We start from the raw sequence: 100,430 nt of genomic DNA on the forward strand, positions 1-100,430 counted from the left end.
GCTGGCGTTGAAGTCCCCGGCCACGATCGCCGGGCTCGTCCCGGAGCACCACTTGGCGACGGTCTCCAGGTCCGAGCGCCACTGCCCGACCGAGCGCGGCACCGGGGCGACGGAGTGGAACGCGACGAAGCGCAGGTCCCCCAGGCCGCCGCCGGTGATCTCGATGTAGTCGAAGCGGACGTCCTTGCCGACCCGGGTGCGGACGTCGCCGAGCCGGTCCGACCAGGCGACGGTGTTGCCGGTGACGTCGCGGTCCCAACGGTCGACGCTCGACGCGGTCCGGTAGCCCAGCGGCTCCAGCAGCGGGGCGATCTCGCTCTCGTAGCGCCCGCCCGCCTCCGGGATCGAGACGACGTCGGGGTTCTGCTCGGCGACGAGCGCGGCGAGGGACCGTGCGTCGGCGTTGCCCTCGTAGACGTTGAGCGCCAGCACCTTCAGCGGGGTCCCGCCGGCGGGGGCGGGGCTCGCCACGGTGCGGGGGAGCACCATCGCGGCGCCGACCAGCGCCACCAGCGCGAGGACGACCGGCACCGGCCAGAACCGGCGGGCGGCCAGGGTGATCAACAGGCCGACCACGACCAGCACGCCGAGCGCGGCGACCATCAGCGGCCGGAACGCGATGACCTGCGCGAACGGCGAGTGGGCGTCGAGGCCGACGAGGTCGGGCAGCGTCGCGAGCGCGGCCGCGGCGCCGAGGAGCAGCGCGAACCCCCAGCGCACCCGACCTCCCCGGCGACGGGGCCGCCCACTCGGGATGGGCTGGGTCTCGGAGTCGGGGTGGGGCGGTGCGCTCACTCGGTCCAGTCTGCCCGAGTGGCACACCCGTCCGCCGCGCCCGGGCGGTGCGCTGCGCTGATCGTCTGTGGACGCTCTCAGTGTCCGACTTGCGCGACCGCTCGTCGACCATCCGACGGCAGCGGGATCACCGAGATGCAGCCCAGCGGGCCTGGAAGATCCACGATTCCCGCTGAGGTGCATCTCGGTGACGCCGACGGCCGTGCGGCCCCGGCCGGTCAGGCCCGGGCCCGCAGCAGCGGCGCCGCCACCGCGGCGGCGACGACCGCGACCGACCCGCACACCAGCATCGCCGCGCCGGGGGACGCGGTGTCGACCAGCAGCCCCGCGAGCGGGGTCGCGATCGCGATCCCGAGCGTCGTCGCGGAGCCCTGCAGCCCGGTGACCAGGCCGCGCACCCGGTCCGGGGCGAGATCGCCGATCGCGGCACTGCCCGCCGCGAGCGTCGACGCGGTCGCCAGGCCCGCCGGAATCAGCAGGAACAGCAGGCTCCACCACGACCAGGCCAGCGCCGCCGGGAACGTCGCCAGACCGAGGGCGGCGAGCAGCAGCGGCAGGGGCAGGCTGCGGCGGGCACTGCCGTAGAGGAACCCGCCCACCAGCGACGCCAGGCACCACACCACGTTGACCAGCGCGATCGCCCACGCCTGCCCGGCGGAGGTGAGGGCGGCGATGAACGCGAACTCGGTGCCCATGATCGCGATCACCGCGGCGGTCACCGTCAGCAGCGCGCCGACCAGCGGCCGGGTCAGCCAGCTGCGCAGCGGTGGGCGGGGGCCGGAGCGGGCGGCCTCGTCGCCGTCGGCGCGGACCGGAGGGTCGAGCCGCCACAGCGCGATCCCGGCCAGGACGAACCCGGCGCCGATCACGCGCATCGTCGTCGCCGAGCCCAGCCACACCGTCAGCAGCGACCCGACGGCGGGCCCGGCCATGTAGGAGATCTCGACGGTCATCGAGTCCAGCGCGAACGCGGGGCGTCGCCGTCCCGGCGGGACGGCGGCCGCGATGACCTGCCGGACCAGGGAGAATACCGGGAGGGTCAGGACGCCGGCGACGAAGGCCGCGCCGAGCAGACCGGCGTAGCCGAGCAGCGGCGCGACCGACCAGAACAGCAGGCCCGCGGTCATCGTGAGGGCCAGGACCGGGCGCAGCCCGTAGCGGTCGACCACCGTCCCGAGCAGTGGGGCGCCGATCGCCATCCCGGTCGGGACCGCGGCGGCGACGAGGCCGGCGGCACCGAAGCCGTGGCCCAGGGTGGTGACGGTGTGCAGGGTCAGGGTGACGCCGACGGCCGTCGCGGGGATGCGGGCGGCCATGCCGATCGCGGTGATCGCGCCGACCCCGGGCAGGCGCAGCACGTCGGCGAACGCGCCGAGGCCAGTACGCGGTGCGGTGGCGGCGGTGTCGGGCACGACCCCATCCTGACCCGCGCCCCGGCGTCGTCGCGAACCGGTTCGGGGTTTCGACCTGGGCCGCACGGGAAGTCAGTGGGTACCGAACACCGCCGACCGCGACGCGGCCGCGCAGCCGCGGGAGCGTCTCGGTCGCACCGGCGGGCCATCACCCGCCCGCCCCACCCACCACGCGTACGAGGAGGCTCGGCCGTGACCACGTCGCACCAGCCCAAGCCCACCACCACGGACTCCGGCAGCCCGGTCGCCAGCGACGAGCACTCGCTGACCATCGGCCCCGACGGCCCGCTCCTGCTCAACGACCACTACCTCATCGAGCAGATGGCGAACTTCAACCGGGAGCGCATCCCGGAGCGTCAGCCCCACGCCAAGGGCGGCGGAGCCTTCGCGAAGTTCGAGACCACCGAGGACGTCTCGCAGTACACCAAGGCCGCGTTCCTGCAGCCCGGCGTCGAGTCCCGGGGGATCATCCGGTTCTCCACCGTCGCGGGTGAGCGTGGCAGCCCTGACACCTGGCGTGACCCGCGCGGGTTCTCGCTCAAGCTGTGGACCACCGAGGGCAACTGGGACATGGTCGGCAACAACACGCCGGTCTTCTTCGTCCGCGACCCGATGAAGTTCCAGCACTTCATCCGCAGCCAGAAGCGGCGCGTGGCGAACAACCTGCGCGACCACGACATGCAGTGGGACTTCTGGACGCTGTCGCCGGAGTCGGCGCACCAGGTCACCTGGCTGATGGGCGACCGGGGCATCCCGAAGTCCTGGCGGCAGATGAACGGCTACTCCAGCCACACCTACAGCTGGATCAACGACGCCGGCGAGATGGTCTGGGTGAAGTACCACTTCAAGTCCGACCAGGGCGTGGAGTGCCTGACCCAGGACGAGGCCGACACCCTCGCGGGCTCGGACCCCGACTACCACCAGGCCGACCTCTACAACGAGATCGAGGCGGGCAACCACCCGTCGTGGACGTTGTACGTGCAGGTCATGCCGTTCGCCGACGCGAAGACCTACCGGTACAACCCGTTCGACCTGACCAAGGTGTGGCCGCACAGCGACTACCCGCTGATCAAGGTCGGGAAGCTGACGCTGGACCAGAACGTCGAGGACTACCACGCCGAGATCGAGCAGGCCGCGTTCGAGCCGAACAACCTGGTGCCGGGCACCGGGCTGTCGCCGGACAAGATGCTGCTCGCCCGCGGGTTCTCCTACGCCGACGCCCACCGCGCCCGGCTCGGGGTCAACTACAAGCAGATCCCGGTCAACGCGCCGCGCAGCGAGGTGAACAACTACCAGAAGGACGGCGCGATGCGGATCACGAACACCCGTGACCCGATCTACGCGCCGAACTCCTACGGCGGCCCGGCGGCCGACCCGAAGCGGGTCTCGGAGGCTCTCTGGTACGCCGACGGCGACATGGTCCGCAGCGCGTACACGCTGCGCGAGTCCGACGACGACTGGGGCCAGGCGGGGATCATGGTCCGCGAGGTCTTCGACGACGCCGCCCGCGAACGGTTCGTCGGCAACGTCGCCGGGCACCTGCTCGACGGCGTGTCCGAGCCGGTCCTGCAGCGTGCCTTCGAGTACTGGCGCAACGTCGACAAGAACATCGGCGACCGGATCGAGCAGGCCGTCCGCAACGGCGGCTGACCGCTCCGCGCACCGCACGACGGCCCCGGGGACACCCCCGGGGCCGTCGTGCGTCCTAGGCTCGGGCCGTGGAGATCTGGCACAACCCGCGCTGCTCGAAGAGCCGCGCCGCCCTCGCGTTGCTGACCGAGCACGGTGCGGAGCCGACGGTGCGCCGCTACCTCGACGACCCGCCGAGCCGCGCCGAGCTCGAACGGGCGCTGGCCGCGCTGGGCACCGAGGACCCGCTCGCGATCACCCGCACCGGTGAGCCCGCGTTCCGCGAGCAGGGCCTCGCCGGGGCCGACCGGGACACCCTGCTCGACGCGCTGGCCGCCGAGCCGAAGCTGATCGAGCGGCCCGTGGTGATCGACGGCGACCGGGCCGTCGTGGGCAGGCCGCCGGAGAACGTGCTGGGCCTGCTCGGCGGGCGGCGTCAGCGCTGAGGTGCCGCGGGGACAGGGCGGTCAGGAGCCGACCGGCGGGTGTCCCAACGGGTGCTGGCGAGCCGTCGCTCGGCGAAGGTGAGCAGGTCGAACACGTCCTGCGCGAAGTAGCCCCGTGTCCCACGATCCAGTGCCCTGCGGGTGAGGATGCCGGCATCTGTCAACTCGTCGAGCGCTTTGTGCGCGGCCGGAGCGGAGACGCCGAGCAGACGGCAGAGCGTCGCAGCGGTCACGAGCGGGGCCTCTGGCAGGAGATCCAGGAGTCGTGCGACGGCGGACCCCGCTCGTGGGACGTCACGTATCCCACGCGTGGTTCGCAGGGCGGAGAGACGCGCGGACCAGTCGTCCCGCAGCTCCACGAGGTCTGCGCTGAAACGCTCGACCTGGTCGACGGCAGTCGCCGCCGCTTCGACGAATGTGGACAACCACGCTGCGGTGCCCTCCCAGGCTTCGGCCGAGTCCGCCGGACCCGTGTACCGGTACGCGGTCAACCCGTTGACATAGGCGTCCGAGTGGGTGAGCAACACCAGGCTGATCGGGAGGATGGCGGTGGGGGTGAGGCCGCGGCGCGTGAGGACGGTGTGGATCAGCGCGCGGCCGACGCGTCCGTTGCCGTCGGTGTACGGGTGGATCGTCTCGAACTGCGCATGCACCAGCGCGGCCTGCACCAGCGGGGCGTGGACGCCGCCCGTCGCGAAAGCGACCAGATCCTCCATCAGAGGATGTACCTGTTCCGGGGGAGGCGGCACGAAGTCGGCCCCGAGCGGATTCCACCCCCCGCCGCCGATCCAGTTCTGCACGGTGCGCAGACCGTGGTGGTCCTCGGGCAGCAGCGCCCGGTGCAGACCGTTGACGGCGTCGACCGTCACCGCGGCGCCTTCGGTCAGATCGGTCGCGGCGGCTCGCAGGACGGCGATGTTGTTCGCCACGAACCGAGCGCTCGCGCTGACCTTGCCCTGACCTACCCGTTCCGACTCCGCCAACTCGGCGATGGCCACCCGTTGCGCGGACACGTGCATCCCCTCGATACGGGACGACGCGATGGCCTCGGACCGTAGGAGGAAGCGGGCGAGACTCTCCAGTCCCCTGCCGCCGGGGCCGGTTGCCAGTCCTCGTACCGCGGACTCCACCGCCGCGGCTCTGTGGCCGAGCACGCCTCCGAGGGAGAGCGGTCGCCCGTCGAGGGGATCAGGGACGTACGCGGTGTAGCGTCCCCCGCGTCGGGCTTCCCGGGTGGTCGCATCCCAACTGGGTTCCCAGAACCTTCCGACGAGCTCTGCCATTCGGTCACGTACCTCGTAAAGTTGTCCGGCACAGCCCAGTAGTGAACTTTGAGGGGTCAAAGTTAACCACAACGGCGGGCGGGTGAAGGAAAGCCCGGATCAGCTCGCCAGCGCTCGCCGCACGAAGGCGACCTCGGTCGCGATCAGGTCCAGCTGGTCGGACACCACCAACGAGCCGTGTCCGGCGTCGAACCGGCTGACCTCGTAGGGCACGTCCCCGCGCGCGGCCAGCGCGTCCAGGTAGTTGTCGATCTGACGGATCGGGCAGCGCGGGTCGTTCTCCCCGGCCAGCACCAGGACCGGCACCCGGACCTCGTCGACGTAGGTCAGCGGCGAGGCCTCCCGGTAGAGGTCGGGCAGCTCGTCGGGGGAGCCGCCGAACAACGCCCGGTCGAACGCGCGCAGCTGCTCCATCTCGTCGGCGTAGGCGGCGGCGTAGTCGGCCACCGGCACCCCGGCGACGGCCGCGGCCCACCGCTGCGGCTGCGTGCCCGCCGCGAGCAGCGACAGGTATCCGCCCCAGGACCAGCCGTCGACGACGCAGCGGGCCGGGTCGACGGTGCCGTCGGCGACCAGCGCGTCCTGCACCGCGGCGACGTCGGCCAGCTCGGTCAGCCCGGGGCGGCCCTCGATCGCGTCGCGCCACGCCGAGCCGTAGCCGGTGGAGCCGCGGTAGTTGACCTCGACGACGGTGAACCCGGCCTCGACCCAGGTGGCCCGACCGGCGTCGAAACGGTCCTCGTCGGCGGCGTGCGGGCCGCCGTGCAGCACGAACACCGCGGGCGCCGGGCCGTCGTCGGTGCGCGGCGCCTCGGCGACGAGGCTGTGCACGGCGCCGCCGGGGCCCTCGGTCCACACGTCGCGCACGGCGACCGAGCCGGGCGGGCGCTCCCCGGGCGGGGCGACCAGGACGTCGTCGGTGCCGTCCGGGCGCAGCGCCCGGATCTGCGACGGGGTGGCCGCCGACGACGCGGAGTACTCCACGGTGCCGTCGTCGCGGACCTCGGCGGACCCGACGCAGCCGGGCGCGGTCGGAAGCGCGGTCAGCTCGCCGGAGTCCAGGGCGTAGCGGAACAGCCGGGTCCTGGCGGCGTGGGTGTGCGCGACGAGCAGTGCCGAGGCGTCCGGGACGAAGCCGCCGACGAGCTCGCCGGGCAGGTCGATCGCGAGCTCGGTGACCTCGCCGGTGGTCGGGTCCCAGACCAGCAGCTCGTCGCGGCCGCGGCGTTCGTGGCCGACGAGCAGCCGCTGGTCCCCGGCGACGGGGGAGAACTCCAGCGCGGCGAGGCCGCGGCCGGGCCCGTCGTGCAGTTCGGCGACGGTGTCACCGGTGGCGACGTCGAGCACCCGCAGCGACGGGTGGCGGGAGTCGCCGTGCTCGGAGTGGGAGATGGCGAGCAGCGTCTCGTCCTCCGACAGCGCGCCGACGCCGGCGTCCTCGGTGTGCCGGTAGATCTCGCGCGCGTCGGTGCCGGAGCCGCGCTCGTGCACCGACAGGACGGTGCCGTCGTCGGTGGACACCCCGACCGCGGTGACGCGGCGGCCGATCTCCAGGCCCGCCGGGTAGCCGTCGCCGACACCGGGGACGGCGGGCACGGTGTCGGTGCCGGGGCCGGAGGCCCACGGCTGGGCGACCCAGTGGCCGAACTCGTCGCCGTCGGTGTCGGCGAACCACCAGATCTGTCCGCCGTCCGGCGGCAGCACGGCCGAGGTGGTGCCGTTGCGCCGGTCGGTGACCTGGCGGTGCTCCCCGGAGTCGCGGTCCCACGCGTGGATCTCGAAGGTGCCGGTCGCGTTGGAGACGTAGACCGAGCGTGCCGGCGCGTCGCGGGCCCAGCCGGGGCGCGACATGCGGACCGCGGTGAACCGGGACCGCCAGCGCTGCTCGCGCTCGTCGTCGAAGAGCGTCGGGGGAACGGGGGCGATCGGGTGCTGGCTCACGACCCGATCGTGCCGAATGCCACGAACGGGTGCACCGGGCGGGGTCTGCGGCCGCGCATCCGGCAGCATGGAGGCATGCGGAGACCGGCCCGGCTGCTGCTCGCCGGGATGCTCGTGCTCCCCCTGGCCGCCGCGGGCTGCGGTGCCGTCGGACCGACGACGGGCACCGTCGCGGCCGGGCCGACCGTCACCGCGTCCGCCGACTCCCACGGCCTGACCCCGGTCCGCTTCGACCACTGGGAGGCACGGCCGGTGACCGCGGTCCCGACCGTGCGGGTGAGACGGGGTACGACGGTGGTGCTCACCGTCGGCAGCGACGTCGCGCGCCGGGTGCTGGTCCCGGAGCAGGGCCGCGCCGTCGACGTCAGCGCCGGGGGCACCGTCACCCTGCGCTTCCTCGCGCTGGGGACGTTCACCGTGCGGGTGGCCGAGCCCGGTGCGGTCCGTGGCGGGACGATCATCGGCCGGGTCGAGCCCTGGCACTGACCCTCCGGGGGGATCAGGCGAAGGCGTCGGCCCGGTCCGCGATGGCGCGCAGCCCCTCGGCGATGTCCACACCGGACGGCGCGGTGTCGGGGTCGACCATCCACTGGACCATGAGCCCGGTGAGCAGCGCCTGGTAGACGGAGCCGAGCACGTGCACGCGGCGGTCCGCGGCGGCCGGGTCGTCGGGCAGCGTGTGGAAGGTGAGGGCCAGGCCCTCGCGGATCTCCCGCTGGGCCTCGGCGAGCTTCGCGCGCAGCTCGGGCAGCCGCTCGGCGTGGGCGAGCGCCTCGACGTGGGTGGCCCACAGCCTTCGCTGGGTGGAGAACAGGCCGACCACCCGGCTCCAGGTCTCCTCGACCCGTCGCTGCGGGTCGGTGGGCCCGCCGGCGGGCTCGGCGAGCGCCCGGTCGAGCTCCTCGCCCCAGGCCGTCGTCGCCCGCAGCAGGGCCTCGGTGAGCAGGGCGTCCTTGGAGCCGAAGTGGTACCCGATGGAGGCCAGGTTCGTCCCGGACGCGGCCACCACGTCCCGTGCGGTCGTGCGGCCGAACCCCTTCTCGTAGAGGCACTGCGCGGCCCCGTCCAGAAGCTCCTCGCGGTGTCCCATGATCGCGGAACCTATCGGGTCGTCACGGACGTCCGTACACCGGCCGTTCACCCGGTCTGCCACCCTCGTGCAACGCTTGCGTGACGCCCGTCACGGCAGGTAAGGACTGTCGTGACGGTGTCCTCGACGGAGTGGGCGCCGGAGCGACGAGGAGTCACCGTGAGCAGACTGCGATTCGGCACCTTCCTGGCCCCGTTCCACCAGCCCGGGCAGAACCCCACACTCGCGTTGCAGCGCGATCTCGAGCTGGTGGAGCACCTCGACCGGCTCGGCTACGACGAGGCCTGGATCGGGGAGCACCACTCCGCGGGCTCGGAGATCATCGCGTCGCCCGAGATCTTCATCGCGGCCGCCGCGGAGCGGACCCGGCACATCCGGCTGGGCACCGGCGTCACCTCGATCGCCTACCACAACCCGTTGTGGGTGGCCGACCGCATGGTGCTGCTCGACCACCTCACCCGCGGGCGGGCGATGCTCGGCTGCGGCCCCGGCTCGCTGCCGACCGACTCGGCCATGATCGGCCTGAACCCCACCGACACGCGCGAGCTGCTCGAGGTGAACCTCGACATCATCATGCGGCTGCTGCGCGGGGAGACCGTCACCGCCCGGACCCGCACCCACACCCTCGTCGACGCCCAGCTGCAGCTGGCGCCCTACTCCGACCCGTGCTTCGACATCACGGTCGCCGCGGTGGCCTCGCCGACCGGGCCGCGGATGGCCGGGCAGCACGGGGTCGGGCTGCTGTCGATCGGCGCCACCCTCACCCAGGACGGCTTCGACGCGCTCGCCCACCACTGGGGTGTCGTCGAGGAGCGCGCTGCCCACCACGGGCAGCCGACACCGGACCGCAGCAAGTGGCGGCTGGTCGGGCTGATGCACGTCGCCGAGACCCGGGAGCAGGCCTACCGCGAGGTCGAGTACGGCATCGAGCACTGGTTCCGGTACTTCCAGAAGGTCGCGGCGTTCCCGCAGATGGCGGTGGCGGGCGGTGACGTCAAGGAGATGATCGACTTCATCAACGACGCCGGGATCGGCGCGATCGGCACCGTCGAGGACGCGAAGGCCCAGGTGCGCAAGCTCGTCGACCAGTCGGGAGGGTTCGGCGCGTTCCTGCTGCTCGGCCACGAGTGGGCCGACCCGACCGCGACGAAGCGCTCCTACGAGCTGATCGCCCAGCACGTCATGCCCGAGTTCCAGGGGCAGGCCGCGGGCACCCTGGCCGCGAAGGACCGGGCCAGCTCCACGCGGGAGAAGCACGCACAGAGCCAGCTCGACGCCGTCGACACCATGACCAAGCGCTACGAGCAGGAGCGGTCGGGCGGCTGAGCCGTCCCGGCGCGGCGGTCAGGCACCGCTGCGCCGGGCACGGCCCGCACCGGCCACCCACAGGGTCAGCAGCACCGCCCCGGTCGGCGCCGAGAAGATCAGGAACCACAGGGGGCTGAGGTCGGTGAGCAGCGCCAGCACCGTGGTCCCGGCCGCGGCCGCGGCGGTGATGCACAGCCAGATGATCGACAGGACCTTCATGGCGATGCCGCCGGGGCTCGCGGCGAACACCAGGCCGTCGCGACGGCCGGGGTTCCGCTCGGCGGGCAGGTCCCGGGTCACCCGGCCCAGGTCGCCCCGGGTGCGCATCCGCCAGACCTCGGTCAGGCGCTCGTCGTACTCGGCGAGGTCGAGGTAGCCCTCGGCGTGGGCGGCACGCAGCCGGTCGGCGACGGCCTGGCGTTCGGCGTCGGAGATACGGATCTGCTCGGGGCCCACCACCTCGTCCACCTCCTCGATGATGCCCGTCCGCGGCCGGTCCGTGCCAGCATGACCGCTGTGGCGGCGAGGGTGGTCCCGGCTCGGGCGCGGTTCGCGGCCGCCGTCGTCGTCGCGCGGCCCGGCACCCGGGTGCTGGAGGTGGGCTGCGGACCGGGCGCGGTGGCGTCGTTGGTCTGCCCCGCGCTCGACCCGGGCGCGGGTGGCGCGATGGTCGCGGTGGACCGCTCGGCCGTCGCCGTCGCGCGGACCGCCGAGCGCTGCGCGGCGTTCGTCGACGACGGCGTCCTCACCGTCGTGCGGTCCGATCTGGCCGGGCTGCGGCTCGCGGCCGATTCCGTGGACGTCGCGTTCACGCTGAACGTCAACCTGTTCTGGACCCGCGACCCCGGCCCCGAGCTGGCGGTGCTGCGTGGGGTGCTCGCACCGGGCGGGGTGCTGCACGTGCTCTACGAGGGCGCCCCACCGGCCGCGGTCACCGCTGGGCTGGAGCGGCACGGCTGGGAGGTGTCCGTCGTGTCGGGTGCGGGCGGGGCGGGCGTCTCGGCGCGGCCGGGCTGACAGACGGGTGCCCGGCGGGACCTCGTCACCGCCGGGCACCGTGTCGTGGACCCAGCCTTACTCGCAGGCGATGCCGTCGTCGTCCCGGTCCAGCGCCGAGCGGTAGCCCGGGGCACCGCGGTACAGAGGGGCCGCACCGGCGTTGCGGGCCGCGGTGCAGTTGGCGTAGTAGGCCGACCCACCGCCGGACGAGGGGGCCGGCGCAGCGGGTGCCGGTGCCGCCGGGGCGGCCGGGCGCGGGGCCGGTGCGGCCGGGCGCGGCGCCTGCGGGGCGGGGCGCGGTGCGGCGACGGCCGTGTGCGGGGCGGGCGGGGTCGCGACGAGCGGCCGTGCCGGCGCGGGCACGTACGGACGGTCGACGTCGGTTGCCACCGGCGCGTCGGTCGCCGCCGCGGCGGGGGCCACCGGCACGGCCGGTGCCGCGGCCTCGGTCAGCGTGACCGCGGCGGCGCGGTCGTACGTCGTCGATCCCACCGGGTCCTGCGCGGTGACCGTGCCCGCGGCGACCCCGGCGGCCGCCGGGGAGGGCGGGCCGAGCACGACGTGGGTGAAGCCGGCCTGCGCCAGGACCTCGCGGGCCCGGGCATCGGTCATGCCGACGACGTCCGGCACCGCGACCGGGGCGGGGGCGGCTGCGGGGACGGGGGCGGCCGGTGCCGCCGCCGGCAGCGCCGGCTGCGGTGCGTTCGCGGCACCGATGACGCCGATGGTGGTCGTCAGCAGACAGAGCACGCTGCCCGCCACGCCCAGGGCGAGCCCGGCGCCGCTGCGCCCCGCCGTCGTGGTCGCGCCGGTGCGGAACCGGCGCCGACCGGCCTGCGAGAGCGCCCATGCCGGCACCGTCACGAGCAGACCCAGGAACGGGACCCACCCGGCCACCAGCCCCACGATCCCCAGCCAGAAACCGGCGGTCGCCGGGGTGTTCCCCCGTCGCACGACGGGGATCGGCTGCGTCGCCGGCTCCACGGCGGGCCAGGACTGGGTGGCGGTCATGGGAGGTCCTCTCACGGTGGTCCTACCGGAGCTGCCCGCTCCGACGAACGACCTATCGAGAGGTGTGACGTGGCCATTACCGCCCGTCATCAGGGTTGATGACGGCGCCTGCGGTCAGGGCGTGAGCACCAGCTTCCCGACCGCGGAGCGCTCGGCGTAGGCGCGGGTCGCGGTCGCCGCGTCGTCCAGCGACAGGGTCCGCGGGCGGGCCGGGTGCAGCTCCCCGGAGCCGATCCGGCGCAGCACGTCCTCCGCCAGGTCCCGCGAGGCGGCCGGGTCGGTGCGCGACCAGTCGCCCCAGTCCACGCCGACGACGGTCCGGTTCCGCAGCAGCACGAGGTTGGCGGGCAGCTTCGGGATCGTGCCGGAGGTGAAACCCAGCACGCAGAACCGGCCGCCGGCGGCGAGCGCCCGCAGCGCGGCCTCCGCGGCGTCGCCGCCGACCGGGTCGATCACGACGTCCGCACCTCCGCCGGTGTGCCCGCGGATCGTGTCCTTGAGCGAGTCGTAGCCGACGGCGACCTCCGCCCCGGCCTCGAGCGCGGCCGCACGCTTGTCCGGGGTGGACGCGACGGCGAGCACCCGGGCCCCCGCGGCGCGGGCGTGGTCCACCGCGGCCTGCCCGATCCCGCCGCTCGCCCCGAGCACGACGACCCACTCACCCGGCCGGACGGTGACCCGGTCCCGGAAGGCGAAGGCGATCGTCCCGTGGCTCTCCAGCGAGCTGGCCGCGACGCCCGCGTCGACCTCGTCGGGTACCGGGACCAGGAGGCCCTCCGGGACGACGGCGTGGCTGGCGAACCCGCCGAAGCCCGTGAGCAGGGCGGCGACCCGCCTGCCGTCCGGGGTCGTCCCGGCGATCGCGCTGCCGGGTGTGAACGGCAACGGCGGCCGCAGCTGGTAGTCGCCGCGGGCGATCAGCCCGTCGACGAAGCTGACCGCGGCGGCCTCGACGGCGACGAGCACCTCGCCCGGACCCGGCTCGGGGGTCGGTTCCTCCACCAGCTCGAACCGCTCCGGATCGGCGAACTCCCGGCAGACCACCCGTCGCACCACGCCTCCTCGCGTCGTCCACTGCGTCCGTGGGTGAGCCTCGCACGCGGTGCCCGGCGATGATCGTCGGTGTGGCCGTGGTCATGACCGCGCCGGGTAGGCCTCCCGCAGGACGTCCCGCACGCTGCGCGGGTCGCGCCCGGTGATCCGGCGCACCGCGTCGCTCGTGCGGGCCTGGGACCCGGTGGCGATGAGCCCGTCGAGCCCGGCGAGCACGGCGGCGTAGTCGGCGGGCATCCCGTCGGCGACGAGCCGGGCGGTCATCTCGGACACGGTCACCGGCCGGTGCCGGGCCGGCCGTCCGGTGACCTCGGTCCAGACCGCGCACACGTCGTCGTAGGACAGGGCCGCGGGCCCGGTGACCACCACGTCCGGTTCGGGTGGTGCCGGGGCGAGCAGCAGCGCGGAGGCGACGGCGGCGATGTCCCCGGCGTCGACGAACGGGATCCGGCCGTTCCCGGTGGCGGTGACCAGCTCACCGGCGCGCAGCCCGCGTGCGGTGAGGTGGTCACCGAGCAGGTTCTGGGTGAACCACGACGGACGCAGCACCGACGGCTCCGGGACCGTGTCCAGGACGAGGTCCTGCACCGCGCCCAACCCGGGCGTGCCGCGCTCGACGGCGGCCGCGCTCAGCAGCACCACCCGGCGCAGACCGCGCCGGACCGCCCGCTCCAGGACGGGGGCGAGAACGGGGGCCGGGTCGGGAGTGGCGAGCGGCGGGAGCAGGTACAGGCTCTCGGCACCCTCGAACGCGGAGTCGTGGGTCGCCGGGTCCAGCCAGTCGAACCGAGGGGACGTGGACCGGGCGGCCCGGCGGACGTCGGCCCCGGCGGCCTCCAGCAGGTCGGCGACGCGGCGCCCGGTGGTGCCGGTGGCCCCGGTGACCAGGACGGTCATCGGGCGGCCTCCGCCAGTCCGGTGCGGCCGAACACCTGCTGGACCTCCAGCGGGCTCCAGCGGTCGAGGTGTCCGGTGATGCCTTCCGGGCCGACGGTCACGACCGCAACCTAGCGCAGCGTGTACTCCGCGCGGGGAGCCGGGCGCCGCGAACGGGAAGGTCATCGTGCCGTCGGGTGCCCAGGGCGCGGCGAAGCCCGCCATGTCGTGAGCCAGGATCCGGTCCAGGGCCGCGTCCACGGCAGCGTGCCCGTCTGGCGCGTGGCGGTGCACGGCGGTCCGATCGACGACACGGGCGCGACCGCCCTCGCCGAAATCGTCACCCGGGGGATGACCGCGCCGCGCTGAGCCGGCCGGGTGGTCTTCGTGATCCACTGTCGCGCGGGTCCGGCCCTACTCCCGCCGGGCGCGTCGAGGGAGGAGCATGGTGGGCGTGTCGTCCGACCGCACGGAGCCCGGGTCCGAGGACGACCTCCGGTCCGACGGTCGCAGTACGCGCTGGGACGCACACCGCGCGCGCCGTCGCGAACAGGTGGTCGACGCGGCGCTGGTCGTGCTGGGCCGTGACGGGGAGGACTTCGGCCTGGACCAGGTGGCGCACGAGGCCGGGGTGACCAAGCCGGTGATCTACCGGCACTTCGGTGACCGGGCCGCGCTGCTCGACGCGATGGCCGAGCGGGCGACCGACCGCCTGATGGGACGGCTCATGCCCGCCCTGTACCGGGAGAGCGCGGTCCGGACGCGGATCCACGACTCGGTCGACGCGGCCATGGGCTTCTTCGACGACTCACCGGGTGTCGACCTGCTGTTCCGTCGCCGACTGCCCGGCCAGCGGGGCGAGGTCGTCGACGCCGGCCGGGAGTTCATCGCCTCCGCACTGACCGGCCTGCTCGGGGCCTATGCCGAGATGCTCGACGTCGACGAGTCCGGCCTGGTCCAGGTGTGGTCGCAGTCGGTGGTCGGCGCGGTGCAGGCGACCGCGGAGTGGTGGCTGCGCGGCCGGGCGACCGGGGACACGCTGGATCGCGCCGTCGTCACCGACCACCTGACGGACCTGATCTGGGTGCAGATCGAGGGGATGGCCCGACGGCGGGGGCTCACTCTGGGGCCCGAATCTTTACACCCAACGAGAGCCGAGCCGAAATAGGCGTTACTCCGCGTATAGAGTACCGTCGCGAGCCGGTCGCCCCGGCAGGTCTCGGACCCTCGTGGCGGCCACCGGATGTATCTGTGCACGGGCCCCGCCGGCGGGGAACTCCGGGCGCGCAGTCGTGCGGAGGTGGAGCCATGTCCGAGGGGGCGAACGGCGGGGGTCGGCCGGGTCCGGTACCGGTCGACGATCTGGCGCCCGGTGGGCCGCGGGCGAAGGCCCGGGGCTGTTTGTGCTCGGTTCTCGCGAACGCGGCGTTCCGGTCGGGGAGCGAGAGCAGGCCCTGCATCGATCCACGCTGCCCGATGCACGCCGACACGTCCGAGGACTGATCCCGCCACGGTGGGGCGCTCCGGCGCCCCGCCCTACCCGGCAGGGCGGGGTTCGCCTCGGGGGATGTGTTCCCCGCCCTGCCACTTCCCCTCCGCAGGAGACGATCGTGTTCGACCTGGAGCGCGTGACCGCCGAGCTGCAGCGTGAGCTGGGCGCGGTCCGCGAGGAGCGCCCCGGTGTCCGCCATGCCGGGCTCGTCACCCAGCTGCGCCTGGCGGGGGAGGTCGGCGTCCGCGACGGCACGACGACGATCCGCGCCGAGTTCGACTCCCCGGCGCCCGCACTGCGGATGCGCTCCGAGCTCGGGGCGCTGCACGGCCGGGGCGGCCTGCGGGCCGAGGTCGTGACCGGCGGCGGGGGGACCCTGCGCTACCAGGTGCGGGTCACGGCGCCCGGGACCGATCTGGCCCGGGCGACGGGGCTGGTCGACCGGACCGGACGGCCGGTGCTCGGGCTGCCACCGGCCGTCGTCGCGGCGGGGCCCGCCGTGGCCGCCGGGGTCTGGCGTGGGGCGCTGATCGCGCGGGGCCGCGTCGCGAGGCCGGCCGGGCGGGTCCGGCTGGTCGTCAGCTGCCCGGGCCCGGCCGTCGTGCTCGCGCTGGTCGGCGCGGCGCGTGGCCTGGGGGTGCTGGCCGCGCCGCAGGAGACGGTGAGCGAGCACCGGGTCGTCGTGCGGGACCCGGAGAGTGCCGAGGCCCTGCTGCGCAGCGTCGGGGCGCCGGGTGTGGCCGAGGTGCTGAGCCGGGTCCCGGTCACCCCGCGGGGTACGACCGGCACGGACGGGTCGCTGCAGACGGTGAACGCCCGTCGGGCCGCGACGGCGGCCGCCGCGACGACCGAGCGGGTCCGGGTGGCGCTGCGCGTGCTCGGTGACGACGTCGCCCCCCATCTGCGGGAGACCGCGCTGCTGCGCCTGGAGTACCCGTCGCTGTCCCTGGCGGAGCTCGGTCGTCTCGCCGACCCGCCGCTGACCAAGGACACCGTCGCCGGGCGGCTGCGCAGGTTGGTCCGGCTGTCCGGCGTCGACGGATCCGACGAGGACTGAGCCCCGCCCGCCACGATCCGCCGTTGCGGCGTGCTCGGGGTACGGTGTGGACTCAAGCATTCGCCGCCTAAATTCGTCGAAATCGGGAGGTTGCTTTTCCATGCCTCGGTCCGACTCAGTCGCCAAGAATCCAGAAAAGGGATACGTCGCTCTTCTCGGGTGGAGTCTCAACGCGGTGGAGGCGATCGACCGCTTCGACCGCCGATACGTCGTCGTGGCCCCGGACTGGGCGGAGGAGTATTGCAAGGAGCACGAGATCCCGTACGTCCCGTGGAATTTCGAGCGGCTGAACGACCGTTCGATGGAGATCGCGGAGACCTTGCAGGAGATGGGCGTCGACGTCGCCATCCCGCTGTTCGAGGAAACCGTGGAATGGGCCGGCGCGATCAATTCGGTGCTGCTCGACAACCCGCGGCTGTTCGGGCAGGCGATGCTGCTCCGGGACAAGGCGTTGATGAAGCGGCGCGCGCAGCTCGGCGGGATCCGGGTGGGCATCTTCGAGGAGGCCCACGACCGTGACGACATCGTCCGCTTCCTCAAGCGCGTCAACCAGACCCTGCTGAAGCTCGACGGCGACCCGAACGACCCGATCCACATCAAGGCGTTCGACAAGGCGGGGTGCCTCGGGCACCGCGTGGTGCGCACCTACGAGGACATCGACAACATCCCGGACGAGGAGTTCCCGCTCCTGATGGAGTCCCACCTCGACGGGTGGGAGTTCGCCGTCGAGGCGTGGGTGCACAAGGGGAAGATCAAGTTCCTCAACATCTCCGAGTACGTCACCCTCGGCTACTCGGTGTTCGTGCCGGCGACCCCGGAGCTGGAGAAGTACCGGCCCGCGATCACCGCCCAGATCGAGAAGCTGATCAAGACCTTCGACATCGAGTTCGGCTTCGTCCACCCGGAGTACTTCGTCACCTCCGACGGCGAGATGTACTTCGGCGAGGTCGCGTACCGGCCGCCGGGCTTCAAGGTCTTCGAGCTGCTCGAGCGCTCCTACGGCTTCAACGCCTACCAGGGCCTCGTGCTGGCGTTCGACCCGAAGACCACCGAGGAGGAGATCGACGCCTTCTTCCCGAAGGAGGTCGAGGGTGCCTCCGGCGTGGCCGGCTGCTTCGGGGTCTACCCGCGCCGCCGCGTCGTCAGCAGCCTGCAGATCCCCGAGGAGACCGAGGACGACGACTACTACGAGTCGCACGACCTCACGTCGCCGGTCGAGGAGACGGTGACGAAGAGGACCGCGTTCGGCACACACTGGGGTCTGCTGTACTTCTTCGGGGACGACCCCTACCGGATGCGGGATCTGTTGAAGAAGCAGGAAGAACTCGACTTCTACGTCTGAGGGCGGGTACCCCGCCCACGGCCGTGGAGCCCGAACGAGGGAAGCCGTGTGAAACCGACCGTCGACGTCGCGAGTGGGACCTCCGTGCTGGACAGGCGCCTGGTCTCGCTCGACGACGCCACCCGCGACCTTGCCCGGACCACGGACTTCGGCAAGACGACGAAGATCCGCAGGGTTCTGGAGCAGCTCCGTCGCGTGCTGCTGCAGGAGGGTGGCCCCGCCGCCGTGCAGGCCCGTGCCCGGCAGCTGGAGGAGGCCGGCGTGTTCGCCGGCACCGACTGGGCCCAGCCCGACATCCTCGTCCCGGCGTTCGTCGGGGCGGGGCTGCACAGCGGCGTCGCCGACACGGTGGTGATGGAGGCGACCAGCGAGCTGCGGATGCTCGCGGTCGCCCTGGGGGAGTACGACCACCCCGCGATCTCGGCCGACGAGGCCCGCCAGTTCCTGTCCCAGGTGCTGGCGATGAACCTGGAGCTGCTGTTCACCCCGCCGACCGAGGCGGAGCGGGTCCACGAGGGCCGGACGGCCCAGATGATCCGCGACCTGTTCCGCCACATCGCCGAGGGCATCGGCTACGACAGCATCCTCGACAAGCTGGTCGCCGAGATCTGGCGGATCCTGCGCCAACGTCCGATCCAGGTCGACCAGGTGACGTCGCTGATCACCCGGCTGTCGGTGTGGCGCGGCGACCCCAGCGTCGACCTGTCCTCCGGGCAGGGCCTCGATCGGCTCATCACCGCGCTGTTCGGGACCACCGAGGCGAGTCGCGAGGACCCGGGCATCGACGTCTTCCGCTCGCGTCTGGAGGCGATGGACACCGGCGGCCTGCAGTACGAGGCGGCCGGGTTCGCCCGGGCCATGCACGACACCGGGCTCGTGTCGCCGTACCACGCGGAGCTGCTGCAGTTCCTGCGGCACGAGAGCGACTACCTGCTCGCCGAGGCGCTCGGCCTGTCCGACACCGGCAAGAACTGCCTGCTGCGCTTCCGCGACCTGGTCCACCGGCTGATCGAGGAGGCCGTCACCCCGCACACCGCGCAGTGCATCTACGGTCTGGCGTTGCTGCTCGACCGCGGGATCCTCTACGAGCCGCCGGTCGTGCCCGGGCTGTGGCGCCAGATCGCGCTCGAGATCGGCCCGGCCGCCCGGGAACGCCTGGTCGCCGCGTTCGGCGAGCAGCCCGAGCCCGAGGTACGGCTGCTGGCCGGCGTGCTGTCGATGCTGGGCCAGCCGCTCGGCGTCGGGCAGGGTGACAACCCCACCTGCCAGTCCGCGCGCGCCCTGTCGATGTGGGCCTACAACGACCCGGACTACCTGCTCCAGATGGTCGTCTGGGCGGCCCGCGACGACGAGATCGTCATGCACTTCGAGGGACAGCGGATCTCGTCGCAGGAGATCGGGGCCGGGGTCGCGGAGAAGCTGCCGATCGACCTCGACCCGGTGTCGCTGGTCGTCGTCCCGCACCTGGACCGGATCTACGCCGAGATGGGCCGTCGCTGCGCGGACCGGCCCGGGGACCCGCACCGCTGGGTCAACCCGGAGTTCCACGGCTGGTGGGCGGCCCGCGGCTTCCACATCAACGTCGACGTCGAAACCGGCAACCTCATCGACCTCGACGCCTTCCTGCGCCAGTTCCACGCCGGCTACCACCCCGCCTACAACGGAGGGCAGCCGCTGATCCACCCGCAGCCCGCCGGGATCGCGGTGACCGACAGCGCCGCCCGCTACGTCGGCTGGCACGCCATCGCGATCCTGCGGGTCGCGCCGGACCCCAGCGACGTGATGCGGGTGTACTTCTACAACCCGAACAACGACAGCGGACAGGACTGGGGCGACGGCGTGGTCGTCTCGACCGCGGGCAACGGGGAACGCTTCGGCGAGGCGTCGCTGCCGTTCGACCAGTTCGCATCGCGGCTCTACATCTTCCACGGCGACCCGCTGGAGCTCGGCGAGCCCGGCCGGGTGCCCGCCGAGGTCATCGACACGATCGTCGGCTACATCGAACGCAGCTGGGGTGTCGACCGGCTCCCCGCCGGCGCGCTCCAGGCCTCCGACGGCCCGGCGGCCCCGACCGTCTGACCGGGCCGTGGGGGAGGAACGCCGCCAGGACCCGCCTGCGCCCGGTGCCGCCGGAGGGGCTCCGCCTGCGCCTGGCGTCGTCGGTGCGGTGCCGCCTGCGCCCGGCGCCGTCGCCGGGGTGCCGACGGTGCTCGGCGCGGCCGGAGCGGTGCTGCTGACCGGCGGTGCCTGGGCGGTGGTGCTCCGGCCCGAGGCGGCGCTCGCGCTCGGCGCCGCGGTGGCCGGGATGGGTCTGGTCGTCGTGGCGTGGCTGCTGCTGGTGCGCGCACCGGTGGCCCCCGCCCACGCGGTGCGTGCGCTGCTCGCCTGGGCCGCGCCGCTGCTCGTCGCGCCGCCGCTGTTCTCCCGCGACGTGTACAGCTACCTCGCCCAGGGGATGGTTGCGCTCGGCGGGGCCGACCCGCACCGGACCGGCCCGGCGGCCGGGCTGCCCGCCGGGTCGCCGGTCCTCGCGCGGGTCGACGGCTACTGGCGGGAGACGCCGTCGCCCTACGGGCCGGTGACCGACCTGTGGCAGAAGGCGGTCGCCGCCGTCGCCGGGGACGGGGCGGTCGCCGGGGTGGCGGCGTACCGGATGCTCGCCGTCGTCGCGGTGGCGGGGATCGCGTGGGCCGTGGTGCGCCTGGCCCGCGTGCACGGGGTCCCGCCCGGGACGGCACTGGCGTGGGGCGTCGCGAACCCGCTGGTCCTCTGGCACGTCGTCGGCGGGATGCACAACGACGGGCCGATGCTCGCGCTGCTGCTCCTGGGGCTCGCCGTCGGGCTGCGCGGGCCGCGGACGTCGCTCGTCGCCGGCACCGCGCTCGTCGCGCTGGGGGCGCTGGTGAAGGTCCCCGCGGCGGCCGGGCTCGTGGTCCTGGCGGTCGCCGCGACCCGGTCCGCGTCCGGCCGCGCCCACCGGTGGGCCGCGGTCGCACTGGTCGCGGGGGTCTCCGTGGCGGTCGCGCTCGTGGTGTCGTCCGTCGAGGTCGGCGCGGGGAGCTGGCTCGCCGCGGTCTCCGCACCCGGGCAGCTGTTCAGCTGGATGGCGCCGACCAACTGGGCCGCGGCGCTCGCGGGCGTGCTCGGCGCGGACCCGGCCGCGGCGCTGACGGTGGCGCGGACCGTCGGGACGGTGCTCGCCGCGGTGCTCGCGGCCGGGGTGCTCGTGGCGCAGGCCCGCGGCCGGACCACCGCGACGACGGCGCTCGGCCTGGTGCTCGGCGCCGTCGTCGTGCTCGGGCCGGTGCTGCACCCGTGGTACCTGCTGTGGGCCCTGACCCCGCTGGCCTGCGTGCCGCACCGCCCGCGGCCGCGGGCGGTGCTGACCGGAGTCGTGGCGGTGTCCGCGGTGCTGGTGCCGCCGCTCGCGGGGGACTTCTCCAGTCGGCCGGGGCAGCTCGCGGCCGCCTACGCGGGCGCGCTGCTCGTCGTCGGCGTGGTGGTGGCGGTGCTCGTCCGGACCCGCGCGCGGGCCCGCGCCGCGACCGGATCATGCTGACCCCGTGGTGAAGGCACTCGCGCCGCGGATCGCGGCGGTCGTCGTCGGCGGGGTGCTGCTGCACCTGGCGTTCCCGCCGCGCACCGTGTGGTGGACCGCGATCGTGGCGTTCGCGCTGCTCTGGTGGGCCCTGTCCGGGGTCCGGGTACGCCGTGCCGCGTGGCTGGGTGCGGTGTTCGGGTTCGCGTTCTACCTGGCGCACCTGATGTGGATCCAGGACTTCCTGGGCCGCGACTACGGGCCGTTCCCGTGGGTCGGGCTGTCGCTGGTGATGGCGGGGTTCCCGGCGCTCGGCGGCGCGCTCGTCGCCCTCGCCGCCCGGCTGCCCGCCGCACCGGTGTGGGGTGCGCTCGCGTTCGCCGCGCAGGAGTGGCTGCAGAGCAGGTTCCCGCTGAACGGTTTCCCCTGGGGCCGGGTCGCGTTCGGGCAGGTCGAGGGACCGTTCCTGCCGCTGGCCGCGATCGGTGGGGCCCCACTGGTGTCGGTCGCGGTGGTCGCGGCCGGATTCTGCGTGGCGGCGTTCCTGCAGCGCCCGCGCCGGGTCGTCGGCCTCGTCCCGGTCGTTGTGATCGTGCTCGTGCTGCTCGCGGTGCCGACCCCGCCCGTCGACGCCCAGGACGGCACCCGCACCGTCGCGGTCGTGCAGGGCAACGCGCCCGACATCGGGCTCGGTCTCTTCTCGGCCGGTCGGACCCTGCGCGCGAACAGCCTCGCCGAGACCTCCGTGCTGGCCGACCGGGTCCGGTCCGGCGCGGTCGCGCGGCCGGACCTCGTCGTGTGGCCCGAGAGCTCGCTGTCGACCGACGGCGTCGACCCGGCGGTCGACCGGGCCGTCGACGCGCTCGGCGTGCCGTTCCTGATCGGCGCCAACTACGAGGCGGGTGCGACCGACACCGAGAACGCGGTGGTCGTCTGGAACCCGGGGACGGGAGCGGGGGAGCGCTACGCGAAGCAGGAGCTCGTGCCGTTCGGCGAGCGCATCCCGCTGCGGGCGGTCACGCAGTACCTGACCCCGTTCGTCGCGCTGGCCGACTTCACCCCGGGTACGGCGCCCGGGGTCCTGCCCGTCGCGGGCACCCGGGTGGCGACGGCGATCTGCTACGAGACCGCCTACGACCACGTGCTGCGCGACGGCGTCGCCGACGGTGGTTCGCTGCTGGTGATCCCGACCAACAACGCCTGGTACGGGCGGGGCGAGATGACCTGGCAGCACCTCGCTATGTCGCGGCTGCGGGCCGTCGAGCACGGCCGGGCCGCGGTCGTCGCGGCGCTGTCCGGGGCGAGCGCGGTGATCCGGCCGGACGGCTCCGTCGTCGCCAGGACCGGGCTCTACACCGCCGACACCCTGGTCGAGCCGGTGCCGCTGCGCACCGAGCTGACGTTCGCGACCCGCTGGGGTGCCTGGTTCGAGCACGGTCTGGCGCTCGCCGGGCTGCTCGCCGCCGCGGCCGGGTACCTGCTGCGCCGCCGGGAGCTCAGCCGGACGTCGACCGGCGCATGACCACCCGCGGGAACCCGCCGGACACCCCGGTGGTCTCCGCGGCGACCGTGAACCCGCCCGCCTCGAACAACGCGCGGGTGCCGACATAGGCCATCGTCAGGTCGACCCGGGCTCCCCGGTTGTCCACCGGGTAGCCCTCGACGGCCGGTGCGCCCTGGTCGCGGGCGTACCCGACGGCGCCGGCGAGCAGGGCGTGCGCGATGCCGCGGCCCCGGTGGCCGGCACGGACCCGGAAGCACCACACCGACCAGACCGGGAGGTCGTCGACGCGCGGGATGGTGCGGGAGCGGGCGAACGGCAGCTCCGCGCGCGGGGCCACGGCGGCCCAGCCGACCGGTTCGCCGTCGTCGTGGGCGACGACGCCGGGCGCGACCACGCGGGTCGTCAGCTCCCGGACGTACTCGCCCCGGGCCCGGCCGGTCAGGGCACGGTTCCGCGCCGCGGGCAGCCGGTGCGAGAGGCACCAGCAGACCGACGCGTCGGGGGAGCGCTTCGGGCCCAGCAGGGTCGCGAGGTCGTCGAAGGAGGTGGCCGGAGCGACGACGAGGGGCACCGCGCCACGCTAGTCCGGGAACGCCTCGGCGAGCATCCGGTGTCCATGGGCCTCGAACGGCTCGTCGCCGACCTGCAGGGCCCAGGTCGCGGTGCCGACGGCCTCGGCGACCCATTCGCGGCGCCACGGGCCGGGCTCGCGCGGGTCGCCGCCGTAGCCTTCGTGGTGGGCAGCCTCCAGCGCCGGGTCCCACCGGAACTGGCGGGACGCCAGGCGGACGAGGTCGGTGAGCGGTGGGCGCAGTGCCGCCCGGCCCAGGTCGATCATCGAGACCGCCCCGTCGTGCACCAACCAGTTGCGCGGATGCCAGTCACCGTGGGTGGGAACGAGCCGGGCCGCCGGGACCGGCCAGCCGCTCACCTCCGCCCGCAGCCGCGCGAGGATCCCGGGTGCGATGCGGTGCGGACGCCCGAGCCTGGTCAGGACGGTGTCGCGCAACTGGGCGCCGTAGCCGTCGTCGTCGACGGCTACGCGGTCGTGCAGCAGTGCCAGCAGCTCCCCGGCCCCGCGGTAGGTCGACGGCTCGTGCTCGGCGGGTGTGTCCTGCACCAGGGCCCCGGGCAGGTAGCGGGTGACCAGCAGCTTCGCGTCGGCATCGGCCCGGTGGAGCTCCGGCGCACGACCGCGGGCGACGAGCGGGGCCAGCCACTCGCGGTGGGCGCGGATCTCCCGGGCGATGTGGGCGTCGGCGTCGTCGCCGGCCTTCACGACGAGGTCGACGCCGTCGTGGCGAACCCGCAGCACCGTGGTCCCGACCAGGCCCCAGCCGAGGTCGGCCACGACCTCGTGCCCGGGCAGCCAGGATCCGAGCAACGAGGCCTGACGGGCGGACAGCGGCACGGCACGACGCTAGCCGCCCGGAACACGCCGATGGCGGCACCCCCAGTGGGGATGCCGCCATCGGACGGAGGAACTACTGCCCGGCGCTACTGCCGGGCGGGGTGTCTCAGCGAGGGGACACCGAGGAGGCCTGCGGGCCCTTGGCGCCCTGCGTGACCTCGTAGGACACGGCCTGGTTCTCCTGCAGCTCCTTGAAGCCGCTGCCCTCGATCGCCGAGTAGTGGACGAACACGTCAGCGCCGCCGTCCTCGGGAGCGATGAAGCCGAAGCCCTTCTCGGCGTTGAACCACTTCACGGTTCCGTTGGTCATGGTGACTCCTTGTCATGCAGCTTTCGGACGGAACAACCACGTCGTGCGGCTGCCCGGGTCAGAGGAATTCCCAGACGGCAGCCAGCTTCAGCTACACCAAAGACAGCGGATCCGCCCGCATCATCATTCTGCGGACGCCTGCGAAACACGAAACTCAGAACTACGGTGACCGAGAGGAACGCTACCGCAGCACGCCGTGTGGGCCAAACACCCGTTCCTCCCGGCGGGCCCGGAGGCGACGATCCCGGGTCCGTGACCTGCTGATCATGGTGCCGATCGTGACCCTCGTCACTGACGGTCGTCGCCCCGGGGGCCGGGGCGACGACCCGTCGTCGGGGGATCAGGCGTCGGTGGCGGCCCGCTGCCGCACCGCGATGGGTGCGCCGGCGAGGTCCTCCTCGTTGCAGAGCAGCTTGAGCTCGTAGTACGCGGCCTCCGAGGCCTCGTTGTAGTCGAGGTGGATGGCGATCACGTCCACCGGCTCGCCCAGCCAGGTCTGGGTCTCGCGCAGCCACTGCGCGGCACGTTCCAGTGCGGTCGGGAGGTCGTTGTCGCGGAACTGGACCGGGCGGAACGGTACGTCCTGGATCCCGTCGAGCTGGTGTGCCGGGCGGGGGAGGCCACCGGCCAGTCCCGCGTCGTCCAGTTCGAGCGCTACCGGGTTCTCACTCATTCCTCCAGGATCCCGCATCACGCCCTGTCGTCGCACCCCACCACCCCGGCGGGTCGCCCGTGCCCCGGTGGTTCCGACCACGGGCCGTCGAGCAGCCGGTGGCGGTCCGCTACCGGGGAGCGGTCGCCCCGTTCCAGTCGACGAGCTGGACGACGACGCCGTTGGGGTCGCGGACCTGGAAGGCTCGCTCGCCCCACTCCTCGGTGGTCAGCGGCATGGTGATGGCGACCCCCTCCTCGACGAGGCGTGTCAGCTCGCCCTCCAGGTCGTCGACGGTGAACGCGAGGATCTGCCCGGCCGCGTGGAGGCCGCGCTGGTCGTCCGGGAGCGTCTCCAGGCCGCGTCGCAGGAAGATCACGTTCATGCCCACGTCGTCGCGGGTGAGCGAGGCGAACCCGTCCGCCGCCGCTCTCGCCGAGCAGGAGGCCCGCGAGGCGGCCCTGGCATCGTCGCTGACCGACGAGCAGTGGTGGGCGGTCAACGCGCCGCTGCTGGACCGCGTGCTGGACCCGGAGGTCTACCCGCTGGCGGTCCGGGTCGGCAGCGCGGTGGGCGCGGCCCACGGGAGCGCCTGGGATCCGGATCGCGCGTGGGAGTTCGGCCTCGCGCGGACCCTGGACGGGCTCGCGGGGCTCGTCGGGGAGTAGTCCACCGGAACACGACGAAGGCCCAGATCCGCTGGATCTGGGCCTTCATGTGGTCGGGGTGACAGGATTTGAACCTGCGACCTCTTCGTCCCGAACGAAGCGCGCTACCAAGCTGCGCCACACCCCGATGGACACTCGGGTCTCCCCGTGAGCCGTGGAGAACTCTACCCGATGCCCTCCGTGGCCTGCGCGGGGGTTCCCGTCCGCGCATCGGGGCCGGTCGTCCGCGGTACGAGGGTCAGCAGCGAGGCCTCCGGCGGGCACGCGAAGCGCACCGGCGCGTACGGCGAGGTGCCCAGCCCGGCCGACACGTGCAGCCGCATCCGGCTGCCCCAGCGGCTCGCCCCGCGGGCACGGCCCCGGTCGATCCCGCAGTTGGTGACGAGTGCGCCGTAGCCGGGCAGCCGCAGCTGGCCGCCGTGGGTGTGGCCGGCGAGGACGAGGTCGTAGCCGTCGGCGGCGAAGCCGTCGAGCACCCGCGGCTCGGGGGAGTGGGTCAGCCCGATGCGCAGGTCGGCGTCGGCGTCGTGGCCGGCGATGCGCGGGTAGCGGTCCAGGTTCAGGTGCGGGTCGTCGACGCCCGCGATCCGGACCGACCGGCCGTCGACCTCGAGCAGGTGCCGGGCGTGGGTGGCGTCGACCCAGCCGTGCTCGCGGAACGCGGCGCGCAGGTCGGTCCAGGGCAGGTCCGCCCCGTGCACCCGCCTGGTGTCCCCGCGACGCAGGTAGCGGGCCGGGTTCTTCCGGGTGGGGCCGTAGTAGTCGTTGCTGCCGAACACGAACGCGCCCGGCCGCTCCAACAGCCTCCCCAGTGCGGTCAGCACGCCCGGGACGGCGTCGGGGTGCGCCAGGTTGTCCCCGGTGTCGATCACCAGGTGCGGGTCGAGCTCGTCGAGCGCGGCGATCCACCGCATCTTGCTGCGCTGGCCCGGCATGAGGTGGAAGTCCGACAGGTGCAGGATCCGCAGCGGCCGCGCACCCTCGTCGAGGACGGGCAGCTCGACCCGGCGCAGCGTCCAGTGCCGTCGCTCGATCCCCGCCGCGTACCCGATTCCCGAGGCCCCGAGCAGGGCGGCTCCGGCGGCGGTGCGTGCGAGGGTCCCAGCGATACTCACGCGATCCAGCGTACGTCGCGGGACTATCGTGGCGACCCGTGAGCACCCTCAAGGAGCAGCTGCGGGCCGACCTGACCACCGCGATGAAGGCCAGGGACGAGCTGGTCCGGACGACCCTGCGATCCGTCCTGACCTCGATCGGCAACGCCGAGGTGGCCGGTGACACCGCCCGGGAGCTCTCCGACGACGAGGTCCGCGCGGTCATCACCAAGGAGACCAAGCGGCGTGCCGAGTCCGCCCAGGCCTTCGCCGACGGCGGCCGCCCCGAGTCCGCGGACCGTGAGCGCGCCGAGGGCGAGGTCCTCGCCCGGTACCTGCCGACCCAGCTCGACGACGACGAGGTGGCCGCCCTGGCGACCGCCGCCGTCGCCGAGGTGGAGGCCGAGACCGGGGAGCGGCCCGGCATGCGGCAGATGGGACAGGTCATGAAGAAGGCGAACGCCGCCGCGGCGGGCCGCGCCGAGGGCGGCCGTGTCGCCGCCGCGGTGAAGAAGGCCCTCGCCGCGGGCTGACCCGCCCCCGTCGACGACGGGCCCCGCACCGGATCGCTCCGGTGCGGGGCCCGTCCTCGACTCAGGTCGTGGGGGTCTTGCGGGTGCGCGTCCCGGTCGACTTCGTCGTGGTGCTCTTCGCCGCCGTGCTGCGCGTCGTGGTCTTCTTCGCCGCGGCCGTGCGGGTGCCGGTCTTTGCCGCAGGGCTCTTGGCCGTGGTGCTCTTCGACGCAGTGCTCTTCGACGCGGCCGGCTTGCGGGTCGTGGTCTTCTTCGCGGGGGCCTTCGCCCGCCGCTCGGCGAGCAGCTCGGACGCCCGCTCGTCGGTGATCTCCTCGACCGAGTCGCCCTTGCGCAGGCTGGCGTTCGTCTCGCCGTCGGTGACGTAGGGGCCGAACCGGCCGTCCTTGATCACCATCTTCTTGCCGGTCGAGGCGTCCTCACCCAGCTCGCGCAGCGGCGGTGCCGCGGCGGCACGGCCCCGCTGCTTGGGCTGGGAGTAGATCCCCAGGGCCTCCTCCAGGGTGACCGTGAAGAGCTGCTCCTCGTTCGACAGCGACCGCGAGTCCGTGCCCTTCTTCAGGTACGGGCCGTAGCGGCCGTTCTGCGCGGTGATCTCGTCACCGGAGTCCGGGTCCGTGCCGACGATCCGGGGCAGCGACAGCAGCCGCAGCGCGTCCTCGAGGGTGACGGTGTCGACCGACATCGACTTGAACAGCGAGCCGGTGCGCGGCTTGGGCTTGGCCGGCTTCTTCTTGGCGCCCTCGGGCACCTCCGGCTCGGGCAGGAGCTCGGTGACGTAGGGGCCGAAGCGGCCCTCCTTCGCCACGATCTCGTGGCCGGTGACCGGGTCGGTGCCCAGCTTGCGGCCCTCCTGCGGCACCGAGAACAGCTTCTCGGCGATCTCCTCGGTCAGCTCGTCGGGGGCCAGGTCGTCGGGCAGGTTGGCCCGCTGGGACTCGCCGTCGACGATCCGCTCCAGGTACGGGCCGTAGCGCCCGACCCGGACGACGACGTCGCGGCCCTCGGCGTCGGTGAACATCGGGATCGAGTTCACCGTGCGGGCGTCGATCTCCTCCAGGTTCGCGCCGACGAGCTTCTTCAGCCCGCCCGCCTTCGCGATCTCCGACCCGGTGTCCGCGCCCTCGTCGCCGAAGTAGAAGCCGGACAGCCAGTGCACGCGGGAGTCGTCCCCGGAGGCGATGGAGTCGAGGTCGTCCTCCATGGCGGCGGTGAAGTCGTAGTCGACGAGCTGGCCGAAGTGCTGCTCCATCAGCCCGACGACGGCGAACGCCACCCACGACGGGACGAGCGCGGAGCCCTTCTTCCAGACGTAGCCGCGGTCGAGGATGGTCTTGATCGTCGACGCGTACGTCGACGGCCGCCCGATCCCCATCTCCTCCATCGCCTTGACCAGCGCGGGCTCGGTGAAGCGCGACGGCGGGCTGGTCGAGTGCCCGTCGGGCACCAGCTCGGTGGCGGTCAGCGCCTGCCCCTCGGTCAGCTCCGGGAGCCGGGACTCGGCGTCGTCGGCCTGGCCGGTGGACTCGTCGTCCATGGTCTCGACGTAGGCCTTGAGGAAGCCGGGGAAGGTGATCGTGCGGCCGGAGGACGCGAACACGACCTTCTCGCCGGTCCCCGCGGTGCCCGCGATCCGGATGCTCACGGTGGTCCCGCGGGCGTCGTTCATCTGCGAGGCGATGGTCCGCTGCCAGATCATCTCGTAGAGACGGAAGTCGTCACCGTCGACCTCGCGGGCGATCGCACCGGGGGTCCGGAAGGTCTCGCCGGCAGGGCGGATGGCCTCGTGGGCCTCCTGGGCGTTCTTCACCTTGCGCGTGTACTGGCGCGGCGAGTCCGCGACGTAGGCGTCGCCGTAGAGCTCACGGGCCTGCGAGCGGGCGGCCTCGATGGCCGTCGCCGACAGCGTCGTCGAGTCCGTACGCATGTAGGTGATGTAGCCGTTCTCGTACAGGCGCTGCGCGCTGCGCATCGTGCGCTCGGAGGAGAACCGCAGCTTGCGGCCCGCCTCCTGCTGCAGCGTCGAGGTCATGAACGGCGGGTACGGCTTGCGCGTGTAGGGCTTGGACTCGACGGAGGCGACCTCCATCGGACGGTCCTGCAACCCGTCGGCGAGGCGGCGTGCCTGCGCCTCGTTCAGGGTGACGACCTCGGCGGAGCCCTTCTTCAGCTGCCCGAGCGAGTCGAAGTCGCGGCCGGTGGCGACGCGCTTGTCGTCGACCTGCACCAGCCGTGCGCCGAACGAGCGCGGGGTGGCCTTCTCCCCGGCGTCGAGGGTCGCGGCGATGTCCCAGTACTCCGCGGAGCGGAACGCGATGCGGTCACGCTCGCGCTGCACGATCAGCCGGGTCGCGACCGACTGGACGCGGCCCGCCGACAGCTTCGGCATGACCTTCTTCCACAGCACGGGGGAGACCTCGTAGCCGTAGAGACGGTCCAGGATGCGGCGGGTCTCCTGCGCGTCGACGAGGTGCTGGTCGAGCTCGCGGGTGTTCTCCGCGGCCGCCCGGATCGCCGACTCGGTGATCTCGTGGAAGACCATCCGCCGGACCGGGACCTTGGGCTGGAGGGTCTCGAGCAGGTGCCAGGCGATGGCCTCGCCCTCGCGGTCGGGGTCCGTCGCGAGCAGGAGCTCGTCGACGGTCTTCAGCGCCTCGCGCAGCTCCGAGACGGTGCTGCGCTTCTCCGGTGTGACGATGTAGAGCGGGCTGAACTGGTTGTCGACGTCGACGCCGAGCCGCGCCCAGGACTCGCCCTTGTACTTGGCGGGCACGTCCGCCGCACCGCGCGGCAGGTCACGGATGTGCCCGACGGAGGACTCGACGATGTAGTCGTTGCCCAGGTAGGGCTGGATCTTCTTCGCCTTGCTGGGGGACTCGACGATCACCAGGCGGCGCGTCGGGCGGCCGGATGCGTTCGCCGTCGAGGTCGGCTTGCGCGTGCTGCCCCCCGACGTGCGTGCCGAACCCGTCGTTCCCGTTGTCGCTGCTGCCACGTGGTCCTACCTCATCTCCTCGGCTGCGTCGCGGTCCCTGCGACGTCGTCGCCGTTATCCGACCCCGTACAGGTGCATCGTGCGGTCCCGGAGCGTGCCGGGACGGTTGCGCTGAGCGTCTTCTTCGGGGTCGACGATCGCACGATCTCACACCGTCGTCGCTCCGTGTCGTGGCTCGTGCCACTGGGAGCGGGCGAGTCGCCAGCGTAGACCCAGCCGTAGTTCGGCAGGTCAGGCGGCCGGTCGGCCGCGGTACCGGGGCCAGTCGGCCGGATTCGTCATCCGCGGCGCGGGGCCGACCAGTTCCACCAGTCGGGCCAGTCGACGCGCTCCGTGCAGGCGTAACGCCGGGCCGGGCGCGCCGTGTTCCCCCGGGGCGAGCCGTGCCGGGGGCAGGCCGGCCCGGGTGGCGGCGGCGATCAGCGGGCCGTGTGTCCACGACGCCTGTGGATCGAGCAGCAGCAGGTACCCGCCCCGCAGGTCGGGGGTGCCCGCGGCGAGCGCCCACAGCCGGAGCGCGGCGCCGTCGAGCTGGAAGTCCGGCGGGATCTGCTTGCGACCCTCCGGCGTGCACCAGGCGCGGGCCAGGGGAACCAGGTCGCGCCGGAACGCGCTGCGCATCCCGGACGCCCCGGGGGCGAGGGTGACGCCGCGGGCCGCCGCCAGCGCGGCCAGCGCGGTCTCGCGCCCCTCGATCGGCAGTGGGACGTCGAACCGGGCCGTGTCCCCGGCGCCGAACCGCTCGATCCGCCCGGGCCCGCAGAGCAGCCCGGCCAGGTCGGTCAGCCCGGCCGGCCGGGCCTCCGCGGAGAACAGCGACATCTGCGGCACCCGCGAAGCATAGAACGCATGTTCGACCTTGCCCAGCGGGGAGCGCCGTACGGGTGACGCAGCGGGTCAGGCGGGGCCGTTGATCTTCTTGAGTGCGACGCACTTCGGTGCGGTCGCGAACGCCTTGTCCAGACGCGGGGTGGGCCCGATCTTGTCCAGCCCCTGGGCGCCGGAGATCGTCCGCAGCTTCTGCTGGGCGCCGTCGAGCTTGCCCTTGAAGCCCTGGACGTCGTTCGGGTCGATCGCGTCGACGTCCTTCTTGGCCTGGGCGATCGTCGTGCCGGACCGGTCGAGCATGTCGCGGACCGCGGCGGCCCACGCGTCGCCGCCGCTCACCGGGGACTGCCCGGCCGCAGCCAGCTGCTTCTTGCCGGTGTCGATGCCGGCCGCCACCTTGCCGAGGTACTCCGACAGGCGCGTCTTGATCCCGGCGAGGTCGGCGCCGTCGTAGTTCGGCGGGGTGTTGAGCGGCTGGTAGTAGGCCAGGGTCGCGCCACAGACCTTGTCGCCCCAGGCGACCGGGTCGGCGCCGACGCCCGCGGTCGGTCGGGGGGCCGGGTCCGCCGCGGGGGTGCCGGCCACGCTCGACGCGCAGCCGCCGGCCAGGAGCGCGGCGAGCAGGGTGGGGAGCAGGACCCGGGCGGTGCGCGCCGGGCGGGGGGTGGCCATCGTCGGGCTCCAGGGTCGGGGCCCGTGGGGGCCCGGGACACGGACAGTGGTCGACGGTAGGACGCCGCCGCGGGTCAGCTGCCTCCGCCCTCCCCGGTTGACCCGTTCGGGGCATCGGCGGGGCCGCCGGGCGGCGGTGTCGGGCGGGCCTGCTCCGCCGTTCGGGTGAGGTCCGTGCAGGCCGTCGAGGCCCGGAACGCCGAGGCGATCGCCGGGTTGCCGGTGACCTCGTCGAGCGGCCCGGTGGTCCCGGCGAGGCGGGCGAGCGGCTCCAGCGCGGCAGGCAGGTCACGCTGCACCGCGGCCGGGTCGGCCGGGTCGATGGCGTCGACCCGCGAGCGCGCCCCGGAGAACGCCGAGCGGATCTCGCCGAGTCCGCCCTGGAGCCGCGCGGCGAGGGCCTCGCCGTCGTCGACGGGGGCCGGGCCGAGCCGGTCCAGGTCGCCCAGCGCGCCGTCGGCGGCCTGGGTGGTGCGGGTCAGGTAGTCCGAGAGGGCCCGCAGCCGCTGCGCCGGATCCGGGGTCTCCGCGGGCGCGTCCACGGCGGTGCGGACGAAGGGCAGCACGGCCGCGCACATCGAGTCGGTCCACTGTTCGACGGTCGGCCCGGAGGGGCCGCAGCCCGCCAGCACGACGGTCGGGGCGACGAGGAGCGCGGCGAGACCTCGCGATGTCCGCATCGCTCCTCCGTCGGGGGTGATCACTGCGGTCCGGCGGAGAGTATCCGAATCGTCCCGAGACGAAAGACGGCCGCCCGTCCCGATGGGACGAGCGGCCGCCGTGGTCCTGCGAGGTGTCGGCTAACCGACCGAGCTCTCGGCCGGGGTGTCGGTGATCGCCGAGGTGCGGCGCTTCGAGACCACCACCGCGGCCGCGATGATCACCACCGCGACGATCGCGATGAGGACGCGGATCACCGGGTTGGCGTCCGGGGTGGACAGCACCACGACCGCGGGGGCGATCAGCACCGAGACCAGGTTCATGACCTTGATCAGCGGGTTGATCGCGGGGCCCGCGGTGTCCTTGAACGGGTCGCCGACGGTGTCGCCGATGATCGTCGCCTCGTGGGCGTCGGAGCCCTTGCCGCCGTGGTTGCCGTCCTCGACGAGCTTCTTGGCGTTGTCCCAGGCGCCGCCCGAGTTGGCCAGGAAGATCGCCATCAGGACGCCGGTCGCGATGGCACCTGCCAGGTAGCCGGCCAGCGGGCCGACGCCGAGACCGAACCCGACCGCGATCGGGGCGAAGATGGCGAGCAGGCCGGGGGTGGCCAGCTCGCGCAGCGAGTCCCGGGTGCAGATGTCGACGACGCGGCCGTACTCCGGGCGCTCGGTGCGGTCCATGATCCCGGGGTGCTCGCGGAACTGGCGGCGCACCTCGTAGACGACGGCGCCCGCGGCGCGGGTCACCGCGTTGACCGCGAGGCCGGAGAACATGAAGACCACCGAGGCGCCGATGATCACGCCGACCAGGGTGTTCGGGCTGAACACCTCGTAGGCGAACGCGGTCCCGGCGTCCTGCGCGGCGATGTTCACCCCGGCCAGGGCCTGGCTGATCGCGTCGCGGTAGGAGCCGAACAGCGCCGTCGCCGCGAGCACTGCGGTGGCGATCGCGATGCCCTTGGTGATCGCCTTGGTGGTGTTCCCGACCGCGTCGAGCTCGGTGAGGATGTCGACGCCGTCGCCCTCGACGTCGCCGGACATCTCCGCGATGCCCTGCGCGTTGTCCGAGACCGGGCCGAAGGTGTCCATCGCGACGATGACGCCGACCGTGGTCAGCAGGCCGGTACCGGCCAGTGCGACCGCGAACAGCGACACGACGATCGAGCCGGACAGCAGGAACGCCCCGTAGACGGCCGCGGAGATGACGAGCGCGGTGTAGACGGCGGACTCGAAGCCGATCGAGATGCCGGACAGGATCACGGTGGCCGCACCGGTCAGCGACGACTCGCCGACGTCCTTGACCGGGCGGTCCTCGGTACCGGTGTAGTAGCCGGTCAGCTTGAGGATGACCGCGGCCAGCACGATCCCGATGACCACGGCGACCGAGGCGATCAGGCGCGGGTCGCCCGCGAGCCCGACGACGCTGGTGTCGGTCGGGTTCAGCAGCTCGCCGAAGGTGCTCGGGAGGTAGACGTAGGCGGCGATGATCGACAGCACGCCGGCGAACAGTGCCGAGAGGTAGAAGCTGCGGTTGATCGCCCGCAGGGTGTTCTCCCCGGCGCGGGCCTTGGTCAGGTAGACGCCCAGGATCGCGGTGATCACGCCGATCGCCGGGACGATCAGCGGGAACAGCAGGCCCTGCAGGCCGAACGCCGCGGTGCCGAGGATCAGTGCGGCGACCAGCGTCACCGCGTAGGACTCGAACAGGTCGGCGGCCATGCCGGCGCAGTCACCGACGTTGTCGCCCACGTTGTCGGCGATGGTGGCCGCGTTGCGGGGGTCGTCCTCGGGGATGCCCTGCTCGACCTTGCCGACCAGGTCGGCGCCGACGTCGGCGGCCTTGGTGAAGATGCCGCCGCCGACCCGCATGAACATCGCGAGCAGTGCCGCGCCGAAGCCGAAGCCCTCCAGGACGCGGGGCGCCTGGCCGGCATAGACGAGCACGACGATCGCGGCCCCGAACAGGCCGAGGCCGACGGTGAACATGCCGACGACGCCGCCGGTGCGGAACGCGATGCGGGTCGCCTTCTCACGGCCGCCCGGCTCGCGGGAGGCCGCGGCGACGCGGATGTTCGCGCGGGTGGCGAGCCACATGCCCAGGTAGCCGATGATCGCGGAGAAGACCGCGCCGACGACGAAGAAGATCGATCGTCCGATGCGTTCACCGAGGTCCTCGGCGGGGAGCGCGAAGAGCAGGACGAACACGATCGCGGCGAAGATCGCGAGCGTGCGGAACTGGCGGTTGAGGTACGCCGTGGCGCCCTCCTGGACCGCGCGGCCGATCTCCTGCATGTTCGGGGTGCCCTCGCCGTAGGAGAGCACCTCCCGCAGCAGTAGACCGCCGACGACCAGGGCGACGAGGGCGACCACCGCGACCACACCGACGATGGTGAGGTCCCCCGCGCCGAGCTCGAGGCCCTGGGCGAGGTAGGTGGGCTGGGACATCCGTGTCCTCCCGGTGGAAAGGATCCGGCCGGCGAGGTCCCCGGCGGCCGGGTCGGGGTCACTGTGGCGCGACCCGGCCGGGCGGCGACGGCCTCGTCGGCGTCGACTGGGCCCGGGCGGCGTCCACCGGTGACCGGGCTGGTGCAGTCTATGAGTGTGGGACATCCCTCAGTGCGATTGGGATCACAAGACGTAACGAACTGGCAAAAGTGATCAATCCCACACGATGTCGCGACGCAATCCGGGAACCTGCAGATCACCTGCGACGCAACCACTTCTGTCGTCCGCCCGTGCCGCGCCCGTCGGCCGGGGGCGGACACCGGGAGCGACCGCTGATCGTTCGAACATCTGTGCCATCGTGGTCGGTCGTGGGAGCGACGGCGGACAGCACGCAGGGCCCGGACGGGTCGCAGCGCGGGATGGAGCTGCTCCGCCGCGTGCTGGCGGGCTCGGGCCTCGACCCGGCCCGTGCCGACGCCACGTGGACGTCCGGCCCGGCGGAGACGGTCCCGCCGAGGCCGGGACCGGGCGCCGGGGCGTTCGCCGCTCAGGACGGGTTCGACGGTCCGGACGGAGCGCGCGGCTCCGGGGGGCCGACCGACCCCGTCGGCTCTGCCGGCTCCCGCGGCCCTGCCGGTCCCAGCCGTCCTCCTGGCCCTGCCGATCCTCCCGGCTTCCATGGTGTCGATGGCGACGATCCGGCCGGCGCCGTCGACGATCCGTTGCGGCACGTCGTGCGGATTCCGGCACGGCCCGGCCGCCAGGTCGACTGGCCGGGCTGGACACCCGAACCGCTGCGCACGGCCTGGGCGGCCCGCGGCGTGACCCGCCCGTGGTCGCACCAGGCACACGGGGCGGAGCTGGTGCACTCCGGCGCCGATGTCGTCGTCGCGACGGGGACGGCGTCGGGGAAGTCGCTGGTCTACCAGCTCCCGGTGCTCGCCGGGCTGGCCGAGGACCCGCGGGCCACGGCGCTGTACCTCGCCCCGACCAAGGCACTCGCAGCCGACCAGCTGCGGTCCCTCGACGGGCTCGCCCCGGACGGTGTCCGGCCCGCCGCCTTCGACGGTGACACCCCCATGGACCAGCGCGACTGGGTCCGCAGGCACTGCCGGTGGGTCTTCTCCAACCCGGACATGCTGCACCGGTCGCTCCTTCCCCGGCACGGACGCTGGACGACCTTCCTCCGCCGGCTGCGCTACGTCGTGGTCGACGAGTGCCACACCTACCGCGGGGTGTTCGGCTCGCACGTGGCACTGCTGCTGCGACGGCTGTTGCGTCTCGCCGCCCGCTACGGCGCACGCCCCACGATCGTGCTCGCCTCGGCGACGGTGGCCCGCCCGGAGGAGTTCGCGTCCCGGCTGACCGGCCGCGACGTCGTCGCCGTCACCGAGGACGGGTCCCCGCATGCCGGTCGCACCGTCGCGTTCTGGGAGCCGCCGCTGCTCGCCGAGATCACCGGGGAGAACGGGGCGCCGGTCCGCCGCTCCGCCGGGGCCGAGGTCTCCCGGATGCTCGCCGACCTCGTCCTGGAGGACGCGCGGACCCTGGCCTTCGTCCGGTCCCGGCGGGCCGCCGAGCTCACCGCGCTCGGTGCGCAGCGCCAGGTCGCCGAGATCGCTCCCGAGCTGGCCGCGCGGGTCGCCGCCTACCGCGGCGGCTACCTGCCGGAGGAGCGCCGCGCGCTGGAGGCCGACCTGATGTCGGGCAGGCTGATCGGGGTCGCGACCACCAACGCCCTCGAGCTCGGCGTCGACATCTCCGGGCTCGACGCGGTGGTGCAGGCCGGCTTCCCCGGAACCCGCGCGTCGTTCTGGCAGCAGGCCGGGCGTGCCGGGCGCGCCGCCGACGAGGCACTCGTCGTGCTCGTCGCCCGCGACGACCCGCTCGACACCTACCTCGTCCACCATCCGAGCTCGCTGGTCGGTGCGCCGGTGGAGAGCTGCGTGCTCAATCCGGTCAACCCGTACGTGCTCGCTCCGCAGCTGGCATGCGCGGCCGCGGAGATGCCGCTGACCACGGTCGACGTCGAGGAGATGTTCGGAGGAGCGCCCGCGGTGGAGGTCCTCGACGCCCTGGTCGAGGAGGGCGTGCTGCGCCGCCGACCGCACGGCTGGTTCTGGCCCGACACCGGCGACGCACCCGCCGCGCACGTCGACATCCGCGGCTCCGGACTCGGACAGGTCGCCGTGGTCGAGGCGGCCACCGGGCGGATGCTCGGCACCGTCGACGGCGGCTCGGCCCCGGGCACGATCCACTCCGGTGCGGTGTACCTGCACCGTGGCGACAGCTTCGTCGTCGACGAGCTGGATCTCGACGACGGCGTCGCGCTCGTCCACGCCGAGGCCCCGGACTGGCGCACCGAGGCCCAGTCGGTCTCCGACGTCGCCGTGCTCGAGGTACTGGAGCACCGCCGGTGCGGGCCGGTGCAGGTCTGCTTCGGCGCGACCACGGTGACCAGCCAGGTCGTCGCGTACCGCCGACGGACCCCGGACGGGACGGTGCTCGACCAGACGCCGCTGGACCTGCCGCCGCAGAGTCTGGACACCCGGTCGGTCTGGTACACGATCGACCCCGACGCGCTCGCCGACGCCGGCATCGACGAGGCCCGTCTCCCCGGTGCCCTGCACGCCGCCGAGCACGCCGCGATCGGACTGCTCCCGCTGTTCGCGATCTGTGACCGCTGGGACATCGGTGGCCTGTCCACCGCGCTGCACCCCGACACCGGGCTCCCGACGGTGTTCGTGCACGACGGGCACCCCGGCGGCGCAGGGCTGGCCGAACGCGGCCACGAGGTGCTGGGGCGATGGCTGGCGGCGACCCGCGCCGCCGTCCGGGACTGCGAGTGCCGCACCGGATGCCCCTCGTGCGTGCAGTCCCCGAAGTGCGGCAACGGGAACAACCCGCTGGACAAGAGCGGGGCGGTGCAGGTGCTGGATCTGGTTCTGGCCGCGCTGGAAGGCGGGACCCCGACCGGCTCGCGGTGACCGCGGGACCGGACGGGGTACCACCGGCCCGCCCGTCGGGGGCGGGGGCGGACCGGTGGCAACCACGTGCGACGACATCGGACGGGGGCGCCAGGGGCGCTCCGACGTCGTTGCTGTCTGGGGAGCGTGGTCTTCGTGGCGGGGGCGGACCGGACCCTGCCCGTCCTCGCGACTCCTAGTAGGCCCGAGTGTCGCGACAGTGACCAGATGTGGGCCGCGCAACGTCGGTGATCGGTCACGCCCCCACGACGAGATGCCGTTGCGTTGGGACGTTCGTCGTAAGCAATCGTGATGACGGCGTGCTCCGGGGTTCGCCGTCCGTTCATCTGGAGGCGCGGACCGCTCACCGAGATCGTGATCACGTCCGGGCGTGTTCACGACGGCTCCACCGCAGGAACCGAACCGTCCACGGGCCCGCTCGCCGGGGGCGTGCCCGCGTCGACGGGAGCCGGACCCGCGCGTGCCCTCGCCCGTGCGGGACCCCGGAGCGGGAGCAGCCCCGACCAGGCGACCTGGGTCTCGACCAGGGCGTCCCAGCCGTCGAGGCGGCAGGTCAGCAGCTCGGCGCCGTTGCGGACGGCGAGGTCGGAGGCACGGGCGCAGGCGGCAGCGGTGCCGTCCACCGACTGTCCCGCGGCCGCGAGCGCGGACAGGTCTGCGGCGGCGGAGGCGACGTGCCGGGCGCGGGCCGCGGCAGCCAGGTCGACACCGACGGTGCCGACCAGGAGCAGCACCGCTGCGGCCGTCGCGGCCCAGACCGAGGCGACGCCCGCGTCGCCTCCGCGACGTACCGGGGCGTGCCTGCTCATGGCGCGCCACCGGGCTGCGCCGGCGCCGACCCGGAACGGACCGCGCCTGCCGTGACGCCGGGTTCGACCGCGGCGGTCGCGGCACCGCTGATCGTGACCGGGAGCAGCCCGACCGGCCGGACCCGCACCGTCACGACGACGAGATCGCCGTCGACGCGGAGCTCGGGCTCGGCCCCGGCCGGTGCGAGCTGCGCGGCCGCGGCCCGACCCCGCTCGGTGTCACCGCGCGCGGCCTGGCGGGCCAGTTCGAGAGCGGCGTCGGTGCAGCGGACCCCGGCCGCCACCGCGGCGACGGCTCCGACCGCCGCCGCGGTGACCGCGACCAGGGTGCCGAGCGCCAGCGCCGCCTCGACGGTGACCGCGCCACGGTCGTCCGCCAGCCAGGACGGCGCGCCGCTAGTGGGGCCGACCGCGGCACCACGACGGGTGGCGCGGCCGCGGACACGGCGGCCACCGTGTCCGCGGTCCGCCCGGTCCGCCCGGTCCGCCCGGTCCGCCCGGTCCGCCCGGTCGGGTCGGTCGGGCCGATCGGGTCGGCTCGGGATGTCGCGGCCGTTGTCAGAGCGTCGTGGACAGTGCACGTTGCACGATCCCGGTGAGGGCGGCGAGGACGTCTCCGCCGCTGACGATCGCGTAGAGGAGCGCGGCGAAGGCCGCGGCGGCGACGGTGCCGACGGCGTACTCGACGGTGGACATGCCGTCGTCGTCCGAGGCGAGTGCGCACAGCCGGCGGTGCAGCAGGGAACGGGTGGGGGTCATCGGTGTCTCCTTCGTCGGGGGCCCGCGGAGTGCGGACCCGGTCGCCGCGCGGCGGTGGTCACCACCGTGCGAACGCCTCCCCGGCCAGCCCGATCACGACCGGCACGATGCCGAGGACCAGGAAGGCGGGCAGGAAGCAGAGCCCCAGCGGGGCGGTGATGCGGACCGCGGCGCGCTGCGCCCGCTCCTCGGCGAGATCCGCGAGACCGGCGCGCAGCCGAGCGGCTTCCGCCGCGGCGGAGCGTCCGAGGGCGGCACCGGTGCGGGCCGACCGGCCCGCCGCGCGGGCGAACCCGGCGAGTTCGGGGACCGGGCCGGCGGCGGCCCAGGCGTCGTCGGGGTCGGCGCCCAGCGCCAGCAGGCCCGCGACCCTGCGCAACGCCTCACCGGCCGGGCCGTCGAGCCGCCGGGCCGCGGCTCCGACGGCGTCCGCCACGGCGAGACCGGCGGCGAGGCAGGTCGCCAGGAGGTCCCAGGCGGCGGCCAGATCCGCGGAGTCCACCGACGCGGCCGGCCCGCGGGCTGCCCGCCGGGCGAGCCACAGCAACCCGCCGCCCAGCGCGGCGCCGACGACCGCGCCGCCCATCCCGCCGAGGGCTCCGCCGAGCGCGGCCCCGGAGGGAACGAGCACCGCGAGGACCGCGGTGCGGGTCGGCGCCGCGGCCGTCGTCGCTCCGGTGACGGAACGCAGCCCGCGCAGCCGCCCCGGTCCGGGACGCCCGCCGCCGACGACCAGGGCGAGCGCGGCGAGCCCGAGCGCGGCCGCGGTCACGTCGGCACCGCCGCACGCAGGATCCGGTCGGCCCACGCCGCCCCCGCGACCGTGAGGCCGACCCCGGTCAGCAGCAGAGCGGGCCCGTGCAGCCCGGTGCGCAGCACGGTCAGCGGCGCGATGCCCATCAACTGCCCGAGACCGATTCCGGCCAACGGCAACGCGGTCAGCACCGACGCCGTCGCCCGAGGCCCGGCGAGCTGGGCTCGCACCCGGGCTCCGTGCGCGATCCGCCAGCGGATGTCGTCGAGCAGGCCGGTGAGCAGGTCGGCGAGCGGGGCACCGTGGGTGTCGGCGAGCTCCCAGGCCGAGGCGACCCGCTCGACGTCGCGCCGGGCGGGGCCCCGCGCCGTCCGACGCAGGGCCTCGGGGACCGGCTCACCGATCCGCGCGGCGACCGCGGCCGGCTCGAGCAGCGCGCGGGCGAGCGGCCCGTCGTGCACGTGCCCGGCCAGCGCGGCCGCGGGGTGCGCGCCGGTGCGCAGCTCGTCGGTGATCCGGGCGAGTGCGTCGGCGAGTTCCGCAGCCGTCGACCCGGCCCGGTCCGCGGCCCGACGTGTGGCGATCCGGCGCCGCACTCCCCACGCCACCCCCGCTGCGCACACCGCGCCGGCGGGGCCCAGGAGCAGCCACCCCAGCGGGGCGGCGAGCAGCGGCAACGGCGGAGCGAGCAGCCGGGCCGTCGGGAGGGCGGTTCCGGTGCCGGTCAGGGCCCGCCACCGGGACCGCCCCGGCGCCGCGGGCAGTGTCAGCACCGCCAGCGCGAGCAGGACGGGAACCGTCACGCCCTGCGGCGTCCCGGGAAGTGCGCTCAGCACGGCACACCGACCCCGCGCTCGCGCAACAGCGTCGCGAGCTCGTCGCGGCCCGGCCCGACCCCGGAGCCGCGGCTCCAGGCGGCGGTGACGTGTGGGGTGCCGTCGTCGGAGCGGCCCAGCACACCGATCTCGTCGAGCGTCCGGCCGGCGCCGGGGCGGCGTCGCATGTGCAGCACGACCTGGACGGCGGCCGTCAGCTGACCGTCGAGCGCGGCGGGGGACATCCCGCCGAGCCCGGCCAGTGCGCGTATCCGGGCCGGGATCTCGCGGACCGAGTTCGCGTGCACGGTGCAGCCGCCGCCGTCGTGACCGGTGTTCATCGCCGCCAGCAGGTCGCACACCTCGGCGCCGCGGACCTCGCCTACGACCAGCCGGTCCGGCCGCATCCGCAACGCCTGACGCACCAGTTCGCGCAGCGGAACCCCGCCCGAGCCCTCGATGTTCGGCGGCCGGGCGACCAGCCGCACGACGTGCGGGTGGCGTGGGGAGAGCTCCTCGGCGTCCTCGACGGTGATCAGGCGCTCGCCCGGGTCGACCGCGCCCAGCAGCGCATTGAGCAGCGTGGTCTTGCCGCTACCCGTCCCGCCGGCCACGAGCACGGCCAGCCGGGCGCCGACGATCGCGCGCAGCAGTGCCTCGCCGGTCGCGTCGAGGGTGCCGGTCCGCCGGAGCGCGGCCAGGTCGTGCCCGGCGGGACGCAGCACCCGCAGCGAGATCGCGGTCCCGGCCGCCGCCACCGGTGGGAGGACGGCGTGCAGCCGGACCCCGGCGTCGGGGAGCCTGCCGTCGACGCAGGGGCTCGCGTCGTCGAGGCGGCGGCCCGCGGCGAGCGCCAGGCGCTGGGCGAGTCGCCGGACCGCGGCCTCGTCGGTGAAGGTGATGCCGGTGCGGCGCAGTCCGTCGCCGCGGTCGACCCAGACGGCGTCGGGCGCGGTGACCAGCACGTCGGTGGTCATCGGGTCGCGCAGCAGCGCGTCGAGCGGGCCCGCTCCGGTGAACTCCTGGCGCAGGGTGCGGATCGCGGCGAGGACGTCCAGATCGGACGCGACCCCACCGGACTCGGCCCGCACCGCAGCGGCGACGGCGGCCGGCCCGGTCTCGCCGCCCGCGTCGGCCAGCCGGGCCCGCACCCGGTCGACCAGCGGGTTCACGAGGCCGCCCGCCGGATGCCGGCCGTACCGGAGAGGCGCTCGTGCACGGCCCGGGCCGCGGTGGTCAGCGGGCCCCGCCCGGAGCCGGGCGTGCGGCCCCGTTCGAGAGCGCCGGCGAGGTCCCGCTCGGGACGCATGGTCGTGAGCAGCGGCAGCCCGAGAGAGGTGACGACCTCGTCGGGCGTGATCCCGCCGGGGGAGGGCCCGCGCACGACGAGCTCCACGGCCCGGGCATGCTCGGCGAGCACGTCGGCGACCCGGGCGGCCGCGGCACAGGACCGCAGCCCGGCGGGCACCACCAGGACGGTCAGGTCGGCTCTGCCGAGAGCGGTGAGCGCGGCGTCGGTGGGGTAGCGAGGCAGGTCGCACACGACGGTGCCGCCTGCGCGGCGCCCGGCGTCGAGGACCGCGGTGACCGCGGCCGGTTCGGGTCCGTGCGGGGAGCGCGCGCAGGACAGCACCGACAACGCGGTGCGCCCGGACCCGGCCCGTGGGAGCGCGGCGTGCAGCGACGCGGCGCGCACCCGGCCGTCGCCGACCGACAGCTCCGGCCAGCGCAGCCCGGCCTCCTGCTCCAGCCCGACCATCAGGTCGAGGCCGCCGCCGAGCGGGTCGCAGTCGACCAGCAGCGCGGACTCCTCGGCTCGCGCGGAGGTCAGCGCGACCGCGGTCGCGAGCACCGAGGCACCCGCCCCGCCGCAGCCGCCGACCACGGCCAGCACCCGGCCCGCCCGACCGTCGCCCGCTGCGCGTTCCCGGGCGTCGGCGAGGATCCCGGCCAGGCCCGCCTCGCCCTGGGGGAGCTGCACGACCCTGTCCGCGCCGACGGCGACGGCGAGCCGCCAGTCCTCCGCGGCGGGCTCGCCGGGGACGGTGATCACGACGCCGTCGCGGCGCGGGAAACCGGCCTCGCCGCAGCGCCGGGCCCCGGACCGGTCGAGCAGGACGACCGGTGCACGGGCCCAGGCCCGGCGGGCGTCGGCCGCGTCGACCGCGCGTTGGGCATCCATGTCGGCTGCTGCCGCGAGCCGTAGCAGCGCGTCGAGCAGCTCGGGATCGTCGGCCACGATCAGGCAGCGCCGGTCCATCGCGTCGTCCTCCACACCGGCCCGCCGGTGCGAGCCCCGGTATCGAGCGTGCGGCCTCGGGAGGGCTCCGCCGGCCTCGATCGTGGGCCTGTGGACAACTTCGTGGAAACGGCTCGGCCTGTGGACAACTCCCCGGTTCCGTCGGTCCCGCGCGGGAGGATGGAGCAGAGGGGCGGGCCCTCGCGCGGGCGGGCGACGCAGGAGCGGCACGGAGCCACGAGGAAGGGCGCGGAGGCGGCGGCGGGGGACACGACCGTGTCCGTCCCGGCCCGGACGTAGGACGACCCCCGCCAGGGGGGATTGGCGGGGGCCGTCGGGCGGTTCAGCCCCGGGGGGTCGAGCTGAACCCGCTCGGACCAGGTCCGAACTCGGTCAACTGTAGCCGGAACATGCCGGTCGCGCCCATACTCCGGCCGTGGCCTGCGCCGACCGGTACCGGTGACGACGTCACTCCCGGCTCCCGACGGCGTGAAGTGCGCCACTGACCGGTGGGCGCGTCCGGGCGACCGGTCGCATGCGGCCGATCACTCTCCGCTGCTGGGCATCGGTCTGCTCGCAGCCGGGCGGAGCGGTGCAGGGACGGTGGGGCCCACCGTGGGGTCGCCGGCCGGGGATGTGGACGGAGTGGAGGGCCGGGGACGTGCGCTCCGCGTTTCGGGCACGCTGGACGTCGTGCCCGAGACCTCCAGAGCCCCCGCCGCACCGGACCGGACCGCCGGTGCCACCGTCCCCCAGGCGGTGTTCCTCGACCTCGACAACACGATCATCGCCGGGTCGAGTGCGCTGGCGTTCGCGCGGCCGTTCGCCCGTGCCGGTCTGATCGACCGCGCGACCGTCCTGCGCGGGGCGTGGGCCCAGCTGCTGCTCGTGCTCGCCGGGGCGGACGCGTCCACGATGGACACCCTGCGCCGTCGGATGGTGCTGATCTGCGAGGGCTGGGAGGTGGCGCGGGTCCGCACGATCGTCGCCGAGACGCTGCAGGAGATCATCGGTCCGCTCGTCTACCCGGAGGCGCTCCGGCTGATCGAGCACCACCGCGGGCAGGGGGCGGAGATCGTGCTGCTGTCGGCGTCGGGGCTCGAGGTCGTCGAGCCGATCGCCGAGCTGGTCGGGATCGAACGGTTCCGGGCGACGCGGATGCACGTCGTGGACGACCGCTACGCCGGGGAGATCGAGTTCTACTGCTACGGCGAGGGCAAGGCCGTCGCGGCCCAGGAGATCGCCGAGGAGCTGGGGTTCGACCTCGCGCACTGCGCCGCCTACACCGACTCGATCACCGACCTGCCGCTGCTGGAGGCGGTCGGCCAGCCGTCCGTCGTGAACCCCGACCGCGAGCTGCGGGCGATCGCCCGGGAGCGGGGGTGGCCGGTGCTCGCGTTCGTCCGCGCGGCGTCCCGGCGGGACCGGTTGTTCCGGTTGCGCGACCGGCTGTCGGACCGGTTCGCGGCCGGGGCCCGGGTCGGTGCTCCCGCCGGTCCGGCCACCGACGCGGAGGGTCCGGACGCCGGCGGGGTCGGTGCGGCGGGGCCGTGGCGGGACCCGGCGCTGCTCGGCGCCGCCGCGGTCGGCGGGGTGCTCGCGGCGCTGCTGGCGGGTGCAGCCGTCACCCGGTCCGCCCGCGGCGGCCGCTGAGGCGACGGCCGGCCTGGGGACACCGTGCGGGACCGTGCCGCGCCGGGCTGAGCCACACAGGACCGTGCCGCGCCGTGCGACGCAGGACCATGTCGCGCCCAACCGCGATGCAGAGCCGGACCGCGCAGCGCCGCCCAGCGCCGACCCACTGTCGATCAGTGCATGAGTGCTGCCCAGACAGCGGCCACCAACGCTCATGTACTCATCGACGGCGTCGCACGGCCCCACGGCGCACCGGGCGGGCTGGCGACCGGGTCGACCGGCAGGTGTGGGCGGACGGGCAGGCGTGGCGGGCGGACGGTGCGACCGGAGCGGCCCGGCGTGGCCGACGCCGCGCAACAACTCCGACGCCGTGTAACGCGGCCGGTCACGCCGACGCGGGCGGTCCTGGGCGGAGTGCCGCGGTGCGGGAGGTGCGGGAGTGCGAACCCAGTCAGGTGTGCAGGTCGCGGAGCAGGGCCGTGCCCACAACCCCGACCGCGACCGCCGTCCGTGCGTCGTCGTGCACCCACCCGGCGGTCGTCGCCGGTCACCCTGTGCTGCTGAACCGGTGCACATCGGTGAGGGGGTTGCCCACATCATGTTCCGGGTCTACGAAGGAGCCACGGACCCCGGCCGGGCCAGGGGCGTCTCGGAGGAGAAGAGGCGTCTCCCCTGACCGGGCTCCGTACGTGGGGACCGGACCACGTCCACGCCGAGCACGCCGCGGGAGGCATGTCGTCGTGGGCCTGCGAACCGGGACGCCGGGCGCCGAGGCCGCGCAACACGGCACGTAGTGCACGCCAGGACGCCGGTTCCCACGTCGGGCCGGGTGGCGCCCCTCGGGGCACCACCCGGCTCCTTCATGCGCTCAGCCGGACTGCGCGGCGGCGATCGACAGGCCCTCCCGGCCGCCCGCCTCCCACTCCGCGCAGGTGTGGACGATCCAGCGGGCCAGCCCGTCGGGCGTCCCGGAGGCGAACGCCGCCGCGGCCTCCCGGTACTCCGCGGTGCGGCGCAGGAACCCCACCTCGGGCACCGACAGACCGCGCGGGTCCAGCCCGGTCGACATCGCGGTCAGCCGGGCCGCCGCCCGGGCCACGACCCCGTCGGCGGTGCCGAACGGCGCCAGGGTCAGCAGCTCGCCGTGCACGACGGCGACCAGCACCGGAGCCGGCACCGAGGTGCCCCCGCCGATCAGGTCGGCCAGTGCCGTGAGTCGCGCCGACGTCGCCGGGCGCGGCCTGCCCAGCACCTGCTCGTGCTCCTCGGCGGGCACGAGGTCCCCCGCGGCCAGCACGTGCAGCCGGGCGAGCCCCTGCAGCGGGGCCCGGCGCCAGGTGTCGAGGAGCTTGGAGCGCTCGTCGGCGATCCGGACGGCTCCTGCGAGGACCGGGTCGGAGACGTGGTCGGCGGTGACCGGCCGCAGCGGGGCCCCGTCGACCGCGGCGGAGGAGCGGGCGGCGCGCAGGGCGGCCTCGGCGGCCGTCGCGGGCCAGCCGCGCCGGTTGACCGGCTGGTTGTGCACCTCGGTGGCCGCGTCGCGGGCGCGGGCGACCGCCTCGGCGACGCCGGGGAGTGCGGCGAGCGGGGCGAGCGGATCGGCTGCTGCGGGGCGGGCCATGGACGTCATCGTCCCAACCGGTGGGCTACCGCCGGGTAAGTACCCCTGCGGTGTGGACCGCTCGGCGACCGGTCGTGGTGATCCGTCGACCGCCGGACATCCGCCCGCCCGCCGTCGGAGGGCCCGCGAACACCCTGCCGCGCCCGGGAACGGCCCCCCACCTGCGCGGACGGTCAGGTGCGGCGTTGGTGTCCGGCTGGTACCTGTCCCGACAGACGGTGCACGGGCGAGGACGGTTCACTAGCGTCGGACCGCACACGTGCGCGCACACCGAGTGCGCCCGAGGCCGCCACGTCGGCCCGAAGTGACCCGCCGCGTCGAGGAGGACACCAGGACATGGCCGAGTCCGAGAAGAGTTCCGCGCTCAGCGCGCTCTCCAGCGAGAGCAGGTCGTTCCCGCCGTCGGAGGAGTTCGCGTCGCAGGCGAACGCCACCGCCGACTGGTACGACCGTGCCGATGACGACCGCGAGGGGTTCTGGGCCGAGCAGGCCGACCGTCTGCACTGGACGAAGAAGTGGGACACCGTCCTGGACTGGCAGCCCCCGTTCGCGAAGTGGTTCGTCGGCGGCGAGCTGAACGTCGCCTACAACTGCGCCGACCGGCACGTCGAGGCCGGCAACGGCGACCGCGTCGCCATCCACTGGGAGGGCGAGCCCGGCGACTCCCGCACGATCACCTACGCCGACCTGCAGCGCGAGGTCTCCAAGACCGCGAACGCGCTGACCGAGCTGGGCGTCGGCAAGGGCGACCGCGTCGCCATCCAGCTGCCGATGATCCCCGAGGCCGTGTTCTCGATGCTGGCCTGCGCCCGCCTGGGCGCGCTGCACAGCGTCGTGTTCGGCGGGTTCTCCCCGGGCGCGCTCAAGGCGCGCATCGAGGACGCCGAGGCCAAGGTGCTGATCACCAGCGACGGTCAGTACCGCCGTGGCAAGCCGGCCCCGATGAAGGAGAACACCGACGAGGCCGTCGCGGGCACCTCGATCGAGAAGGTCCTCGTCGTCAAGCGGACCGAGACCGACGTGCCGTGGACCGACGGCCGCGACGTGTGGTGGCACGACGTCGTCGACGGTGCGTCCGACCAGCACACCCCGGAGTCCTTCGACTCCGAGCACCCGCTGTTCATCCTCTACACCTCGGGCACCACCGGGAAGCCGAAGGGCATCCTGCACACCTCCGGTGGCTACCTCACGCAGTCCGCGTACACCCACAACGTGGTGTTCGACCACAAGCCGGGCGAGAGCGTCTACTGGTGCACCGCCGACATCGGCTGGGTCACCGGGCACACCTACATCGTCTACGGGCCGCTCGCGAACGGTGCCACGCAGGTGATCTACGAGGGCACGCCGAACACCCCGCACGAGGGCCGGCACTGGGAGATCGTCGACAAGTACAAGGTCTCGATCTACTACACCGCCCCGACGCTGATCCGCACGTTCATGAAGTGGGGCGAGGACATCCCCGCGAAGTACGACCTGTCCTCGCTCAGGGTGCTCGGCACGGTCGGCGAGCCGATCAACCCCGAGGCCTGGATGTGGTTCCGGGAGAAGATCGGCAAGGAGCGCTGCCCGATCGTCGACACCTGGTGGCAGACCGAGACCGGCTCGCAGATGATCGCCCCGCTGCCGGGCGTCACCGCGACCAAGCCGGGCTCGGCCATGCGCGCGCTGCCGGGCATCTCGGCCACCGTCGTCGACGACACCGGCACCCCCGTGGGCAACGGCGAGGGCGGCTACCTGGTCCTCGACAAGCCGTGGCCGTCGATGCTGCGCGGCATCTGGGGCGACACCGAGCGCTACAAGGAGACCTACTGGTCCCGCTTCGCCGAGCAGGGCTACTACTTCGCCGGCGACGGCGCCAAGTACGACGACGACGGTGCCATCTGGCTGCTCGGCCGCGTCGACGACGTCATGAACATCTCCGGGCACCGCATCTCGACCACCGAGGTGGAGTCGGCGCTGGTCAGCCACCCGACCGTCGCCGAGGCCGCGGTCGTGGGCGCCTCCGACGAGACCACCGGCCAGGGGATCGTCGCGTTCGTGATCCTGCGCGGGAGCGCGTCGAAGGACGAGGCGAAGGGCGAGCAGGCCATCAAGGCGCTCCGCGACCACGTCTCCAAGGAGATCGGTCCGATCGCCAAGCCGCGCCAGATCCTGGTCGTGGAGGAGCTGCCGAAGACCCGCTCCGGCAAGATCATGCGCCGCCTGCTGCGCGACGTTGCCGAGAACCGGGACGTCGGCGACGTCTCGACCCTCGCCGACTCGTCGGTGATGGACCTGATCTCGTCCGGCATGAGCGAGTCCAAGGAGGACTGACCGCGTCCCCGGGCCCCGCGCGTGCCGCGGGGCCCGGGCCCGATGGGCGACACTGGGGTGGTGGACGACCCGATCGAGGTGCGGCGCGGCTTCGTCGTGCCCGCTCGCGAGCTGAGCTGGCGGTTCTCCCGCGCCTCGGGGCCCGGGGGGCAGGGCGTCAACACCACCGACTCCCGGGTGGAACTGTCCTTCGACCTCGCGGGCTCGCCGAGCGTCCCCGAGGACCTGCGCGACCGGGCCCTGTCGCGGCTGGCGAACCGGCTCGTCGACGGCGTGCTGACCGTCGTCGCGTCCGAGCACCGCAGCCAGCTCCGCAACCGCGAGGCCGCCCGTGGGCGGCTCGCGACCCTGCTCGGCGAGGCGACCGCGGCTGGCCCGCGCACCCGTCGCCCCACCCGCCCGACGCGCGGGTCGCAGCGCCGCAGGCTCGACGCCAAGAACCGGCGCGGACAGATCAAGAAGCTGCGCGGCCGCCCGGACGAGTGAGGCCCCGTCCCCGGCGTGGCGCAGCCGAGCAGCCCGGCTGACCCCGTGGCACGATGGCGGCTCACCGAACGACGGCCGTCCGGGGGACCCCAGCGCCCCGGGCAGGCGAGTGCACCAGCAGGAGGGAAGACGGTGGCCAGCAACAGCCAGTCGGGCAACGCGGAGGTTCCGCCGGTCCTGCCCTCGATCCCGCTCACGAACGAGCCGGGGCCGCGCGACGCGTCCCTCGGCGCCCTCGCGAAGGACGTCACCACCCATCTCTCGACCTTGGTCCGGTCGGAGGTGGAGCTCGCCAAGGCCGAGGTCACGGCCGAGGTGAAGAAGGGCGTGCAGGGCAGCGTCTTCTTCGTGATCGCCGCGGTGATCGGGCTGTTCAGCCTGTTCTACCTGTTCTTCACCCTCGCCGAGTTCCTCTCGATCTGGCTCAACCGCGCCGCGGGCTTCGGGATCACGTTCCTGTTCATGCTGCTCGTCGCCGGCCTGTTCGGCTTCCTCGGCTACCTGCGGGTCCGCAAGATCCGCAAGCCGGAGCGCACCATCGACTCGCTCAAGGACTCCGCGCAGGTGCTCGCCCAGCGCGGCCAGCGCGGTGACCGCGACAACGTCCGCGAGATCGCCGACGGCACCTCCGGGCGGCACGCAGCCGCGGGCTGATCCGGCGTGTCCGCGACGGCCGGCACCCCGCCCGACCCCTCGGTCGTCCGGATCCCCGGTCCGTGGACGCACCGTGCGGTGTCGGCCAACGGCATCCGCATGCACCTCGCGGAGTACGGCCCACCGACCGGCCCGCTCGTCGTGCTGCTGCACGGCTTCCCGGAATTCTGGTGGACCTGGCGCCACCAGCTCCTCGCCCTCGGCGACGCCGGCTACCGGGCCGTCGCGCCCGACCTCCGCGGCTACGGCGACACCGACAAGCCACCCCGCGGCTACGACCTGTGGACCCTCGCCGGGGACTGCGCCGGGCTGATCCGGGCGCTCGGGGAGTCGCGCGCCCACGTCGTCGGGCACGACTGGGGTGCCACGATCGGCTGGACGGTCGCCACGCTGCACCCGCGCCTGGTCGTCTCGCTCACCGGGCTCGGGGCGCCGCACCCGATCGTGATGCGGGACGCGCTGCTGCGCGATCCCCTCGGGCAGGGGGCGGCCAGCCGCTACATGGCGGGGTTCCAGCTGCCGCGGCTGCCGGAGCGCTCGCTGCGCGCCGACGGCGGCGCCCGGGTCGGCCGGATCATGCGGGCCTGGGCGGGGCCGGAGTGGGCCGCGACCACCGACTTCGCCGACGTCGTCGCCCGCAACGCCGAGGCGATGCGGATCTCCACCGTGGCCCACTGCAGCCTCGAGTACTACCGCTGGTCGATGCGCTCCCAGCTGCGCCCCGACGGCCACCGGTTCGCCCGTGAGGTCTCCCGGCCGGTGGGGGTGCCGGTGCTGCAGGTGCACGGGGCCGACGACACGTGCGTGCTCGACACCACCATGCGCGGCGACGAGCGGTTCGCCGGTGCCGGGCTGACCCACCACACGCTCCCGGCCACCGGGCACTTCCCGCAGCAGGAGCACCCCACACACGTCACCGCCCTGATCGGTGCCCACCTGCAGCGCTGCGACGGTTGATCCGAGACCGGTTCCCCGTCGTCCGACGTGCACGGATACGCTCGGCCACCGTGCGGATCCTGATCGTGGGAAGCGGTGCGCGTGAGCACGCCATCGCCGTGGCTCTGGCGCAGGACCCGGAGGTGACGGCGCTCGCCGTCGCCCCCGGCAACGCGGGAACGGCCGCGGTGTCCGAGCAGCTCGGACTCGACGTCACCGACAACGGTGCCGTCGTCGAGCTGGCGCGGACCTGGAAGGCCGACCTCGTGGTCATCGGGCCGGAGGGTCCGCTGGTCAACGGCGCGGCCGACGCGGTCCGGGAGGCCGGGATCCCCTGCTTCGGCCCGAGCGCCGAGGCGGCCCGGATCGAGGGGTCCAAGGCGTTCGCGAAGGCCGTGATGAGCGCGGCGGGGGTGCCGACGGCCTCGTCGGTCGTCGTCGACAACCCGGCGCACCTCGACACCGCGCTGTCGGTGTTCACCCCGCCCTACGTCGTCAAGGACGACGGATTGGCCGCGGGCAAGGGCGTCGTCGTGTCCGACGACATCGAGGTGGCCCGCGCGCACGCCCTCGGGCTGCTCGACGCCGGCCACCCGGCGCTGCTGGAGTCGTTCCTCGACGGGCCCGAGGCGTCGCTGTTCTGCCTCGTCGACGGTGCCACCGTCGTGCCGCTGCTGCCCGCGCAGGACTTCAAGCGCGTCGGCGACGACGACTCCGGCCCCAACACCGGCGGCATGGGCGCCTACTGCCCGCTGCCCTGGGCGGGCGAGGACCTCGCCGAGGAGCTCGTCGCCCGGGTCGTCGCGCCGGTCGCCGAGGAGATGGTGCGCCGCGGGACCCCGTTCACCGGGCTGCTCTACGCCGGTCTCGCGCTGACCTCGGAGGGCCCCGCGGTCATCGAGTTCAACTGCCGCTTCGGGGACCCGGAGACCCAGGCCGTGCTGGCGCTGCTGCGCACCCCGCTGTCGCAGCTGCTGTTCGCCACCGCGACCGGCACCCTCGCCGAGCAGCCCGCGATCGAGTGGGCCGAGGGGGCTGCGGTGACCGTCGTCGTCGCCGCGGAGGGGTACCCGGCCACCCCGCGGCTCGGTGACGTCATCACCGGCGCCGAGGGCGACGGCGTGCTGCACGCCGGCACCCGTCGCCGCGACGACGGCGCGGTCGTCTCCTCCGGCGGGCGCGTGCTGTCGGTCGTGGGCACCGGCTCCGACCTCGCCGCTGCCCGGGCCGAGGCCTACGCGCGGCTGGCGCCGGTCCGCCTCGCGGGCTCGCACCACCGCACCGACATCGGTCTCAAGGCCGAGCGGGGCGAGGTCAGCGTTCCGGTTGCGCAGGGTTGATGTTACCGCCGCGTAACGCCCGTATGGCCTAGCGAGATTAGTCCGAATGGGCCCACCTGGGCGTTCGAAGGCCGGTTGTTCGATGATCATGAAGAGCCGGTTAAAACGGACACCAGGGTTTGATCTCCACCGGTGCGGCGGGGAATCGTCCTGTGGCACAGGGGCACAGCCGGTGCCCCTGAACCTCAGGAGGATCATCATGGCCCACGCTCCCCAGCAGGCCCGTCGTCGTCGCGCCCTCGCCCTCGTGGGTGGCGTCGTCGCCGCGCCGCTCGCCGCCCTGGCGTTCACCGGTACCGCGCAGGCGGCCGAGCTGACCCCGGTCGCCGAGTACCTCGACGAGACCGTCGCCGCCACCGACGCGCAGGTCGGCGCGGTCGTCGACGCCCTGGGCTTCGAGGCCGAGTGACACCGGGCGGGCCCCGTGCCCGCCCCGGTTCGTGACTGACCGCGCGCCCGGGAGGGGCTCCCGCCCGGGCGCGCGGTCCGGTCCCCAGGGGGCCGCCGCCTAGGCTCGGCGGCGTGACCCGCCTGACCGTCGCCGCCCGCGCCGCCGTCGCCCCGTTCCATGTCATGGACGTCTGGGCCGCCGCCGCCGAGCGGGCCCGCACCCACGGCGACCTGATCAATCTCTCGGCCGGGCAGCCCTCGACCCCGGCGCCGGAACCGGTCCGCGCGGCCGCCGTCGCCGCCCTGGGGTCCCAGGTGCTCGGCTACACCGTCGCCCCTGGCATCGCCGAGCTGCGCGAGGCCGTCGCCGGGCACTACCGGCGGACCCGGGACCTGGACGTCGACCCGGGTGACGTCGTCCTCACCACGGGGTCCTCCGGCGGGTTCCTGCTGGCCTTCCTCGCCGCGTTCGACGCGGGCGACCGCGTGGCCATGGCCCGTCCCGGCTACCCCTGCTACCGCAACATCCTCGCCGCGCTGGGCTGCGAGGTCGTCGAGCTGCCGTGCGGTCCGGCCACCCGGTTCCAGCCCACGGTCGAGATGCTCGAGGCGCTCGACGAGCCGGTGAAGGGCCTGATCGTGGCCAGCCCGGCGAACCCCACCGGCACCGTCCTCGACCCCACCGAGCTCGCCGCGCTCGCGTCCTACTGCGAGGACCGCGGCATCCAGCTCGTCAGCGACGAGATCTACCACGGCATCACCTTCCCGGGCAGCCCCGCGACGAGCTGCGCCTGGGAGACCTCCCGCGAGGCCGTGCTGGTCAACTCGTTCTCGAAGTACTTCTCGATGACCGGCTGGCGGCTCGGCTGGCTGGTCTGCCCACCGCGGCTGCGGCGCACCGTCGAGGGCCTCGCCGGCAACTTCACCGTCTGCCCTCCGGCGCTGCCCCAGCACGCCGCGCTCGCCGCGTTCGACGAGGCGAGCTACGCCGAGGCCGACGCCCACGTCGTGCGCTACGGCCGCAACCGTGACCTCCTCCTCGACGGACTGCGCGCACTCGGGATCACCCGGCTCGCCCCCGCCGACGGCGCGTTCTACGTCTACGCCGACATCGCGCACCTGCTGCGCGACGGCGAGGACTCGATGGGCCTGACCTACCGGCTGCTCGACGAGACCGGCATCGCCGTCGCACCGGGGCAGGACTTCGACCCGGTCGACGGCGGTGGCTACGTCCGCTTCTCCGGCGCCGGGACGCCGGAGGCCATCACCGAGGCGCTGGAGCGGCTGCGGGCCTGGGTCTGAACGGTTCTCAGAGCACCAGCTCGGGCTTCACCGCCGTCGCCGTCCACACCCGCTTGCGGTACGCCGCGAACGTCGCCAGTGCGAGCGCGCCGACGAACCAGGCCAGCAGCACCGGCACCGCCGTGCCCACGACACCGGCCAGCTCGCCGCCGTACATGAGGTGCCGCAGTGCGTCGACGGCGTAGCCCATCGGCATCACGTGGTGCACCGGGTACAGCGGCGCGGGGATGGTCTGCCACGGGAACGTGCCGCCCGCCGAGACGAGCTGCAGCACCATCAGGACCAGCCCGAGGAACTGCCCGACCGCGCCGAGCAGCGCGTTGAGGGCGTGCACGATCGCGGTGAACGTCATCGAGGTCAGCCACAGCAGGGCCAGCGTCGCGACCGGGTGCACCGGTGTGATCCCCAGCAGCAGCGACACCACCGCGTACATGCCGGTGACCTGCACGATCCCCAGCAGGCCGGCCGGGATCCAGCCGCCCAGCGCGATCCGCAGCGGGCTCTGCCCGGCCGCGATCGCCCGTCGGGACAGGGGCTGGACCAGCAGGAACAGCACGTAGCCGCCGATCCAGGTGGCCAGCGCCATGAAGAACGGGGCCAGTCCGGCGCCGTAGGTGTCGGCCTGGGAGTAGGCGACGTCGCGGGTGGCGACCGGGTCGCCGATGTTCGCGGCGGTGGCCTCCCGGACCCCCGGCGCCGGGTTCGGGATGTCCCCCAGCCCCGAGGCCAGGCCGTCGTGCAGCTGCGTCGCCCCGTCGGCGAGCTCGCCGGTGCCGGCGTCGAGCCGGCGCGCCCCGTCGGCGAGCCGGTCGGTGCCGTCGACGGCGGTGCGCTCCCCGGCGACGAGCTGGTCCGCCCCGGTCCGCAGCGCGGTGGCGCCGGTGGACAGTTGTGTGGCGCCGTCGGCGAGCTTCCGCACGCCGCCGGACAGCTCGCTCGCGCCGTCGCGCAGGGACCCGGCCCCGTCGGCGGCGCTCGCGATGCCCTGGCTGAGCTGCGGCGCGGACGCGGCCAGCTGCTCGGCGCCGTCGGCGACCTGCCCGGCGCCGGACCCGAGCCGGTCGAGCTGCCCGGACACCTGCTGGACGCGGGCGTTGCCGTCGACGAGCGGCTGCTTGGCCGTCGCCAGCGCGGCGAGGGCCTGCTGGACCTGCTCGTCGGTGAAACCGCGTTCGCGCAGCGACGCGGCGATGGTGCCGTCCGCGGCGTCGAGCTGGTCGGCGAGGCGGGCGCTCTCCTGCGCGACCCGGTCCCCGGCCGCGGCCAGCTGCGCGTTGCCGTCGGCGACCTGGCGGGCGCCGTCGGCGAGCCTGCGCGACTGCGCGGGCAGGTCCGCGGTGGCGCTGCGGAGGGTGCCGAGCCCGGTCGCGAGCTCACCCGCGCCCGAGGACAGCCGGTCCGCCCCGGTCGCCGCGGTCCCGGCACCGGAGGCGAGGGTCCCCGCCCCGGTCGCGAGCCGGTCGGCGCCGCCGGAGAGCTGCGTCGCGCCGTCGAGGAGCCGGCGCTGCCCGGACGCGAGATCGCCCGCCCCGGAGGCCAGCTGGCCCGCCCCGTCGTGGGCGGTCGCCGCGCCGTCGGCGAGCTTCCCGGCGCCGTCCGCGGCCTCCTGGGTCTTGGTGTGGATGGTGGAGAAGCCGGTGAGGAACCGGTCCGCGGCCTGCGTCCCGACCTCCTTGGCGACCGAGTCGCGGACCCGGGTGGTGAGGGTGTCGGCGATCGTGCGGGCCAGGTAGTTGTTGGCGTCGTTCGTGGTGAGCACGAGGATCCCCTGGCGCGGTGTGAACTCACTGGAGGACTGCAGGGCCGCGGTGAAGTCGTGCGGGATCGTCAGGGCGAAGGTGTAGATGTTGTCGCGCACACCGCGGTCGGCCTCGGCGGCGGAGACCCGGTGGAAGTCGAACGAGCCGGACTCGGTCAGCTCCGTCGCGACGTCCTGGCCGACGTTCTGCGCCTTCCCGTCGGCGTCGGTGCCACCCGTGTCCTCGACGACCAGCGCGGCGGGCACCTGGTCCAGGCGGGAGTAGGGGTCGCCGTTGGCGTAGAGGTAGAAGCCCGCGTAGAGCATCGGGATCAGCAGCAGGGCGAGCACGGCCAGGACCGGCAGCCGCCCGGCGGTGATCCGCCTCAGCTCGCTGATCGCGATCCTGACCGCGCTCATGAGGTCCTCTCCGTGGTGTCGTTCCCGCTGGTCTCGTTCCCGCTGGTCCCGCTGTCGGCCGTGGACCCGGGGGGTTCGGTGGCGTCGGGTGGCTCCGGGGCGGGCTCCGCGCCGGGCAGGATCGCCGTGCCGGCGTCCTCGGTGCCGGTGCCGGTGGCTGTGCCCGGTTCGGGGGCCGGCGCGGCCCCGGACGGGCGGCGCAGCAGCCACCGGGTCCAGCCCTGCGGCAGGTCGTCGGCCCCCTGCGGCGCGACGACGGTCAGCGGCCCCGTCGGGTCCTCGGGCCTGCTGTGCCGCCCGGGCGGCTCCGGGAACGCGCCGGCGTCGCCGCCGCCGAGCCGGACCGCCGGCACCCCCAGCAGCGCCGCCGACCCCTCGGTGCAGGTCACGACCACGGTGAACCCGGCACGGGCGTGCTCGGAGGCCACCTGCCACCAGGTCACCGGGGTGCCGCCGTGCCGGTCCGGCGCGGTGAGGACGAGCACCCGCACCCCGGGCCGGGACGCGGCGAGTGCGGTCATCAGCCCGATCCGCACGGGTGCGGGCACGTCCTCGAACCGCGAGCGCACCCAGCTCTCGGCGCCCCGCGCACCCAGCCACTCGGTCACCGCCCGCGGGGTGGTGCCGCGCCCGGCCATCGCCAGCTCCTCGCCGACGACGGTCCGCAGCGGCAGCACCGGCTCCGGCTCGCTGACCCCGGGCGTATCGACGACGGCGACGGCCCGGCGCAGCCGGCGGGGGTCGTCGTCGCCGTCGAGGGTGACGGTGCCCTGGTCGGGCCGCATCCGCCCGGCGAGCGCCAGCGCGAGCGCGGTGTGCCCGGACCCGGGGGTGCCCGCGACCAGCAGGACCGAGCCGGGGACGGCGCGCAGCGAGGTCGGCGCGAGCAGCACCCCGTGGGCGCCGTCGACGGCGACGCCCTCGGCGACGAGGGCCGCCTCCGGATCGGATGCGGAGGAGGGGGCGGATGAGGGGGCGGAGCTGGTCATGACGGTCCTGCTGTCCTGGGCGCCACGGGCCGCGCGACCCCCGGCGATCGCGGGTCCGCGCAGCTCACCGGCACCGGTCGGGGGTCGGGGCCACCGGCGCGCAGCGGTGCGTACGCACGGGCGCGACGGCGGCGGAAGCCTAGGCCGACGCCTGCTCCGGCGTCCGGCCGTCGCCCAGTGTGGACCCGATCGTGCGGGGCGACTTGACTTCGGACGACAGTGAGTTGACTCCGCGCGACACTGTGACGGCGGCGACGGCGGGCGTCCGACGCGCTCCGTCGCCGATGCCGTGGGACGGGCCCGACCGGACCGGACGGTGCAGCGGGGCGGTGGCCTCAGCTGCCGAGGGCGGTGCGGGGCAGCATCCCGGGGCCGCCGGGGGAGCCGGTGCTGGCCGGGCCGACCTCACCGATCCGGTCCAGTGCCGCCTTGATGTGCTTGTCGCCGACGTCGCGGTGGGTCATCAGCCGCAGCTTGCCCGCGATGGCACCTGCGCGGACCCCGGCCTCGGCGAACGTGGCGATCGTGCCGCGCACGTCGGCCACGTCCACCAGCACGATGTTGGTCTGCGGCTCGCGGACCCGCCAGCCGCGCTCGCGCAGCCCGGCGGCGAGCCGCGTCGCGAGGTCGTGGTCCTCGGCGAGCCGGTCGATCTCCTCCAGCGCGACGAGTCCGGCCGCGGCCAGCACCCCACCCTGCCGGACGCCGCCGCCGAGCATCTTGCGCAGCCGCCGGGCGTGCTCGACGAACTCCGTCGACCCCGCGACGACCGACCCGACCGGCGCGCCCAGCCCCTTGGACAGGCACACCGCGACCGTGTCGGCGCCGACGGTCAGCGCGCCCGGCGGGACCCCGAGCGCGACCGCGGCGTTCCACAACCGGGCGCCGTCGAGGTGCACCGACAGCCGGGCGGCCCGTGCCGCCGCGGCGACGGCGGCGTGCTCCTCCGGAGCGATCACGGTGCCGCCCGCGGAGTTGTGCGTGTTCTCCAGGCACAGCAGCACCGGGCGCAGCGCGGCGTAGGAGCCGTCGTCGACGGCGGCCCGGCGCACCGCCGCGGCGGTGACCTTGCCGGGGCCCGCGTCGTGCGGCAGCGGCCGCGGCATCCCGCCGGCCAGCCAGGCGGCCGTGCCCAGCTCGAAGTCGAGCACGTGGGCGCCCTGCGGGGCGAGGAACGCCTCGCCCCGGCCGAGCCTGCTCATCAGCGCGATCAGGTTGGCCATCGACCCGGTGGGGGTCCACAGCGCGTCGGCGGCGCCGAGCAGGCCGGCGACCCGTTCCTCCAGCTCGCGCATGGTGGGGTCGCCGTCGAGCACGTCGTCGCCGACCTCGGCCTCGGCCATCGCCCGGCGCATCGCCTCGGTCGGCAGCGTGACGGTGTCCGACCGCAGGTCGACGGGCTCACCGGGGGCCGGGGCGGCCGCCGCGCCGCGCGTGCCACCACGCGACGACCAGCGGCTTCTGGGTGACGGGCGCACACCCACAGTGTGTTCCATACCGGTCACGGTGAGAACGGCAGGGTCACGAAACGGTCACGGTCCCCTGTCCCACCTGGGCGTCGAGTCCGGTATCTCACTCGTCCGGATGGGGCCGGTCTTGGCACTATGTGGCGATGGCGGCCCCGAAACAGACCGAGAAGGGTGAACGGCGCCGCGCCCTGCTGGTGGCGGCGGCAGCGGACCTGCTGGCCGAGAGCGGGTTCGACGCGATCCGCCACCGCGCCGTCGCCGAGCGCGCCGGGGTGCCGCTGGCCGCCACCACGTACTACTTCTCCTCGCTGGAGGACCTGGTGTCCGCCGCGCTCGACCGGCTGGCCCGCACCGAGCTCGCGGACGCCCACGACTGCCTCGCCCGGCGCGACGACCCGGCCGAGATCGTGCTCGACCTGCTCCTCGGGCCGCGCTCGCGCACCGACGGCCTCGACGCCGTCCTGTGCCGGTTCGAGCGGCTGATCGGTTCCGGCAGGCGCCCGTTCCTGGCCGGGCTGCTGCGGGCCCAGCGCGTCGAGTTCGACGCCCTGCTCGACGAGGCCCTCACCCGCGCGACCGGCCGTCGCCCGGGGCCGGGGGAGGTCCGCAGGCTGACCGCGCTCGTCGACGGTGTCGTCCTCACCGCGCTGATCGAGGCCGACCCCGACCCGCGTGCGGTCGGCCGGGTCGCGCTGCGCGAGGCGTTGGACGCGCTGCCCCGGACGTGAGCCCCCGGGTGTGAGCCTGTGCTCCCGGCCGTGGCGGGGCCGTGAGCAGCCATTACCATCGCGCCACGTGATTCCCAACGTGCTGGCCGCGCGCTACGCGAGCCCCGAGCTGGTCCGCCTCTGGTCTCCGGAGTACAAGATCCAGCTGGAGCGACGGCTGTGGATCGCGGTGCTGCGCGCCCAGCGCGACCTGGGCATCGAGGTGCCGGCGTCGGTGATCGACGACTACGAGGCCGTCGTCGAGCAGGTCGACCTGGATTCGATCGCCGCCCGTGAGCGCGTCACCCGGCACGACGTGAAGGCCCGCATCGAGGAGTTCAACGCCCTCGCCGGCCACGAGCACGTGCACAAGGGCATGACCAGCCGCGACCTCACCGAGAACGTCGAGCAGCTGCAGATCCGGCTGTCGCTGGAGCTCGTCGCCGACCGGACCGTCGCGGTCCTGGCGCGGCTCGGGCGTCGCGCGTCGGAGTACGCCGAGCTGGTCATGGCCGGGCGCAGCCACAACGTCGCCGCGCAGACCACCACCCTGGGCAAGCGGTTCGCCTCTGCGGCCGACGAGCTGCTCGTCGCGCACGCCCGGCTGGAGGACCTGCGCTCGCGCTACCCGCTGCGCGGGATCAAGGGCCCGATGGGCACCAGCCAGGACATGCTCGACCTCCTCGACGGCGACGCGGCCAAGCTCGACGAGCTGGAGCGGCGCGTCGCCACGCACCTCGGGTTCGCCGAGGCGTTCACGAGCGTCGGGCAGGTCTACCCGCGCTCGCTCGACCACGACGTCGTCACCGCGCTGGTGCAGCTGGCGGCGGCGCCGTCGTCGCTGGCCACGACGATCCGGCTGATGGCGGGCGCCGAGCTCGCCACCGAGGGCTTCGCCCCCGGCCAGGTCGGCTCGAGCGCCATGCCGCACAAGATGAACGCCCGTTCCGCCGAGCGCATCAACGGCCTCATGGTGATCCTGCGCGGCCTGTCGGTCATGACCGCCGACCTCGCCGGGTCCCAGTGGAACGAGGGCGACGTCTCCTGCTCGGTGGTGCGCCGCGTCGCGCTGCCGGACGCGTTCTTCGCCCTCGACGGCCTCTACGAGACCACCCTGACCGTGCTCGACGAGTTCGGCGCCTACCCGGCCGTGATCGCCCGTGAGCTCGACCGCTACCTGCCGTTCCTCACCACCACGGCGGTGCTCATGGCGGCCGTGCGGGCCGGGGTCGGCCGGGAGACCGCGCACGAGGTCATCAAGGAGCACGCGGTCGCCGTCGCGCTGGCGATGCGCGAGCAGGGCCAGGCCGACAACGACCTGCTCCAGCGCCTCGCCGGCGACGACCGGCTCGGCCTGCCCGTCGGCACGCTGGACCGGCTGCTGGAGGACCCGCTGCGCTTCACCGGTGCCGCGTCCGCGCAGGTCACCACCGTCACGGAGAAGATCGCCGCGATCACCGCGAAGCACCCCGAGGCCGCCGCCTACACCCCCGGAGGGATCCTGTGAGGCTCGTCCACTCCGGCAAGGTCCGCGAGCTCTACCTCGACGAGTCGCGCGACCCGGCCCAGCTGCTGCTCGTCGCCTCGGACCGGCTGTCGATCTACGACGTGGTGCTCCCGACGCCGGTCCCGGACAAGGGCGCGATCCTCACCGCGCTGTCGTTGTACTGGTTCGAGCGCACCGGCGACCTCGTGCCCAACCACGTCATCGGCACCGACGACATCCCCGCCGAGTTCGCCGGGCGCGCCGTCCGCTGCCGTCCGCTGGAGATGCTGCCGGTCGAGTGCATCGCCCGCGGCTACCTCACCGGCCTCGGGCTCAAGGAGTACCAGCGCACCGGGGCCGTCTCCGGCGTCACGCTGCCCGCCGGCCTGGTCGAGGGCTCGAAGCTGCCCGAGCCGATCTTCACCCCGACCACCAAGGCGCCGGTCGGCGAGCACGACGAGTTCATGACCTTCGACGACGTCGTGGCCCTGCTCGGCGCCGACACCGCGGCCCGGCTGCGGGACCTGACCCTGGAGGTCTACCGCCGCGGCGCCGAGTCCGCCGCGCAGGGCGGGATCCTCGTCGCCGACACCAAGCTGGAGTTCGGCCGGGACGCCTCCGGCGAGATCGTGCTGGGCGACGAGGTGCTCACCCCGGACTCGTCGCGGTTCTGGCCCGCCGACTCCTACGAGCCCGGTCGCGTGCAGTTCTCCTTCGACAAGCAGTACGTCCGCGACTGGTCCGCCGGTCTGGACTGGGACCGCACCGCTCCCGGCCCCGAGGTCCCCGACGACGTCGTGAAGGTCGTCCACGACCGCTACGCCGAGGTCTACCACCGGATCACCGGTACCCCCTGGACCTCACCCACCGCCTGACCCCGCGACGGACGTGGCGACCCACGCGCGGGGCACCGGGGAGGCCGCCGGCCGCCGTGGTGGCGGCGCCGAGGTGCCGGTCAGGCCGGGGGCAGGGCGTCGAGCAGGGCGCGGGCCGTCGGGGCGTCGGTGACCAAGCGGTTGAACAGGCCCGCCCTGGCCCCGCCGACGATGCTCGGCACCTTCTCCTCCCCGACGGCGACGGCGATCGTCCGCGGCACCCGGCGCAGCTGGTCCGGGGAGATCCGCACCATCCGGTCGCTGCCCGGGAAGGCGATCGGGCGTCCGTCGGCGCGGTAGAAGTTCAGGCAGACGTCGCCGACCCCGTCCTGCAGGCCCTCGTCGTCGAGCGGGACCGAGGTCGAGATCGACGCGCGGCCCGCGGGCGGGGCACCGACGCCGACCAGGGCGGCCTGGGCGCGCGTCCAGAACCCGGTGACCCGCCGGAACTCCGGGTCCTCGGCGAGCGTGCGGCTCATCGCCGGCGACGGCATGGCCTGGGTGAACAGGAAGTGCGGGCGCCCGTGTCCGCGTTCGGCGACCGACCGGACGATCTCGTTGGTCTGGTGCCACGCCTCGGGCTCGGCGACCCCGCCGACGGTCGGCACGATCTCGCAACCGGCCAGCGCGGGCAGCGCGGTGTGGCTGAGCTCCCACACGGTGCGCCCCGAGGAGACGAGCAGGACCTCGCCCGCGCGCAGTCCGGCCTCGCGCAGCGCGTCGCCGACCGGCTCGGCGAGCGACGCGCCGAGGTCGGTCGCGGTCCGCGGGGCCAGCCACACCCGGTCCAGCCCGAGCGCGGCGGCGAGCCGGGCCGCGTCGTCGCCGCCGGTCCGCAGCGTCTCCGGATCGTGCACGGTGATCTGCACGATCCCGACCCGGCGGGCCTCGGCGAGCAGCCGGGACACGGTCGGGCGCGACACCGTGAGCCGGTCGGCGATCGCGGCCTGGTTGAGCTCCTCGACGTAGTAGAGCCGTGCGGCCCGGTGCATCAGCCCCAGGTCGCGCCGGGAGAAGTCGTGCGGCGCCATCACCGTCCCCCTCCGTGGGTCGCTCCGATCGAACCCTACTGCACGTTTGTTCAAGTCGGAACCGATGTGTTGACGGATGTTCACGAGAGAACGCATGCTCACGGCCAGACGCATGCAGTAGCCCGCATGGCACCAACGGAGGTTTCGCCGTGGCAGAGAACATCCCCACCCGGATGCAGGCGGTCGTCGTGCACGGCCCCGAGGACTACCGCATCGAGGAGGTGGACGTCCCGAAGCCCGGGGCCGGTGAGCTGCTCATGCAGGTCGAGGCCGTCGGCGTGTGCGCGAGCGACCTGAAGTGCTACCACGGCGCCGCGAAGTTCTGGGGCGACGAGAACCGCCCCGCCTGGGCCCAGACCGGCGTGACCCCGGGCCACGAGTTCGTCGGCCGGATCGTCGCCGGCGACGACGAGGGCCTCGCCCTGCACGGCGTGTCCGTCGGCGACCGCGTCGCCTGCGAGCAGATCGTCCCCTGCGAGCAGTGCCGCTACTGCCTGCGCGGCCAGTACTGGATGTGCGGCCCGCACGACATGTTCGGCTTCCGCAACTTCGACGGCGCCATGGCCCAGTACATGCTGGTCCCGACCCGCGCCAGGGTGCACCGGGTCTCGCCGGACCTGGAGCCCCAGCACGCCGCGTTCGCCGAGCCGCTGTCCTGCGCGCTGCACGCCGTCGAGCGCGCCACGATCTCCTTCGACGACGTGGTGGTCGTCGCCGGGTGCGGTCCGATCGGCCTCGGCCTGATCGCCGGCGCCCGCGCGAAGAACCCGCGCCTGCTGATCGCCCTCGACCTCGACGACGAGAAGCTGGAGCTCGGTCGCCGTACCGGTGCCGATCTCACGATCAATATCTCCCGCGAGGACGCGGTCGCCCGGGTCAAGGAGCTCACCGACGGCTACGGCGCCGACGTCTACCTGGAGGGCTCGGGCGCCGTCCCGGCCGTCGCGCAGGGGCTGAACCTGCTGCGCAAGCTCGGCACCTACGTCGAGTACTCGGTGTTCGGCTCCGAGGTCACCGTGGACTGGTCGATCATCTCCGACGACAAGGAGCTCGACGTCCGCGGCGCCCACCTCGGCCCGCACTGCTGGCCCGCCGCGATCAAGATGCTGGAGGACGGCAAGCTCCCGATCGCCGACATCTGCACCCACCAGGTGCCGCTCGCGGAGTTCCAGAAGGCCCTCGACCTGGTCGGCGACACCTCCGGTGCGTCGGTGAAGGTCTCGATCCTCCCGAACGCGTGAGGGCCGCCATGTCGACGACGACACCGCACGAGACCTTCCTCGACCGCATCGGCATCCCGCACAGCCTGCGCTGGGGCTTCCTCGGCGTGCTGGTCTTCATGACCGGCAACGGGACCGAGTCCAACTTCATCTCCCCGCACATCGAGGCGGTGCTCGGCTCGCCCGAGGCCACCGTCGCGACGATCATCACCGGCTACAGCCTGGCTGTGCTCGTCGCCAGCTACCTCTCCGGAGCGCTCGCCGACCTGTGGGGGCCGCGCCGCGTCATGACCCTCGGTGTCGCCGTCTGGGTCGTGTTCGAGGTGCTGTTCCTGCTGAGCCTGCAGATCGGCAGCCTCCCGCTGGTCGCCGCCACCTACTTCCTGCGCGGCTTCGGCTACCCGCTGTTCGCGTTCGCCTTCCTGGTGTGGATCAACGTCGTCACGCCCTACTCGCGCAACGGCGTCGCCGTCGGCTGGTTCTACGTCATGTTCACCGGCGGCCTGCCCACGCTGGGCTCGCTCTTCGCACTCGGCATGATCCCGGCCTTCGGCGGGAGCACCGGCGGCGAGACCGCCGCGATGGTCGGCTCGACCGCGCTCGTGGTCGCCGGGTACCTGATCGCCCGCTTCGGGGTGCACGAGCCGCACGCCACGCAGCGGCTGGCGCCGGCGGGGGAGACCACCGGCCAGGTGCTGACCGCCGGGCTGCGGCTGACCGCGGCCAACCCGAAGATCCTCATGGGTTTCCTGGTGCGGCTGATCAACACCGCGCCGCAGTACGGCATGTTCATCATCCTGCCGACGGTCATCGCGGTGGACCTCGGCTGGGGTCAGAGCCGCTGGCTGACCATGACCGTGTTCGTCTACGCGACGAACATCCTGGTCAACGCGGTGTTCGGGGCCGTCGGCGACCGGTGGGGCTGGCGTCGCACCGTGCAGTGGTTCGGCGTGTTCGGCTCCGCGGTCGGCCTGCTGCTCTGGTGGTACGTGCCGCAGCTGGTCCCGGCCGGGTCGACCTGGGGATTCTGGGTCTCGGTCGCCGCGGGCTGCGTCTTCGGCTGCCTGCTCGCCGGGTTCGTCCCGATGGGCGCGATCATGCCCGCGCTCGCACCCGACCACCAGGGCGCCGCGATGGCCATGTACACCACCGCCGCCGGTGGTGCGGCCTTCCTCGGTTCGGGTGTCGTCGCCCTGATGCTGGCGCTCGGCACCGGCAACGTCGGCGTCGTGTGGGCCTTCGTCGCCCTCTACGCCGCGGCCTTCGTGATGGTCTCGTTCCTGAACGTGCCGCAGGACGCACCCGAGCCCCGCGCCGCCGTCGCGACCCCCGTGAAGGAGACCTCGTGACCAGGATCCACGACGACCCCGCCACGTTCGCCGACGACCAGTTGGCCGGTTTCCTCGACCTCTACGCCGACCGTGTCCGAGGGGTGCACGGCGGTGTGGTCGCCCACCGTGGCGACGGCGGCCCGCAGGTCGCCGTCGTCATCGGGGGCGGCTCCGGCCACTACCCGGCGTTCTGCGGGACGGTCGGGCCGGGGATGGCACACGGCGCCGTCGTCGGCAACATCTTCACCTCGCCGTCGGCGGCCCAGGCCTACTCGGTCGCGAAGGCCGCCGACCAGGGCCGCGGCGTGGTCTTCAGCTTCGGCAACTACGCCGGTGACACGATCAACTTCGGGATCGCCGCCGACCGGCTGCGCGCCGAGGGGATCGACACCCGCGTCGTCGTGGTCACCGACGACGTCGCCTCCGCCGACGAACCGTCGCGCCGCCGCGGGATCGCGGGCGACTTCACCGTGTTCAAGGCGATGGGCGCGGCCGCCGCACGCGGTGCCGACCTCGACGAGGTCGAGCGCATCGGGAACCGGGCGAACGCCGCGACCCGCACGCTCGGCGTCGCGTTCTCGGGCTGCACGATGCCCGGCGAGGACGAGCCGCTGTTTACCGTCCCGGACGGTCACCTCGGTCTCGGCCTGGGCATCCACGGTGAGCCCGGCATCCGCGACGTCCCGATGCTGCCCGCCCGCGAGCTGGCGGAGCTGCTGGTCGACGACGTGCTGAAGCACGCGCCCGCGGGAGCGCCCGGCCGGGTCGGGGCGATCCTCAACGGGCTGGGCACCACCAAGTACGAGGAGCTGTTCCTGCTGTGGCGCCACGTCGCGCCGCGGCTGCGCGACGCCGGGTACGCGATCGTCGACCCGGAGGTCGGCGAGCTCGTGACCAGCCTCGACATGGGCGGCTGCTCGCTCACCCTGATGTGGCTCGACGACGAGCTGGAGCCGCTCTGGCGGGCGGACGCCTACACCCCCGCCTACCGCAAGTCCGCGGCCCCGGTGGCGGCGCTGCGCGAGCCGACCGCCGACGAGCTCGCCGAGGCCGACGCCGTCGTCACCGCACCCGCCGCGAGCGGGGCGGCCCGCGGGCTCGCCGGCACCGTGCGCACCGCACTGGCGGCGGTGGAGTCGACGATCCGCTCCCACGAGCACGAACTCGGCCGCATCGACGCCGTCGCGGGCGACGGCGACCACGGCCGCGGCATGCTCAAGGGCATCACCGCCGCCACCGCCCGGGTCGGCGAGCTCGGCGACGACGTCGGCGGCGGCTGGGCGCTCCAGCAGGCGGGACAGGCCTGGGCCGAGCGCGCCGGCGGCACCTCGGGGGTGTTGTGGGGCGCCGCGCTCGAGGCGTTCGGGCGGCACCTCGGCGACACCGCCGACGGCTACCCGGCCGCGACCGTCGTCGCCGGGACCCGGGAGTTCGCGACGACGATCCAGCAGCTGGGCGGGGCGCAGGCGGGGGACAAGACCCTGCTCGACGCGCTGCTGCCCTTCGTCGACGAGCTGGAGCGCCGGGTCGGTGCCGGCGAGGACCTGGCCGGCGCGTGGACGGCCGCCGCCGCGACCGCGACCGGCGCCGCCGCCGAGACCGCCGACCTGAGGCCACGGATCGGACGGGCCCGCCCGCTGGCCGAGAAGAGCGTGGGCACACCCGACGCCGGGGCGACCAGCCTCGGCCTGATCGTCACGGCCGTCGCCGACGTCCTGACGTCGCAGGAGGAGCAGACGTGAGCGAGAAGCTGCGCATCGTGGTGGGCGCCGACGACGCCGGCTACGACTACAAGGAGAAGCTGAAGGCCGACCTGGAGGCCGACGACCGCGTCGCCGAGGTGGTCGACATCGGCGTCGGCGCGGACGGGCACACCGCCTACCCGCACATCGGCGTCGCCGCGGCCCGCCGGATCGCGGACGGGGAGTCCGACCGTGGCCTGCTCATCTGCGGGACCGGGCTGGGCGTGGCGATCTCGGCGAACAAGGTGCCGGGGGTTCGTGCGGTCACCGCGCACGACCCGTTCTCCGTGGAGCGCTCGGTGAAGTCCAACAACGCGCAGGTCCTCTGCATGGGCCAGCGCGTGGTCGGCATCGAGCTCGCGCGCACGCTCGTCGACGGCTGGCTCGACCACCGGTTCGACCCGGCGAGCGCGTCGGCGGAGAAGGTCGCCGCGCTCGACTCCTACGACCGGCGCGACGGCGAGCGCCTCGCCGAGGCGGAGACCGTCGGGACGGACTGCTGATGTTCGACCTCACCGGGTCGGTCGCGCTCGTCACCGGGGCCGCGTCGGGGATCGGCGCCGAGGTGGTCCGGGCGCTCGCCGGGCAGGGCGCGGTGGTCGCCGCCGCGGACCTGCGCACCGACGGAGTCCCGGACGTCCGCGCGTCGACCCACGTCGTCGACGTCGCGGACCCCGACGCCGCGGCGGCCTGCGTCGACGAGGTCGTCGCCCGGCACGGCCGGGTCGACGTGCTGGTCAACTCGGCCGGGATCGCGCGCCTCGCCCCCGCCCTGGAGCTGGGGATCGACGACTGGCGCCGCACCCTGGACGTGAACCTCACCGGGTCCTGGCTGATGGCCCGCGCCGCGGGCCGGGTCATGGTCGGGCAGGGGTACGGGCGGATCGTGAACCTCGCCTCGCAGGCGGCGAGCAGCGGGCTGGAGCAGCACGCGGCCTACTGCGCGTCCAAGGCTGGGATCAACGGGCTCACCCGCACCCTCGCCGTCGAGTGGGGGCCGCACGGGGTGACGGTGAACGCCGTCTCGCCGACGGTCGTGCTCACCGACCTGGGCCGCGCGGCGTGGGACAACCCGGCCGGGGACGCGCACCGCGCCGAGATCCCGGCGCGCCGCTTCGCCGAGCCGTCGGAGGTCGCCGCGGCCGTCGTCTACCTGGCCTCGGCCGAGGCCGCCATGGTCAACGGGGCCGAGCTGCGGGTCGACGGCGGGTTCACGGCCCGCTGAGAACGCCCGCCGATCGTCGTCCGCGCGATCCGGCGGCTCCACCCGGGGTTCATCTCGGTCGGGTCGGATGGGGCCATGAGCACGCTGCTGGTCTCGCTGTCCGGCCTGACCGACTCCGACGACGCCGACCGCGCCCGCGCCGCCGCGTTCGCCGCGGAGCTGGACCGGCGCGGCGTGCCGCTGACCCATCTCGTGCAGCCCAAGGGTCCTGAAGGACCGCTGCGCCGCGGCGACGACCTGGTCCGCTGGATCGCCGGCCGCGTCCGAGCCGGGGACGACCTGCTCCTGCACGGCTTCGACCACACGAGCGACCCGGTGGGGGCCTGGCAGAACGGCACCGTCCCGCGGATCGGGCGGCGCACCGAGTTCGGCGCGCTGCCCCGGCACGAGGCGGGCCTGCGGCTGACCGGTGCCCGGCGCATCCTGCTCGCGACCGGGCTGTCCACCGACGGCTTCGCCCCGCCCGGCTGGATGGCCTCCGAGGGCACCCTCGACGCGCTCGCCGACCTCGGCTTCGGCCTGTGCGCCGACGAGACGACCGTCCGCGCGACCGGCGGTCCGGTGCTGCGCTCGCGGGTGCTCACCTTCCGCTCGTCCGAGCCCTGGCGGGGCGAGCGCCGTGCGGGGGAACGCCGTCGCGGACGGGCGCTGGAGCAGCAGGCCGTGCGTACCGCCGAGCGCGGAGGGCTCGTCCGGCTCGCGCTGCGGGCCAAGGACCTGCGCCGCGAGCACCGCGTCGAGGCCGCGCTGGCCGCCGTCGACGCGGCGCGCGGAGCGGGCGCCGTCGGCGCCGTGCACCGCACGCTGTTCCGCGCCGCGGCCCCGGCAGCCTAGGAGCTCCCCGGCGATCGGCCCGGTTGTCCACAGTGTGTGTTCCCCTGTGGACAACCGGTGCCACCTGTGGACAGGTGTCAGGTCCGCCGCTCGCCGAGCACGCAGAACTCGTTGCCCTCGGGGTCGGCGAGCACCGTCCAGGACACCTCGTCGGCCGGGACGCGGTGTTGGCCGACGTCGACCCGGGTCGCGCCCAGCATGAGCAACCGGGCGACCTCGGAGTCGCGCACGCCGTCCGGTCGCAGATCGATGTGCAGCCGGTTCTTGGTCCGTTTGCCCTCCGCGACCGGCACGAAGATCAGCCCGGGGGTGACACCCGCGGCCGGCTGGATCTCGAACTCCGCCGCCGAGGCGTTCGCCACCGTCCAGTCCAGGGCCTCGGCCCACCAGCGGCCGAGCCGGATCGGGTCCCGGGCGTCGACGACGACCTGCTCCCACTGCAGCGCCATCAGACGGTGATCGCCTTCTCCCGGTCGGGGACCAGGAGCGTGGTGGCGTCGGGACCCAGGTTGTCGAAGAACCGGTAGTGCAGCGCCGGGTTCGCGAGGGTGCCCTCGTGGATCGGGACGACCGTGCGCGGCGCGACCGCCCGCAGGTAGTCGACGGCCTCGGACACCTTCAACCACGGCGCGCCGGTCGGGAGCAGCAGCGTCGCCAGCTCCTCGACGCCCGGCGGGACGTAGGCGTCGCCGGGGTGCAGGAGCGCGCCGTCGACGAGGTAGCCGTTGTTCGCCACCAGCGGGATGTCCGGGTGGATCTGCGCATGGTCCCCGGACCCGACGACGGTCACCTCGGCGCCACCGAGGGCCAGCACGTCGCCGGGGGCGGCGGTGCGGGCGTCGATGCCGTCCAGCTGCTCGGCGGTCTGGCCGTCGGTGACCAGGGCGGCGTCGGGGTTGGCGCGCAGCAGTGTGCGCAGCGCGTCGGCGTCGACGTGGTCGAAGTGCTGGTGGGTGACCAGGATCGCGTCCAGGCCGTCGAGGGCCTCGAAGCCGGTGGAGAACGTGCCCGGGTCGAACAGGAGCCTGGCCGACCCGGTGTCGACCAGGACGCAGGCGTGGCCGTAGTGCGTCAGGTGCATGGGACCAGCATGCCCGGTCGGGGGGTGGGTGGCACGTCGCTCCGCTCAGCCGAGCGCTCGCAGCACGGCCCGTTCCTCGGCGTCGGTGAGCCCGGCCCGGCGCTCCCGACCGGCGCCGAGCCCACGGTCCCACGCCAGCGCGGCGCGGGCGGTGTCGGCGAGCGGGCGGGGGGTCAGGCCCGCGGCGAGCGTCGTGGTGACGTCCCGGTCGACCATGCCCCAGAGCTCTTCCGGCAGCCGGAGCGGCAACGACCGCGGGCCGGCCCAGATCCCCACGCCCTGCTCCGCCAGCGTCGGTTCCGGGATCCGGACGAGCTCCAGGTCGTCGGCGCCCACGGCGGCGGCGGTCTCGGCGAGCACCCGGTCCAGGGTGGACCGCGGGCCGGCGCCGTCGTGGGTGCCGGTGGTGCCGTCGGCCGCGCAGGCCACGATCCAGGCCGCGAGGTCGTCGACGTCGACGAGCTGCATCGGCTGGGCGGGCACGTCCGGGACGACCACCCGGCCCCCACGGGCGAACCGGTCCGCCCAGTAGCCGTAGCGGTCGGACAGGTCGCCGTGCCCGCACATCAGGCCGCCGCGCACCACGTGCGCCCGGTCGCCGGCCCGTTCCCGCACGGCCTGCTCGCTCGCGACCTTCGCGGCGCCGTAGACGTCCGGGTCCCGCTTCGCGAGCTCCTCGTCGGGCCGGCCGTGCAGCGGTGCCAGGGTCGGCTGCGCCACGGTCCCGCCGCGCAGCGACAGGTCGGCGTAGGCGTTGACCGAGGAGACGAAGGTCCAGTGCCCGAACCGGCCGTGCAGCGCGTCGAGGGCGTCGCGGACCCACGGCGCCGACATCGTCGCGACGTCCACGACGGCGTCGAACGTGCGCCCGTGCAGCGCCGCGGCCAGCGCCCCGGGCCGGGACCGGTCGGCGATCACCGCCTCCGCGCCGTCCGGTGGCGCCCCGGAGACACCACGGGACACGCAGGTCACCGCGTGCCCCGCGGCGAGCGCCGCCGCGGCGACCGCGCGGGAGAGGAACACCGTGCCACCCAGGACGAGGATCCGCATGGGCCGATGGTGAGGGCACGCACGTCGAGCCGTCGCCCCTGTTCACCGTAGGCTGACCCCGTGGCCAGAGTGGTGGTGGACGTGATGCCCAAGCCCGAGATCCTCGACGTGCAGGGTCAGGCCGTGACCCGGGCGCTCGCTCGGATCGGTGTGTCCGGGGTGAGCGGGGTGCGGCAGGGCAAGCACTTCGAGCTGGAGGTCTCCGACGGCGTCGACGACGAGACCCTGCACCGGCTCGCCGGTTCGCTGCTGGCGAACCCGGTGATCGAGGACTGGACGGTGACCCGGCTGTGAGCACCCGCGTCGGTGTGATCACCTTCCCGGGGACCCTCGACGACGCCGACGCCGCCCGCGCGGTCCGCCGCGCCGGCGCCGAGGCCGTCCCGCTGTGGCACGGCGACCACGACCTGCAGGGTGTGGACGCCGTCGTCGTGCCGGGTGGGTTCTCCTACGGCGACTACCTGCGCGCCGGGGCGATCGCGAGCCTGGCGCCGATCATGACCGAGGTCGTGGCGGGCGCCGGGCGCGGTCTGCCGGTGCTCGGCATCTGCAACGGCTTCCAGATCCTCTGCGAGGCACACCTGCTCCCGGGCGCGCTCGTCGCGAACGCCGGGCTGCACTTCCTGTGCCGGGATCTCGAGCTGACCGTGGAGAACGCGCAGACCGCGTGGACCGGCGACTACACCGCGGGGGACCGGCTGACGATCCCGCTGAAGTCGCAGGAGGGGCGCTACGTCGCCGACGCCGCGACCCTCGACGAGCTGGAGGGCGAGGGCCGCGTGGTGTTCCGCTACAGCGAGCCCGCCCCCAACGGCTCGACGCGTGACATCGCCGGCATCACCAACCCGGCGGGCAACGTCGTCGGCCTCATGCCGCACCCGGAGCACGCGACCAGCGGGCTGACCGGCCCGTCCGCCGACGGCCTCGGCCTGTTCACCTCGGTGCTGGCCCGGGCCACCGCCTGACCCGGCGCCCGACCCACCGTCGACGCACGGCCCGGCCGGTGGTCCCCGCGGACCACCGGCCGTCTCCGTCTCCGACCCCTCCCGGGGCCCGCTGTGGGGAACCCCGCCTGTGGGCCCCGGCACCGTGCCGGGACGTGGACCGGGGCGGTCCGTCTACCCTGGCCCCGTGACGCAGTCCCAGGTGCCGGTCGATTCCGTCAAGCACGCCGAGGCCACTCCGGAGCAGCCGCAGCCCTTCCGGGAGCTGGGGCTCAAGGACGACGAGTACGCCCGCATCCGGGAGATCCTCGGCCGCCGGCCCACCGACGCCGAGCTCGCGATGTACTCGGTGATGTGGAGCGAGCACTGCTCCTACAAGTCCTCCAAGGTCCACCTGCGCTACTTCGGTGAGACCACCACCGAACAGATGCGCTCGACGATGCTCGCCGGGATCGGCGAGAACGCGGGTGTCGTGTCCGTCGGCGACGGCTGGGCGGTCACCTTCAAGGTCGAGTCGCACAACCACCCGTCCTACGTCGAGCCCTACCAGGGCGCGGCGACCGGTGTCGGCGGCATCGTCCGCGACATCATGGCGATGGGCGCGCGCCCGATCGCCGTCGGCGACCCGCTGCGCTTCGGCCCGCTCGACGCCGACGACACCGGCCGGGTGCTGCCCGGCATCGTCGCCGGGGTCGGCGGCTACGGGAACTGCCTCGGTCTGCCGAACGTCGCGGGCGAGGTCGTCTTCGACCCGTCCTACGCGGGGAACCCGCTGGTCAACGCGCTGTGCGTGGGCGCGTTGAAGACCGAGGACCTGCACCTCGCGTTCGCCTCCGGCACCGGCAACAAGATCATTCTGTTCGGGGCGACGACCGGGCTGGACGGCATCGGCGGTGTCTCGGTGCTGGCGTCGGAGACCTTCGACGCCGAGAGCGGCGGCACCGGGCGCAAGAAGCTCCCGAGCGTCCAGGTCGGCGACCCGTTCACCGAGAAGGTCCTCATCGAGTGCTGCCTGGAGCTGTTCGCGGCCGGGCTGGTCGTCGGCATCCAGGACCTCGGTGGTGCCGGGCTGTCGTGTGCGACCTCCGAGCTCGCCTCCGCCGGCGACGGCGGCATGCACGTCGACCTCGACGCCGTTCCGCTGCGTGCCACCGGCATGACCGCCGCCGAGATCCTCTCCTCGGAGTCCCAGGAGCGGATGTGCGCGGTCGTGACCCCGGAGAACGTCGAGGCCTTCCTCGCCGTCTGCCGCAAGTGGGACACCATCGCCACCGTGATCGGCGAGGTCACCGACGGCGACCGCCTGGTGATCACCTCCCAGGGGGAGACCGTCGTCGACGTGCCGCCGCGCACCGTCGCCCACGAGGGCCCGGTCTACACCCGCCCGGTCGCCCGGGACGACGCGAAGCAGGACGCGCTGAACGCGGACTCGCCGGAGGCGCTGCCCCGCCCGGAGACCCCGTCCGAGCTGCGCGCGGAGATCCTGCGGATGGCCGCCGCGCCGAACCTCGCGTCGCGGGCCTGGGTCACCGACCAGTACGACCGCTACGTGCGCGGCAACACCGTCGCCGCGCACGGCGCCGACTCCGGGGTCGTGCAGGTCGACGAGTCCACCGGCCGCGGCATCGCCGTCGCGACCGACTGCAACTCCCGCTTCGTCGCGCTCGACCCGTACGTCGGCGCGCAGCTCGCGCTGGCCGAGGCCTACCGCAACGTCGCGACCTCCGGCGCCGTCCCGCTCGCCGTCACCGACTGCCTGAACTTCGGCTCGCCGGAGGACCCGCACGTCATGTGGCAGTTCGAGCAGGCCGTGCGCGGCCTCGCCGACGGCTGCGCGGTGCTGGGCACCCCGGTCACCGGCGGCAACGTGAGCTTCTACAACCAGACCGGGACGACGGCGATCCTGCCGACCCCGGTCGTCGGCGTGCTCGGCGTGATCGACGACGTCACCACCGCGGTCCGGTCCGGGTTCGCCGGTGCCGACGGCGACACGGTCGTCCTGCTCGGCACCACCACCGCCGAGTTCGGCGGGTCGGAGTGGGCGCACGAGGTGCACGGGCACCTCGGCGGACGGCCGCCCGCCGTGGACCTGGAGCACGAACGGCGCCTCGCGCAGCTCCTGGCGGCCGCGGCCGCGGACCGGGCCCTGACCGGAAGCCACGACCTGTCCGACGGCGGCCTGGCCCAGGGTCTGGTCGAGGCCGCACTCGCCGGGGGCCGGGGCGCCCGCGTCGACCTGGCCGGGGTGCACGAGGACTCCTTCACCGCGCTGTTCGCCGAGTCCGCCGGACGGGTGCTGGTCACCGTTCCCGCCGCCGGGGCCGACGCGTTCCTCGTCCGCGCCGCCGAGACCGGTGTTCCTGCGCTGCGGCTCGGCGAGACCGGCGGCGACGTCCTCGACCTGGGCGACGCCGTCGGCGCGGTGCCGCTCGACGAGCTGCGCACCGCCTGGGAGGGCACCCTCCCCGCGCGGTTCGGCGCCGTCTCGGTCTGATGTCCGACCTCCTCGCGGACTGGGTCGACCGGGACGTCGAGCCGGAGCGGGCGGTGCGCAAGGCCGCGGTCAGGGAGTCACTGGACGAGCTGGCCCGGCGTGCCCCCGGCCGCAGCGTCGAGGTGCGGGTCCCGCCGTTCGGTGCGGTGCAGTGCGTCGAGGGGCCGCGGCACACCCGCGGCACCCCGCCGAACGTCGTCGAGGCCGATCCGCGGACCTGGATCGCGCTCGCCATCGGCCGCCTGAGCTGGGACGACGCCGTCGCCACCGGGCGGGTGTCCGCGTCGGGGTCGCGGGCGGGGGAGATCGCCTCGTTCCTGCCGCTGCGCACGCCGTGACCGGACGGGAGCGGTGTGCGACGCCGACGTGACCCCTGTCCCCGTACCTGGGGATGGGTGATCTCGGGGCGTACAGTCGTGCCCTGGTCCCGGTACGCCGCCAGCCGAGGAGCGCCGCGTTGAGTTCCGTCCGGAACGAGCACGTCAGCCCTGAACGAACCCTCTCCCTCACCCCTGTCGCCCCCCCCGCCCCCGAGCCCGACGAGTCAGGACCCCGCGAGGAGTGCGGTGTGTTCGGCGTCTGGGCCCCCGGCGAGGACATCGCGAAGATGACCTACTACGGCCTCTACGCGCTGCAGCACCGCGGCCAGGAGGCCGCCGGCATCGCCGTGTCCGACGGCCGTCGCACCGTGGTGTTCAAGGACCTCGGCCTGGTCAGCCAGGTGTTCGACGAGCAGACGCTGTCCTCGCTGCGCGGGCACCTCGCCGTCGGGCACTGCCGCTATTCGACGACCGGCGCGACGACCTGGGAGAACGCCCAGCCGACGTTCCGGACCACCGCCGCGGGCTCGGGCCTCGCGCTGGGCCACAACGGCAACCTCGTCAACACCGCCGAGCTGCGCGACGCCGTCGCGAAGCTGGAGAACCGCAAGCGGTCCGGGCTGCGCGCGACCACCGACTCCGACCTGCTCACCGAGCTGCTCGCCGCGGGCGCGGCGGACCTCGGCGTCTACGAGGCCGCGATGCGGCTGCTGCCGCGGCTGCGCGGCGCGTTCTCGCTGACCTTCGCCGACGAGAACACCCTCTACGCCGCCCGTGACTCCCACGGCGTCCGCCCGCTGGTGCTGGGCCGCCTGGAGCGGGGCTGGGTCGTCGCGTCGGAGACGGCGGCGCTGGACATCGTCGGTGCCTCCTTCGTCCGCGAGGTCGAGCCGGGCGAGCTCATCGCGATCGACTCCGACGGCATCCGCAGCCAGCGCTTCGCCGCCCCGGAGCCGAAGGGCTGCGTGTTCGAGTACGTCTACCTGGCGCGCCCGGACACCACCATCGCCGGCCGCTCGGTCTACGACACCCGGGTCGAGATCGGCCGCCGGCTCGCCGAGGAGCACCCGGTCGAGGCCGACCTGGTCATCCCGGTCCCGGAGTCCGGCACCCCGGCCGCGATCGGCTACGCCCAGGGCTCCGGCATCCCCTACGGCCAGGGCCTGGTGAAGAACGCCTACGTCGGGAGGACCTTCATCCAGCCCAGCCAGACCATCCGCCAGCTCGGCATCCGGCTGAAGCTGAACCCGCTGCGCAACGTCATCCGCGGCAAGCGCCTGGTCGTCGTCGACGACTCGATCGTCCGCGGCAACACCCAGCGCGCGCTGGTGCGGATGCTGCGCGAGGCCGGCGCGCTCGAGGTGCACGTGCGGATCGCCTCGCCGCCGGTGCGCTGGCCCTGCTTCTACGGCATCGACTTCGCCAGCCGGGCCGAGCTCATCGCCAACGGCGCCGACACCGAGGGCGTCCGACGCTCGATCGGCTCGGACAGCCTCGGCTACGTCTCGGTCGACCAGATGGTCGCCGCCTCCGAGCAGCCACGCTCGCGGCTGTGCTGCGCCTGCTTCGACGGGGAGTACCCGATCCCGCTGCCGGAGGAGGCCCAGCTCGGCAAGCACCTGCTGGAGGACGTCCCGGAGCCGACGGCGTCCGGTGCGGCCTCTGGCGATCCGGGGCCGTTGTCCGTCGGATACGGTGCCGGGGAAGCGCTGACCCGCCCGTAGCGGCACCCGATCACGACCCCGCCCCGACCTGGAGAGACCACGCATGCCCTCGACCGAGCCCGGCCCCGCCAGCTACGCCTCCGCGGGGGTGGACATCGATGCGGGGGAGCAGGCGGTCGAACGTTTTCGTCCGTTCGCCGAGAAGGCGACCCGGCCCGAGGTGCGCGGCGGCATCGGCGGGTTCGCGGGCCTGTTCGCGGCGAAGTTCGGCAAGTACTCCGAGCCGGTGCTGGCCGCCTCGACCGACGGCGTCGGCACCAAGGTCGCGATCGCGCAGGCGATGGACAAGCACGACACCATCGGTCAGGACCTCGTCGCGATGGTCGTCGACGACCTGGTGGTCTGCGGGGCCGAGCCGCTGTTCCTGCAGGACTACATCGCCATCGGCAAGATCGTCCCCGACAAGGTGGCGACACTCGTGCGCGGCATCGCGGAGGGCTGCCAGACCGCGGGCTGCGCGCTGCTCGGCGGCGAGACCGCCGAGCACCCCGGCCTGATGGAGGAGGGCGCCTACGACCTCTCCGCGACCGGTGTCGGTGTCGTCGACGCCGAGAAGATGCTGCGACCCGAGCGGGTCCGCCCCGGCGACGTGCTGGTCGCGCTCGGCTCCTCCGGGCTGCACTCCAACGGATACTCTCTGGCCCGTCACGTGCTGCTCGACATCGCCCGGCTGCCGCTGGCCGGTGAGCTGGAGGAGTTCGACCACTCCCTCGGCGAGGAGCTGCTCGTTCCGACCCGGATCTACGCCAAGGACTGCCTGGCGATCACCGCCGAGACCGGCGTGCGGACGTTCTCCCACATCACCGGCGGCGGGCTGGCCCGCAACCTGGAGCGGGTGCTGCCCGACGGTCTCGCCGCCACCGTGGAACGCGGCTCCTGGACGCCGGCGCCGATCTTCAAGCTGATCCAGTCCCGCGGCCGCGTCGAGCGTGCGGAGATGGAGAAGACGTTCAACATGGGCGTCGGGATGGTCGCGGTGCTCCCGCCCGAGGACGTCGACCGCGCCCTGGCCGTCCTCACCGCGCGGCACGTGCCCGCCTGGATCCTGGGCGAGGTCGGCCGGATCGGCGACGTCGACGGTGCCGGTTCCGGCGAGCTCGGCGCCCGGGTGCAGCTGCGCGGGGAGCACCCCCGCTTCTGAGCGGCCCGTGCCGCCCGGTTCCGCCGGGGCCGGCAGTCCGGTGCGCTCGGTTCCGGTTCGGTGCCCGGCTCCGCGGCGCGTCCCTCCGCCATCCGGCGCGCTCCTCGTACCGTCAGCGTCGCGGCGTCGTCCCGGCCGCCGGCCGGGGACGGTCTCCGCGTGGGAGTCGCTTACCCGGTAAGCGAATTCGGCGCAGGGGGTGTCGCCGGCGCTCGGTCGGGCGTGGCTCAGCCGGGCGGCGACCCGGTCCGGGTCTCCTCGACCGTGCGCTACGCCGGTCCCGGCGGCGACGCCGCGTCCTGCGCGGTCGGTCGGTTCCCGGCGCGGTGCGACTCGCGCAGCATCGGGGGGTGCAGTGCGGTCGCCGGACCCCGGCGGAACAACCGGGGCGGACGCCCGCGGCCACCGGTGACCAGCGTCGTCGTCGGCACGAGGAAGCCGTCGGTGGAGGTCACCTTGCGCTGGAAGTTGCGCGGGTCGAGGGAGGTCTCCCAGACGGCCTCGTAGACCCGGCGCAGGTCGGTCACCGTGAACTCGTCCGGACAGAACGACACGGCGAGCGTCGTGTACTCGAGCTTCGACTTCGCCCGCTCCACACCGTCGGCGAGGATGCGCTGGTGGTCGAACGCCAGCTGCGGCACGTCGTCGACGGCACACCACGCGGATGCGGTGGCCCCGCCGCCCGGCGTCGGCTCCGGCATGTCCGGAAGGAGCGCGAGGTAGCCGACGGACAGGACCCGGCCGCGAGGATCGCGGTCGGGGGCGGCGTAGCTCGCCAGCTGCTCGAGGTGCCCGCAGACGGCGTTGCCGGTGTCGGTCCCGGTCTCCTCGTCCAACCGCCGACTGGCGGTGTGGACCAGATCCTCCTCAGGGCGCACGAAACCACCGGGCAGCGCCCAGTGCCCGAGGAACGGGGGCTCGCCCCGTTCGATGAGCAGCACGTGCAGGCGGTCCGACCGTACGGTCAGCACGACCAGGTTGACGGCGACCGCGAACAGGTTGCCGCGCATCTGCTGAACACCTCGGACGTGACGGGACCGGTGACCACGCCTCCCACGGGAGACAGGTCGTGATCTTGCCCTATCCGAGCGGCCAGGGGAAACCGGCCGGTGCGACCGGTCCGGCGAGCGGGCTCACCGGGTCGGCACGTGCCACGGCGCCCGGACCGTCGCAACACGACGGGGGCCGGGCGCCGAAGTGGCCGTCAACGCCGAGGGTCGTCGTCCTCGTCGTTGTACTTGGCGGCGAGGTCGTCGTACTCGCCGTAGTCGTCCTCGCGGCTGTCCGTCGTCGTCACCGCCGTCGCACTACCGATCTCCCGCTGCAAGGCGTCGAGATCCATAGAAGGGGAGCTGTACTTGAGCTCACGGGCCACCTTCGTCTGCTTGGCCTTGGCTCGTCCACGCCCCATGGCAGGTCCCCCTTACAACAGGGAAGGGGCGGCCGGTCATTGCGCACGACCCGGCGGCCCCTCTCGTCTCATCAATGTCGTGGGACCAACCGTACCCTGCTCACCCCGGAACATGCGACGCGGCACCGCCGTCGTCACAGGCGGACCCGGGCGCGGACCGGTGCGGGACACCCGGGTGTTCACCCGGTGGCCGTCCCACGGTGGTCCGGCCGGGCCGCGCGTCACCCCCGGCGCGCGGCGCCGCCCGTCCGTTCCCGGGCGGCACGGCCCGGCGGCGGGGTGTCCGGGTCCGGCTCGTAGGAGTCCGGGTCGATCGTGGCCGGGGAGACCCGGTCGTCGACGCCCGCGGTCAGCTCGGCGTCGACCGGGACCGACCGCTTGAGCAGCGCGAGCGCCACCGGGCCCAGCTCGTGGTGCTGGACGACCGTGCCCACCCGGCCGACCGTGCGGCCGTCGCGCACCACCGGGTCGCCGGTGCGGGGCAGGTCCTCGTCGCCCGCGTCGAGCATCAGCAGCACCGTGCGCCGCGGGGGGCGGCCCAGGTTCGCCACCCGGGCGACGGTCTCCTGCCCCCGGTAGCAGCCCTTGGTGAGGTGCACGGCGGAGCCGATCCAGCCGACCTCGTGCGGGATGGTGCGGTCGTCGGTGTCGCGGTGCAGGCGCGGCGCGCGCGACTCCACCCGCAGCGCCTCGAACGCGATCGTCCCGGCGGCCCGCGCCCCGGCGGCGGTGAGGTCCGCCCAGCGGGTGTCCTTCGTGCCGCGGGGGACGACGACGTCCGCCGCGTCCCGGCCCGGCCACGGCATCCGTCGCACGAACCCGCCGTCCGGCAGGGCCGCGACGCCGTTCGGCGCATCGGGCACCGGGAGCCCGGCCGCGGCGAGCACGGCGGGGGTCTCGGGGCCGACGACGGACAGCACGGCCAGCTCGGCGGTGACGTCGCGCGGCTCGACCTTCGACCAGAAGACCATCTTGGACAGGTAGTCGAGCAGGGCGGCGCCCTCACCGGGCTCGGTGTCGAGCCAGACCGTGTCCGCCGACGACGCGACGGCCATGTGGTGCAGCACCCGGCCCTGCGCGTCGAGCACCAGGGCCTCGGTGCCGGTGCCGGGCGGCAGCTCGCTGACGTGCTGGGTGAGCAGCAGGTGCAGCCAAGACAGCCGCTCCTCGCCGGTCACCGCCAGCACCTCGCGGTGCCCGCGGTCGACGACGGCCGCCGAGCGGGCCATCGCCCGCTGCTCGGCCGGCGGGTCGCCGTGGTGCGCGGCGACGGCGTCGTCCGGGTCGGGGGTCGAGCCTTCGGCGTCGGTGGTGTCCGGGGTCTGCTCGGATCCGGGAACGGTCACCGGTCTCCCTCCGCGCCCTCGGGGGGCGCCGTGTCGTCCTGCTGGGGGGCTCCTTCGGCGGAGTCCTCTTCTGTGGAGTCCTCGTCGTCGTGCGCACAGTCGACACACGTGCCGGACAGGGCCACGTGCGTCGCGTCCAGGCGGAATCCCAGGTCGGCGAGCGTGCGACTCGCCACATCGGAGAGCAGCTCGGTCGGCGCCTCGTCCACCCGGCCGCAGTGGTGGCAGACGAGGTGGACGTGGCGGTGCTGGTGCTCGGAGTAGGTCGGCGCCCCGTGCCCGAGATGGGCGTGCCGGACGACGCCGAGCTCCTCGAGCAGGTCCAGCGTCCGGTACACGGTCGTGATGTTCACCGCCGGTGCCGTCGCCTGGACCCGGGTGCACACCTGCTCGGGTGTCGCGTGCCCCAGCTCCCTGACCGCGTCCAGCACGAGCTGGCGTTGAGGGGTCATCCGGAGCCCACGCCGGTGCAACGTGCCCTTCAGTGTGCTGTCCACACCGCCGATGGTATTCGGTGTGGCCCGGTAGGATCGGGTCACGAGGACGGTGACCGAACATCGTGTCACGGAACCGTCCGTCGCGGGGCCCGCCACGCCGACGGACGACCGGTGCACGCTGCGTGGTTCGCCGCGACCCCGTCGTCGTGACTACCCTGACCGGCGAGGTCGCGCCGGACCGTCGGTCCGCCGACCTCGAACGTGCCCGTCGAGGGCACCCATGTCGACGACCTGAGGAGAGGCGATGACGGCAGACGGGGCGGACCGCCCGGGCGGTTCCCCGCGGTTCGACGTCGTTCTCCGCGGCTACGACCGGCGGCAGGTCGACGAGCACATCGTCGGGATGCAGCGGGTGATGGGCCGGATGCGGGCGGACCTCGAGGCGCTGCGGAGCAGGCCGATCCCGCCGCCCATGCAGGTGCCGCCGCCCGGCGGGTTCGCCGTCGGGCCGGCGGGTGGGCCACCCCGCCCGGTGCCGCGTCCCGGCCCACGCCCCGTCCCGGGGCCGTCGGACTCCGACCGACACGGTGCCGTCGACAGCTTCTCCGACCGCATGCAGGCGATCCTGCAGAAGGCCGAGGAGGAGGCGGAGGAGATCCGCAACAAGGCCCGTGCCGACGCCGAGCGCGTCGTCGCGGAGGCCCGCAAGCAGGTCGACCGCGCCCGCGCCGACGCCGACCGTGCCCGTGAGCAGGGCGACAAGCTCCGCACGGAGGTCAGCGAGCTGACCCGTCGTCGCGACGAGCTGCGCGCCGAGGTCGGGAAGGACCCGGCCGCGGGGGACAAGGCCCGCCACGAGGTCCGACCGGTCCCCGGTCCGGCGCAGAAGCCCGGTGGACCGGCCGGCGAGGCGGCGTCGTCCGACGACCGTTCCGCCCAGGGCCGCTCCGACCAGGGCCGCTCCGACCAGCCCAAGGCCCGTCCCGACTCCGCGGACCAGCGGCCCGGTCGTCCCGGCCCGCGCCCGGGTGCCCCGGAGCCGCAGCGTCCCGGCTCCCGGTCCGGCGCCGAGGAGCGTCCGGGGGCCGAGCAGCGGCCCGGTCAGCAGGAGCGTCCCGGTCAGAAGGAGCAGGGCTCTGCGCGTCCGCAGAGTTCCCCGAACGGCCGCCCGCAGGCACCCGCGGCGGGTGTCAACGGTGCCGGGGTGAACGGCGCCCGACCGGCGGCCGCTCAGGCGTCGCCGTCGGCCGACGCGGCACCGCGTCCCGGTCCGCGTCCGCAGCCGGGCCCCGGCCCGGGCCGCCAGGACTCCGGGTCCCAGCCCCGGCCGGCCTCGGGTCCGGTCTCGCCCGGCTCCGGTGGGTCGGGCGGTGGCCGTCCGGCCGGCGCGCCGCAGCCCGCCCGGGCCGACGGCGCGGGACAGCGGCCGGGTGGTACCGACGGGGACAAGACCGAGGCGGACAAGAGCTCCGGTCCGCGCCCGGGCCCGCGGCCCGCACCGGGCCCGCGCCCGTCGCCGGCCCCCACCGGGCAGCAGGGTGGTGCCGAGCGTGCCACCGCGGCCCGCCCCGGTGACGAGCCCGAGCCCGCCGAGCTGTTCCGGCCCGCGTCGGGCTCCCGGCCTGCCGAGGCGGAGCCGAAGACGTCGGTGGTGCCGGTCCAGGACCCGCGTCCGAAGTCCGGCGGCGACGCCGAGCGCACGGTCGCGGTCGGCGCCGTCCGCCGTTCCGGTGACACCCCAACGGATGGTTCGCAGAAGCCGCCGGCAGGGGACAAGGGCACCGCGGCCGAGGGCGCGAAGGCCGACGTGGAGCCGCCGACGACCGCGAACCCGGCTCCCGGGCGCGGCCCGGCACGACCAGGTCCGGAGGGCGCGCGCAACGGCTCCGGCCAGGCCGGCCACGGTCAGAACGGTCGTAACGGTGCGTCGTCGGGGTCCGAGCCGTCGTCGCAGGGCGGCGGGAAGGGCAACGGCGCGACCCGCAACGGTTCCGGCACGGCCACCGGGGACAAGGGCCGGACGGACGCGGCGCAGCCCTCGACGGGGACGCGCAGCAGCTGAGGTTCCCCGCGCGGGGCCCGGGACCCCAATAAGGTCCGGGCCCATGCAGCTCGGCTCGTTCACGGTCCCGGTCCTGCCCCTCGTGGCGGTGCTGGGCGCGGGCGTGCTCGTGGTACTGGTCCTGTGGGGGGTGTGGCGTGCGCGCCGCACCTCCGCGCCCGTGCCGCTGCCGCTCGAGCCCCCGCGCACGGTCGCGGACCCGCAGCCGTCCTATGCGGACTGGACCGGTGAGGCGGCCGGTGGTCCGGCCGACCCGCCGCCCCCGGCGCGTGTACGGACCGTCGCCGACGTGGTCGCCGAGCGCGGCGCGGACACGGGTCCGCTGCCGCGGGTGCCCGCGTACGCCGGCGCGGCCGTCGCGTCCGGTGCGGCGCGGCACGCCGCTCCCGACGACGACGGGGACGACGGGGGCGACGGCTCGCTGGAGGCACTGTTCGCCCCGGCCGACGAGCTGCCCGACGCGGCCACCCTCGCCCGGGGCCGTGCCCCGGAGGCGACGGCCGCCGTGTCGCTCGCCGCGGTTCCGCCGGCGTCGGGTGCCGGGGTGTCCGGTGCCGGTGCGCCGGGTGCCGGAGCGTCGGGTGGAGGTGCGTCGGGTGCCGCGGGGGAGCCGCTGCCCCGGCCACGACCGACCCCGCGTTCCCGGTCGACCGGTCTGCGAACGGCCCGGCACACCGATGCCGCCGCCCTGACCGATGCCGCCGCTGACCGGGGCACCGCTGACCGGGCCGCCGCGGACCAGAACGTGCCGGTCCAGGACGCGGCGGACCGGAACGTGCCGGACCGGAACGTGCCGGGCCAGAACGCGCCGGACCGGAACGCCGCGGACCAGGACGCCGCGGACCAGGACACGACGAACCAGGGCGCCGCTGACCAGGACACGACGAACCAGGGCGCCGCTGACCAGGACACGACGAACCAGGGCGCCGCTGACCAGGACGCAGCGGACCAGAGCACCACGCACCAGGATGCGGCGGGGACCTCGGACCACCCGGCGACGCCGTCGGCCCCGGAGTGGCCGGTCGCGCGGCTGCGCGTCGTCGACGACCTCACCGACGTCGTCGCGCCCGGCCCGGACGCCACGCCCGCCGCGGCCGAGCAGACCCCGGCCGGAGACGACACCGCGACCCCGGCGACGGAGCGGACCCCGGTCGACCGGCAGGACACCGCGACCGGTCCGCTGCCGCCCTGGTCGGCCGAGCGCACCGAACCGGCGTCCGAGGACCTCCCCGCGACGTCCGCGATGCCGGCCACACCGGTCCCACCCGCCGTACCGACCCCGCCCACCGGGGCCGCGTCCCGACCGACGCCCGAGCCGGTCTCCCGGGCCGTGCAGCAGGCCCTCGCCGCCCGGGCCGTGCAGCGGGCGCGTCTGCGCGGCGCCGACGCGGTCGTCGACCCGCAGCCCGATCTCCCCGGAGGGGAGCAGCAGGAGCTGCCGCTCGCCGTCGTCCCGCCCGCGGGGGCCCGCACTCCGACGGCCGGCGACGCGAAGGACCGGCTGCTCGGAGTGCTCATCGAGGACCCGGCCCGCGCCGTCGACGCGACCGAACGGCTCGACGACACCCGCGACCGCATCGCCGAGCTCGACGAGGTCCTGCGCCGCCGCCGTGACGACCTGGCCGGCGCCGTCCGGCGCCTGCACGAGTGCGGGCTCGACCCGGCGCAGATCGGCCGGCTCTCCGGGATGGCCGTCGACGAGGTCCGCACCATCCTCGACGGCGAGGACGCCGAGCGCTGAGCCTCAGCGCAGCACGGTGAACCGCACGCCCGTCCCCGGCGGGGCCTGGGCGAGCAGCGGCAGGTCGGCGGGGTCGACGACGCCGATCACCGGGTAGCCGCCGGTCGTCGGGTGGTCGGCGAGGAACACCACCGGCGGCCCGTCCGGCGGGACCTGCACCGCGCCGGTCACCATCCCCTCGCTCGGGAGCTCCCGGTCGCTCCACTCCGGACGCCGCCCCGGGGACGGCCCGTCGAGGCGGACCCCGATCCGGTTCCCGTCCGCCGTCACCGTCCACAGCGGACCGGCGAGGGCGCCGTGCGGGTCGGTGAACCAGTCGTCGCGGGGGCCGGGACGCACCCGCAGCCCGACCACGGCACCGGGCACCGACACCGGGACCGGCCCGGACACCGGGACCCGGCCCGACCACGGGCCGACCGGCAGCTCGTCGCCGTCGGCGACGGGGTCGGGGCCCAGCCCCGACAGCAGATCCGTGCTGCGGCTGCCCAGCGCGACCGGAGCGTCCACCCCGCCCGCGACGGCGAGGTAGCACCGCAGCCCGCCGACCGGCGTCCCGACCGCGAGCTCGGCGCCGTCGGGCAGGTGCAGCGCCCGGTGGGACCCGGCAGGCCGGCCGTCGACGAGCACCGGCGCGGGCGCCCCGGTGACGGCGACGGTCCGGCCGCCCCTGGCGCGCACCCGCAGCCCGCCGCCGAGCAGCTCCAGGCCGGCGGCGCCGTCGTCGTTGCCGACCAGGCGGTTCCCCAGCTCGTAGGCCGGCCGGTCCAGCGCACCCGACGGCGGGATCCCCAGGTGCGCATGCCCGGGACGACCGCGGTCGGTCACCAGCGCCTGCGGTCCGGCCCGCACCACCAGCAGCGCGTTCACCGGGGCTCGAACCGGACGCGGTCGCCGGGGGTGAACAGCGCCGGCGGGTCGGCGACGGGGTCGAACAGGACGGCGTCGGTGCGGCCGATCAGCCGCCAGCCGCCGGGGGAGCGACGCGGGTAGACGCAGCTGTAGACGTCGGCGATCCCGACCGAGCCGGCGGGCACCGCGGTCCGCGAGCTCTCCAGCCGCGGCTGCTGCAGCGGCTCGGGGAGGCCCGACAGATAGCCGAAGCCCGGCGCGAAGCCGCAGAAGTCCACCCGGTACTCGGCGCCGCTGTGCAGCGCGACCACCTCGTCGACGGACAGGCCCGCGGTCCCGGCGACGAGTGCGAGGTCCTCGCCGTCGTAGGTCACGGCCAGCGTGTGGACCGTGCCGGTGCCCGCCTCGCCGGCGTCGGCGTCCGCGGCCCGCGCCACCTGCACGACCCGCTCGGTGGTGGCCCCGGGCGCCACCTCGACGAGCACGGTCCGGGCGGCCGGGACCAGCTCCCGCACCTCGGGCAGCCCGGCGTCCCGCACGGCGGCGACGACGGCCGCCACCCCGGCGGCGTCGTCGACCTCCAGCAGCACCGCGTGTCCGCCGCAGGGGCGGACCCGGACCGCGACCAACTAGCCGACCACCCGGTGCAGGACGGCCGAGATGTGCGGCTGCATCGGCTGCCCGACCATCGCGCGCTCGTCGACGTAGGCGAGGTCGCCCTGGTTGACCAGGCCGTAGAGCCGCTTCGCCGCGGTGACCTCCTTGGCCGACGGCGTCCGGGCGACGGCGTCGGTCTCGATCTGCCAGGACCGCATGTCGCCCCGGGGGCCGTAGTAGACCTCGACGATGCCGGTGTTGTGCGCGATCAGCACCTCGATCGAGCCGTCCTCCTGGGGACGCCAGAACCCGGTCTCGCGCGCGGCCTGGCGGATGATGCCGCCGTCGTCGTCGAGCAGCCAGGAGCGTGCCTCGTAGGACAGGAACGGGCGGCCGTCGTGCGCCCAGGTGATCTGCTGGCCGAAGTGGAACGGGCCCTCGATCGTCGGGTAGACGACCTCGCCGGTGCCCCGCCAGGTCCCGACGAGCGGGAGCAGGCCGAGGCAGGCCTCGTGCAGGTCGGGGCCCTGCCGCAGGTTGGCGGTGTCGTCGTCGACGGGCAGGTCGGGCCACTGCGGCCGGTTGCGCTGCGGGGAGTCCGGGGCCGCGTTCTCCGGTCCGGTGATGGTGGTCTGCAACTCCTCGTCGGCGGCTGCGGCGGGCTCGGGGTCGGTCACGGGGTCTGCTCCTCGGTGTGGTGGTCGTCGGGGTCCCGTTCGGGATCGGGACCCGGCCCGGGCGCGGCGGCGGGCTCGACGACGAACAGGCGACGGAGCAACCATCCGGCCCAGGCGGCGGTTCCCGCGGACAGGGCGATCAACAGCCCGGTGGAGAACCAGTGCACGACCGGCCACTCTACCGCCGCCCCGGTCCGGGCACCGAGTGCCGTGCCGATGCCCCTGTCCACGCACGAACGGGCCCCTCGTACGAAAGCTCTCGTACGAGGGGCCCGTTCGTGCGGTCGGGGGCGGCGGCCCCGCGGACCGGTCAGGCGACGGCGATCTCCGCGCTGTGCAGGCCCGGCCCGTCGGCAACGAGCTCGGACTGGCCGTTGCCCGAGCGCGACAGCGCCCGGACGGTCCAGGTGCCCGGGGCGGCGAAGAACCGGAAGTCACCCGAGGCCGAGGACACGACCTCCGCGGTGAACTCCCCGGTGCCGTCCAGCAGCCGGACGAAGGCCCCGGCCACCGGGTCGCCACCGGCGATGACGCGGCCGGCGAGCACGGTCTCCTTGGAGAGGTCCGTGTTCGGGGGCAGGGTCAGGTTCTGGTCAGGTGCGGCACACATGTCACTTCGCTCCCAGCTCGATCGGCACGCCGATCAGCGAGCCGTACTCGGTCCAGCTGCCGTCGTAGTTCTTGACGTCGGAGTGGCCCAGGAGCTCGTGCAGCACGACCCAGGTGTGGCTGGAGCGCTCGCCGATGCGGCAGTAGGCGATGGTCGCCTTGCCCTCGTCGAAGCCGGCCTCCTTGTAGAGGGAGGCGAGCTCCTCGTTCGACTTGAACGTGCCGTCCTCGTTGGCCGCCTTCGACCACGGGATGTTGATCGCGCTCGGCACGTGGCCCGGACGCTGGCTCTGCTCCTGCGGGAGGTGGGCCGGGGCCAGGATCTTGCCGGAGAACTCGTCGGGTGACCGGACGTCGACCAGGTTCTTGGTGTCGATCGCGTCGACGACCTCGTCGCGGAAAGCGCGGATCGAGGTGTCGGCCTCCTTCGCGGTGTAGGAGGTCGCGGGGCGGTCCTTGACGTCGGTGGTCAGGGTCCGGCCGTCGAGCTCCCACTTCTTGCGGCCGCCGTCGAGCAGCACGACCTTGTCGTGGCCGTAGAGCTTGAACTCCCAGTACGCGTACGCGGCGAACCAGTTGTTGTTGCCGCCGTAGAGCACGACCAGGTCGTCGTTGGCGACGCCCTTGGCCGAGAGCAGCTGCTCGAACTGCTCCTTGGTGGGGATGTCACGACGGACCGCGTCCTGCAGCTCGTCGGTCCAGTTGACCTTGACCGCACCGGGGATGTGGCCCCCGTCGTAGGCGGTGGTGTCCTCGTCGACCTCGAGGAACACCACCCCGTCGGTCTCCAGGTTCTGCTCCGCCCAGTCGGCGGTGACGAGGACGTCCTCGCGGCTCATGTTCGTTTCTCTCCCGAGTCGTGTCGAGGGTGGGTCAGGAACGCGCGGCGGCGGCGCCACCGCGCAGGCGGGCGAGGAGCCCGTACATCTCGCAGCCCAGGCAGAAGCCGAAGGCCGCGTTGAGGAAGGCCGCCACGAGTGCCGCCGCCGTGGCGACGACACCCAGCACGGTCAGTCCGGACAGGTAGCCGACCGCCGCGACGGCGGTGAACACCAGCCCGACGGTCTGCGAGAAGCGGACCGGGGCGGCGTCCTCGCGCTCGGCGGGCGGACCCAGCCGGGGCGCGACGAGGTGCCGGTAGACCACGCCGTACGGCGCGAACCGCATGCCGGCGAACGAGGCGACGGCGAACACGACGGCCTGTGCGGTGACGAGCACGCCGCTGCCGGACAGCAGCACCAACGCCAGCACGACGGTGGTGATCGCGGCGGAGAAGCGGACCCCGCGCGGGTCGAGCCGGGGCTCGGAGTGCGCGGATCCGTGGTCCGTGGCGGACATGGGACTCCAGTAACCGGGGTGGGAACCTCGGCGTCGCGGGACGCCGGGCTCAGGACACGCGGGTCAGGAGTCCAGACACAGGCAGCCGGCGAGGCGGCACAGATCAACCGTGCGGCGTCGGGTCAGCGGCCAGTTCACGTCACCGAGCCTAGCTCACGTTCGGCGCGGAGCCCAGCGGTCGGCGCCGACCGGACATCACACACACGTTCTCAGCCGGTGGGAAGGGCGGCGACGAGCTCGTCGACGCGCGGGACACCGGAGACCCGCAGGACCTCCGCGCCGCGGGCGTCGAAGACGACCGTCGTCGGGGTCCGCAGCACGCCCAGTGCCCGGGCGACGTCGACGTGCTCGGCCACGTCGACCTCCACGTGCGCCAGGCCCGGGTCCGCCGCGGCCAGGTCACCGAGGACGCGCGCGGTCTGCCGGCACGGCGCGCAGACCGGCGAGGACAGCTGCAGCAGCAGGGCCCGGCGCCCGTCCGGACCGGTTCCGGCCAGGTCCCAGCCCGGCCCGGCGCCGTCGGTCGCGCCGCGGTCGTCGCCGGTGGGCCGGAGCCGCCCGGACCGGTTGCGCAGCACCAGCCCCGCGAGCGTCGCCACCACCAGGACGACGACCAGCACCACTGCACCCGTGACGTCCACCGACGCCTCCTCTCGGCCCGCTCAGCCCGCGGAGCGGGACGTACCCGGTCCGGCGCCCACACTCAGGTCGCGCATCGAACCGGCGACCTGCAGCACGTTGTACTCCGGAACGCTCGCCGACGTCGCGGTGACGCCCAGTGGCAGCGGACCCGGGTCGATGTCCACGGCGAGCGCGCGCAGCATCGAGGTGCGCACCGCGTCCGGCACCGGCTCGTCCGAGCCGTCGAGCCGGACGTCGCGCGGGACGACCCGCATGGTGCCGTGGTCGACGACGAGCGCGGCCAGCACGGCCACCCGCGCGTCGGCCCCGTCCACCGGCATCTCCGCGACGAACCGTGCGGCGTTGCGCGGGTCGAGCCCGCGCAGCGTCGGGTCGCCGCCGGCCAGGATCACCGAGTCGATCGCGTTCGCGTCGACGGCCTCGACCGACAGTCGCGTCACCCCGGCGGCGGGCCCCCCGGCGTCGACGACCATCCGGCGGACGTCGTTCGGGCTGATCTGGACGATCCCCTCGGCCGCCGCCGCACGGAACCGGGCCGGCCCGGGACCGGCGAGATCGGAGAGGTCTCCGCGCAGGCCGTACAGCTGCACCTGGAGCTCGGGGGTGCGCAGCGGCCCGACCGGGACCCGCTGCAGCGTCATCTCGACGTGGTCGTAGCGGCCGGTCGCGGCCTGGGCCAGCACCGAGAAGCCGTGCACCTGCACACGGGGGTCCTCGGGGAGGTCGAGCCGGTCCCGCAACGCGCGCGAGATGCCCGACTCGACGGCCGCGCCGGTGGCGAGATCACCCACGACGAGCACGGCGGCCACCGCCAGGACGGCGACGAGCACGCGACGGACGGGGCGTCCCACGACCGGGCCTCCACAGGATCGGAATACGTCCTGACCAGGGTAGAGAGCCCCGCTGCCGGCCCGATGGGCGGCCCCGGGACCCCGGATCGGACCCGATCGGTGGTGAGAACGATCCAGATCGCGGCGTGAAACCCGTCGCTCTGCGGCTGACCGTGGGGTGACGTCCCGGTATCGTCTGCGTATCGCGAGAAGGGGGGAGTCCATGGAACTGCTCCTGCTGACCACGGCTCCGGATGCGGCAGCCGTACTGCCCGCCCTGTCGTTGCTGCCGCACAACGTGCGGACCGCGGCGCCCGAGGTGGCAGCACTGCTCGACGCCGGTCCGCACGACGCCGTCCTGGTGGACGCCCGCTCGGACCTGGTCGCCGCGCGCAGCCTGTGCCGGCTGCTGGGCAGCGCCGGGACCGACGCGCCGGTGATCGCCGTGCTGAACGAGGGCGGTCTGGTCGCCGTGTCCGGCGAGTGGGTGGTCGACGAGATCCTGCTCCCCGACACCGGCCCGGCGGAGGTGGACGCGCGGCTGAGGCTGCTGCGGTCGCGCCCCGGCGCCGAGTCCGCGTCCGGAGGTGGCGCGCTCGTCCTCGGTGAGCTCGTCATCGACGAGGCGACGTACTCGGCTCGGCTCAAGGGCCGGCTGCTGGAACTCACCTACAAGGAGTTCGAGCTGCTCAAGTACCTCGCGCAGCACGCGGGCCGGGTGTTCACCCGGGCCCAGCTGCTGCAGGAGGTCTGGGGCTACGACTTCTTCGGCGGCACCCGCACCGTCGACGTCCACGTCCGGCGGCTGCGCGCCAAGCTCGGCGGCGAGCACGAGCAGATGATCGGCACCGTGCGCAACGTCGGCTACAAGTTCGTCCGGCCGTCGCGCGGCGGGCTGTCGGCGCCGCCCGACCAGGACGACGCGGACCCCGAGCCCGTCCCGGACCGTCGGCCGTTGCCCGGCGCCCGGCCCTCGGCCGGCCCGGGACGTGGAGCGTGGGCACCGCGGTGACCTAGGGTCGGCGCTCGTGGACCCGCAGCAGCACTCCCGTCTCGACGCCGCCACCGTCTCCGCGGTGCAGGATCTGCTGAGGGCGGCGACCGCTGCCGACGGCGCCGAACCGCTCTCCGAGCAGTACCTGATGCACCTGCGCCCGGACACCCCCGCCGACGGCGTGACGCACCTCGTCGTCGCCGGTGACGACGGCGCGGTGGCCGGCTACGCCCAGGTCGACGGCACCTACGCCGAGCTGGTGGTGCACCCCGACGCGCGACGGCGGGGGATCGGCGGCGCGCTCGTCACCGCGGTGGAGAAGGTCACCGCCGACCCGCACGTGTGGGCGCACGGCGACCTCGACGCCGCGAAGGAGCTCGCCGCGGGCCGCGGCTACCGCCGGGACCGCGTGCTGTGGCAGATGCGCCGCACCACCGAGGCGGGCCCGCTGCCCGCCCTGACCGTCCCCGACGGCGTCACGATCCGCGCCTTCGAGCCCGGCCGCGACGACGACGAGTTCCTCCGCGTCAACAACGCGGCCTTCGACTGGCACCCGGAGCAGGGCGGCTGGACCGGCGCCGAGCTCGCCGCCCGGGAGGCCGAGGACTGGTTCGACCCGGCCGGGTTCCTGCTCGCGGTCGACGACGGCGGCACCCTGCTCGGCTACCACTGGACCAAGGTCCACCCGGCGACCGGCGACGAGCGCGCGATGGGCGAGGTCTACGTCCTCGGTGTGGACCCGGCCAGCCACGGACGAGGGCTCGGGAAGGTCCTGACCCTCGCCGGGCTGCACCACCTGCACGACCGCGGGCTGGACACCGTGCTGCTCTACGTCGAGGCCGACAACGCCCCGGCCGTGCGCGTCTACGAGCGCCTCGGGTTCGCCGTGCACGCCGCGGACGTCAACTACGCCCGGTGAGACCCTGTCACCGTTCGACTACGGGTGACCATGTTCCGTCGAACGTGTGATGCAGGTCCACCCGGTCGCCGACCCTGTTCATCCCACGTTCATCTTCCGTGGGGGTGGCGTCCAACGGCGGCTCCTAGCGTCTGCGGCCGGGTGGTCACCCCAGACCGCCGTACCGCAACCGGCTCGTTGCCGACTCGGAGGAAACTGCAGTGAAGACCAAGCGGCGTGCGCCCCGGGCGCGCCTGGCTGCCGTCGGTATCGCCACGTCCTGTGCGTTGTTCGTCGCCGGCTGCGGTGCGGCGAACGAGGGCGGCGGCTCGGACGCCCAGGGCTCGGGCGTCACCGGCCAGATCTCCGGTGCGGGCGCGAGCTCCCAGCAGGCGGCCATGCAGGCCTGGATCGCCGGCTTCGGCGGCGCGAACCCGGGTGCCACCGTCAACTATCAGCCGGTCGGCTCCGGCGGAGGTCGTACCCAGTTCATCCAGGGCGGTGTCCAGTTCGCCGGTACCGACGCCTACCTCAAGGACGACGAGCTGACCAAGGCGCGTGAGCGCTGCGGTGGGTCGGTCATCGAGGTGCCGAGCTACGTCTCGCCGATCGCCGTCGTCTTCAAGCTGAACGGAGTCAACGACCTGACCCTGTCCCCGGCCACCATCGCCGGTCTCTTCAAGGGCCAGATCACCACCTGGAACGACCCGAAGATCGCCGCGGACAACCCGGGCGTCCAGCTCCCGGCCACCCGCGTCACCCCGGTGCACCGATCCGACGAGTCGGGCACCACCCAGAACTTCACCGACTTCCTGAACAAGGCCGCCCCGGCGGTGTGGACCGACAAGGCCGCGCAGACCTGGCCGGTCCAGGGTGGCGAGGCCGCTCAGGGCACCTCCGGTGTCGTGACCGCCGTCGGCGGCGGCGACGGCACCATCGGCTACGCCGACGCCAGCCAGGCCAAGGACCTCGGCAAGGCCAAGGTCAAGCTGGGCGACCAGGCGGTCGAGCCGACCGCCGAGGCCGCCGCCAAGATCCTCGAGGAGTCGAAGCGCGTCGAGGGCCAGGGCGACACCTCGTTCGCCTTCGACCTCAACCGGACCGCCACCGGCGGTGCCTACCCGGTCGTGCTGGTGTCCTACCTGCTGGCCTGCCCGCAGTACCCGGACGCCGCCCAGGCCGACACGACCAAGGCGTTCCTGAACTACGTGGTCAGCCCGGAGGGGCAGCAGACCGCCGCTCAGAACGCCGGCTCGGCGCCGCTGTCGGACACCCTGCGCGGCCAGATCACGCCGGTCATCGACCAGATCAAGGCCCAGGGCTGAGCGTCTGAGTCGGATGTCATCTAGCCAGGAACCCCGGGCGGTCGTCATCATGGTGACCGCCCGGGGTTCCCGGCCGCTCGAGTCCCCTGCCCAGCGCGTTCCGCACCCCCAGGGATCACAGTGACCACCACGGAAAACTCGCCCGCGCCCGCTCCCGCGAAGCCGGTGACCCAGCTCGGGGACCGGATCTTCGCCGGGTCGGCCAAGGGTGCAGGCATCCTCATCCTCGTCGTCCTTGCGGGCGTCGCGGCCTTCCTCGTCAGCGAGGCGTTCCCTGCCGTCGTGGCCCCTGCGTCCGAGGTGCACGGAGGACTCGCCCTCTACATCGCGCCGCTCATCTTCGGCACGCTGGTCAGCGCGGTCATCGCGTTGATCGTGGCGACGCCGCTGGCGATCGCGGTCGCGCTGTTCATCAGCCACTACGCCCCGCGCCGGCTCGCACAGACGCTCAGCTACGTCGTCGACCTGCTGGCCGCGGTGCCGTCCATCGTGTACGGCCTGTGGGGCATGGCGACCCTGGCCCCGGCGACCGTCGGGCTGATGGTGTGGCTGAACACCTACCTCGGCTGGCTGCCGTTCTTCGCCGGTCCGCCGTCGGCCACCGGCCGCACGATGCTGGTCGTCGGCCTCGTCCTCGCGGTGATGATCCTGCCGATCATCACCGCCGTCGCCCGTGAGGTCTTCCTCCAGGCGCCGAAGCTGCACGAGGAGGCCGCGCTCGCCCTGGGGGCCACCCGCTGGGAGATGATCCGGCTCGCGGTGCTGCCGTTCGGCCGCTCCGGGATCGTCTCGGGCGCGATGCTCGGCCTCGGCCGCGCGCTCGGCGAGACCATGGCGGTGGCGATCATCCTGTCGGTCTCCGGCGGGATCACGTTCAACCTGATCGGCTCCGGCAACCCGTCGACGATCGCCGCGAACATCGCGCTGCAGTTCCCCGAGGCGTCCGGCATCGACGTCAACGTCCTCATCGCGTCCGGTCTGGTGCTCTTCCTGATCACCCTGCTGGTCAACATGATCGCTCGCTACATCGTCGAGCGCCGCCGCGAGTTCTCGGGAGCGAACTGAGATGTCCACCGGGACCGAACGAAACCGCACCGACACCGAGGCGACCGTGACCGGAAGCACGCTGCAGGCCCCGGCCACGACGACGGCTCTGCCGCGTCGCAAGGGCTCCCTCCCGAAGTGGTCGCCGTGGGCCCTGGTCGCCGGATCGGCCGTGGTGGCGGCCGGTGCGACCGCCCTGGCGGGCGGCTTCGGCATCGGGCTGTGGGTCTTCCTGACCGTGGTGGTGTACCTGGTCGCCACCTACGTGGTGTCCCGCGCGGTGGAGGGCGCCCGCAAGGCCGCCGACCGGTTGGTGACGGCGATCGTCACGGGTGCGTTCCTGCTCGCGATGATCCCGCTGGTGTCGGTGCTGTGGACCGTCGTCTCGAACGGCTGGGCACGGTTCGACCCGACGTTCTTCAACAGCTCGATGCGCGGCGTCGTCGGGGTCGGCGGCGGTGCGCTGCACGCCATCCAGGGCACGCTCATCATCACGGCGCTCGCCGCGATCATGTCCATCCCGGTGGGTGTGCTCACCGCGATCTACCTGGTCGAGTACGGCAACCGGTCACGGCTGGCGCGGGCGATCACGTTCTTCGTCGACGTCATGACGGGCATCCCGTCGATCGTCGCCGGTCTGTTCGCGTTCGCATTGTTCGCGCTGTTCGTCGGCCCGGCGGTGCGGTTCGGCTTCGCCGGCGCGGTCGCCCTGACCGTCCTCATGATCCCGATCGTGGTGCGCTCCACCGAGGAGATGCTCAAGATCGTCCCGAACGAGCTGCGCGAGGCCGCGTACGCGCTCGGTGTGCCGAAGTGGCGGACGATCCTCAAGGTCGTCATTCCCACGACGGCCGGCGGTATCGCGACCGGCGTCATGCTCGCCGTCGCCCGCGTCATCGGTGAGACCGCCCCGCTGCTGGTCACCACGGGTCTCGCGCTCGGCGTCAACCTGAACCCGTTCTCGGGGCCGATGGCCACGCTGCCGGTGTTCTCGTACTACTCCTACGCCGTTCCCGGCATCCCGCGTGAGGCGTTCCTCGACCGGGCCTGGACCGCTGCGCTGGTCCTGATGCTCGTCGTCATGGTGCTGAACATCGTCGCCCGCATCATCTCCCGCATTTTCGCCCCGAAGACCCGATAAGGAATCCGCGACATGGGCAAGAGTGTCGAAGCCAAGGACCTGAACATCTACTACGGGTCGTTCCTCGCCGTCGAGGGCGTCAACATGACGATCAAGCCGAAGACGGTGACGGCCCTGATCGGTCCGTCCGGCTGCGGCAAGTCGACCTTCCTGCGGTCGATCAACCGGATGCACGAGAACATCCCCGGCGCCCGCGTCGAGGGCCGGCTCGAGCTCGACGGCCAGGACCTCTACGGGGCGAACGTCGACCCGGTCGGCGTCCGCCGCCAGATCGGCATGGTCTTCCAGCGGCCCAACCCGTTCCCGACGATGTCGATCTACGACAACGTCATCGCGGGGATGAAGCTGAACAACAAGCGGGCGTCGAAGGCCGAGTTCGACGACACCGTCGAGCGGTCGCTGCGCGGCGCGAACCTCTGGAACGAGGTCAAGGACCGGCTCGAGAAGCCGGGTTCGGGCCTCTCCGGTGGTCAGCAGCAGCGGCTCTGCATCGCCCGCGCGATCGCGGTGCGGCCCGACGTGCTGCTGATGGACGAGCCGTGCTCGGCGCTGGACCCGATCTCCACGCTCGCGATCGAGGACCTGATCAACGAGCTGAAGAACGACTACACGATCGTCATCGTGACCCACAACATGCAGCAGGCGGCGCGGGTCAGCGACTTCACCGGCTTCTTCAACATCGAGGGCACCGGCAAGCCCGGCAAGCTGGTCGAGCTCGACGAGACGAAGACGATCTTCTCCCAGCCGAAGCAGAAGGCGACCGAGGACTACGTGTCCGGCCGCTTCGGCTGACCTCGCAGTACGTCCGCACGGCGCGAACGCCCTCGACCCCTCGCGGGGGGCCGGGGGCGTTCGTCGTCGCGGGCCGGGTCAGAGGACCGGGAGCTCGTCCACGGTGCCGCCGGTGACGGCGTAGACGACGTGGTCGGCCAGGTGCACGCAGTGGTCGGCGTAGCGCTCGTGGAAGCGGGCCAGCAGCGCGGCGTGGACGGCGGCCGGCACGCCCGCCGTCCAGTCCGGGCCGAACATCAGCTCGAAGACCTGGCGGTGCAGCGCGTCGACGACGTCGTCGTCCTCGCGCAGCTCGGCGGCGAGGACGACGTTGTGGGTGCGGAGCACCTCGACGGCCTTGTCGCCCATGGCCGCGACCCGGGCGCCGTAGTCGGCGAACAGCGGGTGGGCCTGCTCGGCGAGCACCACGTGGTCCCCGCTCCGGACGACGGTGGCGGCGATGTGCCGGGCCAGGTCGCCCATCCGCTCCAGCTGCTGGGCGCACCGCAGAGCGGTGATCACCGCTCGCAGCGGAGCGGCCATCGGCTGGTGGATGTTCATGGTCTCGACGGCGAGGAGCTCGATCGCGTCGCGGTAACCGTCGATGACGGGATCGCGGGAGACGACCTGCTCGGCGAGCCGGGTCCGGTCGGACAGCAACGCTTCGGACGCGTCGCGGAACGCGGCTGCGACGAGCGGACCCATCTCGTCGAGCATGGACCGGAGCTGCGCGAGGTTGTCGTCGAGCGTCTCCCTGCGCATGGCGACGACCTTAGATCGGAGTTCGCGTCGGCTTCGGCCCGGGACCGGTGAACGCTCGGTGAACGGCGGGGTCAGGCGGCGCGGGCACGCAGGCCGACCCGCAGGCCGACACGGAAGCGCTCGGTGGAGCCGAGGACGGTCGACTGGACCCCGGTCACCTCGAACCACTCGAGGGCGTGTCCGGCGCGGCTCATGGCGTCCCGGATCGCAGCTTCGACGCTCTCGTCCGAGGTCCCGACGACCTCGGTGACGACGCAGCTCGCGTGTTCCATGCAGCAGACGTGCCCCCGGCATCTCACCGTCAAACCCGATCGGTCGACCGTTCGCCGAGTGGGGTGTATCGACTGCCCCGAACGGGCCAACGATGCTCTCAGACGGCGAGGGGACCGGGCATCTGGCCGGTGACGACGTACACGATCCGGCGAGCGACGGCGACGGCGTGGTCGGCGTACCGCTCGTAGAACCGCGCGAGGAGCGCGACGTCGACCGCGGCGGACACCCCGTGGGTCCAGTTGCGGTCCATCAGCACGGTGAACATGTGCTGGTGGATGTCGTCGACGGCGTCGTCGTCGGCCTCGAGCTCGTTCGCCGCGTCGAGGTCCCGGGTTCGGATGACCCGCCCGGCCTTCTCCGCGAGCTCGACGCCGACCCGGCCCATCTCGGCGAAGTAGGACTTCACCTCGTCGGGCAGCACGGACTGCGGGTGCCTGCGACGGGCGGCCTGGGCGACGTGCAGGGCGAGGTCACCCATGCGCTCGATGTCACCGGCACCGTGGATCGCGGCGACGACGACCCGCAGGTCGGTCGCGACCGGCGCCTGCAGCGCGAGCAGGCCGAAGGCCCGGTGCTCTGCGGCGGCACGGACGTCGTCGATCTTGACGTCCTCGGAGATGACCTGCTCGGCGAGCTGGAGGTCGGCCTCGAGCAGTGCGGTCGTGGCGCGCGCCATGGCACGTGCGACGTCGTCGCACATGTCTGCCAGGCCGGAGGCCAGCTCGTCCAGCTGCTCCTGATAGGTGTCGCGCATGTCCCGAGCCTAGGCCCCCGAGCGGCAACGTTCAGCCGCGGCGGGTGAACCCGCCGTGAACGCTGGACGACATACCCCGTTCGGGGGATACGGGCGGTTCAGTCGCAGTCGGCGTCGTCGGAGGGGACGGCCTGCACCGGAGCCGCATCACCGGCACCGACGACGAGCTCCAGCACCCGGCTCGCGGTCGGGTCCGGGACGGGGCGGGCACCCGGCAGCGCCTCCACGAGGGTGCCCGCGGCGTCGGTGTTGTCGGGGGAGTAGCGGACCTGCGCGCCCGGTGCGGCCGTTCCGGGGGTGACGCTGCCGATCTCGTAGCCGCGGTCGCGCAGGTCCGCGGCGATCCGGTCGACGGCACCGGGGCGACCGGTCGCGTCGACCAGGTTCACGACGGTGCCCGGCCCCGGAGCACCCGCGGAGCGGGAGGCCGGCGCTGTCGCGCTCTCGGGCAGCGGTCCGTGCTCGCGCAGCGCGGAGAACAGCGCGCGTGCCTCGGAGCGGCGCAGCTCCAGCTGGCCCCGGGTGTTCGGGGCGTCGCTGACCGGGACGGACAGGAACAGCGGGGCTTCCCCGTCGCCCGCGGCACCCGACCGGGCGAGTCCGCGGGCGAGGGTGAGGATCTCGCCGGCGTCGACCCCGTCCGCCGACAGCGCCGACGACACCCCCGCCGCGGAGCGGCCCGGCGCACCAGGGGTCAGCAGCGAGGTGGTCGAGAGCGCATCGCCCAGCGCCGCGGCGAGCACGCGTTGCTGGCGCCGGACCCGGTTGGCCGGGGAGCTGTCCGCGGTGCCCGCGGCGGAGGCGAAGCGGACCGCGGTGGCCCCATCGAGCTCCACGGTGCCCGAGCCCTCCACGACCGGGCCGAGCACCGGGTCCACGACCGGGCGCTCGGTGCAGACCTCGATCCCGCCGACGGCGTCGACGAGCTCCGGGGTCCCGGCCAGGTCGAGTGCGACGAAACCGCTCACCGGCATGCCGGTGAGCTGCTGGACGACGCCGACGCTGCAGGCGGGGCCGCCGACGTCGTAGGCGGTGGCGAAGGCGGTCCGGGACTCCGCGGGCACGGTGTCGCCGTAGGTGCCGGTCGCGGCGTCGAAGCGCCGGCACGGCGGCCGGGAGACCTCCAGCGTCGCGGGGATCGACAGGGTGACGGCCGGTCCACCGCCCGCGGGCCGGTGGACCAGCACTGCCGTGTCGGTGCGCGCGGACTCCGCGGTGCTCGCGCGGTCGGCCTGCAGACCCAGCACCAGGACGTTCTGGTCATCGGCCTGGGTGTCGGCATCGAGGATCGCGTCGGTGTCCGGGGCGAGGGCGACGACGTCGCGGACACCGGCGTGGACCTCGCTGCGCCCGGCGAACCCGAAGGCGGTGGTGACCAGGACGAGCACCGCGGCCGCCGCCGCGCCGATCCGCAGCGCACGGGCGCGGGGGTCGGGCCGGGCCGGTGGCGGGGTGCCTGCCGGTTCCGGCTCCGCGGAGCCGGGGACGGCCTCGTCCGGCGCGGCCTCCTCCGCCGTGGAGGCGTCCGTGGCGGGCGGGTCGTCCCGGTAGCGACGACGGCGGCGGCGCGGCACCAGCGCGTCGACGACCTCGGTGACGCGCGAGTCCGCGGCGCCGCGGCGTGCGGGGCGGGACGGCGCCGCGCCCGCCCCGGCCCGTCCGGCCTCCGCGGTGGCGGCGACCCCGGTGCTCCCGGTGGCCACTCCGCTCCCGGAGCCCGGGCGCGCTGTGGCGGCCGGGGTCGCCCGGGTTCCCGGGCCGGTTCCGGTGGTCGGGGTGGCGGGACGCGCGGTCTCCGGCGCCTCCGCGGGGGTGCGGGCGGGCCGGGTGCCGGCGCCACCGGGAGCGATGGGCGCCGGCGGGCGCGGGGCGCCGCCCGGGGGTGGCACCGGGGTGGGACGCGACGGGGCGGGCGCGGCGCCGTCACGCGGACGTGGACGCTGCGGCGCGGGCGGCTCACCGGGACGGCGCGGTACGGGACCGCCGCGCACGCGTCGCACGCCGGTCGGGGGGACCGGCCCCGGC

At 74.1% G+C, this 100,430-nt stretch carries 98 protein-coding genes and 1 tRNA gene (1 of these 99 running past the window's edge); 46 read left to right on the plus strand and 53 right to left on the minus strand.

What is annotated here, in order from left to right; translation table 11 throughout:
* Both Ae505Ps2_RS08895 and Ae505Ps2_RS08900 read right to left on the minus strand, forming a co-directional pair.
* On the minus strand, positions 1–795 hold the 5' portion of the coding sequence (locus tag Ae505Ps2_RS08895) for an endonuclease/exonuclease/phosphatase family protein (RefSeq protein WP_139320149.1). Its footprint begins 225 nt before the window's first position; the window shows 795 of its 1,020 coding nt (coding positions 1–795); it begins with the start codon at positions 793–795; its stop codon lies off the left edge, out of view.
* Positions 796–1,013: 218 nt separating this feature from the next.
* Positions 1,014–2,207 (minus strand): MFS transporter, encoded by a 1,194-nt coding sequence (locus tag Ae505Ps2_RS08900; RefSeq protein ID WP_020623585.1) that lies wholly within the window; start codon positions 2,205–2,207, stop codon positions 1,014–1,016.
* A gap of 192 nt (positions 2,208–2,399) precedes the next feature.
* Between Ae505Ps2_RS08900 and Ae505Ps2_RS08905 the strand changes: the two genes are divergently transcribed.
* Entirely contained in the window at positions 2,400–3,857 is a 1,458-nt protein-coding gene (locus tag Ae505Ps2_RS08905; RefSeq protein WP_020623584.1) for a catalase, read from the plus strand.
* 68 nt (positions 3,858–3,925) lie between these two features.
* The gene (arsC, locus tag Ae505Ps2_RS08910) at positions 3,926–4,282 is read left to right on the plus strand and encodes an arsenate reductase (glutaredoxin) (protein WP_020623583.1); all 357 of its coding nucleotides are present in this window, start codon (positions 3,926–3,928) and stop codon (positions 4,280–4,282) included.
* On the opposite strand, the gene Ae505Ps2_RS08915 is transcribed toward arsC, so the two are convergent.
* Entirely contained in the window at positions 4,273–5,295 is a 1,023-nt protein-coding gene (locus tag Ae505Ps2_RS08915) for a Fic family protein (protein WP_233147707.1), read from the minus strand. The two genes, arsC and Ae505Ps2_RS08915, sit on opposite strands and share 10 nt — an antisense overlap.
* A 369-nt stretch (positions 5,296–5,664) precedes the next feature.
* The gene (locus Ae505Ps2_RS08920) at positions 5,665–7,506 is read right to left on the minus strand and encodes an alpha/beta fold hydrolase (RefSeq protein WP_249265240.1); all 1,842 of its coding nucleotides are present in this window, start codon (positions 7,504–7,506) and stop codon (positions 5,665–5,667) included.
* 75 nt (positions 7,507–7,581) lie between these two features.
* Between Ae505Ps2_RS08920 and Ae505Ps2_RS08925 the strand changes: the two genes are divergently transcribed.
* Positions 7,582–7,992 (plus strand): hypothetical protein, encoded by a 411-nt coding sequence (locus Ae505Ps2_RS08925; protein ID WP_020623580.1) that lies wholly within the window; start codon positions 7,582–7,584, stop codon positions 7,990–7,992.
* A 13-nt stretch (positions 7,993–8,005) separates the two neighbouring features.
* Here the strand turns inward: Ae505Ps2_RS08925 and Ae505Ps2_RS08930 are convergent, their stop codons facing one another.
* Positions 8,006–8,596, minus strand: a complete 591-nt coding sequence (locus Ae505Ps2_RS08930; protein WP_020623579.1) for a TetR/AcrR family transcriptional regulator — start codon at positions 8,594–8,596, stop codon at positions 8,006–8,008.
* Positions 8,597–8,755: 159 nt separating this feature from the next.
* On the opposite strand from Ae505Ps2_RS08930, the gene Ae505Ps2_RS08935 reads away from it, so the two are divergent.
* A complete protein-coding gene (locus Ae505Ps2_RS08935) occupies positions 8,756–9,922 on the plus strand; it encodes an LLM class flavin-dependent oxidoreductase (protein WP_020623578.1) in 1,167 nt (388 codons plus the stop codon).
* An 18-nt stretch (positions 9,923–9,940) separates the two neighbouring features.
* Here the strand turns inward: Ae505Ps2_RS08935 and Ae505Ps2_RS08940 are convergent, their stop codons facing one another.
* Positions 9,941–10,372: a DUF1707 domain-containing protein gene (locus tag Ae505Ps2_RS08940; protein WP_020623577.1), complete on the minus strand. Its 432-nt coding sequence runs from the start codon at positions 10,370–10,372 to the stop codon at positions 9,941–9,943.
* 48 nt (positions 10,373–10,420) lie between these two features.
* On the opposite strand from Ae505Ps2_RS08940, the gene Ae505Ps2_RS08945 reads away from it, so the two are divergent.
* Positions 10,421–10,921, plus strand: a complete 501-nt coding sequence (locus Ae505Ps2_RS08945; protein ID WP_075308834.1) for a class I SAM-dependent methyltransferase — start codon at positions 10,421–10,423, stop codon at positions 10,919–10,921.
* A gap of 57 nt (positions 10,922–10,978) precedes the next feature.
* On the opposite strand, the gene Ae505Ps2_RS33975 is transcribed toward Ae505Ps2_RS08945, so the two are convergent.
* The 3 genes from Ae505Ps2_RS33975 to Ae505Ps2_RS08960 all read right to left on the minus strand — a co-directional run bounded on the left by Ae505Ps2_RS33975 (position 10,979) and on the right by Ae505Ps2_RS08960 (position 13,864).
* Positions 10,979–11,914: an excalibur calcium-binding domain-containing protein gene (locus tag Ae505Ps2_RS33975; protein WP_175581810.1), complete on the minus strand. Its 936-nt coding sequence runs from the start codon at positions 11,912–11,914 to the stop codon at positions 10,979–10,981.
* A gap of 114 nt (positions 11,915–12,028) precedes the next feature.
* The gene (locus tag Ae505Ps2_RS08955) at positions 12,029–12,967 is read right to left on the minus strand and encodes an NADPH:quinone oxidoreductase family protein (RefSeq protein ID WP_075312489.1); all 939 of its coding nucleotides are present in this window, start codon (positions 12,965–12,967) and stop codon (positions 12,029–12,031) included.
* 81 nt (positions 12,968–13,048) lie between these two features.
* On the minus strand, positions 13,049–13,864 hold the full coding sequence (locus Ae505Ps2_RS08960) for an ergot alkaloid biosynthesis protein (RefSeq protein WP_075308832.1): 816 nt from the start codon (positions 13,862–13,864) through the stop codon (positions 13,049–13,051).
* Between the two features lie 207 nt (positions 13,865–14,071).
* Between Ae505Ps2_RS08960 and Ae505Ps2_RS31855 the strand changes: the two genes are divergently transcribed.
* The 7 genes from Ae505Ps2_RS31855 (at position 14,072) to lnt (ending at position 22,794) form a co-directional block, all read left to right on the plus strand.
* A complete protein-coding gene (locus Ae505Ps2_RS31855; protein WP_020623941.1) occupies positions 14,072–14,212 on the plus strand; it encodes a hypothetical protein in 141 nt (46 codons plus the stop codon).
* 85 nt (positions 14,213–14,297) lie between these two features.
* Positions 14,298–15,011 carry a TetR/AcrR family transcriptional regulator gene (locus tag Ae505Ps2_RS08965; RefSeq protein WP_170917022.1) on the plus strand — a complete coding sequence of 238 codons (714 nt, stop codon included), beginning with the start codon at positions 14,298–14,300 and terminating at the stop codon, positions 15,009–15,011.
* 442 nt (positions 15,012–15,453) lie between these two features.
* The gene (whiA, locus tag Ae505Ps2_RS08970; RefSeq protein WP_170917023.1) at positions 15,454–16,392 is read left to right on the plus strand and encodes a DNA-binding protein WhiA; all 939 of its coding nucleotides are present in this window, start codon (positions 15,454–15,456) and stop codon (positions 16,390–16,392) included.
* Positions 16,393–16,492: 100 nt separating this feature from the next.
* A complete protein-coding gene (locus tag Ae505Ps2_RS08975) occupies positions 16,493–17,734 on the plus strand; it encodes a carboxylate--amine ligase (protein WP_043276708.1) in 1,242 nt (413 codons plus the stop codon).
* Positions 17,735–17,818: 84 nt separating this feature from the next.
* Entirely contained in the window at positions 17,819–19,813 is a 1,995-nt protein-coding gene (locus tag Ae505Ps2_RS08980; protein ID WP_233147709.1) for a hypothetical protein, read from the plus strand.
* Between the two features lie 88 nt (positions 19,814–19,901).
* Complete coding sequence (gene mptB, locus Ae505Ps2_RS08985) at positions 19,902–21,293, plus strand: polyprenol phosphomannose-dependent alpha 1,6 mannosyltransferase MptB (RefSeq protein ID WP_075308826.1); 1,392 nt, start codon at positions 19,902–19,904, stop codon at positions 21,291–21,293.
* A gap of 4 nt (positions 21,294–21,297) precedes the next feature.
* Positions 21,298–22,794 carry an apolipoprotein N-acyltransferase gene (gene lnt / locus Ae505Ps2_RS08990; RefSeq protein WP_139320150.1) on the plus strand — a complete coding sequence of 499 codons (1,497 nt, stop codon included), beginning with the start codon at positions 21,298–21,300 and terminating at the stop codon, positions 22,792–22,794.
* On the opposite strand, the gene Ae505Ps2_RS08995 is transcribed toward lnt, so the two are convergent.
* The 5 genes from Ae505Ps2_RS08995 to Ae505Ps2_RS09015 form a co-directional block, all read right to left on the minus strand.
* Positions 22,769–23,347 carry a GNAT family N-acetyltransferase gene (locus Ae505Ps2_RS08995; protein ID WP_075308824.1) on the minus strand — a complete coding sequence of 193 codons (579 nt, stop codon included), beginning with the start codon at positions 23,345–23,347 and terminating at the stop codon, positions 22,769–22,771. The two genes, lnt and Ae505Ps2_RS08995, sit on opposite strands and share 26 nt — an antisense overlap.
* Before the next feature lie 9 nt (positions 23,348–23,356).
* On the minus strand, positions 23,357–24,187 hold the full coding sequence (locus Ae505Ps2_RS09000; RefSeq protein WP_075308821.1) for a phosphotransferase: 831 nt from the start codon (positions 24,185–24,187) through the stop codon (positions 23,357–23,359).
* Positions 24,188–24,293: 106 nt separating this feature from the next.
* Positions 24,294–24,497, minus strand: a complete 204-nt coding sequence (locus Ae505Ps2_RS09005; RefSeq protein ID WP_020627798.1) for a cold-shock protein — start codon at positions 24,495–24,497, stop codon at positions 24,294–24,296.
* Between the two features lie 340 nt (positions 24,498–24,837).
* Positions 24,838–25,170 (minus strand): hypothetical protein, encoded by a 333-nt coding sequence (locus tag Ae505Ps2_RS09010; protein ID WP_020627797.1) that lies wholly within the window; start codon positions 25,168–25,170, stop codon positions 24,838–24,840.
* A gap of 109 nt (positions 25,171–25,279) precedes the next feature.
* Positions 25,280–25,534 (minus strand): VOC family protein, encoded by a 255-nt coding sequence (locus Ae505Ps2_RS09015; protein ID WP_083695499.1) that lies wholly within the window; start codon positions 25,532–25,534, stop codon positions 25,280–25,282.
* Here Ae505Ps2_RS09015 and Ae505Ps2_RS30285 point away from each other — a divergent pair.
* Entirely contained in the window at positions 25,533–25,817 is a 285-nt protein-coding gene (locus Ae505Ps2_RS30285) for a TetR/AcrR family transcriptional regulator C-terminal domain-containing protein (protein WP_139318853.1), read from the plus strand. The two genes, Ae505Ps2_RS09015 and Ae505Ps2_RS30285, sit on opposite strands and share 2 nt — an antisense overlap.
* A gap of 50 nt (positions 25,818–25,867) precedes the next feature.
* On the opposite strand, the gene Ae505Ps2_RS09020 is transcribed toward Ae505Ps2_RS30285, so the two are convergent.
* Positions 25,868–25,944: transfer RNA gene (locus tag Ae505Ps2_RS09020), tRNA-Pro, on the minus strand.
* Between the two features lie 37 nt (positions 25,945–25,981).
* A complete protein-coding gene (locus tag Ae505Ps2_RS09025) occupies positions 25,982–26,932 on the minus strand; it encodes a metallophosphoesterase (RefSeq protein WP_020627794.1) in 951 nt (316 codons plus the stop codon).
* A gap of 38 nt (positions 26,933–26,970) precedes the next feature.
* Between Ae505Ps2_RS09025 and Ae505Ps2_RS09030 the strand changes: the two genes are divergently transcribed.
* Entirely contained in the window at positions 26,971–27,444 is a 474-nt protein-coding gene (locus Ae505Ps2_RS09030) for a GatB/YqeY domain-containing protein (RefSeq protein WP_020627793.1), read from the plus strand.
* A gap of 61 nt (positions 27,445–27,505) precedes the next feature.
* Here the strand turns inward: Ae505Ps2_RS09030 and topA are convergent, their stop codons facing one another.
* From topA to Ae505Ps2_RS09055, 5 genes are all read right to left on the minus strand, one after another.
* Positions 27,506–30,334, minus strand: coding sequence for a type I DNA topoisomerase (gene topA, locus Ae505Ps2_RS09035; RefSeq protein WP_305775541.1), 2,829 nt, complete (start codon positions 30,332–30,334; stop codon positions 27,506–27,508).
* Between the two features lie 336 nt (positions 30,335–30,670).
* Entirely contained in the window at positions 30,671–31,261 is a 591-nt protein-coding gene (locus Ae505Ps2_RS09040) for a hypothetical protein (RefSeq protein ID WP_337819625.1), read from the minus strand.
* Positions 31,262–31,336: 75 nt separating this feature from the next.
* On the minus strand, positions 31,337–31,939 hold the full coding sequence (locus tag Ae505Ps2_RS09045) for a hypothetical protein (RefSeq protein WP_075308811.1): 603 nt from the start codon (positions 31,937–31,939) through the stop codon (positions 31,337–31,339).
* Between the two features lie 74 nt (positions 31,940–32,013).
* Positions 32,014–32,619, minus strand: a complete 606-nt coding sequence (locus Ae505Ps2_RS09050) for a hypothetical protein (protein ID WP_139318852.1) — start codon at positions 32,617–32,619, stop codon at positions 32,014–32,016.
* Between the two features lie 120 nt (positions 32,620–32,739).
* Entirely contained in the window at positions 32,740–35,043 is a 2,304-nt protein-coding gene (locus Ae505Ps2_RS09055; protein WP_060713601.1) for a sodium-translocating pyrophosphatase, read from the minus strand.
* A 419-nt stretch (positions 35,044–35,462) separates the two neighbouring features.
* On the opposite strand from Ae505Ps2_RS09055, the gene Ae505Ps2_RS09060 reads away from it, so the two are divergent.
* On the plus strand, positions 35,463–38,030 hold the full coding sequence (locus tag Ae505Ps2_RS09060; protein WP_075308807.1) for a DEAD/DEAH box helicase: 2,568 nt from the start codon (positions 35,463–35,465) through the stop codon (positions 38,028–38,030).
* Positions 38,031–38,404: 374 nt separating this feature from the next.
* Here the strand turns inward: Ae505Ps2_RS09060 and Ae505Ps2_RS09065 are convergent, their stop codons facing one another.
* The 7 genes from Ae505Ps2_RS09065 to ssd are packed head-to-tail and all read right to left on the minus strand — an operon-like array spanning position 38,405 to position 43,427.
* On the minus strand, positions 38,405–38,839 hold the full coding sequence (locus Ae505Ps2_RS09065; protein ID WP_075308803.1) for an Rv3654c family TadE-like protein: 435 nt from the start codon (positions 38,837–38,839) through the stop codon (positions 38,405–38,407).
* On the minus strand, positions 38,836–39,420 hold the full coding sequence (locus Ae505Ps2_RS09070; RefSeq protein WP_249265241.1) for a TadE family type IV pilus minor pilin: 585 nt from the start codon (positions 39,418–39,420) through the stop codon (positions 38,836–38,838). The genes Ae505Ps2_RS09065 and Ae505Ps2_RS09070 overlap by 4 nt, the downstream gene beginning before the upstream one ends.
* The gene (locus tag Ae505Ps2_RS09075; protein WP_075308801.1) at positions 39,398–39,598 is read right to left on the minus strand and encodes a DUF4244 domain-containing protein; all 201 of its coding nucleotides are present in this window, start codon (positions 39,596–39,598) and stop codon (positions 39,398–39,400) included. Before Ae505Ps2_RS09075 ends, Ae505Ps2_RS09070 begins: the two co-directional genes overlap by 23 nt.
* A 58-nt stretch (positions 39,599–39,656) precedes the next feature.
* A complete protein-coding gene (locus tag Ae505Ps2_RS09080; protein WP_075308799.1) occupies positions 39,657–40,370 on the minus strand; it encodes a type II secretion system F family protein in 714 nt (237 codons plus the stop codon).
* The gene (locus tag Ae505Ps2_RS09085; protein ID WP_075308797.1) at positions 40,367–41,155 is read right to left on the minus strand and encodes a type II secretion system F family protein; all 789 of its coding nucleotides are present in this window, start codon (positions 41,153–41,155) and stop codon (positions 40,367–40,369) included. Before Ae505Ps2_RS09085 ends, Ae505Ps2_RS09080 begins: the two co-directional genes overlap by 4 nt.
* Before the next feature lie 26 nt (positions 41,156–41,181).
* A complete protein-coding gene (locus Ae505Ps2_RS09090) occupies positions 41,182–42,339 on the minus strand; it encodes a TadA family conjugal transfer-associated ATPase (RefSeq protein ID WP_075553558.1) in 1,158 nt (385 codons plus the stop codon).
* Positions 42,336–43,427, minus strand: a complete 1,092-nt coding sequence (ssd, locus tag Ae505Ps2_RS09095; RefSeq protein ID WP_075334127.1) for a septum site-determining protein Ssd — start codon at positions 43,425–43,427, stop codon at positions 42,336–42,338. The genes Ae505Ps2_RS09090 and ssd overlap by 4 nt, the downstream gene beginning before the upstream one ends.
* 672 nt (positions 43,428–44,099) lie before the next feature.
* Here ssd and Ae505Ps2_RS09105 point away from each other — a divergent pair.
* A complete protein-coding gene (locus Ae505Ps2_RS09105) occupies positions 44,100–45,059 on the plus strand; it encodes an HAD family hydrolase (RefSeq protein ID WP_233147395.1) in 960 nt (319 codons plus the stop codon).
* An 850-nt stretch (positions 45,060–45,909) separates the two neighbouring features.
* Here the strand turns inward: Ae505Ps2_RS09105 and Ae505Ps2_RS09110 are convergent.
* Complete coding sequence (locus Ae505Ps2_RS09110; RefSeq protein WP_075308793.1) at positions 45,910–46,662, minus strand: oxidoreductase; 753 nt, start codon at positions 46,660–46,662, stop codon at positions 45,910–45,912.
* Positions 46,663–46,998: 336 nt separating this feature from the next.
* Here Ae505Ps2_RS09110 and acs point away from each other — a divergent pair, with 336 nt between their 5' ends.
* The 7 genes from acs to Ae505Ps2_RS09140 all read left to right on the plus strand — a co-directional run bounded on the left by acs (position 46,999) and on the right by Ae505Ps2_RS09140 (position 54,083).
* The gene (gene acs, locus Ae505Ps2_RS09115; RefSeq protein ID WP_075308791.1) at positions 46,999–48,975 is read left to right on the plus strand and encodes an acetate--CoA ligase; all 1,977 of its coding nucleotides are present in this window, start codon (positions 46,999–47,001) and stop codon (positions 48,973–48,975) included.
* A 42-nt stretch (positions 48,976–49,017) separates the two neighbouring features.
* A complete protein-coding gene (arfB, locus tag Ae505Ps2_RS09120; RefSeq protein ID WP_086002413.1) occupies positions 49,018–49,461 on the plus strand; it encodes an alternative ribosome rescue aminoacyl-tRNA hydrolase ArfB in 444 nt (147 codons plus the stop codon).
* A 132-nt stretch (positions 49,462–49,593) separates the two neighbouring features.
* Complete coding sequence (locus Ae505Ps2_RS09125) at positions 49,594–50,115, plus strand: phage holin family protein (RefSeq protein WP_020627149.1); 522 nt, start codon at positions 49,594–49,596, stop codon at positions 50,113–50,115.
* A gap of 6 nt (positions 50,116–50,121) precedes the next feature.
* Positions 50,122–51,072 carry an alpha/beta hydrolase gene (locus Ae505Ps2_RS09130; protein ID WP_075308789.1) on the plus strand — a complete coding sequence of 317 codons (951 nt, stop codon included), beginning with the start codon at positions 50,122–50,124 and terminating at the stop codon, positions 51,070–51,072.
* Positions 51,073–51,122: 50 nt separating this feature from the next.
* Entirely contained in the window at positions 51,123–52,391 is a 1,269-nt protein-coding gene (purD, locus tag Ae505Ps2_RS09135) for a phosphoribosylamine--glycine ligase (protein ID WP_020627151.1), read from the plus strand.
* Positions 52,392–52,590: 199 nt separating this feature from the next.
* On the plus strand, positions 52,591–52,800 hold the full coding sequence (locus tag Ae505Ps2_RS31065) for a hypothetical protein (protein ID WP_075550151.1): 210 nt from the start codon (positions 52,591–52,593) through the stop codon (positions 52,798–52,800).
* A gap of 164 nt (positions 52,801–52,964) precedes the next feature.
* Positions 52,965–54,083: a pyridoxal phosphate-dependent aminotransferase gene (locus Ae505Ps2_RS09140; protein ID WP_198932252.1), complete on the plus strand. Its 1,119-nt coding sequence runs from the start codon at positions 52,965–52,967 to the stop codon at positions 54,081–54,083.
* A gap of 7 nt (positions 54,084–54,090) precedes the next feature.
* Here the strand turns inward: Ae505Ps2_RS09140 and Ae505Ps2_RS09145 are convergent, their stop codons facing one another.
* The 3 genes from Ae505Ps2_RS09145 to Ae505Ps2_RS09155 all read right to left on the minus strand — a co-directional run bounded on the left by Ae505Ps2_RS09145 (position 54,091) and on the right by Ae505Ps2_RS09155 (position 58,726).
* Positions 54,091–56,241: a YhgE/Pip domain-containing protein gene (locus Ae505Ps2_RS09145; protein ID WP_075553559.1), complete on the minus strand. Its 2,151-nt coding sequence runs from the start codon at positions 56,239–56,241 to the stop codon at positions 54,091–54,093.
* Positions 56,238–57,230 (minus strand): ATP-binding cassette domain-containing protein, encoded by a 993-nt coding sequence (locus Ae505Ps2_RS33980; RefSeq protein ID WP_175581809.1) that lies wholly within the window; start codon positions 57,228–57,230, stop codon positions 56,238–56,240. The genes Ae505Ps2_RS09145 and Ae505Ps2_RS33980 overlap by 4 nt, the downstream gene beginning before the upstream one ends.
* A 335-nt stretch (positions 57,231–57,565) precedes the next feature.
* Complete coding sequence (locus Ae505Ps2_RS09155; RefSeq protein ID WP_051050150.1) at positions 57,566–58,726, minus strand: threonine aldolase family protein; 1,161 nt, start codon at positions 58,724–58,726, stop codon at positions 57,566–57,568.
* A gap of 116 nt (positions 58,727–58,842) precedes the next feature.
* Here Ae505Ps2_RS09155 and Ae505Ps2_RS09160 point away from each other — a divergent pair, with 116 nt between their 5' ends.
* From Ae505Ps2_RS09160 to Ae505Ps2_RS09170, 3 genes are all read left to right on the plus strand, one after another.
* Positions 58,843–59,427, plus strand: a complete 585-nt coding sequence (locus tag Ae505Ps2_RS09160) for a TetR family transcriptional regulator (RefSeq protein WP_020623689.1) — start codon at positions 58,843–58,845, stop codon at positions 59,425–59,427.
* Between the two features lie 67 nt (positions 59,428–59,494).
* The gene (gene purB / locus Ae505Ps2_RS09165) at positions 59,495–60,913 is read left to right on the plus strand and encodes an adenylosuccinate lyase (RefSeq protein WP_198932113.1); all 1,419 of its coding nucleotides are present in this window, start codon (positions 59,495–59,497) and stop codon (positions 60,911–60,913) included.
* A complete protein-coding gene (locus tag Ae505Ps2_RS09170) occupies positions 60,910–61,767 on the plus strand; it encodes a phosphoribosylaminoimidazolesuccinocarboxamide synthase (protein WP_075308785.1) in 858 nt (285 codons plus the stop codon). The genes purB and Ae505Ps2_RS09170 overlap by 4 nt, the downstream gene beginning before the upstream one ends.
* 80 nt (positions 61,768–61,847) lie before the next feature.
* Here Ae505Ps2_RS09170 and Ae505Ps2_RS09175 read toward each other — a convergent pair whose 3' ends face one another.
* A complete protein-coding gene (locus Ae505Ps2_RS09175; RefSeq protein ID WP_075332872.1) occupies positions 61,848–62,798 on the minus strand; it encodes a sugar-binding domain-containing protein in 951 nt (316 codons plus the stop codon).
* Positions 62,799–62,947: 149 nt separating this feature from the next.
* On the opposite strand from Ae505Ps2_RS09175, the gene Ae505Ps2_RS09180 reads away from it, so the two are divergent.
* From Ae505Ps2_RS09180 to Ae505Ps2_RS09205, 6 genes are all read left to right on the plus strand, one after another.
* A complete protein-coding gene (locus tag Ae505Ps2_RS09180; RefSeq protein ID WP_075329727.1) occupies positions 62,948–64,039 on the plus strand; it encodes an alcohol dehydrogenase catalytic domain-containing protein in 1,092 nt (363 codons plus the stop codon).
* A gap of 8 nt (positions 64,040–64,047) precedes the next feature.
* Positions 64,048–65,367: an RbtT/DalT/CsbX family MFS transporter gene (locus Ae505Ps2_RS09185; RefSeq protein ID WP_075308779.1), complete on the plus strand. Its 1,320-nt coding sequence runs from the start codon at positions 64,048–64,050 to the stop codon at positions 65,365–65,367.
* Positions 65,364–67,091, plus strand: coding sequence for a dihydroxyacetone kinase family protein (locus Ae505Ps2_RS09190; protein WP_075308777.1), 1,728 nt, complete (start codon positions 65,364–65,366; stop codon positions 67,089–67,091). The genes Ae505Ps2_RS09185 and Ae505Ps2_RS09190 overlap by 4 nt, the downstream gene beginning before the upstream one ends.
* Positions 67,088–67,594: a ribose-5-phosphate isomerase gene (locus Ae505Ps2_RS09195; protein ID WP_060713574.1), complete on the plus strand. Its 507-nt coding sequence runs from the start codon at positions 67,088–67,090 to the stop codon at positions 67,592–67,594. The genes Ae505Ps2_RS09190 and Ae505Ps2_RS09195 overlap by 4 nt, the downstream gene beginning before the upstream one ends.
* Positions 67,594–68,316, plus strand: coding sequence for a GolD/DthD family dehydrogenase (locus tag Ae505Ps2_RS09200; protein WP_075308775.1), 723 nt, complete (start codon positions 67,594–67,596; stop codon positions 68,314–68,316). Before Ae505Ps2_RS09195 ends, Ae505Ps2_RS09200 begins: the two co-directional genes overlap by 1 nt.
* Positions 68,317–68,391: 75 nt before the next feature.
* Complete coding sequence (locus tag Ae505Ps2_RS09205; RefSeq protein ID WP_233147396.1) at positions 68,392–69,150, plus strand: DUF2334 domain-containing protein; 759 nt, start codon at positions 68,392–68,394, stop codon at positions 69,148–69,150.
* 77 nt (positions 69,151–69,227) lie between these two features.
* On the opposite strand, the gene Ae505Ps2_RS09210 is transcribed toward Ae505Ps2_RS09205, so the two are convergent.
* From Ae505Ps2_RS09210 to Ae505Ps2_RS09220, 3 genes are read right to left on the minus strand one after another with little or no spacing between them, the layout of a single operon-like run.
* Positions 69,228–69,599, minus strand: coding sequence for a VOC family protein (locus Ae505Ps2_RS09210; RefSeq protein ID WP_020623699.1), 372 nt, complete (start codon positions 69,597–69,599; stop codon positions 69,228–69,230).
* Positions 69,599–70,231: an MBL fold metallo-hydrolase gene (locus Ae505Ps2_RS09215; protein ID WP_075308773.1), complete on the minus strand. Its 633-nt coding sequence runs from the start codon at positions 70,229–70,231 to the stop codon at positions 69,599–69,601. Before Ae505Ps2_RS09215 ends, Ae505Ps2_RS09210 begins: the two co-directional genes overlap by 1 nt.
* Before the next feature lie 45 nt (positions 70,232–70,276).
* On the minus strand, positions 70,277–71,281 hold the full coding sequence (locus Ae505Ps2_RS09220) for an NAD-dependent epimerase/dehydratase family protein (protein WP_075308768.1): 1,005 nt from the start codon (positions 71,279–71,281) through the stop codon (positions 70,277–70,279).
* A gap of 60 nt (positions 71,282–71,341) precedes the next feature.
* On the opposite strand from Ae505Ps2_RS09220, the gene purS reads away from it, so the two are divergent.
* The 6 genes from purS to purM all read left to right on the plus strand — a co-directional run bounded on the left by purS (position 71,342) and on the right by purM (position 77,904).
* Positions 71,342–71,575 carry a phosphoribosylformylglycinamidine synthase subunit PurS gene (gene purS, locus Ae505Ps2_RS09225; protein WP_043278022.1) on the plus strand — a complete coding sequence of 78 codons (234 nt, stop codon included), beginning with the start codon at positions 71,342–71,344 and terminating at the stop codon, positions 71,573–71,575.
* Positions 71,572–72,246 carry a phosphoribosylformylglycinamidine synthase subunit PurQ gene (purQ, locus tag Ae505Ps2_RS09230; protein WP_075308766.1) on the plus strand — a complete coding sequence of 225 codons (675 nt, stop codon included), beginning with the start codon at positions 71,572–71,574 and terminating at the stop codon, positions 72,244–72,246. Before purS ends, purQ begins: the two co-directional genes overlap by 4 nt.
* 166 nt (positions 72,247–72,412) lie before the next feature.
* Entirely contained in the window at positions 72,413–74,719 is a 2,307-nt protein-coding gene (gene purL, locus Ae505Ps2_RS09235) for a phosphoribosylformylglycinamidine synthase subunit PurL (protein WP_075553560.1), read from the plus strand.
* On the plus strand, positions 74,719–75,057 hold the full coding sequence (locus tag Ae505Ps2_RS09240) for a sterol carrier family protein (protein ID WP_075308762.1): 339 nt from the start codon (positions 74,719–74,721) through the stop codon (positions 75,055–75,057). Before purL ends, Ae505Ps2_RS09240 begins: the two co-directional genes overlap by 1 nt.
* Positions 75,058–75,287: 230 nt before the next feature.
* The gene (gene purF / locus Ae505Ps2_RS09245) at positions 75,288–76,763 is read left to right on the plus strand and encodes an amidophosphoribosyltransferase (RefSeq protein WP_249265242.1); all 1,476 of its coding nucleotides are present in this window, start codon (positions 75,288–75,290) and stop codon (positions 76,761–76,763) included.
* Positions 76,764–76,806: 43 nt separating this feature from the next.
* Positions 76,807–77,904, plus strand: coding sequence for a phosphoribosylformylglycinamidine cyclo-ligase (gene purM, locus Ae505Ps2_RS09250; protein ID WP_020626716.1), 1,098 nt, complete (start codon positions 76,807–76,809; stop codon positions 77,902–77,904).
* A gap of 269 nt (positions 77,905–78,173) precedes the next feature.
* On the opposite strand, the gene Ae505Ps2_RS09255 is transcribed toward purM, so the two are convergent.
* The 4 genes from Ae505Ps2_RS09255 to Ae505Ps2_RS09270 form a co-directional block, all read right to left on the minus strand.
* Positions 78,174–78,914 carry an NUDIX domain-containing protein gene (locus tag Ae505Ps2_RS09255; RefSeq protein WP_020626717.1) on the minus strand — a complete coding sequence of 247 codons (741 nt, stop codon included), beginning with the start codon at positions 78,912–78,914 and terminating at the stop codon, positions 78,174–78,176.
* 194 nt (positions 78,915–79,108) lie between these two features.
* On the minus strand, positions 79,109–79,315 hold the full coding sequence (locus Ae505Ps2_RS09260; protein WP_043281081.1) for a DUF3073 domain-containing protein: 207 nt from the start codon (positions 79,313–79,315) through the stop codon (positions 79,109–79,111).
* A 221-nt stretch (positions 79,316–79,536) separates the two neighbouring features.
* The gene (locus Ae505Ps2_RS09265; protein WP_075308756.1) at positions 79,537–80,661 is read right to left on the minus strand and encodes a glycine cleavage T C-terminal barrel domain-containing protein; all 1,125 of its coding nucleotides are present in this window, start codon (positions 80,659–80,661) and stop codon (positions 79,537–79,539) included.
* Positions 80,658–81,113 carry a transcriptional repressor gene (locus tag Ae505Ps2_RS09270; RefSeq protein WP_051050347.1) on the minus strand — a complete coding sequence of 152 codons (456 nt, stop codon included), beginning with the start codon at positions 81,111–81,113 and terminating at the stop codon, positions 80,658–80,660. Before Ae505Ps2_RS09270 ends, Ae505Ps2_RS09265 begins: the two co-directional genes overlap by 4 nt.
* A gap of 289 nt (positions 81,114–81,402) precedes the next feature.
* On the opposite strand from Ae505Ps2_RS09270, the gene Ae505Ps2_RS09275 reads away from it, so the two are divergent.
* Both Ae505Ps2_RS09275 and Ae505Ps2_RS09280 read left to right on the plus strand, forming a co-directional pair.
* The gene (locus Ae505Ps2_RS09275) at positions 81,403–83,160 is read left to right on the plus strand and encodes a hypothetical protein (RefSeq protein WP_075553562.1); all 1,758 of its coding nucleotides are present in this window, start codon (positions 81,403–81,405) and stop codon (positions 83,158–83,160) included.
* Positions 83,161–83,203: 43 nt separating this feature from the next.
* Complete coding sequence (locus Ae505Ps2_RS09280; protein WP_075329728.1) at positions 83,204–84,901, plus strand: hypothetical protein; 1,698 nt, start codon at positions 83,204–83,206, stop codon at positions 84,899–84,901.
* A 3-nt stretch (positions 84,902–84,904) separates the two neighbouring features.
* On the opposite strand, the gene Ae505Ps2_RS09285 is transcribed toward Ae505Ps2_RS09280, so the two are convergent.
* From Ae505Ps2_RS09285 to Ae505Ps2_RS09325, 9 genes are all read right to left on the minus strand, one after another.
* Complete coding sequence (locus Ae505Ps2_RS09285) at positions 84,905–85,768, minus strand: biotin-dependent carboxyltransferase family protein (protein ID WP_075553563.1); 864 nt, start codon at positions 85,766–85,768, stop codon at positions 84,905–84,907.
* Entirely contained in the window at positions 85,765–86,379 is a 615-nt protein-coding gene (locus Ae505Ps2_RS09290) for an allophanate hydrolase subunit 1 (protein ID WP_075308748.1), read from the minus strand. The genes Ae505Ps2_RS09285 and Ae505Ps2_RS09290 overlap by 4 nt, the downstream gene beginning before the upstream one ends.
* Positions 86,380–86,973: an FABP family protein gene (locus tag Ae505Ps2_RS09295; RefSeq protein WP_233147713.1), complete on the minus strand. Its 594-nt coding sequence runs from the start codon at positions 86,971–86,973 to the stop codon at positions 86,380–86,382.
* A 47-nt stretch (positions 86,974–87,020) separates the two neighbouring features.
* Positions 87,021–87,254, minus strand: coding sequence for a hypothetical protein (locus tag Ae505Ps2_RS31860; RefSeq protein WP_020626034.1), 234 nt, complete (start codon positions 87,252–87,254; stop codon positions 87,021–87,023).
* 80 nt (positions 87,255–87,334) lie between these two features.
* A complete protein-coding gene (locus Ae505Ps2_RS09305) occupies positions 87,335–87,634 on the minus strand; it encodes a DUF1416 domain-containing protein (protein ID WP_020626035.1) in 300 nt (99 codons plus the stop codon).
* A 1-nt stretch (position 87,635) separates the two neighbouring features.
* Positions 87,636–88,472 (minus strand): sulfurtransferase, encoded by an 837-nt coding sequence (locus Ae505Ps2_RS09310; protein WP_020626036.1) that lies wholly within the window; start codon positions 88,470–88,472, stop codon positions 87,636–87,638.
* Between the two features lie 34 nt (positions 88,473–88,506).
* Positions 88,507–88,971, minus strand: a complete 465-nt coding sequence (locus Ae505Ps2_RS09315; RefSeq protein ID WP_060713556.1) for a DUF4395 domain-containing protein — start codon at positions 88,969–88,971, stop codon at positions 88,507–88,509.
* A gap of 209 nt (positions 88,972–89,180) precedes the next feature.
* A complete protein-coding gene (locus Ae505Ps2_RS09320; RefSeq protein ID WP_075308746.1) occupies positions 89,181–89,612 on the minus strand; it encodes a thioredoxin family protein in 432 nt (143 codons plus the stop codon).
* Between the two features lie 21 nt (positions 89,613–89,633).
* Positions 89,634–90,464, minus strand: a complete 831-nt coding sequence (locus Ae505Ps2_RS09325) for a DUF2993 domain-containing protein (RefSeq protein WP_075308744.1) — start codon at positions 90,462–90,464, stop codon at positions 89,634–89,636.
* A gap of 202 nt (positions 90,465–90,666) precedes the next feature.
* Between Ae505Ps2_RS09325 and Ae505Ps2_RS09330 the strand changes: the two genes are divergently transcribed.
* From Ae505Ps2_RS09330 to pstB, 6 genes are all read left to right on the plus strand, one after another.
* Positions 90,667–91,455 carry a response regulator transcription factor gene (locus Ae505Ps2_RS09330; RefSeq protein WP_020626040.1) on the plus strand — a complete coding sequence of 263 codons (789 nt, stop codon included), beginning with the start codon at positions 90,667–90,669 and terminating at the stop codon, positions 91,453–91,455.
* 16 nt (positions 91,456–91,471) lie between these two features.
* Complete coding sequence (mshD, locus tag Ae505Ps2_RS09335; RefSeq protein ID WP_075312471.1) at positions 91,472–92,356, plus strand: mycothiol synthase; 885 nt, start codon at positions 91,472–91,474, stop codon at positions 92,354–92,356.
* 200 nt (positions 92,357–92,556) lie between these two features.
* Complete coding sequence (gene pstS / locus Ae505Ps2_RS09340) at positions 92,557–93,660, plus strand: phosphate ABC transporter substrate-binding protein PstS (RefSeq protein ID WP_020626042.1); 1,104 nt, start codon at positions 92,557–92,559, stop codon at positions 93,658–93,660.
* Positions 93,661–93,780: 120 nt separating this feature from the next.
* Positions 93,781–94,725, plus strand: coding sequence for a phosphate ABC transporter permease subunit PstC (gene pstC, locus Ae505Ps2_RS09345; RefSeq protein ID WP_043280504.1), 945 nt, complete (start codon positions 93,781–93,783; stop codon positions 94,723–94,725).
* Positions 94,726–94,771: 46 nt separating this feature from the next.
* Positions 94,772–95,845 (plus strand): phosphate ABC transporter permease PstA, encoded by a 1,074-nt coding sequence (gene pstA / locus Ae505Ps2_RS09350; protein WP_043280507.1) that lies wholly within the window; start codon positions 94,772–94,774, stop codon positions 95,843–95,845.
* 12 nt (positions 95,846–95,857) lie between these two features.
* A complete protein-coding gene (gene pstB, locus Ae505Ps2_RS09355) occupies positions 95,858–96,637 on the plus strand; it encodes a phosphate ABC transporter ATP-binding protein PstB (protein ID WP_060713548.1) in 780 nt (259 codons plus the stop codon).
* 78 nt (positions 96,638–96,715) lie between these two features.
* Here pstB and Ae505Ps2_RS09360 read toward each other — a convergent pair whose 3' ends face one another.
* The 4 genes from Ae505Ps2_RS09360 to Ae505Ps2_RS09375 form a co-directional block, all read right to left on the minus strand.
* Positions 96,716–97,378, minus strand: a complete 663-nt coding sequence (locus Ae505Ps2_RS09360; RefSeq protein WP_020626046.1) for a PhoU domain-containing protein — start codon at positions 97,376–97,378, stop codon at positions 96,716–96,718.
* Positions 97,379–97,449: 71 nt separating this feature from the next.
* On the minus strand, positions 97,450–97,650 hold the full coding sequence (locus Ae505Ps2_RS09365; RefSeq protein WP_020626047.1) for a dodecin domain-containing protein: 201 nt from the start codon (positions 97,648–97,650) through the stop codon (positions 97,450–97,452).
* A gap of 98 nt (positions 97,651–97,748) precedes the next feature.
* A complete protein-coding gene (phoU, locus tag Ae505Ps2_RS09370; RefSeq protein ID WP_060713545.1) occupies positions 97,749–98,405 on the minus strand; it encodes a phosphate signaling complex protein PhoU in 657 nt (218 codons plus the stop codon).
* 98 nt (positions 98,406–98,503) lie between these two features.
* The gene (locus Ae505Ps2_RS09375; RefSeq protein WP_139318850.1) at positions 98,504–100,108 is read right to left on the minus strand and encodes an LCP family protein; all 1,605 of its coding nucleotides are present in this window, start codon (positions 100,106–100,108) and stop codon (positions 98,504–98,506) included.
* Positions 100,109–100,430: the final 322 nt, after the last annotated feature.

Source organism: Pseudonocardia sp. Ae505_Ps2, from assembly GCF_001932425.1.
GTDB lineage: Bacteria > Actinomycetota > Actinomycetes > Mycobacteriales > Pseudonocardiaceae > Pseudonocardia.

Coding starts and splice junctions, on each gene's coding strand:
- Ae505Ps2_RS08925 (WP_020623580.1), top strand. CDS start 7,582: ATGCGGAGACCGGCCCGGCTGCTGCTCGCCGGGATGCTCGTGCTCCCC.
- Ae505Ps2_RS08930 (WP_020623579.1), bottom strand. CDS start 8,596: ATGGGACACCGCGAGGAGCTTCTGGACGGGGCCGCGCAGTGCCTCTAC.
- Ae505Ps2_RS33975 (WP_175581810.1), bottom strand. CDS start 11,914: ATGACCGCCACCCAGTCCTGGCCCGCCGTGGAGCCGGCGACGCAGCCG.
- Ae505Ps2_RS08960 (WP_075308832.1), bottom strand. CDS start 13,864: ATGACCGTCCTGGTCACCGGGGCCACCGGCACCACCGGGCGCCGCGTC.
- Ae505Ps2_RS08975 (WP_043276708.1), top strand. CDS start 16,493: ATGCCTCGGTCCGACTCAGTCGCCAAGAATCCAGAAAAGGGATACGTC.
- Ae505Ps2_RS09005 (WP_020627798.1), bottom strand. CDS start 24,497: ATGACCAACGGAACCGTGAAGTGGTTCAACGCCGAGAAGGGCTTCGGC.
- Ae505Ps2_RS09010 (WP_020627797.1), bottom strand. CDS start 25,170: ATGAGTGAGAACCCGGTAGCGCTCGAACTGGACGACGCGGGACTGGCC.
- Ae505Ps2_RS30285 (WP_139318853.1), top strand. CDS start 25,533: ATGCCCACGTCGTCGCGGGTGAGCGAGGCGAACCCGTCCGCCGCCGCT.
- Ae505Ps2_RS09015 (WP_083695499.1), bottom strand. CDS start 25,534: ATGAACGTGATCTTCCTGCGACGCGGCCTGGAGACGCTCCCGGACGAC.
- Ae505Ps2_RS09040 (WP_337819625.1), bottom strand. CDS start 31,261: ATGTCGCTGTTCTCCGCGGAGGCCCGGCCGGCCGGGCTGACCGACCTG.
- Ae505Ps2_RS09045 (WP_075308811.1), bottom strand. CDS start 31,939: ATGGCCACCCCCCGCCCGGCGCGCACCGCCCGGGTCCTGCTCCCCACC.
- Ae505Ps2_RS09050 (WP_139318852.1), bottom strand. CDS start 32,619: ATGCGGACATCGCGAGGTCTCGCCGCGCTCCTCGTCGCCCCGACCGTC.
- Ae505Ps2_RS09055 (WP_060713601.1), bottom strand. CDS start 35,043: ATGTCCCAGCCCACCTACCTCGCCCAGGGCCTCGAGCTCGGCGCGGGG.
- Ae505Ps2_RS09060 (WP_075308807.1), top strand. CDS start 35,463: ATGGAGCTGCTCCGCCGCGTGCTGGCGGGCTCGGGCCTCGACCCGGCC.
- Ae505Ps2_RS09065 (WP_075308803.1), bottom strand. CDS start 38,839: ATGAGCAGGCACGCCCCGGTACGTCGCGGAGGCGACGCGGGCGTCGCC.
- Ae505Ps2_RS09075 (WP_075308801.1), bottom strand. CDS start 39,598: ATGACCCCCACCCGTTCCCTGCTGCACCGCCGGCTGTGCGCACTCGCC.
- ssd (WP_075334127.1), bottom strand. CDS start 43,427: ATGGACCGGCGCTGCCTGATCGTGGCCGACGATCCCGAGCTGCTCGAC.
- Ae505Ps2_RS09110 (WP_075308793.1), bottom strand. CDS start 46,662: ATGGCCCGCCCCGCAGCAGCCGATCCGCTCGCCCCGCTCGCCGCACTC.
- acs (WP_075308791.1), top strand. CDS start 46,999: ATGGCCGAGTCCGAGAAGAGTTCCGCGCTCAGCGCGCTCTCCAGCGAG.
- arfB (WP_086002413.1), top strand. CDS start 49,018: ATGGGCGACACTGGGGTGGTGGACGACCCGATCGAGGTGCGGCGCGGC.
- Ae505Ps2_RS31065 (WP_075550151.1), top strand. CDS start 52,591: ATGGCCCACGCTCCCCAGCAGGCCCGTCGTCGTCGCGCCCTCGCCCTC.
- Ae505Ps2_RS09140 (WP_198932252.1), top strand. CDS start 52,965: ATGGACGTCTGGGCCGCCGCCGCCGAGCGGGCCCGCACCCACGGCGAC.
- Ae505Ps2_RS09145 (WP_075553559.1), bottom strand. CDS start 56,241: ATGAGCGCGGTCAGGATCGCGATCAGCGAGCTGAGGCGGATCACCGCC.
- Ae505Ps2_RS33980 (WP_175581809.1), bottom strand. CDS start 57,230: ATGACCAGCTCCGCCCCCTCATCCGCCCCCTCCTCCGCATCCGATCCG.
- Ae505Ps2_RS09155 (WP_051050150.1), bottom strand. CDS start 58,726: ATGGAACACACTGTGGGTGTGCGCCCGTCACCCAGAAGCCGCTGGTCG.
- Ae505Ps2_RS09160 (WP_020623689.1), top strand. CDS start 58,843: ATGGCGGCCCCGAAACAGACCGAGAAGGGTGAACGGCGCCGCGCCCTG.
- Ae505Ps2_RS09175 (WP_075332872.1), bottom strand. CDS start 62,798: ATGGCGCCGCACGACTTCTCCCGGCGCGACCTGGGGCTGATGCACCGG.
- Ae505Ps2_RS09185 (WP_075308779.1), top strand. CDS start 64,048: ATGTCGACGACGACACCGCACGAGACCTTCCTCGACCGCATCGGCATC.
- Ae505Ps2_RS09200 (WP_075308775.1), top strand. CDS start 67,594: ATGTTCGACCTCACCGGGTCGGTCGCGCTCGTCACCGGGGCCGCGTCG.
- Ae505Ps2_RS09205 (WP_233147396.1), top strand. CDS start 68,392: ATGAGCACGCTGCTGGTCTCGCTGTCCGGCCTGACCGACTCCGACGAC.
- Ae505Ps2_RS09210 (WP_020623699.1), bottom strand. CDS start 69,599: ATGGCGCTGCAGTGGGAGCAGGTCGTCGTCGACGCCCGGGACCCGATC.
- Ae505Ps2_RS09215 (WP_075308773.1), bottom strand. CDS start 70,231: ATGCACCTGACGCACTACGGCCACGCCTGCGTCCTGGTCGACACCGGG.
- Ae505Ps2_RS09220 (WP_075308768.1), bottom strand. CDS start 71,281: ATGCGGATCCTCGTCCTGGGTGGCACGGTGTTCCTCTCCCGCGCGGTC.
- Ae505Ps2_RS09240 (WP_075308762.1), top strand. CDS start 74,719: ATGTCCGACCTCCTCGCGGACTGGGTCGACCGGGACGTCGAGCCGGAG.
- purM (WP_020626716.1), top strand. CDS start 76,807: ATGCCCTCGACCGAGCCCGGCCCCGCCAGCTACGCCTCCGCGGGGGTG.
- Ae505Ps2_RS09255 (WP_020626717.1), bottom strand. CDS start 78,914: ATGCGCGGCAACCTGTTCGCGGTCGCCGTCAACCTGGTCGTGCTGACC.
- Ae505Ps2_RS09260 (WP_043281081.1), bottom strand. CDS start 79,315: ATGGGGCGTGGACGAGCCAAGGCCAAGCAGACGAAGGTGGCCCGTGAG.
- Ae505Ps2_RS09270 (WP_051050347.1), bottom strand. CDS start 81,113: ATGACCCCTCAACGCCAGCTCGTGCTGGACGCGGTCAGGGAGCTGGGG.
- Ae505Ps2_RS09275 (WP_075553562.1), top strand. CDS start 81,403: ATGACGGCAGACGGGGCGGACCGCCCGGGCGGTTCCCCGCGGTTCGAC.
- Ae505Ps2_RS09280 (WP_075329728.1), top strand. CDS start 83,204: ATGCAGCTCGGCTCGTTCACGGTCCCGGTCCTGCCCCTCGTGGCGGTG.
- Ae505Ps2_RS09305 (WP_020626035.1), bottom strand. CDS start 87,634: ATGTGTGCCGCACCTGACCAGAACCTGACCCTGCCCCCGAACACGGAC.
- Ae505Ps2_RS09310 (WP_020626036.1), bottom strand. CDS start 88,472: ATGAGCCGCGAGGACGTCCTCGTCACCGCCGACTGGGCGGAGCAGAAC.
- Ae505Ps2_RS09315 (WP_060713556.1), bottom strand. CDS start 88,971: ATGTCCGCCACGGACCACGGATCCGCGCACTCCGAGCCCCGGCTCGAC.
- Ae505Ps2_RS09330 (WP_020626040.1), top strand. CDS start 90,667: ATGGAACTGCTCCTGCTGACCACGGCTCCGGATGCGGCAGCCGTACTG.
- pstB (WP_060713548.1), top strand. CDS start 95,858: ATGGGCAAGAGTGTCGAAGCCAAGGACCTGAACATCTACTACGGGTCG.
- Ae505Ps2_RS09360 (WP_020626046.1), bottom strand. CDS start 97,378: ATGCGCAGGGAGACGCTCGACGACAACCTCGCGCAGCTCCGGTCCATG.
- Ae505Ps2_RS09365 (WP_020626047.1), bottom strand. CDS start 97,650: ATGGAACACGCGAGCTGCGTCGTCACCGAGGTCGTCGGGACCTCGGAC.
- phoU (WP_060713545.1), bottom strand. CDS start 98,405: ATGCGCGACACCTATCAGGAGCAGCTGGACGAGCTGGCCTCCGGCCTG.